Annotated in this window: 90 protein-coding genes, 1 tRNA gene, 3 pseudogenes and 1 other annotated feature; of the genes and pseudogenes, 44 read left to right on the forward strand and 50 right to left on the reverse strand. The window is 61.3% G+C overall.

Annotated features, from left to right (window positions below):
- Positions 1–140 precede the first annotated feature (140 nt).
- From P775_RS02770 to P775_RS02780, 4 genes and pseudogenes are all read right to left on the reverse strand, one after another.
- Positions 141–661 (reverse strand): annotated as a pseudogene (locus P775_RS02770) (IS5 family transposase); the annotation flags it as partial.
- Between the two features lie 84 nt (positions 662–745).
- Positions 746–3211 carry a tetratricopeptide repeat protein gene (locus P775_RS02775; protein ID WP_143520785.1) on the reverse strand — a complete coding sequence of 822 codons (2466 nt, stop codon included), beginning with the start codon at positions 3209–3211 and terminating at the stop codon, positions 746–748.
- Positions 3212–3332: 121 nt separating this feature from the next.
- Positions 3333–3901 (reverse strand): annotated as a pseudogene (locus P775_RS28745) (transposase); the annotation flags it as partial.
- Positions 3478–3596, reverse strand: a sequence feature (AL1L pseudoknot). It overlaps the preceding pseudogene by 119 nt.
- A 348-nt stretch (positions 3902–4249) precedes the next feature.
- A tRNA-Leu gene (locus P775_RS02780) sits at positions 4250–4335 on the reverse strand.
- A gap of 159 nt (positions 4336–4494) precedes the next feature.
- On the opposite strand from P775_RS02780, the gene P775_RS02785 reads away from it, so the two are divergent.
- Positions 4495–5481 (forward strand): complex I NDUFA9 subunit family protein, encoded by a 987-nt coding sequence (locus tag P775_RS02785; protein WP_099909533.1) that lies wholly within the window; start codon positions 4495–4497, stop codon positions 5479–5481.
- Positions 5482–5521: 40 nt separating this feature from the next.
- Here P775_RS02785 and P775_RS02790 read toward each other — a convergent pair whose 3' ends face one another.
- Complete coding sequence (locus tag P775_RS02790) at positions 5522–6247, reverse strand: M48 family metallopeptidase (RefSeq protein WP_099909534.1); 726 nt, start codon at positions 6245–6247, stop codon at positions 5522–5524.
- A gap of 116 nt (positions 6248–6363) precedes the next feature.
- On the opposite strand from P775_RS02790, the gene P775_RS02795 reads away from it, so the two are divergent.
- Positions 6364–6735, forward strand: coding sequence for a thiol-disulfide oxidoreductase DCC family protein (locus P775_RS02795; RefSeq protein ID WP_281256056.1), 372 nt, complete (start codon positions 6364–6366; stop codon positions 6733–6735).
- A 9-nt stretch (positions 6736–6744) separates the two neighbouring features.
- Positions 6745–6975, forward strand: coding sequence for a hypothetical protein (locus tag P775_RS02800; RefSeq protein ID WP_099909536.1), 231 nt, complete (start codon positions 6745–6747; stop codon positions 6973–6975).
- Between the two features lie 11 nt (positions 6976–6986).
- On the opposite strand, the gene P775_RS02805 is transcribed toward P775_RS02800, so the two are convergent.
- Positions 6987–7241: a DUF167 domain-containing protein gene (locus P775_RS02805; protein ID WP_099909537.1), complete on the reverse strand. Its 255-nt coding sequence runs from the start codon at positions 7239–7241 to the stop codon at positions 6987–6989.
- Positions 7242–7349: 108 nt separating this feature from the next.
- Between P775_RS02805 and P775_RS02810 the strand changes: the two genes are divergently transcribed.
- Together P775_RS02810 and P775_RS02815 are read left to right on the forward strand one after the other, a co-directional pair.
- A complete protein-coding gene (locus tag P775_RS02810; protein WP_099909538.1) occupies positions 7350–7928 on the forward strand; it encodes a nitroreductase family protein in 579 nt (192 codons plus the stop codon).
- The gene (locus P775_RS02815; RefSeq protein ID WP_099909539.1) at positions 7925–8626 is read left to right on the forward strand and encodes an EI24 domain-containing protein; all 702 of its coding nucleotides are present in this window, start codon (positions 7925–7927) and stop codon (positions 8624–8626) included. The genes P775_RS02810 and P775_RS02815 overlap by 4 nt, the downstream gene beginning before the upstream one ends.
- Here P775_RS02815 and P775_RS02820 read toward each other — a convergent pair.
- Together P775_RS02820 and mce are read right to left on the reverse strand one after the other, a co-directional pair.
- Positions 8580–8876 carry a DUF1467 family protein gene (locus tag P775_RS02820; protein ID WP_099909540.1) on the reverse strand — a complete coding sequence of 99 codons (297 nt, stop codon included), beginning with the start codon at positions 8874–8876 and terminating at the stop codon, positions 8580–8582. The two genes, P775_RS02815 and P775_RS02820, sit on opposite strands and share 47 nt — an antisense overlap.
- A gap of 43 nt (positions 8877–8919) precedes the next feature.
- Complete coding sequence (gene mce, locus P775_RS02825; RefSeq protein ID WP_099909541.1) at positions 8920–9324, reverse strand: methylmalonyl-CoA epimerase; 405 nt, start codon at positions 9322–9324, stop codon at positions 8920–8922.
- A 136-nt stretch (positions 9325–9460) separates the two neighbouring features.
- Here mce and P775_RS02830 point away from each other — a divergent pair, with 136 nt between their 5' ends.
- Positions 9461–10177: a response regulator gene (locus P775_RS02830; RefSeq protein ID WP_099909542.1), complete on the forward strand. Its 717-nt coding sequence runs from the start codon at positions 9461–9463 to the stop codon at positions 10175–10177.
- A gap of 66 nt (positions 10178–10243) precedes the next feature.
- On the opposite strand, the gene aspS is transcribed toward P775_RS02830, so the two are convergent.
- Positions 10244–12019, reverse strand: coding sequence for an aspartate--tRNA ligase (gene aspS / locus P775_RS02835; protein WP_099909543.1), 1776 nt, complete (start codon positions 12017–12019; stop codon positions 10244–10246).
- Between the two features lie 311 nt (positions 12020–12330).
- Between aspS and carB the strand changes: the two genes are divergently transcribed.
- Positions 12331–15663, forward strand: a complete 3333-nt coding sequence (carB, locus tag P775_RS02840) for a carbamoyl-phosphate synthase large subunit (protein ID WP_099909544.1) — start codon at positions 12331–12333, stop codon at positions 15661–15663.
- Positions 15664–15731: 68 nt separating this feature from the next.
- Here carB and P775_RS02845 read toward each other — a convergent pair whose 3' ends face one another.
- Entirely contained in the window at positions 15732–16760 is a 1029-nt protein-coding gene (locus tag P775_RS02845; RefSeq protein ID WP_099909545.1) for a sodium:calcium antiporter, read from the reverse strand.
- Between the two features lie 87 nt (positions 16761–16847).
- Positions 16848–17675, reverse strand: a complete 828-nt coding sequence (gene dapD / locus P775_RS02850) for a 2,3,4,5-tetrahydropyridine-2,6-dicarboxylate N-succinyltransferase (RefSeq protein ID WP_099909611.1) — start codon at positions 17673–17675, stop codon at positions 16848–16850.
- A gap of 181 nt (positions 17676–17856) precedes the next feature.
- Here dapD and P775_RS02855 point away from each other — a divergent pair, with 181 nt between their 5' ends.
- Complete coding sequence (locus P775_RS02855) at positions 17857–18699, forward strand: LOG family protein (RefSeq protein ID WP_099909546.1); 843 nt, start codon at positions 17857–17859, stop codon at positions 18697–18699.
- Positions 18700–18824: 125 nt separating this feature from the next.
- Here the strand turns inward: P775_RS02855 and P775_RS02860 are convergent, their stop codons facing one another.
- Positions 18825–20699: a polysaccharide biosynthesis protein gene (locus tag P775_RS02860; RefSeq protein WP_099909547.1), complete on the reverse strand. Its 1875-nt coding sequence runs from the start codon at positions 20697–20699 to the stop codon at positions 18825–18827.
- Positions 20700–21174: 475 nt separating this feature from the next.
- Between P775_RS02860 and P775_RS02865 the strand changes: the two genes are divergently transcribed.
- Both P775_RS02865 and P775_RS02870 read left to right on the forward strand, forming a co-directional pair.
- Entirely contained in the window at positions 21175–22197 is a 1023-nt protein-coding gene (locus tag P775_RS02865) for an aspartate-semialdehyde dehydrogenase (protein WP_099909548.1), read from the forward strand.
- Positions 22198–22418: 221 nt separating this feature from the next.
- Positions 22419–22748, forward strand: coding sequence for a hypothetical protein (locus P775_RS02870; protein WP_099909549.1), 330 nt, complete (start codon positions 22419–22421; stop codon positions 22746–22748).
- 1 nt (position 22749) lies between these two features.
- Here P775_RS02870 and P775_RS02875 read toward each other — a convergent pair whose 3' ends face one another.
- Positions 22750–23418: a carbonic anhydrase gene (locus P775_RS02875; protein ID WP_099909550.1), complete on the reverse strand. Its 669-nt coding sequence runs from the start codon at positions 23416–23418 to the stop codon at positions 22750–22752.
- Positions 23419–23580: 162 nt separating this feature from the next.
- Here P775_RS02875 and P775_RS02880 point away from each other — a divergent pair, with 162 nt between their 5' ends.
- The 4 genes from P775_RS02880 to speB all read left to right on the forward strand — a co-directional run bounded on the left by P775_RS02880 (position 23581) and on the right by speB (position 27225).
- Positions 23581–23949, forward strand: coding sequence for a hypothetical protein (locus tag P775_RS02880; protein ID WP_245875543.1), 369 nt, complete (start codon positions 23581–23583; stop codon positions 23947–23949).
- A gap of 62 nt (positions 23950–24011) precedes the next feature.
- Positions 24012–25397 (forward strand): leucyl aminopeptidase family protein, encoded by a 1386-nt coding sequence (locus tag P775_RS02885; RefSeq protein WP_099909552.1) that lies wholly within the window; start codon positions 24012–24014, stop codon positions 25395–25397.
- Positions 25394–26260 carry a C40 family peptidase gene (locus P775_RS02890; protein ID WP_099909553.1) on the forward strand — a complete coding sequence of 289 codons (867 nt, stop codon included), beginning with the start codon at positions 25394–25396 and terminating at the stop codon, positions 26258–26260. Before P775_RS02885 ends, P775_RS02890 begins: the two co-directional genes overlap by 4 nt.
- Positions 26257–27225: an agmatinase gene (gene speB, locus P775_RS02895; protein ID WP_099909554.1), complete on the forward strand. Its 969-nt coding sequence runs from the start codon at positions 26257–26259 to the stop codon at positions 27223–27225. The genes P775_RS02890 and speB overlap by 4 nt, the downstream gene beginning before the upstream one ends.
- Positions 27226–27256: 31 nt before the next feature.
- On the opposite strand, the gene P775_RS02900 is transcribed toward speB, so the two are convergent.
- A complete protein-coding gene (locus tag P775_RS02900) occupies positions 27257–27598 on the reverse strand; it encodes a DUF2794 domain-containing protein (RefSeq protein ID WP_099909555.1) in 342 nt (113 codons plus the stop codon).
- A 273-nt stretch (positions 27599–27871) separates the two neighbouring features.
- On the opposite strand from P775_RS02900, the gene P775_RS02905 reads away from it, so the two are divergent.
- The 4 genes from P775_RS02905 (at position 27872) to P775_RS02920 (ending at position 30669) form a co-directional block, all read left to right on the forward strand.
- Positions 27872–28309 (forward strand): c-type cytochrome, encoded by a 438-nt coding sequence (locus tag P775_RS02905; protein ID WP_180287297.1) that lies wholly within the window; start codon positions 27872–27874, stop codon positions 28307–28309.
- A 102-nt stretch (positions 28310–28411) separates the two neighbouring features.
- Positions 28412–28963 (forward strand): carboxymuconolactone decarboxylase family protein, encoded by a 552-nt coding sequence (locus tag P775_RS02910; RefSeq protein WP_099909557.1) that lies wholly within the window; start codon positions 28412–28414, stop codon positions 28961–28963.
- Positions 28964–29214: 251 nt separating this feature from the next.
- Positions 29215–29739 carry a GNAT family N-acetyltransferase gene (locus tag P775_RS02915; protein ID WP_099909558.1) on the forward strand — a complete coding sequence of 175 codons (525 nt, stop codon included), beginning with the start codon at positions 29215–29217 and terminating at the stop codon, positions 29737–29739.
- 210 nt (positions 29740–29949) lie between these two features.
- Entirely contained in the window at positions 29950–30669 is a 720-nt protein-coding gene (locus P775_RS02920) for an NYN domain-containing protein (RefSeq protein WP_099909559.1), read from the forward strand.
- 26 nt (positions 30670–30695) lie between these two features.
- On the opposite strand, the gene P775_RS02925 is transcribed toward P775_RS02920, so the two are convergent.
- Entirely contained in the window at positions 30696–31322 is a 627-nt protein-coding gene (locus P775_RS02925) for a TetR/AcrR family transcriptional regulator (protein WP_099909560.1), read from the reverse strand.
- A 184-nt stretch (positions 31323–31506) separates the two neighbouring features.
- On the opposite strand from P775_RS02925, the gene mbfA reads away from it, so the two are divergent.
- From mbfA to P775_RS02950, 5 genes are all read left to right on the forward strand, one after another.
- On the forward strand, positions 31507–32481 hold the full coding sequence (gene mbfA / locus P775_RS02930) for an iron exporter MbfA (protein WP_099909561.1): 975 nt from the start codon (positions 31507–31509) through the stop codon (positions 32479–32481).
- Between the two features lie 198 nt (positions 32482–32679).
- On the forward strand, positions 32680–33609 hold the full coding sequence (locus P775_RS02935) for an AEC family transporter (protein WP_099909562.1): 930 nt from the start codon (positions 32680–32682) through the stop codon (positions 33607–33609).
- Positions 33610–33683: 74 nt separating this feature from the next.
- Positions 33684–34514, forward strand: coding sequence for an S-formylglutathione hydrolase (gene fghA / locus P775_RS02940; RefSeq protein ID WP_099909612.1), 831 nt, complete (start codon positions 33684–33686; stop codon positions 34512–34514).
- Positions 34511–34966, forward strand: a complete 456-nt coding sequence (locus P775_RS02945) for a YaiI/YqxD family protein (protein ID WP_099909563.1) — start codon at positions 34511–34513, stop codon at positions 34964–34966. The genes fghA and P775_RS02945 overlap by 4 nt, the downstream gene beginning before the upstream one ends.
- A 51-nt stretch (positions 34967–35017) precedes the next feature.
- On the forward strand, positions 35018–35635 hold the full coding sequence (locus P775_RS02950) for an HAD family hydrolase (protein ID WP_099909564.1): 618 nt from the start codon (positions 35018–35020) through the stop codon (positions 35633–35635).
- Positions 35636–35651: 16 nt separating this feature from the next.
- Here the strand turns inward: P775_RS02950 and P775_RS02955 are convergent.
- A pseudogene (locus P775_RS02955) lies at positions 35652–36888 on the reverse strand (MFS transporter).
- A gap of 147 nt (positions 36889–37035) precedes the next feature.
- Here P775_RS02955 and zapE point away from each other — a divergent pair.
- Positions 37036–38091 carry a cell division protein ZapE gene (gene zapE, locus P775_RS02960; RefSeq protein ID WP_099909613.1) on the forward strand — a complete coding sequence of 352 codons (1056 nt, stop codon included), beginning with the start codon at positions 37036–37038 and terminating at the stop codon, positions 38089–38091.
- A gap of 374 nt (positions 38092–38465) precedes the next feature.
- Here the strand turns inward: zapE and P775_RS02965 are convergent, their stop codons facing one another.
- The gene (locus P775_RS02965) at positions 38466–39737 is read right to left on the reverse strand and encodes a bifunctional folylpolyglutamate synthase/dihydrofolate synthase (protein WP_099909565.1); all 1272 of its coding nucleotides are present in this window, start codon (positions 39735–39737) and stop codon (positions 38466–38468) included.
- Positions 39734–40687: an acetyl-CoA carboxylase, carboxyltransferase subunit beta gene (accD, locus tag P775_RS02970; RefSeq protein WP_099909566.1), complete on the reverse strand. Its 954-nt coding sequence runs from the start codon at positions 40685–40687 to the stop codon at positions 39734–39736. Before accD ends, P775_RS02965 begins: the two co-directional genes overlap by 4 nt.
- Positions 40688–41039: 352 nt before the next feature.
- Between accD and ilvD the strand changes: the two genes are divergently transcribed.
- The 3 genes from ilvD (at position 41040) to P775_RS02985 (ending at position 44553) form a co-directional block, all read left to right on the forward strand.
- Positions 41040–42803: a dihydroxy-acid dehydratase gene (gene ilvD / locus P775_RS02975; RefSeq protein WP_099909567.1), complete on the forward strand. Its 1764-nt coding sequence runs from the start codon at positions 41040–41042 to the stop codon at positions 42801–42803.
- A gap of 2 nt (positions 42804–42805) precedes the next feature.
- A complete protein-coding gene (locus P775_RS02980; protein WP_099909568.1) occupies positions 42806–43462 on the forward strand; it encodes a dihydroxy-acid dehydratase in 657 nt (218 codons plus the stop codon).
- Positions 43463–43638: 176 nt separating this feature from the next.
- Positions 43639–44553 carry a DMT family transporter gene (locus tag P775_RS02985; RefSeq protein ID WP_099909569.1) on the forward strand — a complete coding sequence of 305 codons (915 nt, stop codon included), beginning with the start codon at positions 43639–43641 and terminating at the stop codon, positions 44551–44553.
- A gap of 117 nt (positions 44554–44670) precedes the next feature.
- Here P775_RS02985 and P775_RS02990 read toward each other — a convergent pair whose 3' ends face one another.
- The 5 genes from P775_RS02990 to P775_RS03010 all read right to left on the reverse strand — a co-directional run bounded on the left by P775_RS02990 (position 44671) and on the right by P775_RS03010 (position 50088).
- On the reverse strand, positions 44671–45993 hold the full coding sequence (locus P775_RS02990; protein WP_099909570.1) for an NAD(P)/FAD-dependent oxidoreductase: 1323 nt from the start codon (positions 45991–45993) through the stop codon (positions 44671–44673).
- A complete protein-coding gene (locus P775_RS02995) occupies positions 45990–46808 on the reverse strand; it encodes an ABC transporter permease (protein WP_099909571.1) in 819 nt (272 codons plus the stop codon). Before P775_RS02995 ends, P775_RS02990 begins: the two co-directional genes overlap by 4 nt.
- An 85-nt stretch (positions 46809–46893) precedes the next feature.
- Entirely contained in the window at positions 46894–47784 is an 891-nt protein-coding gene (locus P775_RS03000; RefSeq protein WP_099909614.1) for an ABC transporter permease subunit, read from the reverse strand.
- Positions 47785–47819: 35 nt separating this feature from the next.
- Positions 47820–48941 carry an ABC transporter ATP-binding protein gene (locus P775_RS03005; RefSeq protein WP_099909572.1) on the reverse strand — a complete coding sequence of 374 codons (1122 nt, stop codon included), beginning with the start codon at positions 48939–48941 and terminating at the stop codon, positions 47820–47822.
- A 61-nt stretch (positions 48942–49002) separates the two neighbouring features.
- Positions 49003–50088 carry a polyamine ABC transporter substrate-binding protein gene (locus tag P775_RS03010; RefSeq protein ID WP_099909615.1) on the reverse strand — a complete coding sequence of 362 codons (1086 nt, stop codon included), beginning with the start codon at positions 50086–50088 and terminating at the stop codon, positions 49003–49005.
- A gap of 154 nt (positions 50089–50242) precedes the next feature.
- On the opposite strand from P775_RS03010, the gene P775_RS03015 reads away from it, so the two are divergent.
- Both P775_RS03015 and P775_RS03020 read left to right on the forward strand, forming a co-directional pair.
- Entirely contained in the window at positions 50243–50935 is a 693-nt protein-coding gene (locus P775_RS03015) for a GntR family transcriptional regulator (RefSeq protein WP_099909573.1), read from the forward strand.
- Between the two features lie 51 nt (positions 50936–50986).
- The gene (locus P775_RS03020; protein ID WP_099909574.1) at positions 50987–52390 is read left to right on the forward strand and encodes an aspartate aminotransferase family protein; all 1404 of its coding nucleotides are present in this window, start codon (positions 50987–50989) and stop codon (positions 52388–52390) included.
- Positions 52391–52786: 396 nt separating this feature from the next.
- On the opposite strand, the gene P775_RS03025 is transcribed toward P775_RS03020, so the two are convergent.
- The 18 genes from P775_RS03025 to folK all read right to left on the reverse strand — a co-directional run bounded on the left by P775_RS03025 (position 52787) and on the right by folK (position 67387).
- On the reverse strand, positions 52787–53557 hold the full coding sequence (locus tag P775_RS03025; RefSeq protein WP_099909616.1) for an FCD domain-containing protein: 771 nt from the start codon (positions 53555–53557) through the stop codon (positions 52787–52789).
- 88 nt (positions 53558–53645) lie between these two features.
- Positions 53646–54086: a molybdenum cofactor biosynthesis protein MoaE gene (locus tag P775_RS03030; RefSeq protein ID WP_099909575.1), complete on the reverse strand. Its 441-nt coding sequence runs from the start codon at positions 54084–54086 to the stop codon at positions 53646–53648.
- A gap of 1 nt (position 54087) precedes the next feature.
- Positions 54088–54333, reverse strand: a complete 246-nt coding sequence (gene moaD / locus P775_RS03035) for a molybdopterin converting factor subunit 1 (RefSeq protein WP_099909576.1) — start codon at positions 54331–54333, stop codon at positions 54088–54090.
- Positions 54333–54998, reverse strand: a complete 666-nt coding sequence (gene pgsA / locus P775_RS03040; RefSeq protein ID WP_099909577.1) for a CDP-diacylglycerol--glycerol-3-phosphate 3-phosphatidyltransferase — start codon at positions 54996–54998, stop codon at positions 54333–54335. Before pgsA ends, moaD begins: the two co-directional genes overlap by 1 nt.
- Positions 54999–55071: 73 nt before the next feature.
- Complete coding sequence (gene recO, locus P775_RS03045) at positions 55072–55803, reverse strand: DNA repair protein RecO (protein ID WP_099909578.1); 732 nt, start codon at positions 55801–55803, stop codon at positions 55072–55074.
- Between the two features lie 129 nt (positions 55804–55932).
- A complete protein-coding gene (locus P775_RS03050) occupies positions 55933–56271 on the reverse strand; it encodes a DUF1491 family protein (protein ID WP_099909579.1) in 339 nt (112 codons plus the stop codon).
- Complete coding sequence (gene era, locus P775_RS03055) at positions 56264–57172, reverse strand: GTPase Era (protein WP_099909580.1); 909 nt, start codon at positions 57170–57172, stop codon at positions 56264–56266. Before era ends, P775_RS03050 begins: the two co-directional genes overlap by 8 nt.
- Before the next feature lie 138 nt (positions 57173–57310).
- The gene (locus P775_RS03060) at positions 57311–58000 is read right to left on the reverse strand and encodes a dimethylsulfonioproprionate lyase family protein (protein ID WP_099909581.1); all 690 of its coding nucleotides are present in this window, start codon (positions 57998–58000) and stop codon (positions 57311–57313) included.
- Positions 58001–58193: 193 nt separating this feature from the next.
- Positions 58194–59135: a DMT family transporter gene (locus P775_RS03065; RefSeq protein ID WP_425439875.1), complete on the reverse strand. Its 942-nt coding sequence runs from the start codon at positions 59133–59135 to the stop codon at positions 58194–58196.
- Positions 59075–59755 carry a ribonuclease III gene (gene rnc / locus P775_RS03070; protein WP_099909583.1) on the reverse strand — a complete coding sequence of 227 codons (681 nt, stop codon included), beginning with the start codon at positions 59753–59755 and terminating at the stop codon, positions 59075–59077. Before rnc ends, P775_RS03065 begins: the two co-directional genes overlap by 61 nt.
- Complete coding sequence (lepB, locus tag P775_RS03075) at positions 59752–60588, reverse strand: signal peptidase I (RefSeq protein WP_099909584.1); 837 nt, start codon at positions 60586–60588, stop codon at positions 59752–59754. The genes rnc and lepB overlap by 4 nt, the downstream gene beginning before the upstream one ends.
- 156 nt (positions 60589–60744) lie before the next feature.
- Positions 60745–61167 carry a holo-ACP synthase gene (gene acpS / locus P775_RS03080; RefSeq protein ID WP_099909585.1) on the reverse strand — a complete coding sequence of 141 codons (423 nt, stop codon included), beginning with the start codon at positions 61165–61167 and terminating at the stop codon, positions 60745–60747.
- A 10-nt stretch (positions 61168–61177) separates the two neighbouring features.
- Positions 61178–62647: an alpha/beta fold hydrolase gene (locus tag P775_RS03085; RefSeq protein ID WP_218967612.1), complete on the reverse strand. Its 1470-nt coding sequence runs from the start codon at positions 62645–62647 to the stop codon at positions 61178–61180.
- Positions 62648–62718: 71 nt separating this feature from the next.
- Complete coding sequence (locus tag P775_RS03090) at positions 62719–63498, reverse strand: pyridoxine 5'-phosphate synthase (protein WP_099909618.1); 780 nt, start codon at positions 63496–63498, stop codon at positions 62719–62721.
- A gap of 34 nt (positions 63499–63532) precedes the next feature.
- On the reverse strand, positions 63533–64186 hold the full coding sequence (locus P775_RS03095; protein WP_099909586.1) for a DUF2062 domain-containing protein: 654 nt from the start codon (positions 64184–64186) through the stop codon (positions 63533–63535).
- 45 nt (positions 64187–64231) lie between these two features.
- The gene (locus P775_RS03100) at positions 64232–66370 is read right to left on the reverse strand and encodes a RelA/SpoT family protein (protein ID WP_099909587.1); all 2139 of its coding nucleotides are present in this window, start codon (positions 66368–66370) and stop codon (positions 64232–64234) included.
- Between the two features lie 38 nt (positions 66371–66408).
- Positions 66409–66762: a DNA-directed RNA polymerase subunit omega gene (gene rpoZ / locus P775_RS03105; protein ID WP_089269188.1), complete on the reverse strand. Its 354-nt coding sequence runs from the start codon at positions 66760–66762 to the stop codon at positions 66409–66411.
- Between the two features lie 79 nt (positions 66763–66841).
- Positions 66842–67387: a 2-amino-4-hydroxy-6-hydroxymethyldihydropteridine diphosphokinase gene (folK, locus tag P775_RS03110; RefSeq protein WP_342749629.1), complete on the reverse strand. Its 546-nt coding sequence runs from the start codon at positions 67385–67387 to the stop codon at positions 66842–66844.
- A gap of 174 nt (positions 67388–67561) precedes the next feature.
- Here folK and P775_RS03115 point away from each other — a divergent pair, with 174 nt between their 5' ends.
- On the forward strand, positions 67562–68140 hold the full coding sequence (locus P775_RS03115; protein WP_099909589.1) for a LabA-like NYN domain-containing protein: 579 nt from the start codon (positions 67562–67564) through the stop codon (positions 68138–68140).
- Between the two features lie 36 nt (positions 68141–68176).
- Positions 68177–68635 (forward strand): YqaA family protein, encoded by a 459-nt coding sequence (locus tag P775_RS03120; RefSeq protein WP_245875544.1) that lies wholly within the window; start codon positions 68177–68179, stop codon positions 68633–68635.
- Positions 68636–68874: 239 nt separating this feature from the next.
- On the opposite strand, the gene P775_RS03125 is transcribed toward P775_RS03120, so the two are convergent.
- Positions 68875–69717 (reverse strand): cobalamin B12-binding domain-containing protein, encoded by an 843-nt coding sequence (locus P775_RS03125; protein WP_099909590.1) that lies wholly within the window; start codon positions 69715–69717, stop codon positions 68875–68877.
- Between the two features lie 191 nt (positions 69718–69908).
- Here P775_RS03125 and ispH point away from each other — a divergent pair, with 191 nt between their 5' ends.
- From ispH to P775_RS03145, 4 genes are all read left to right on the forward strand, one after another.
- Positions 69909–70859: a 4-hydroxy-3-methylbut-2-enyl diphosphate reductase gene (ispH, locus tag P775_RS03130; RefSeq protein WP_099909591.1), complete on the forward strand. Its 951-nt coding sequence runs from the start codon at positions 69909–69911 to the stop codon at positions 70857–70859.
- Positions 70856–71308 carry a DUF3429 domain-containing protein gene (locus tag P775_RS03135; protein WP_099909592.1) on the forward strand — a complete coding sequence of 151 codons (453 nt, stop codon included), beginning with the start codon at positions 70856–70858 and terminating at the stop codon, positions 71306–71308. Before ispH ends, P775_RS03135 begins: the two co-directional genes overlap by 4 nt.
- Before the next feature lie 163 nt (positions 71309–71471).
- Entirely contained in the window at positions 71472–71930 is a 459-nt protein-coding gene (gene rnhA / locus P775_RS03140; protein WP_099909593.1) for a ribonuclease HI, read from the forward strand.
- Between the two features lie 45 nt (positions 71931–71975).
- Positions 71976–72596 (forward strand): trimeric intracellular cation channel family protein, encoded by a 621-nt coding sequence (locus P775_RS03145; RefSeq protein ID WP_099909594.1) that lies wholly within the window; start codon positions 71976–71978, stop codon positions 72594–72596.
- Positions 72597–72706: 110 nt separating this feature from the next.
- On the opposite strand, the gene P775_RS03150 is transcribed toward P775_RS03145, so the two are convergent.
- Complete coding sequence (locus P775_RS03150; RefSeq protein WP_099909595.1) at positions 72707–73885, reverse strand: MalY/PatB family protein; 1179 nt, start codon at positions 73883–73885, stop codon at positions 72707–72709.
- A 124-nt stretch (positions 73886–74009) separates the two neighbouring features.
- Here P775_RS03150 and def (P775_RS03155) point away from each other — a divergent pair, with 124 nt between their 5' ends.
- The 5 genes from def (P775_RS03155) (at position 74010) to P775_RS03175 (ending at position 77624) form a co-directional block, all read left to right on the forward strand.
- Entirely contained in the window at positions 74010–74528 is a 519-nt protein-coding gene (gene def / locus P775_RS03155; RefSeq protein WP_099909596.1) for a peptide deformylase, read from the forward strand.
- Positions 74525–75019 carry a peptide deformylase gene (gene def, locus P775_RS03160; RefSeq protein WP_099909597.1) on the forward strand — a complete coding sequence of 165 codons (495 nt, stop codon included), beginning with the start codon at positions 74525–74527 and terminating at the stop codon, positions 75017–75019. The genes def (P775_RS03155) and def (P775_RS03160) overlap by 4 nt, the downstream gene beginning before the upstream one ends.
- Positions 75016–75510, forward strand: coding sequence for a peptide deformylase (gene def, locus P775_RS03165; RefSeq protein ID WP_099909598.1), 495 nt, complete (start codon positions 75016–75018; stop codon positions 75508–75510). Before def (P775_RS03160) ends, def (P775_RS03165) begins: the two co-directional genes overlap by 4 nt.
- Before the next feature lie 115 nt (positions 75511–75625).
- Entirely contained in the window at positions 75626–76534 is a 909-nt protein-coding gene (gene fmt, locus P775_RS03170) for a methionyl-tRNA formyltransferase (protein WP_099909599.1), read from the forward strand.
- A gap of 103 nt (positions 76535–76637) precedes the next feature.
- Positions 76638–77624: a glutathione S-transferase family protein gene (locus P775_RS03175; protein WP_099909600.1), complete on the forward strand. Its 987-nt coding sequence runs from the start codon at positions 76638–76640 to the stop codon at positions 77622–77624.
- Positions 77625–77670: 46 nt separating this feature from the next.
- On the opposite strand, the gene P775_RS03180 is transcribed toward P775_RS03175, so the two are convergent.
- Entirely contained in the window at positions 77671–78033 is a 363-nt protein-coding gene (locus P775_RS03180) for a response regulator (RefSeq protein ID WP_099909601.1), read from the reverse strand.
- A gap of 218 nt (positions 78034–78251) precedes the next feature.
- On the opposite strand from P775_RS03180, the gene P775_RS03185 reads away from it, so the two are divergent.
- A complete protein-coding gene (locus tag P775_RS03185; protein ID WP_099909602.1) occupies positions 78252–79424 on the forward strand; it encodes a lytic murein transglycosylase in 1173 nt (390 codons plus the stop codon).
- Between the two features lie 70 nt (positions 79425–79494).
- On the opposite strand, the gene P775_RS03190 is transcribed toward P775_RS03185, so the two are convergent.
- Both P775_RS03190 and smc read right to left on the reverse strand, forming a co-directional pair.
- The gene (locus P775_RS03190) at positions 79495–81132 is read right to left on the reverse strand and encodes a DUF1217 domain-containing protein (protein ID WP_099909603.1); all 1638 of its coding nucleotides are present in this window, start codon (positions 81130–81132) and stop codon (positions 79495–79497) included.
- Between the two features lie 226 nt (positions 81133–81358).
- On the reverse strand, positions 81359–84814 hold the full coding sequence (gene smc / locus P775_RS03195) for a chromosome segregation protein SMC (protein ID WP_099909604.1): 3456 nt from the start codon (positions 84812–84814) through the stop codon (positions 81359–81361).
- Positions 84815–85002: 188 nt separating this feature from the next.
- On the opposite strand from smc, the gene P775_RS03200 reads away from it, so the two are divergent.
- Positions 85003–85467, forward strand: a complete 465-nt coding sequence (locus tag P775_RS03200; RefSeq protein ID WP_099909605.1) for a GNAT family N-acetyltransferase — start codon at positions 85003–85005, stop codon at positions 85465–85467.
- Here P775_RS03200 and P775_RS03205 read toward each other — a convergent pair.
- Both P775_RS03205 and P775_RS03210 read right to left on the reverse strand, forming a co-directional pair.
- Complete coding sequence (locus P775_RS03205) at positions 85455–85859, reverse strand: hypothetical protein (protein ID WP_099909606.1); 405 nt, start codon at positions 85857–85859, stop codon at positions 85455–85457. The two genes, P775_RS03200 and P775_RS03205, sit on opposite strands and share 13 nt — an antisense overlap.
- 35 nt (positions 85860–85894) lie before the next feature.
- Positions 85895–86674, reverse strand: a complete 780-nt coding sequence (locus tag P775_RS03210) for an aldolase/citrate lyase family protein (RefSeq protein WP_099909607.1) — start codon at positions 86672–86674, stop codon at positions 85895–85897.
- Positions 86675–86881: 207 nt separating this feature from the next.
- Between P775_RS03210 and P775_RS03215 the strand changes: the two genes are divergently transcribed.
- A complete protein-coding gene (locus P775_RS03215; RefSeq protein WP_099909608.1) occupies positions 86882–87337 on the forward strand; it encodes a MarR family winged helix-turn-helix transcriptional regulator in 456 nt (151 codons plus the stop codon).
- Here the strand turns inward: P775_RS03215 and P775_RS03220 are convergent.
- The gene (locus P775_RS03220; RefSeq protein WP_099909609.1) at positions 87327–88136 is read right to left on the reverse strand and encodes a division plane positioning ATPase MipZ; all 810 of its coding nucleotides are present in this window, start codon (positions 88134–88136) and stop codon (positions 87327–87329) included. The two genes, P775_RS03215 and P775_RS03220, sit on opposite strands and share 11 nt — an antisense overlap.
- Before the next feature lie 463 nt (positions 88137–88599).
- Entirely contained in the window at positions 88600–89997 is a 1398-nt protein-coding gene (locus P775_RS03225) for a methyl-accepting chemotaxis protein (RefSeq protein ID WP_245875545.1), read from the reverse strand.
- Between the two features lie 284 nt (positions 89998–90281).
- Between P775_RS03225 and P775_RS28750 the strand changes: the two genes are divergently transcribed.
- Positions 90282–90575, forward strand: a complete 294-nt coding sequence (locus P775_RS28750) for a Dabb family protein (RefSeq protein WP_245875546.1) — start codon at positions 90282–90284, stop codon at positions 90573–90575.
- The last annotated feature ends 143 nt before the right edge of the window (positions 90576–90718 follow it).

Genomic DNA, 90718 nt, shown 5'->3' on the forward strand with positions numbered 1-90718 from the left:
CCATGGCCGAAGAACTCGCGGCCATCAAATCAACCGTCGCACTTCAAACTTGAATCCAAGGGCTGTCCAGACGCGCAGCCGCGCCGGTATAATCATTGACCCGCTGCCCTCTCGGTGACGCCTGCATCACCGAGAGGGGGTCCTGCCGACATGAAGAAGCGGATAGGTCTGCCCTTCGCATCGGTGAGGGCGTGCAGCTTTGTGTTCCGTTCTCGGGCGAAACTGTCCACTGGACAGTTTCTTTCTCCCTCGAACCCTTTCGTTCGACCGATCTGGCGACCGCGCCCCCCCTTTTTTGCACGCAGGCTGCAAGCCGTGCGATGCGCCTTCAGATAAGTCGCGTCCATTGCCCGGCAGTTGATTGCGCAGCACTCAATGAGAGGGGGATCATGATTGTCTTGGGATCAGTGCTCTCGGCGGCCAGCCCGACCATGATCCGGGCGAAAACCCCGTTATCGCTCCAGCGCTTCCAGCGGTTGTAGAGGGTCTTCGCTGGCCCATATTCCCTCGGTGCGTCGCACCACCGCAAACCATTGCGATTGATGAAGATAATGCCGCTCAGAACACGCAGAGCATCCACGCGTGGGCGGCCATGGCTCTTGGGAAAGAAGGGGCGAAGGCGCGCCATCTGCGCTTCGGTCAGCCAGAACAAGTTGCTCATCGATCAGGTCTCCTTTGCGGATCCTTAATCACGCCGAGAGGGTCAAATCAATGGGTCTGGAGCCTAGGTTCAGTAACCCTGCTCCTACTGCGGTGGCGAACTTCGAACCCAAATATCTTCCGCCCGTTTGCCGCTAAAATGCAGATGATATGCTTGAAGTAAACCATTCTCGAAATTTCGCGTGTACCTTTTGGTGTCAAAGAGAGGCTCTACGGATAAGTTTTTTTTGAGTTTATTTTTGATCTCGCTGAGCTTTTCCCGATCCAATGCAAGATCAAGTATGAGCGCTTCATATTCAGATTCTGTCTCCGTGATAAGCTCAGATAAACCGACTGCGTTCAATAGACTTGCAGTACTTCGAGCGCAAAATTGACGGCCAGATTTTGTGACAATCGGTAATCCCGCCCATAGCGCATCGCTCCCTGTTGTGATTGCATTGAAGTTGAACGTGTCCAAGAATAGGTCCGCATGTCGGTAACGAGCAAGATACTCGGCATGTGGGATTTTTTCCGCAAAAATGAGGCGTTCAGGATCAACGTTGCGCACAACGGCTTCACGCCGTAAATTTTTTTCGACCCATTTGTTGGAAGAAAATAACCACAACACACTATCGGGAACATTCGTGAGTATGCGCATCCAGATATTGAACTCGCGTGGACTGATCTTGTAGCTGTTATTGAAACAGCAAAAGACAAAAGCATCTTCGGGAAGCCCGAAATCAGAAGGGGTGGTTTTGCATCTGGAGATCTCGCGACAGTCATCATATGGAACCCAGCTGTCAGGCATATAAATGATATTCTCTGAGTAAAATTTTCGCTCAGACTGCGGAAGGGATATTGGATCGGCGACCATATAGTCCATAAAGGTGGCGCCGGTCGTACTAGGATAGCCAAGGTAGTTTATTTGGATGGGTGCCAGACGAAACTGGAACAAATCTGATCGCGTATTTTGTGTATAACCATTCAGGTCAATCGCGATATCTAATTCATATCCGCGCGCCATTTCAACAATGTCACTATTCTCTTTCTGCGTGATCTCAACGAAGTGATCTACGTTCCTCTCTACCAACTTTCGCATCTCACTTTCGTTGGGGCCGCCATAGCTGAACGCAATGACTTCAAACTGGTCTCGACTATAGTTGCGAAGCAACCCGGAGATCAGGAAAAGGACCGGATGATCATGGAAATCAGCGCTAAAATATCCGATGCGCAAACGCCTTGGAAGCGAATCCAGTCTTGCAGCTATTGGAATTGATGACTGCGTGTAGTTCTCTGCCACCCATGCTTTAGCACGCGCGAGTTGTCGGCCCGGATCATCTTCTTTAGATAACATTGTGAAGCCTGTAACCGCATTTGTTGTGATTCCCAAACGCTCACAGACCGATCCAAGCTGATCATATGCTTGCCAGTCACCGATTTGATGTTTCTGATGCAGCAAATTGGCTTCGGCAACCGCATGGTCAGGTCTGATCTGGAGAGTTCTCTTAAAAGCATTGATCGCCTCAGTAAACTGGCCTTGCTCCTGTAAAACGCTGCCAAGGTTGCAATGCGCTTCTGCATAATCAGGACTCGTTCTTGTTGCAAATTCAAGCGCCAATTGCGCTGCGTGAAGTTCGCGCTTTGCCTGTAACGCCGCACCCATATTGTTATAGACTTCTGCATATTTAGGTTTTAGCAGAATTGCGCTTTCATATGCAGAAATTGCAGAATCCAATTTGTGCTGCGTTTGAAACGCGTTTCCCAAATTAAAATACGCTTCTGCGTAATCTGGTCTGATTTCGATCGCGCGCTTAAAGGCTGTGATCGCCGCGTCTGTCTTGTTCTGAAGTCTCAATGTGGTGCCTAAGTTGTTATGTGCTGCCACATAATCAGGCTGAATTGCAATGGCCTGCTTATATGCAGCAACTGCAGCGTCGAGCTCTCCGTTACATCTTAGCGCAGCCCCCATATTAAAAAAAGCCTCGAAAAAATTTGGCTCAATGGCAAGCGCGTTCTTATACGCTGTTGTAGCTTCTTCAAATCTTTTCAATTCCTGAAAAGCGTTGCCCATATTGTAATGCGCTTCGATGAAATTTGGCTTGATCTTAAGCGCACAAATATACTCAGATAATGAACAATTTGGTTTACCAAGTTCTTGAAGTGTGAGGCCAAGGCTGTTATGAACTTCCGCAGAATTCGGATTTAACACTTCTGCATTTCTAAACGAGCGCTCCGCGCTCGGAAAATTTCCAAGCTGCCTGTTCACAGCACCAAATATATTCCATAAAAAAAATGACCTTGGGAATTCACTCAGCAGAACTCGCGCGCATTCACAGACTGTTTCTAGTTGCCCTTCATTGTGTAGCGACAGAAGGGCCTTTAGCTGCTTCAAAGGCGGATCTTCTCGAACCCTTGCGTCAGATGCATGTTTGTTCATTGCGGCTAGCGACTGCTGTGCACGCTTGTTTTTAGGAAATTCTCTTAACAAATCCTTATACAATGTCCGAGCCTGACCTATTTCTCCTTTCCGTTCATGAAATTTTGCACGCAGAAGAACCTTTTCTACTTTCAACTTTGGTGCCCTCTCTTCTATTTTTCGACAGTCCGCATCACAAAATTTGTGGCATGAGCTTTAACCTTGGTGTGTTAACAAGCTGTGGCTGTTTACGGACTCCATAGACCTGATATTTTTAGTTCCAGATCCGTTTGATTTACGGTCAGGCAGCTCCGTATCCCGGTGATGCCTTACCGAGGATTTACAAGGGTCCGCACGGCATGCAAGTTGGTGATAGAATGCCCGGCCTCATCGATAATGCGTATCGACTGCCGTGCAACCGACGGCGCGATCGGTGGCATTCTGCAGATCGACTCGACGCCGTAAACACTACGCTCATCTTTACTGGAGCCGATCATCGCTTCAGTGGGCGGTCGAGCTTAGTCCCGGTGCCCGGAAAGCGATGTTTACATCGCCGAGATCGCGGGCAAAACAAGCTGACGCCTTGCACAGGAGTTCATTTGCGTTGCGCAACGCGAGAACCTCACGTTCCAGCGCCTTGATCCCGTTCCGCTCCCCAGAGATTACACCGTTGCGCCTGCCACTGTGCTTCTTGGCCTGGTTGACCCATTCACCCAGTGTTTGGGGAATGCAGCCAATCTTGGGTGCACTCGCCGCGACCGCGCGCCTGCCGTCCGTGCGAGACTTGATGCTCGAACACCATATCCGGACCGCACGCGCAAATACCTATGGTGAGTAACCATTTGCCTTTTGTCATAACCATCATCCTTACTTAACTTGATGGTCTCCGACAGACACGGGGCGATTCACTTCCGAAAGCTCCGCTTCGATCCTGCGATGTACAGTTTGGTAGCGCTGGGCGGCTAACTGAGCTACATCTGTCTTGAGTGTTACAGATAACTCGCGCTTTCCTATGATGCCGATCAAGTCTCACGGCACTCTTCGACGGTGCTTGTATTTACCGGACTATGTTGATGTCGTAAGGTAATCCATGTCGAGCATCAGTCGCATATCAACTCTTCTTTGCCAAGCTGCAGAGATTGTGCGGAGCAAACATACTTGCATCACTCAAGCCATCGGCATGTTTGAATGAAGTGGTGCCCAGGAGAGGACTCGAACCTCCACGGCCTTGCGGCCACTGGCACCTGAAGCCAGCGCGTCTACCATTCCGCCACCTGGGCAGGTGTCGTGGGTGGGATTTACTTGTGGCGCATGGGAGTGTCAACGGGGATCAGACGGAAAAAATAAGGACCGATACTAAAAATTCGCGGCAACGCAGCATCTTGCCTGACGGGCATGGGGCAGTTAAGCAGAGGGATAAGCATGCATGGAGAAGACCGATGTCCAAACGTGTCACCATTTACGGCGGATCCGGTTTCGTCGGACGCTACATAGCCCGCCGTATGGCCAAAGAAGGCTGGCGCGTACGGGTGGCAGTCAGGCGCCCGAACGAGGCGATTTTTGTTCGCCCTTACGGTGTTGTTGGTCAAGTGGAGCCGGTGTTGTGTAACATCCGCGACGATGCCTCTGTCGCGCAGGTGATGAACGGCTCCGATGCTGTGGTCAATTGCGTTGGAATACTCGCGGAGAATGGCAAAAACAGCTTTGATGCGGTTCAGGCCCAAGGAGCTGCTCGTGTTGCCAGACTCGCCGCAGAGGCGGGCGTTGGCCAGCTGGTGCAAATTTCTGCGATTGGGGCTGACCCTGCTTCAAACAGCGATTACGCAAGGACCAAGGGGCTTGGGGAAGCTGCCGTTCTGGAGCATTTTCCCAATGCGGTCATCCTGCGGCCGTCCATTGTTTTTGGATCTGAGGATGCGTTTTTCAACCGATTCGCGTCCATGTCCCAACTGGGTCCGATATTGCCCGTCGTTGGGGCCGATACACGGTTTCAGCCGGTTTATGTTGATGATGTTGCCAAGGCCGCCGTAATGGCGGTCAAGGGCGAGGCCGCGCCCGGTGTCTATGAACTGGGTGGCCCGGAGGTCGAGACGTTTCGCGACCTGATGGCGCATATGCTGGACGTGATCCAACGCCGCAAATTGGTGTTGAACATACCGTTCCCCTTGGCGGCGTTGATGGGGGCGGGGTTTGACCTGCTTGAGACTGCTACTTTGGGTCTTGTATCCAACACAATGATTACCCGCGATCAGGTGCGTAATCTGCGCCGGGACAATGTGGTGTCGGACGGGGCAAAGGGATTTGCGGATCTTGGCATTTCTCCCACCGCGCTTGAATCCGTGCTACCGGAATACCTTTGGCCTTATCGCCCTTCAGGCCAGTATGCCGCGATCAAGAATTCGGCCAAGAATATGCGCACCCACTAAGCCAATATATTTGCCGCGCCTTTTAAGGGCGCGGTCATTATTAAATACCTGACGATAGAGCAGCTGCCGTTCTGCGGACAATTTCTATACGCTGGCCATTTGGAGGATGTGTCCCGAGGAACTTGTTACCAGGATCGGGGATCCGCGTGAAAAAAGCGGCGCCATGCACCGCGTCGTACCCAGCGCGCATTGTTATTATCGTGCCCAGCCGATCTGCCTCCAGCTCGAAATCCTTGGAGTAAGAGCGCGCGCCGACGGTGGCGCCAAACTCTTCGGCTGAACGGACGTTTTCAGCATTGGCGCCGCTCATCGCCGCAAGTCCTGAAAAGATCACAGCGCCCACAGCGGCATTCTGTTGAGATCGGGCCAGATGGCCAAGGATGTGATGCGCCGATTCATGCCCCATGACAAAGGCAAGCTCGTCCGCATTTTCGACCGAGGCGATCAAGGCAAGGTTGACGCCAAGGATGGGCCGACCGCTCTGCGATAAGGTCTGAAAGGCGTTCGGCGGTTGATCCGGGCGATCATCTACAACGATCAGGAAGTCGCAATTTGCCCTTGGCGCAAAACGGCGGCATTCGCTTTCGGCCACCGGTTCGATCGTCTGGACCACTTGCACAAAGGTGCGCGCGGCGCCATCTGCACGTCCGCGCAGATCTGCCTGTGCGGGACTTTCGCTACGCGGCGTCTGGGGCAAGGGCTGCTCTGTTGGAAAGACATCGCAGGCGGTGAGGGAGAAAAGAGAAAAAAGGATCAACCAGCGCATTACGGCTCCAAGTGTTGCCAGACCAGCGTAGCGGTGCCGGGTTCGCGGGGCCAGTCACTTTTTGCTCACTTGGCTCAGGCTCGTGCAGGGCTATATGAATTGATATGAACAGTGAAATGATCGTCATCTACAATGATTCCTGTCCTATATGCGCCCGCGAGGTGGCGGGATACAAACGCATGACATGCAATCAGCCTGACATCACCTATGCCGGACTTTCCGAAGCCGACACAGAGCGCTTTGGACTAAGCCGGGCGCAGGCCGCGCGGCGGTTCCACGTGTTGCAGGATGGCCAGATGTACGATGGCGTTGCGGCCTTTGCTCGAGTCTGGGACTGCATTCCCCATTTGCGTTGGCTGGCTCGTTTGGTGCGGTTGCCTGGAATCGCCCAAGCCTCGTCCCTAGTGTATGATCAAATCCTCGCCCCCTTGCTTTTTGCGATGCACCGACGTCGGGAAAGGCTGGGCAAGGCCGTGTCTCGGGGTTAATCTGTACCTATGTTTAGCATCGAGCACGATTTTGACGCCACAGTTGTTACCCTTGTGGATGAGGGGGACGCGCCCTTGCAAGAGGACGTGATAGTCAATTCCTTTGAAGAATGCATCACGGTAGAGCAATATGACGCTCGTACCGACAGCGTGCAAAAAGTCACCCTGTCCATTTCCCAGATGCATGATCTTGCAGCGGCGCTTTCGCTGCCCGAAGGGGTGTATACCCGCAAGACCTGAGATGCGCTCGCTCAGTCGATCCGGAACACCTTTTCCCGAGATGTTGCTCCCTTCACCAACGTAAGCCGCGTTTTGGCAAGCCCCAGCGCCTTAGCCAGAATCTTCTGAACGGCAGCGTTTGCCTCACCACCCGCTGGAACAGCCGTTACATAGACGCGCAGGCTGTCATCCTCTTCAATCACGCGATTTGAAGAGGCTTTGGGCGTAACCCGCACGGTCAGTGTGGTGCCGGGGGTCGCGAGGTGGGTCAGTTCGCCTTTGATCATGTCGCTGGCTAGCACGCGGTGCCGGGCAGTCGCATCCTGGAATCGCTATTTTCAGTTGAACCTAATGCTGTTCGCCATGACATACAGAGCAAAGCCAAGGAGACCGCCATGCTTACCCCGAATCCCGCTGCTCTTGAATTTCTTCTTACCCGGCGGTCGCGCCCGGCCAAGACGTTGACACTGCCTGCCCCAGACCGCGCTGCGCTTATGCCGATCCTGACCGCTGCCGCCCGCACTCCGGATCATGGCAAGCTGGAACCTTGGCGGCTGATCGTTCTGGAGCGTGCGGCGCTGGACCGCCTTGCTGCTCTTGCGGTAAGCCAAGGCGCTGCCCTTGGCTTGGACCCCGAACAAATCGAAAAGGGCCAGAAGCAGTTCGCTGATTCGCCTCTCTGCATTGCGGTGATCGAGGTGCAGCGCGATGCACCCAAGATCCCCAAGATCGAACAAACCTACTCGGCCGGCGCGGTCTGTCTGGCGCTGCTGAATGCGGCGCTGGCAGCAGGCTGGGGGGCGAACTGGCTGTCGGGCTGGGTCGGGCACGAACGCGCGTTTGTCACGGCGGCCTTGGGCCTTGCGGAAAACGAACGCGTCGCGGGCTACATGCACATCGGCACCGAAACCTCGGTACCGCCAGATCGCCCGCGCCCGGATCTGGGGACCATCGTTCAATGGGTCGATGCATGATGCTGTCCGCCTTTGCCAAGGCACTCAGCCAGATCGGCGACCGCAGGTTCGGTCGTGTGCTGATGCTGGGTGTCGCGTTGACTTTGGCGCTGCTGGTAGGTGCCTATGCGGCTGTGCTGGGACTGATCCACTGGATGGTAGGCGAGGACGTGACCTTACCCTTGCTCGGACATGTGACTTGGCTCAATGATCTGCTGAGCTGGGGATCGCTGTTCTTTATGCTGTTCCTGTCGGTCTTTCTGATGGTGCCTGTCGCATCCGCCATCACGTCGATGTTTCTGGATGATGTGGCCGGAGCGGTGGAAGAACGTCACTATCCAAACTTGCCACCGGCCGCACGAATACCTTTTGCCGAGGCGGCGATGGACACCGTCAACTTTCTTGGCGTGCTGATCGGGGCAAACCTTCTGGCGCTGGTGCTGTATGTCCTTTTCGCCCCGGCCGCGCTGTTCATTTTCTGGGGCCTGAACGGATTCCTGCTGGGACGGGAGTATTTCACGCTGGCAGCCATGCGTCGTGTTGGTCGCGAAGGCGCGAAACAGATGCGCCGCAAGCACATGCTGACCATCTGGGGCGCCGGTGTGCTGATAGCGATTCCACTATCAGTGCCGCTGATGAATCTGTTCATCCCGATCTTGGGCGCGGCAACCTTTACCCATTTGTTCCATCAATTGTGGAAGCGGGCCCCATCCGGTTGAACATGTCGATGTCGCGGATGGTGACCGTGCCCGAAAGGATGATTCCGGCAATGATTACCCACAGAACTGTCGTGATCCCGGTGGTGATCCATGCCTTTTTCTTTAGGTTATGGATTTCGGGCGATCCGGCATGTGTGCCCGGTACGACAGCGCCTAGATCGCCCTGCGTTTTCAGCCGAATCGGAATGACCATAAGGTAGATGAGGAACCAAAGGACTGCGAACAGAACGATGGCAGAGGTGATCGACATGAGAGAGAAACCTTTCAGCGTTTAGATAGAATTTAGCGCGGTCTCAGACCTGTTCCAGTTCCACAAGGCAGCCATTGAAATCTTTTGGATGCAGGAACAGCACCGGCTTGCCATGAGCGCCTATCCTGGGCTCTCCGCTGCCCAGAACCCGGGCACCAGTGGCCAGCAGATGGTCACGCGCAGAGATGATATCGTCGACCTCATAGCAGATATGATGAATGCCACCCGATGGATTTTTTTCAAGGAAGCCATTGATCGGGCTGTCTTCCCCAAGCGGGTAAAGCAGTTCGATCTTGGTGTTTGGCAGTTCGATGAAGACCACGGTGACGCCATGGTCGGGTTCGTCCTGAGGTGCGCCGACCGATGCGCCGAGGGCGTTGCGATATTGCTCTGCCGCAGCGGTCAGATCCGGGACTGCGATGGCGACGTGGTTCAGGCGACCGATCATGAACGAAACTCCCTTGGGGCGACGGTTCCTCCGCTTATGGACTGCGGGGCCGTCAGGCCGCAAGATCCCGGGTCTTCTTAACAGACTGTTAGTTATGCTGGGCGATGTTTGGGGGAGCATTTTTTAGGAGGCTGCCATGGATGAGTTGGAGCATTTTGACCGGGTTTGCGCGCCGACGGCGGCACGACCGCTGCTGGGGCTGACCCTTCTGGTGGTCGAGGACAGCCGCTATGCCTGCGATGCTATTCGGCTGATGTGCTTGCGAAGTGGGGCGCGCATTCGCCGGGCCGATTGCTTGCAGTCCGCGCGCCGACATCTGCAGGTCTATCGGCCCTCGGTGATCATCGTAGACATGGGGTTGCCGGACGGGTCAGGGGCTGAGCTGATCGCTGAACTGGTTATTGCGACGCCCAGAGTCGCGGTGATCCTTGCCACCAGCGGCGACAGCTTTTCGGAATCGGTGGCCATCGCGGCGGGGGCGGATGATTTTCTGGAAAAGCCTGTCTCTAGCATTGCCTTTTTCCAGAATGTAATCCTGTCCCATCTGCCGCAAGAACGGCGGCCGCGTGGCGCGCGTGAGGTGCAGACCGAAATGGTCCATCCCGACCCCATCGCCTATCGCGATGATATGGCCCATGCGGCGGACATTCTGGGGGGTGATGTGGATGGCGCGTCGCTGGACTATGTGGCGCGGTTCCTGTCCGGCGTGGCCCAGATCGCCGGCGATGCACCGCTGAGCGTGGCGGCGCAGGATCTGGTGCGTTCGCAGGGGCAGGGGCGCAACGTCGGCGCAACTCTCGCGCGGGTGTCGGGGCTGGTGCAGGATCGGCTGGCGGACCGCATGGCGATCTGACGGATATGAAAAAGGCGGGACCGTGTGAACGGCCCCGCCTTTTGCGGTTCGATTTATATGTGACGATCAGTCCTGCGGGATCGACCGCAGGCGCAGCTCCATCAGCTGATCCGAAGTCGGCTCGCTGGGCGCACCCATCATGACATCCTCGGCGCGCTGGTTCATCGGGAACATGATGACCTCGCGGATATTCGCCTCGTCTGCCAGCAGCATCACGATCCGGTCGATGCCGGCCGCGCAGCCACCGTGGGGCGGGGCGCCAAAGCGGAATGCGTTGACCATGCCGCCAAAGCGCTTGCGCACCTCTTCTTCGCCATAGCCGGCAATCTCGAAGGCCTTGAACATGATCTCGGGGCGGTGGTTCCGGATCGCGCCGCTGACCAGCTCATAGCCGTTGCAGGCCAGGTCATACTGGAACCCGAGCACATCCAGCGGATCGCCTTGCAGCGCCTCCATCCCGCCCTGCGGCATGGAAAACGGGTTGTGTTCAAAGTCGATCTTGCCGGTTTCAGCGTCCTTTTCGTAGATCGGGAAATCCACGATCCAGGCAAAGGCAAACCGGTCCTTGTCTGTCAGGTTCAGTTCTTCGCCAATCACGGTCCGGGCGCGTCCCGCGACGGATTCGAACTGCTTGGGCTTGCCCCCCAGGAAGAACGCCGCATCTCCGACCTCCAGACCCAGTTGCTGACGGATCGCTTCGGTCCGCTCGGGGCCGATGTTCTTGGCCAGCGGGCCTGCGGCTTCAAGACCCTGACCCTGATCGCGCCAGAAGATATAGCCCATCCCGGGCAGACCTTCCTTTTGCGCAAAGGCGTTCATGCGGTCGCAGAATTTGCGCGACCCGCCGCCGGGTGCCGGGATGGCGCGGATCTGCGTTCCGTCCTGCTCCAGCAGCTTGGCGAAGATCGCAAAGCCCGAGCCTGCGAAATGGTCGGACACGACCTGCATTTTGATCGGGTTGCGCAGGTCGGGCTTGTCGGTGCCGTACCACAGCGCGGAATCCTTGTAGGAAATCTGCTCCCAGGTCTGGTCAACCTTGCGACCACCGCCGAATTCCTCGAACACACCGCCCAGAACCGGCTGGATCGTGTCGAACACGTCCTGCTGTGTGACGAAGGACATCTCAAGGTCGAGCTGGTAGAAATCGGTGGGCGACCGGTCGGCGCGCGGGTCTTCGTCGCGGAAACAGGGCGCGATCTGGAAATACTTGTCAAAGCCCGACACCATGATCAGCTGCTTGAACTGCTGCGGGGCCTGAGGCAGTGCGTAAAATTTTCCCGGGTGCAGACGCGACGGCACGAGGAAGTCGCGCGCGCCCTCGGGGCTGCTCGCCGTGATGATCGGCGTCTGATATTCGCGGAAGCCCTGATCCCACATCCGACGGCGCATCGAGGCGACAACATCGGACCGCAGCATCATGTTCTTTTGCATCACGTCGCGACGCAGGTCGAGGTAGCGATAGCGCAGGCGCGTTTCCTCGGGATATTCCTGATCGCCGAACACGATCAGCGGCAGCTCATCGGCAGCACCCAGAACCTCGATATCATCGACAAAGACTTCGATTTCGCCGGTGGGCAGCTTGGGATTGACCAGAGTGTCGGCACGCGCCTTCACCACGCCGTCGATGCGGATGCACCATTCGCTGCGGACCTTTTCCACCTGTGCAAAGACCGGGCTGTCGGGGTCACACAACACCTGCGTGATGCCGTAATGGTCGCGCAGGTCGATGAAGAGGATACCGCCGTGGTCGCGGATGCGGTGGACCCAGCCCGACAGGCGGACTTTGGTGCCCACGTCGGCTTTGGTCAGATCGGCGCAGGAATGGCTGCGATAGGCGTGCATGTTGGGCCCCTTGGACTGCGGCTGAGTTAGGGGCCGATACACCCCTGAAAGGCCCGGAAGTCAAGGGAAGCGGGCGTTGTTTAGCGTTTCGGGCAGAAAATGGGGCTGTTTTCGCGGGGTGCCCGGGGGATTGTTTCTCAGGTGCCGCAAGTGGTTGTGCGATCCGCCTGCTGCACGCGTGATCCGTCGCCCCGATATCGCTGGCCTAATGGGGTTGCACCCGCACCCGCGATCTCTATAACCCACGACAATTTGCACCCTGCGCCTTGTTTTGCGGGGTGTTCCCCCCTGCCGTTCAGACGAGGTCCGCCATGCCCAAACGTACCGATATCAAATCCATCATGATCATCGGAGCTGGCCCAATCGTCATCGGGCAGGCTTGCGAATTCGATTATTCCGGCGCTCAGGCCTGCAAGGCTCTGCGCGAGGAAGGTTACCGCGTTATCTTGGTCAACTCGAACCCCGCGACGATCATGACTGACCCGGGTCTTGCCGATGCCACCTATATCGAGCCGATCACCCCCGAAGTTGTCGCCAAGATCATCGAAAAGGAACGCCCCGACGCGCTGCTGCCGACCATGGGCGGTCAGACGGGTCTGAACACCTCGCTCAAGCTCGAAGAGATGGGCGTTCTGGCCAAATACGGCGTTGAGATGATCGGCGCCAAGCGTGAGGCCATCGAAATGGCCGAAGACCGCAAGCTGTTCCGCGAAGCGATGGACCGGATCGGCCTTGAGAACCCCAAGGCGACGATTGTCACTGCGCCGACGCTGCCGAATGGCAAGGCGGACCTCAAAGAAGGCGTGCGGCTTGCGCTGGAAACGCTGGATTATGTCGGCCTGCCCGCGATCATCCGGCCAGCTTATACGCTGGGCGGCACCGGTGGCGGCGTGGCGTATAACCGCGAAGATTATGAATATTACTGCCGTACGGGCATGGACGCCTCGCCTGTAAACCAGATCCTTGTCGATGAATCGCTGCTCGGCTGGAAAGAGTTCGAGATGGAGGTCGTCCGCGACAAGGCCGACAATGCGATCATCGTCTGTGCCATCGAAAACGTCGATCCGATGGGCGTGCACACCGGCGATTCCATCACTGTCGCCCCGGCGCTGACCCTGACGGACAAGGAATACCAGATCATGCGCAACGGCTCGATTGCCGTGCTGCGCGAAATCGGCGTCGAAACTGGCGGATCAAACGTCCAGTGGGCTGTGAACCCTGCGGACGGCCGCATGGTCGTGATCGAAATGAACCCGCGGGTGTCGCGCTCTTCCGCTCTGGCCTCCAAGGCGACCGGCTTCCCGATTGCCAAGATCGCGGCCAAGCTGGCGGTCGGCTACACGCTGGACGAGCTGGACAATGACATCACCAAGGTGACGCCGGCCTCGTTCGAGCCGACCATCGACTATGTCGTGACCAAGATCCCGCGCTTTGCCTTTGAAAAATTTCCCGGCTCCGAACCGCACCTCACCACCGCGATGAAATCGGTGGGCGAGGCGATGGCCATTGGCCGGACCTTCCACGAGTCGTTCCAGAAGGCGCTCGCGTCGATGGAAACCGGCCTCACCGGCTTTGACGACATCGAAATCCCCGGAGCACCTGAGAAATCGGCCATCGTCAAGGCGCTGTCGAAACAGACGCCGGACCGGATTCGCGTGATCGCGCAGGCCATGCGCCTTGGTCTCTCGGATGATGACATCCACGGCGTCACCATGTTTGACCCCTGGTTCCTGGCCCGTATCCGCGAGATCATCGAAGTCGAGGCCGAGGTTATCGCCAACGGCTTGCCGCAGGATGCCGAAGGCCTGCGCATGCTCAAGATCATGGGTTTCACCGATGCCCGCCTCGCCACGCTCACCGGGTTCAGCGAAAAGGACATCCGCAGCAAACGCATCAACTTGGGCGTGACAGCTGTGTTCAAACGCATCGACACCTGCGCGGCGGAATTCGAGGCGCAGACGCCTTACATGTATTCCACCTACGAGATGCCTATGATGGGCGAGGTCGAATGCGAGGCGCGCCCCTCGGACCGCAAGAAGGTCGTCATCCTTGGCGGCGGTCCGAACCGGATCGGGCAGGGGATCGAATTCGACTATTGCTGCTGCCACGCCTGTTACGCCCTGACCGATGTTGGTTATGAAACCATCATGATCAACTGCAACCCAGAGACGGTGTCGACCGACTATGACACCTCGGACCGGCTGTACTTTGAGCCGCTGACCTTCGAACATGTGATGGAGATCCTGCGGGTTGAGCAGGACAATGGCACCTTGCATGGCGTGATCGTCCAGTTCGGCGGCCAGACACCGCTGAAACTCGCCGATATGCTCGAAGCAGAAGGCATCCCGATCCTCGGAACCTCGCCCGACATGATCGACCTGGCCGAAGACCGTGAACGGTTCCAGGCGCTGGTAAACCAGCTGGGCCTGAAGCAGCCGCGCAACGGCATCGCCTCCACCGATGCACAGGCCATGGCGATTGCCGACAGCATCGGCTACCCGCTGGTGATCCGCCCGTCCTATGTGCTTGGCGGCCGTGCGATGGAAATCGTGCGCGACACCGCGCATCTCGAACGCTACATCAAAGAGGCGGTTGTGGTTTCGGGCGACAGCCCCGTTCTGCTCGACAGCTATCTTTCGGGCGCCGTAGAGCTGGATGTTGACGCACTGTGTGATGGCAAGGATGTCCATGTGGCCGGCATCATGCAGCATATCGAAGAGGCTGGCGTGCACTCGGGCGACTCAGCCTGCTCGCTGCCGCCTTATTCGCTCGCCCCCGGGATCGTCGAGGAAATCGTCGTCCAGACCAAGGCGCTTGCCCTTGGCCTCAACGTGGTCGGGCTGATGAACGTGCAATTTGCGGTAAAAGACGGTGATATTTACCTGATTGAGGTCAACCCCCGCGCCTCGCGTACCGTGCCCTTTGTTGCCAAGGCGACGGATTCGGCCATCGCCTCAATCGCCGCGCGCATCATGGCGGGCGAACCGCTGTCGAACTTCCCGCTCCGCCCGGCCTATCCGGCGGATACGGATTACGACTCGGTCCTGCCGCTAGCCGATCCGATGACCTTGGCCGATCCGAATATGCCCTGGTTTTCGGTCAAAGAGGCAGTGCTGCCCTTCGCCCGCTTCCCCGGTGTCGATACGATCCTCGGCCCGGAAATGCGCTCGACCGGCGAAGTCATGGGATGGGACCGGTCGTTCCCGCGTGCCTTCCTCAAGGCGCAGATCGGGGCCGGCACGATCCTGCCCGAGGGCGGCACGGTCTTCCTGTCGATCCGCGACGACGACAAGACGCCGATGATGGCAGAATGTGCGCAGGTCCTCTCAGACCTCGGCTTCCGCATCGTGGCCACAGGTGGCACTGCAAAATTCCTCAAGGCGCAGGGTATTGCCTGTGACGTGGTGAAAAAGGTCTATGAGGGGCGCCCCAACGTCGTCGACCTGATGAAGGACAGCGGCATTGATCTGGTGCTTAATACCACCGAAGGTGCTGCGGCGGTCGAGGATTCCCGCGAAATGCGATCGGTCGCGCTCTATGACAAGATCCCCTACTTCACGACCGCGGCTGGCGCGCATGCAGCCGCCTTGGCCATGAAGTCCCGGACCGAAGGCGAGCTGGTTGTAAAATCTCTGCAGGGCTAAGCTAAGCCGTATAAAAAAACCGTCGGGCATGCTTTGCCCGGCGTGTGTTTCCGGGTTGCGAGCGACAGTCAGATCGCAAGCTCGACCCCCAAGGCGGTTGTATAGATCGCCATCATCAGCACGCTTTCCAGTCCGATCCGCCCCGGTCCCGCCTTCTGGCGCACGATAAGACCGGCCAGCAGGACCGCTGTCATCATCAGGCCCGTGCTGAGCCAATAAAGATCATGCAGCGATACCGCGTGATAAAGCGACCCATCCCGATAGGCCACATCCGACATTACCAAGAACAGAGTGTCAAAGGTGTTGCCACCGATGATGCCGCCAACCGCCAGTTGCAGCGCGCCGCGACGTACCGCTACCAGTGTTGTGACGAATTCGGGCAAGGAGGTCACAACAGCCGTGATCAGCGCGCCGACAAGACTGGAGGACAGGGAAAAGCGCGTGATGAAGGTGCTGCCAACCTGACTGATCGCCCATCCACCTAAAGCCATCACCGCGACCAAAGCGGCAAAGCGCAGGGCTGGACCCAATGCAGATTTCTGACTTTCACTGTCGTCTGCGGGTGTATCTTCGCGCGTTTCGTCCGTGCGGACCGGGCGCCACATGGGCGCCTCGCTAACCGTCTGGGACATACGCACCCCCGCAAGATAGGCCAGAAATAGCACGACCGATGCCGGGTGCACACCGAGATAGGCCAAGTCCGGCCCCGCCATGGCGGCGATGGGAATAGAGAGCAGCACGATCAGCAGAACCGCCTGAAACAGGTTCGCAGGCTCGGCCGCCGCATGTTCTAGGTTGGCGCGTTTGTGCAGCAGGTCCGCCAAGGCAAGAAACAAGGTCTGGGCCGCAATACCGCCTACGGCATTGGAAAAGGCAAAGCTCGCATCGCCTGAAACCGCTGCGTTGACCGAGACAACTACACCCGCGAGCGATGTGGCACCGCCGAGGATCAGGCCGCCAACCAGAGCCTCGCCCATGCGTGTTCGGTCGGCTATGACATCCGCCAGTTCGGTTGCCTTGATCGAGGCGATGACGACGACAAGCCCGGCGAGGCCAAAGACAGTCAGAAGAAGGGGTAGGGAGAGGTCTGAAATCATATGGGGCGGTATCCTTTCCCAGCCCCAACGACATGGGGCCGCGCAAAGTTTCCCGCGCAACCCCGTTTTTGATTCCCTGTGGTGGGATCAGTCGCGCAGCAACTCGTTGATGCCGGTCTTGGAACGGGTCTGAGCATCCACGCGCTTGACGATCACCGCGCAGTAGAGGTTCACGTTGTTCTTGGACGGCATGGAGCCGGAAACCACAACTGAATAGGGCGGCACTTCGCCATACATGACCTCACCGGTTTCGCGGTCGATGATCTTGGTCGACTTGCCGATGTAGACACCCATGCCCAGGACCGACCCTTCGCGGATGATGCAACCCTCGACAACCTCAGACCGCGCCCCGATAAAACAGTTGTCCTCGATGATGGTCGGACCGGCCTGCATCGGTTCCAGTACGCCGCCGATGCCAACGCCACCGGACAAGTGGACGTTCTTGCCGATCTGCGCGCAGGATCCGACTGTGGCCCAGGTGTCGACCATTGTGCCGCTGTCCACATAGGCGCCGAGGTTGACAAAGGACGGCATCAGCACGACGCCGGGCGCGATATAGGCCGATTTGCGCACGATGCAGTTCGGCACGGCGCGAAAGCCGGCAGCGCGCCACTGGTTTTCACCCCAGCCTGCGAATTTGCTGTCGACCTTGTCCCACCATCCGCCGCCCTGCGGGCCGCCGGATTGCTGTTCCATATCCTTGATGCGAAAACCCAGAAGAACGGCCTTTTTTGCCCACTGGTTCACGTGCCAGTCGCCGCTGTCCTGCTTTTCCGCCACGCGCAGCGTGCCGCCATCCAGCGCGGCAAGAGTTTCCTCGATCGCTTCGCGGGTGGCACCTATGGTTGCAGGCGTGATCGTATCGCGGACCTCCCAAGCGGCTTCGATGGCGGTTTCTAGATCGGCGTTGGACATCTTTCTCTCCTTCGAATGGGCATGTTTGTCTTGCGTATACCTGTCGGCGCCTTTCGCGGCAATCCAGCCAAAGGGTTGGGGCAACGGTGATTCCTGTGATCCAGCCCCGTGGTATGCCCCTCTTGTCTGGCGGTTAACGGACAGACGCTATACGCATGGAAAAAAGACGAAAGGCCAAGACATGACAGATGATCGCCGCAGCCCCATGCGGGGCGCAGACACCGACCGCGCTGCAGCCCGGCATGTGCCGGATACGCCCCAGACACGTGCACCGACCTATCGTTTGGCCTTTGCCGACGAAGAGTTTCTTGGCAAGGACGAATTGCGCCCGGTGCGGCTGCAACTAGAACTGCTTAAACCCGAGATGGCACTGGACGCACATGGCATCGATTCAACCGTCGTGCTGTTTGGCGGTGCACGGATTCCTGCACCGGCTGATCGCGGGACGGCGCGCACGCAGGTTTTGGCCGACCTGTCGCATTTCTACGATGTTGCACAAGAGTTCGCGCGCCGGATGACTCGCAAGTCTCTGGCGGGTGGCGGGCGCGATTTTGTCGTTGTCACCGGTGGCGGGCCGGGTGTGATGGAGGCCGGTAACCGAGGTGCGCAGGACGAGGGCGGCGTGTCTATCGGCCTGAACATTGTTCTGCCGCATGAGCAAGCGCCCAACGCCTATGTCACCCCGGATCTGTGTTTCAATTTCCACTATTTCGCGATCCGCAAGATGCACTTCCTGATGCGCGCTTCGGCTATCTGCGTCTTTCCGGGTGGGTTCGGCACGCTGGATGAGATGTTCGAGGCGCTGACTCTGATCCAGACCGGGCGGATGCGGCGGGTGCCTTTCTTGCTGTTCGGGCGTGCATTCTGGGAAAAGATCATCAATTGGGATGCGCTGGCCGAGGCAGGAACGATTTCGGACGAGGATCTGCAATTGTTCCGGTTCGTGGAGACCGCCGAAGAGGCGGAAAAGGCGATTGATGGCTGGCAGGAAATGGGCAGACGACAGGATATTCCCGGACGCTGAGAGGTTTGAGCTTTTTGCAAGGATGTGCTCCGAGCCTAGCGGTTTTGGTGCCTATTTTGCGTTTAGCCCAAGTTACGACAGCACGGCTGAACCTATCCGGGGCCATTACTTTGTCGGCAGCGTGATCAGACGAAGGCTTCCTGAGCCTGTTGCGTCTCTGGGCTGCGTTCGACCCAACGGGCGATGACGGCCTGGGCCCCCAATTCGTCATGGCTGGCTATGGCTTTGCTCAGACTGCTCAGCGCATTGGCCATTTCGAGCTCTGACAGGAAACCTTCTTGCGCACGCAATATCTTGGCATGAGGTGTGGTCAGCATATCGGAGGAAATCAGCAGTTCTTCGTGCAGCTTTTCGCCCGGGCGCAGGCCAGTGATCCGGATTTCTATATCACCGTCCGGCGTTTCAGCGTCCTTTACGGAATAGCCGGCACCTTCGATCATCTGGCGGGCCAGCTTGGCAATTTGCACAGGTTCCCCCATATCGAGCACAAACACATCGCCGCCCCTGGCAAAGGAGCCGGCAAGCAGGACGAGGCGCGCTGCCTCGGAAATGGTCATGAAATAGCGGGTCACGGCGCTGTGTGTCAGAGTTACCGGACCTCCTCGGGCGATCTGTTCTTCGAAGAGCGGAACGACCGATCCCGAGGACTGAAGCACATTGCCAAAGCGCACCATGGAAAACCGCGTTCCGAAAGAGCGGGTCGCCAGATCCTGAATCACGAGTTCAGCCAAGCGCTTGGAGGCACCCATCACGTTGGTGGGACGCACGGCCTTGTCAGAGGAGATCAGGATAAACCGTTCCACCCCGGTATCGCGCGCGGCATCGGCCAGGATCTTTGTGCCGATGACATTGTTGCGCAGGCCAGAGATGGCGTTGCATTCGACAAGAGGCACGTGCTTGTAAGCAGCGGCATGTAGGACGACATCTATGTCATGGGCTGACAGGACCCGACGCATCTCAGGAGCGTCGGTGACAGAGCCAAGAACTGACACGATCTGAACGCTGTTTTTCAGCTCGCTCATCTCTTTTACGATATTGTAAAGGGCGAGTTCCGAGTGATCGAGCAACACGATGCACTTTGGTTGAGAGTTGATCAGCTGACGGCAGAGTTCTGACCCGATGGATCCGCCCGCGCCGGTGATCAGAACGCGGCGACCAGAGTAAGCATGGCTGACGGCGGGCAGTTCGAAGTCGAGCCGTTCGCGGCCCAGAAGATCTTTGAGCGGTACCTGCAGAACCTTTTTGCGCAGGTCTCCCTCGCTGACCAGCTCGGCAAAAGAGGGAAGCGCCTGAACCTCGCAGCCAATTTCGCGCAGGCGGTGGGCGATGCGTCCCTGGCTCGCTTGGCTGATCGACGGCATCGCCAGAACCACGCGGTCAATCTTGCGCTCTATTATAAGCTCCCTGATCTTTGCCGGGGAGTGGACCTGCAGACCGGCGATCCGCAGACTTTGTAGCGTGGGGTTGTCGTCAATGAATCCGACGGTTTGGATTGCGTTATCGGTGCGCAATGCTGCGACCAGCTGCTGACCGGTTTGGCCCGCGCCGTAGATCAAAACCCGCATCCGGGTTTGACCGTGGCGGTAGATCGTCATCACGCTATAGCGCAGGGCGACCCGCCAGGTGGCGACCAGAAAAAGGAACAGCAGTGCGAAAATGAAGAATACCTCAAGTGGAATCTTCGGCGCGATCAAGCCGTTCAGCGCCACGCCGATCAGGGCGACGCTCCCGGAAAGCGTCGCGCTCATTAGGATGCAGCGCATTTCATAGGCGTTCAGCTTGATCTGCGGCAAGCCCATATAATAGGAGAGGCCCAGCATAGCGATAAGCATCGCGCCGAACTCCGGCGCGCAGGCGATCAGAAGGGCCATGTCTACGTTGACCTGGGCGTTCAACATCATTGCCGCGCACAATGCGACAACCAAGGTTAAGGCGTCGATGGCTAAAAAAAGAAACTGTTTCTGGGCCGGAGTAAGTGCGGTAGCAATCTTGTAGAGCATTAAAGATTTACCCCCCCGCTGCCAACGCACCAACCATACACGCCCCTTGAAAAAGAGCTTGTGCCACAGGCTAAAGGCTTTTCTTCAGAAACCTGACCCCTTCTCACATTCGCAGAGTTCCGTTAAAAAAGTTCTAATTTTTAGGTTTTGGCTGATTCAGGGGGCACCTAAGGCGCGCTCTTTGCTTGAAATTCATCGTCTAAAACTCTCCTGCTAAAACGAAGTGCAAATTCCCGGGATCTCTTGGGCTGGTGTTCGATCCGGATGACTCCAACAAGATGCGTCCAGATCGGGGTCCTGCTGGCGGACACGTCGGCCGGATATCTTGTAGGAATCTACAGCGTCTGTTCTTAACACGCTGACCGGAAGGGAGCGCACGACCCTCTTTCGCCTTGCTCACGGCTGCGGTATGCAGCGCGCAAGCTGCGTCCACATTCCTTGCGGGCGACGGGATAGATATGGGAAGGAGCCACTTATGGGCTACAAAGTCGTTGTTGTCGGCGCCACGGGGAACGTGGGCCGTGAAATGCTAAACATCTTGGCGGAGCGTGAGTTTCCAGTCGACGAAATCGTTGCGCTTGCCAGCCGTCGCTCACTTGGTACCGAGGTGAGCTTTGGCGATCGCACGCTCAAGACGCAGGATCTGGATACCTTCGATTTTACCGGTTGGGATATGGCACTGTTCGCCATCGGGTCGGATGCGACAAAGAAATATGCGCCCATAGCTGCAAAGGCCGGCTGCGTCGTGATCGATAACTCCTCGCTTTACCGCTACGATCCGGACGTTCCCCTGATTGTTCCTGAAGTGAACCCCGATGCGATCTTTGGCTATTCTAAGAAGAACATCATCGCGAACCCCAACTGCTCGACCGCGCAGCTGGTTGTTGCGCTCAAGCCGCTGCATGACCGCGCCAAGATCAAACGCGTTGTGGTGTCGACCTACCAGTCAGTGTCAGGTGCCGGCAAAGAGGGCATGGACGAGCTTTGGAACCAGACCAAGGCAATCTACAACCCGACCGACGATGTCCCGCCCAAGAAATTCACCAAGCAGATTGCGTTCAACGTCATTCCGCATATCGATGTCTTCCTCGACGATGGATCGACCAAGGAAGAGTGGAAGATGGTTGCCGAGACCAAGAAGATCATAGACCCGTCGATCAAGCTGACCGCGACCTGCGTGCGTGTGCCTGTTTTCGTCGGCCATGGTGAAGCGGTGAACATTGAAACCGAAGAATTTCTGGACGAACATGAAGCCCGTGACATCCTGCGCGAAGCGCCGGGGATCATGGTGGTCGATAAGCGCGAAGACGGCGGTTACGTAACGCCGGTAGAGTGCGCCGGTGATTTTGCGACGTTTATCAGCCGGATCCGTCAGGATTCTACCATCGACAACGGCCTGAGCTTCTGGTGCGTGTCGGATAACCTGCGCAAGGGCGCGGCCCTGAATGCGGTGCAGATTGCTGAGACACTGGGCAATCGCGTCCTGAAAAAGGGCTGATCCATCAGCTTTGGCCGAAGTTGACTTAGCTAAATCGACTGATAACGGGTCGTCTTCGGGTGGCCCGTTTTCGTTTGAAGCACTCTGAAGCAGGAGTTTCGAATTTAAAAAATCTTTGGAGCTATAGGCGAAATATGAACGCCAAGCCAAAATCCTGTCAGATTTCAGCCCAATTTCTATCTTAGAAAGAGAGCGTACACAGTTCAGATAGGCATCTTTCCATGCAGACCTTTGCTCAGCAGCAATCTACCATTACCTTCGTTTCCACGCCACACTTCGCTCTTGATTGCGAAACCGCAGCGCTTTTGCGCAGGTTTCTGCTGCCGATTTTTGAAAAGGCAAAAGTCTGGGAAGAGCTGCGTCAGGATCTTCTGACCAAGGGCTACGAAATCGCCTTTCGCGATGATCTTCTGGTGTTATGCAATCTGGATACGCCTCAGATCTTGCGCGTCGGCAGCCTGCTCAGCGCGTCCTTGCACAGCCGTATCGAACGGCTTGGTCGCGCGCAGGCCTCTGCGCACCGTAAAGGTGGCGTAGACATGCGTTTCTAACTCAGCCCGCCGCACCCTGGCCGACCGGAGCGAACAGCCCGGTCTTCGGGTCGAACCATTCCAGCCCGCCTTCGCCAATCTCGTGCCAGAGGCCGTGCAGGGTCAGTCCCTCGGCCTCGACCGCCTCGCGCACGAAAGGGAAGGTCATGAGGTTTTCGAGCGAGACCAGCACCGCTTCTTTTTCGAGCAGGCGCATGCGTGTCTCGGCGTCCGGTTCATCTTTGACCCGTTCATAGCCCGGGCGCAGCAGGTCCATCCAGCGGCCGACAAAGCTTGAGGTTTCTTCCAGATGCGGGGCTTCGCCCGAGCACATCTGCATGCAGCCCTGCACGCCGCCGCAGTTGGAATGGCCCAACACGACCAGATGCGACACCTTCAGTGCCACCACAGCATATTCAACTGCGGCCGAGGTCCCGTGCTGGGCGCCGTCGGGCTCGTAAGGGGGCACGAGGTTGGCGATGTTGCGGTGGATAAAGAATTCGCCCTGATCTGCCCCGAAAATAGAGGTTACATGCACCCGTGAATCGCAGCATGAAATGATCATGGCACGGGGGCGCTGGCCTTCGGTTGCCAAGCGTTTGTACCAAGCGCGGTTCTCGGTATACGTCGTTGCCTTCCAACCGTTGTAGCGCTGCAGCAGATAGGCGGGCAGGGGTTTTGCACTGAGCATGGCGTCTTCGTCCTCTGTGTCTTCCTGCACTCAACTATGCGGGATTCGAAGGGAATTCGAGAGACATTCTGACAGGATCTAAACCTTTTGAGAACTGCTGGCGGGCTAGCGTGATGACCGCCGTGGGGGCGTGGGACAAGGGATTAGATGGTGGAAGAAATAATGGTGCTTGCACCAAAGGAGAACGCAGGTCTGGATCCAGACCGGCTTGAAGCACTGTATTCGCAGCTTGGCCCAAGTGCCGCCGAAGATGTTGTTTGCCGCGCAATGGAAGAACTTGCCTTGCGCCTTGCTCATATCGACCGGCTGTTTCACGAGCACGCCTGGGGCGATATGCGCAAGAACACCCGGGCTCTTGTCGCCATTGCGGATCAGATCGGGATGACAGGGCTTGCCTGTGTCGGTGGCCATGTGATCAGTTGTATCGACGATGTTGACCACATTGCCCTTGCCGCCACATTGGCGCGGTTGAACCGACTGGGCGAAGGGTCGTTGACTGCTATCTGGGATCTTCAGGATCTTTCGATCTGACCCCCTTGCGGGCACCGGCTGTCTGGCTAGGTTAGGGCCGATTGCCACGAAAGGGTGCCTCCATGTCGTTTGTCTTTGCCTCCCCCGATGCCCGGGCCCTGCCGCTGCATATTCTGGAGCCGGATGACCTCGCGCTCTGGACCGCGCAGCAATCCGATTTTGTCCGTGCCTGGGTCGAAGCGAGCAGCTTCAAGGGTGCTCTTTGCTCTGCCCTGATGGTGCCTGGAGCGGATGGCGCCCCGGAGTGCGCGCTTGCGGGATACGGCACAGCGAAACAGCGCGCGCGCACCCGTTTTGCACTGGCGGGTGCCATGGCACATCTGGCCCCCGGAACCTACCGTATTGCCGAAGGATTGCCGCCCGAGGATGCCGCGACAGAGGCACTGGGATGGCTGTTGAGCAGCTATGGCTTTTCCCGCTATCACGGCGCGGCACCAGACCTTCCTATGCTGGTGGCTCCCGAAGGCGTGGATGCGGCGCGGATCGAGATCCTCGCACAGTCTGAGGCACTGACCCGCGATCTGATCAACACCCCGGCGTCGGATATGGGGCCGATCGCGCTGGAGCAGGCCGCGCGCAATCTCGCGGATGAATTCGGTGCGCGGATCGAGGTGACGGCAGGCGATGCTTTGCTGGACGCCAACTTTCCGATGATCCACGCGGTGGGTCGCGCTGCGGCAGAGGCACCGCGGCTGATCGACATGCGCTGGGGGGCCAGCGGCCCGACGCTGACGCTGGTGGGCAAGGGCGTCTGTTTCGACACGGGCGGGTTGAACATCAAGCCGGGTAGTTCCATGGGCCTGATGAAAAAGGACATGGGCGGCGCGGCCAATGTGCTGGGCCTTGCACGGATGATCATGGCGCTGGGACTGAATCTGCAGCTGCGGGTGCTTATCCCTGCCGTGGAAAACAGCATTTCAGCCAGCAGTATGCGCCCGCAGGACATCCTGACCTCGCGCAAGGGGTTGACGGTTGAGATCAACAACACCGATGCCGAAGGCCGACTGGTGCTGGCGGATGCGCTGGCGCTGGCGGATGAGGAAAAGCCGGATCTGGTGATTTCGATGGCGACACTGACCGGATCGGCGCGCGTGGCTGTCGGGCCGGACCTTGCACCGTTCTACGTGGATGAGGATGCGATTGCCGATGCGTTGTCGCAGGCGGGTCGGCGCATGGCTGACCCGCTCTGGCGGATGCCATTCTGGGAGCCCTACGAGGCGATGATCGAACCGGGGATCGCCGATCTGGACAATGCCCCTGCAGGATCTTTCGCAGGGTCGATCACAGCGGCACTCTTCCTGCGCCGTTTTGTGACCGAAACGCCGTCCTATGTGCATTTCGACATATACGGCTGGCAACCGGCCCCCGCGCCAGGACGGGCCAAGGGTGGCTTCCTGCAGGGGCCACGTGCCATCCTTGACGCGCTTCCGACGCTGTTGAAACTGTGAGCGACCGTCGTCTTACCCCTGCCAACAGCCGTGTCGCGGCAGATTACCTGCGCGGCACGGTGGAGGCGCCCCATTATGTGGCAGGCGTGCCGCGCATGGTTGACGACGGCGTTGTTGACTTGCTGCGAGCACCGGGTGGCGCGCGGGACCGACAGGTACTGATGGGGGCTGCGGTCACGGTCTATGAGAATCACGACGGCTGGTCCTTTGTGCAAGCAGAGGCGGATGAGTACGTAGGTTATGTGCCAGAGGATGCGCTGGGCCAGCCGCTGGAGGCCACACATCGCGTCGCGGCACGCGCGACACATGTCTACAGCACCCCTGACTTCAAGGCGCCCGAGCTTCTGACGCTGAGCTATGGCGCACGGATTTCGGTGCTGCGCAACACCTTGGGGTTCGAGCCGGACCGGCCCGAGCGCTTTGTGCAGACCTCGCAGGGATTTGTGCCGCTGGCGCATCTTGTGCCGGTGGACCAAAGTGCGACCGATCCCGTGGCCGAGGCGGAAAAACTGTTGGGGACGCCGTATCTGTGGGGCGGCAACAGCGCCTTTGGCATCGACTGTTCCGGTCTGGTGCAGGGGGCGCTGGGCGCTTGCGGGGTGCGTTGTCCGGGCGACAGTGACCTGCAGGAACAGGTGTTGGGCCGCACCCTGCCGCAGGGGACCCTGCCGCAGCGCGGGGATCTGCTGTTCTGGAAAGGGCATGTGGCCTGGGTCGCCGGGCCAGACATGCTGCTGCACGCCAATGCTTATTCCATGTCCGTGACGTTTGAGCCTCTGCGTGAGGCGGTGGCACGGATCGAAACCCAGGGCGACGGGCCCGTGACCCGCCATGCCCGCCTGATAGAGGAAGCTTTCATATGACCAGCGATCCATTCTTTCACCCCGTTTCCGGCTTTGACCTGCCGCGTTTTGCAGGCATTCCGACCTTTATGCGCCTGCCGCATGTTGCGCCGGACCATCCGCGGTTTTCCGAAATAGATGTGGCTCTGGTTGGTGTGCCATGGGACAGCGGCACCACCAACCGCCCCGGTCCGCGTCACGGGCCGCGCCAGCTGCGCGATGCCTCGACCATGATCCGGGCCGAACACCCGGTCAGTGGCATGCGCCCGTTCGAGGCGATGGCCTGCGCCGATGTGGGCGACGTTGCCCCGAATCCGGCGGATATCCAGGAATCAATGAAGCGGATCACCGCGTTTTACGACCAGCTTTTGTCGTCTGATATCATGCCCTTGACGGCTGGGGGCGACCACCTGTCATCGCTGCCGATCCTGCGGTCCTTGGGACGCAAGGCGCCGCTGGGCATGATCCATTTCGACAGCCATACCGACCTGTTCAACAGCTATTTCGGCGGCACCATGTTCACCCATGGCACCCCGTTCCGCCGCGCCGTGGAAGAGGGGCTGCTGGACCCCAAGCGCGTGGTGCAGATCGGTATTCGTGGCACCGCCTATGACACCGAAGACAAGGATTTCGCCAAATCCGTCGGGATCCGCATCATCACGATCGAGGAGTTTCACGATCGCGGTGTTGTGGATGTCATGCAGGAAGCGCGTGAAATCGCCGGGGATGCGCCGACCTATGTGAGCTATGACATTGATTTCGTTGATCCAACTTTTGCCCCTGGCACAGGTACGCCAGAAGTGGGGGGGCCGAATTCTTATCAGGCGCTGCAGGTGGTGCGGGCACTTGAGGGGCTGAACATTGTCGGCGCCGATATGGTCGAGGTGTCACCGCCGTTCGATGCCTCTGGCGGGACCGCGTTTCTAGGTGTGTCGATCATGTTCGAGCTGCTGTGCATCATGGCCGGGCGCATGTCCGCAGCCTGATACGCCGGCCTAACCCCTTGATTCCGCGCGGTCAGTCGATCGTGCGGATCAGTTTTCGTTCCAGAACGCGCAGGACCATTTTCAGGTCATTTCCGCGTTTCAGCACCTGGCCATCCATCCCCACGACGGAATATTGCCCCTGTTTGCTGCGCAGTTTGGGGCGTTTTTCCACGCGATAGAGCGGATTTTCCGCCGCGCGACGGAAAATGGAAAAGACGGCGACCTCTTTCAGGCAGGAAATACCGTAGTCGCGCCATTCCCCGGCGGCGACCATCTGCCCGTAAAGCCCAAGAATCACAGACAATTCTGTGCGGTGGAAGGCCACCTGTTCGTGCATCTGGGGCGCTATGGGAAAGGGCGTGAGACTGTTCATTCCAGCAGAGTCGCGCCGAACGCGTGGCAAATCAAGCCTTTTCCAGATTGGCCCTAAAGGGAGCGTAAAGATGCCCGGCCAATGCCACCAGGAGCGGCAAAAACGGCATATGGAAGACGTATGGATTTCATATGGAAAGCGTATGGCTCGGATGCGGGCGGCAGGCTCTTGCGGTTGGAAGGGCCTGCGTTCAAAAGCGCGGCTTAACCGGGGCGCGATTTAAACGACGCCATGCCGGACCCGTTGAGCAGATACCAAATACAGGATACCCCGATGCCCCTGCGCCTGAGTGCCGCCCTTTTACCGCTGATCTTTGCCGGTGCCGCCTTTGCCCTGCCCGGAATGCAAAGCGCGGATGTGACAAAACGTGTGAAGCTGATGACACAGATCCGGGATACCACAGTTCAGCTGTCAAAGATGGCGCGGGGCGACACGGCCTTTGATGGCGATCAGGCCGCGCGCCTGGCGCAGTTGCTGCGGGCGGACACGGCGGCGATTCCGATCCATTTCGAATTTCAGGTGATTGATCCGCAATCCCGCGCCCGCCCCGAGATCTGGACCGACTGGGTGGCGTTCGAACAGGCTGCTGCGCGCAGCCAGGCGGTGGCAGATGCCTTGCAGACCGAAACACCGCAGCAGATGCGCCGCGGGCTTGCCACGCTGGAGCGGACCTGCCGGCAGTGTCATCGCCAGTACCGCGTGGGCGATTGAGAGGGTGATGTCTGAAGCGGACGCGGTGGTGTGTGTCCGTGCTCTGGTTCTTTGCCGCTGTTCTGTGCAGTCTGCCCGTAAAACACCCCGAAAGGTTTTCCTATGCCGCATACCGATTATCCGCCGCTGAGTGACGCCGACTGGCCCGCCGAGGCCGAGGCGCTGAAAGGCAGCTTTGCCACAAGGCTTGATGTGTACCGCGTGATGGCGCACCGGCCTGCGCTGCTGGCCGCCTGGGCGCCGCTGCGCGACCATGTGGTGGTGCAGACCGCGCTGGGCGCAGAGCTGAGCGAGGTGGCGATCCTGCGCACCGGGCACCGGTTGGGCGCGCCTTATGAATGGGCGCATCACGTTGTGCGGTCGCGCAAGCTGGGCATGACGGATGCGCGGATTGGCAGCATCCGGGGGCCATTGGCCGCCATGGCACCAGAGGATTCGGTGATTGCGGGGGCGGTGGATGCGCTGTTTGACGATCACCGGATCGGGCCGGAGCTGGTGACACAGATCGAGGCGCTGGTGGGGTCGGACGGGTTGTTCGATCTGATCGCGACGGTGGGGTTCTATTCGGTTCTGGGCGGGATGCTGAACACGTTGCAGACCCCGGTGGACGGGGATGTGGCGGCGGCGCTTGCGGCGGAGCCGTTTGAGGACTGAGTGGGTGGCGTTTGCCGACCTAGACTTGACCTTGGGCGCGGGGGAGGAAATTGCCCGATCCGCTGATCCCGCCAAGGGGATGTGCGTTTGGCGTGCGCTGTCGCGGTGCCGGGGCAGGCTGTGGTGAAGAGGTGCCGCGGCTGGAGGGGCTGGGCCATCAGGCGGCCTGTTCTTATCCGCTGAGGTAAGGCGACTTGCGTGACGAGCCCATGGATCTTAAGGCAGGGGCGTCTTACGGGAGCACGGGCAGAATGCAGCAGGATATGACGATCAGGGATCTGAAGGGCCGGGAACTTAAGGGCGGAGAGGATGCCGCGCTTTGGGCGCTGCTGGAACCGGTGTTCCGGGCTGGCGATACCTATGCGATTGACCCGGATATTTCGCGCGAGGCGGCGCTGGCCTATTGGTGTGGGCCGGGGCGCAAGGTGTCCATGGTCGAGATCGACGGTGCGGTTGTCGGCAGCTATTATCTGGTGCGCAATCAGGGTGGCGGCGGGGCGCATGTGTGCAACTGCGGTTTTGTCACCGGCCAGGCGGCACGCGGCAAGGGAGTGGCGCGAGCGATGTTGGACCATGCGCTGGGCGCTGCCGCAGGGGCGGGGTTCAGGGCGATGCAGTTCAACTTTGTCGTCTCGACCAACAGCCGCGCCGTCGATATCTGGCAGCGCGCCGGGTTCGAGATTGTGGGCCGATTGCCGGGGGCATTCCTGCATCCGGCGCAGGGCTATGTGGATGCGCTGGTGATGTACCGCAGGCTGGACGGTATCACCGGGTGATCTGATGCCCGGCTGATCTGAGCCGCCGGAACGAGGGGGCTGTCTGCCCCCTCGCGCTCCCCCGAGGATATTTGGGGGCAGATGAAGGCGCGGTCCTGTCGTCGTTTCTTTTTCAGAAACGCCCTTGCGGGATGCCGTGGCGGAAGGGGCATTGTATTTGTAAGCAGGCTGCGAATCCGTCAGGGTATGCGCAAACCGAAAGGAGCCGAAATGGCCAATCCGAACCGCTCGCCGCTGCTTGCCGTGCTGATCGATGCTGACAACACTTCGCCCAAATATGCCAAGGCGCTGTTCGAGGAAATCGCGAGCTTGGGCGAAGCCTCTGTCCGGCGGTGTTATGGTGATTTTTCCAGTCAGCAGATGTCGGGCTGGTCCAAGGTGCAGGCGGAATTCGGTCTTGTGCCCCATCACCAGCCGGCCAATACCGTGGGCAAGAATGCAAGCGACATCGCGCTGGTGATTGATGCGATGGATCTGATGCATTCGGGTCGGTTTGACGGTTTTGTGCTGGTCAGCTCGGACAGCGATTTCACACGCCTTGCCAGCCGCGTGCGCGAGCAGGGGCTGGATGTGTTCGGCATGGGCATGCAGAAGACGCCGGATGCCTTTCGCAAGGCCTGCAAGCGGTTCATTTTCCTTGAAAACCTGGAAAATGCGCCCGAGCTTGGGGCCAAGGGGCCGACACAGCGCGAACCGGGGCGCAACCTTGATGAGGTGCGCAACCTGATCTTCAAGGCGATGGATGCGATCGAGCAGGATGACGAATGGTACACGCTGGGCCAGTTGGGCCAGTTCCTGACCAGTGCCAATCCGGATTTCGACACCCGCACCTATGGCAAGCGCAAGCTGAGCGATATCGTGGCGGAGCTGAAGGTGTTCGAGACGCGCCGCAGTGCCGGCAATCAGCTGCTGGTGCGGCGGGTCGACTGATCCGGGGTTAAGGTTGGGATTGTGGGTCAGGCGCCGTAGCGGGCCATGAAGGTGTCGACGGCGCCGTCGATGACGCGGGTGCGTTCGGCCTCGGTGAACTCCTGGCGCAGGCCAAAGACCAGGCGGACCCAGAGATCCGCCTTGCACAGTTCCGCAAACTGGTCGGCGGCAAGATTGCAATCTGTCATCTTCAGCTCGCCCCGCGCGGCAGAGGCGCCGAGGTAATCCACGATGGCGCTGTGCACCTTGAGCGGGCCACTGTTGTAGAAGGTCCGCCCGATATCGGGGAAACGATCCGCCTCGGCGAGGCAGATGCGGAAGATGCGATGGCCCATGTCCGACAGGATGAATGCCAGAAAGTTGTGGCCCACTTTGCTGAGCACGATGCGGGGTGGTTGCGACTGATCGATAATCTGCAGCGCCTCATCCGCCTGGCGGGCGCATTGGGTGGTGGCGACCTCCATGAACAGCAGGCGCTTGTCGGGGAAATAGCTGTAGAGTGTCGCCTTGGACACGCCCGCGGCGCGGGCGATGTCATCGACCGATGCGCCTTCGAATCCGTCGCGCATGAAGATGTCACGCGCGCCATCGAGGACCTGATCGTATTTGCGCCCCTTGCGCCCCTTGCGAAGCTTTGCAGCGGTGGCTGTCATGTCTGCCCGTTCCCTTTGCCTTGTCCTACATAAACCGTTTGGTTCAGTCTGGGCAAGCAAAGGCCGCTGTTGCCCGCGGTCAGTGTTAAAGGCGCGGCGCCATAGGGCCCAAACGGGGCATTTTGCGATTGCAGCACGGCAAAGCTCTGCTAGATTAGAATCATTCTAAAATACGGAGGTGGTCATGCGCTTTTTCTTTCAACGTCGCCAGTTCAGGGATTTGTCCGAACAAGAGGTTCTGGCGCTTGCCATCTCTTCCGAAGAAGACGACGCCCGGATCTACCGCAGCTATGCTGAAATGCTGCGTGCCGATTATCCCGACACGGCGCAGGTGTTTGACGGCATGGCGCGCGAAGAGGATGGTCACCGCAAGATGCTGATCGACCTGCATTGCGCACGGTTCGGAGAGGTCATTCCCCTGATCCGCCGCGAGCATGTGGCCGGCTATTATGCACGCCGCCCGGTCTGGCTGGTGCAGAACCTGGGGATCGAACGGATCCGCGACGAGGCCGAAGGCATGGAAAGCGATGCCGAGCGGTTCTACATTGAGGCCGCAAAGCGCAGCACCGATGCCGCGACCCGCAAGCTGTTGGGCGATCTGGCCGCCGCCGAGGCCGGGCATCAGGACCGCGCCGGCGCGCTGACCGCGCAACATCTGGATCCGGATGCGCGCGATTCGGAGGATCGCAATGCCCACCGCCAGTTCGTGCTGACCTGGGTGCAGCCGGGGCTGGCCGGGCTGATGGATGGCTCTGTTTCCACCCTCGCGCCGATCTTTGCCACGGCCTTTGCGACGCAGGACACCGGGACGACCTTCCTTGTCGGGCTGGCGGCCAGTCTCGGTGCGGGCATCTCGATGGGCTTCACCGAGGCGGCGTCAGATGACGGCGCGCTTTCGGGGCGCGGCTCACCGCTCAAGCGTGGGATCGCCGCCGGGGTGATGACGGCGCTCGGGGGGCTGGGCCATGCGCTGCCCTATCTCATCCCGCATTTCTGGACGGCGACGATCATAGCCTTTGTCGTGGTGTTCATTGAACTCTGGGTCATCGCCTGGATCCAGAACCGGTTCATGGACACGCCGTTTTTCCGCGCCGCCTTTCAGGTGGTGCTGGGGGGCGCGCTGGTCTTTGCCGTCGGGGTGCTGATCGGCAGCGGCTAAGGCCGCCTCCGGCCCCTTCTTCTCTTCTGCATTTCACCTGTCCCCAAATATCCTCGGGGGGGCCTGGCCCCCGGGCCAGGCGGGGGCAGACAGCCCCCGCGACCCTCGCGGTTGCAGACCGGCCTCTGAAGTTGGGGAAACGACCGCCCCGCAGGCTTGGCGATTGACGGCGTCCCTGAGGCTGTTAACAAGATTGCGATGCTGGACATTTTCCTCAAGACGCTGCCGTTTTTCGCACTGATCGCCCTCGGCTACGGGGCCGGGCGGTGGCGCTTTTTTAGCGAACAGGCGACGGCGGCGCTGACGCGGTTCGTGTTCTACTTTGCCCTCTCGGCGATGCTGTTCCGCTTTTCCGCCAACCTGTCGATTTCCGAAATCTTCGATGGGCGTCTGGCCATGGCCTATCTCTGCGGGACCCTCGCGGTTTATGGCGTTGCCACGGCGGTGGCGCTTGTGCGCGGGCTGAACGTGGAAACCGCCGCGATCGAAGCGCAATGCGGGGCCATCGGCAACACCGGCTTTCTGGGGGTGCCGATGCTGGCGCTTCTGCTGGGGCCAGAGGCGGTGGGGCCGATCATTCTGGTGCTGGCCATCGACATGATCGTGTTTTCCTCGCTTCTGGTGATCCTTGTCACCGGATCGCGGGACGGGCGCATGTCGGTCGGGATGCTGGGCAGTGTCGGCCTTGGGCTGGTCAAGAACCCGATGATCGTGTCGATTGTTCTGGGTCTGGCCGTGTCGGCCAGCGGGCTGCCCATTCCTGTGCCTGCGAATGAGTTTCTGGCGACCCTGGGCAATGCCGCAACCCCCGGCGCGCTGTTTGCCATTGGCGCCTCGCTTGCCAGCAAATCGGCAGAGCGGATGCAGATCGCGGGCTGGCTGAGCTTTTGCAAGCTGATCCTGCATCCGCTGTTTGTGGCGGTGGGCGCCTATCTGCTGTTCCCGGTCACCTCCTATCAGGCGGCGGTTGTCGTCTCGGCCGCGTCGCTGCCGGTGGCGGGGAATGTGTTCATACTGGCGCAGCATTACGGGGTGGCGCCGCAGCGGGTGTCGGCGGCGATCCTGATCTCGACCGCTTTCAGCATTGTCACCGTGTCGCTGTGGATCGCCTGGGTGACAGGCGGATGACTGCGCCGCAAGTCGGGGTTGCCGGGGGCAGGGGGCTTTAGTAGCCCGGTGGTAAACATATGGGAGATGAGACGATGAAGACTGTTTCCGAGAATCGCTGTTTTGGCGGCACGCAGGGCGTCTACAGCCACGCGTCCAAGGCCACCGGGGGCGAGATGACCTTTGGCCTGTTCCTGCCGGAAGAGGCGAAACTGGGCGAGGTGCCGGTGCTGTGGTATCTGTCCGGTCTGACCTGCACTCATGAAAACGCCATGACCAAGGCCGGTGCTCAGGGCTGGGCGGCCGAGCAGGGCATCGCGCTGGTGTTTCCGGACACATCGCCGCGCGGCGAGGATGTGGCCGATGACGAGGCCTATGATCTGGGCAAGGGCGCGGGGTTCTATGTGAACGCAACGCAGGATCCCTGGACGCCGCATTTCAAGATGTGGGATTATATCTGCGATGAACTGCCCGCCCTGCTGGGTGCGGAATTTGCCGTGGATCTGGAACGCCAGTCTATCACCGGCCATTCCATGGGCGGGCACGGCGCGCTGACCATCGCCATGGCCAATCCGGGGCGGTTCAAATCGGTCTCGGCCTTTGCGCCCATCGCGCATCCGAGCCAGAGCGACTGGGGCCGCAAGCAGTTGGGCGCCTATCTGGGCGCGGATGAAAGCACCTGGGTCAAACATGATGCATCGCTGCAAATGCGCGAGGTCGGCTTTGACGGGCCCGTGCTGATCGATCAGGGCAGCGCGGATCAGTTCCTGCACCTGCTCAAGCCCGAGGCGCTGGCCGAGGCGATGGCGGCGCGGCGTCAGGAGGGTCTGTTCCGGATGCAGAAAGGCTATGATCACAGCTATTTCTTTATGTCGACCTTCATGGAAGACCACGTGACCTTTGCGGCAGAGGCACTTTACGCGTGACAAAGCTCTACATCGATGCCGATGCCTGCCCGGTCAAGGACGAGGCCGAGCGGGTGGCCACGCGCCACAAGGTGACGATGTATCTGGTCTGCAATGGCGGGTTGCGCCCCTCGCGCAATCCGCTGGTCGAACTGGTGATGGTGCCGGACGGGCCGGACGTGGCCGATATGTGGATCGCCGAGCGGGCCGGTGTGGGCGATGTGGTGGTGACCGGGGATATTCCGCTGGCGGCGAAATGTGTGGCCGCAGGCGCGCGGGTGCTGCGCCACAACGGTGAGGCGCTGAGCGAGGCGAATATTGGCCAGCAGCTTGCGATGCGCGATCTGATGACCGATCTGCGCGCGGCAGATCCCTTTCGCCAGGGGGGCGGCAAGGGGTTTACAAAGGCCGACCGATCCCGCTTTCTGGACGCGCTCGAACGGGAATTGCGCGGTGCTCTCCGGGCGGGCTGAGGCAAAAATTTTGCAAAAATTTTTGGTGTCGCGCGGGATGGAGAGACAGGCATGCAGCCCCAGGCGGTGATCTTTGATATTGGCAATGTGCTGATCGAATGGCAGCCCGAACGGTATTATGACCGCGCGATTGGCGCCGAGCGGCGGCGCGCGATGTTTGCCGAGGTCGATCTGCACGGCATGAACGATGCGGTGGATCGCGGCGAAAATTTTCGTCAGAAAATTTACGCCACTGCTGAGGAATATCCGGCCTGGCGCGATGAAATCCGCATGTGGCACGACCACTGGCTTGAGATGGCCGCGCCCGAGATTCCGCAGTCCGTTGCGCTTTTGCGGGCCCTGCGCGCCAAGGGCATCCCGGTCTTTGCGCTGTCCAACTTTGGCATCGGCACCTTTGAGATTGCCGAAGCGGCCTATCCCTTTCTGAGCGAATTCGACCGGCGCTATATCTCGGGGCATATGGGGGTGATCAAACCCGACGCCGAGATCTACGCCCGGCTTGAGGCGGATTGTGGTTTGTCTGCTCAGCAGCTGCTGTTCACCGATGACCGGCCTGACAATATCGCCGCTGCGGCGGCGCGGGGCTGGCAGGTGCATCTGTTCGAAGGCCCCGGCGGCTGGGCGGACTGTCTGGCCGGGCATGGCCTGCTGGAGCGGGCGGCGGTCTGAGCGCCGCCCAAGCGTTTCAGGCGGTCTGCAGCACCGGGCTGCGCCGCTCGCGGATCGGCAGGGGGGGGGGGGGGGAGCGCGCCGACGCCCAGGCCGATCCACCACACGGCGGTGTAATTGCCGGTCAGGTCATACATCCGCCCGCCCAGCCAGACCCCCATGAAGCTGCCAAGCTGGTGCGAGAAAAACACGATGCCGTAGAGCGTGCCCAGATAGCGCATGCCAAAAATCTGACCCACGAGGCCGGCGGTCAGTGGCACGGTGGCGAGCCAGAGCGCGCCCATTACGGCGGAAAAGATCAGCACCGAGGCCGGGGTGATCGGCAGCAGGATGAACAGTGCCCCCGCGAGGGTGCGGGCGGTGTAGATTCCGGCGAGCAGGTATTTCTTGGTATAGCTCTTGCCCAGCCAGCCGGCCAGCAGCGTGCCGCCGATATTGGCCATGCCAATGACCGAGATCGAGATGGCGCCAAGGGCCGATGTTGTCCCGATCCCAAGGGCGGCGAGCATCCCGCCCGGCGCGATGGGGCCGCAGAGTTCGGTCACGAAGGCGGGGAAGTGGGCGGTGATAAAGCCAAGCTGATAGCCGCAGCTGAAAAATCCGATGAAGATCAGCGCGAAGGATGGATCGCGCAGGGCACGACCGAGGATCGTGGTCAGGCTTTCGTCAAGTTCGGTCTTTGTGGCGGTGGGCGCACGCATCAGCGGCAGCGCCAGCATCACCAGCAGGATCGCGGCGGCAAAGACCAGAAAGACCGACTGCCAGCTCATGAAGCCCAGCAGCCATTCCGCCAGCGGTGCGCCAAAGACCTGTCCGCCGCTGCCTGCGGCCGTCGCGATGGCCATGGACATGGAGCGGTTTTCATCCGTGCTCGCCCGGCCCACAACGGCGATGATCACGCCAAAGCCGGTGCCTGCGATGCCAAAGCCGACAAGGATTTCGTAAAGCTGATGCGCCTCGGGCGTGACGGCGGCGCTGGAGAGGACGAGGCCGATCGCATAGACCACGGCGCCCAGCAGGATGGTCTTGCGATCCCCGATCTTTTCCGCGAGCGCGCCAAAGAACGGCTGACCGAAGCCCCAGGCCAGGTTCTGGATCGCGATGGCGAGACTGAATTCGCTCCGCAGCCAGCCGAATTCGCTGGCGATGGGGATCTGGAAGACGCCAAAGCTCGCCCGGATCGCAAAGGAGACGAGGATGATCAGGCAGCCGACAAGCAGCACCGGGGTGAAGATGGAGGGGCGCTGTGTCATGGGGGACTCCGGGGCGTTTGCCGCACATTAGGGAAAGGCGGGGGCGCGTCAATTGGGAAGTTCCGGGGAGGTGCATCCGGGAATTTGATGTGAGGTTGCGTGTTGCGGGGCTACACAATGCGCCCGGGGCACGGTATGGCGATGCCCATGGTCACAGTCACAGATCTTTATGAACAGCGCGTCGCCGAAGGGCGGCTGACACGGGACGCAGCCCAAGAGGCGGCGCTGCCCGAGTTTGAGCGTATCCGCGCAGCACTGGCCCAGCCGGTCAAGAAGGGCCTGTTTCGCAAGGCGCCCGAGCCGCCCAAGGGGCTGTACCTGTGGGGCGGGGTCGGGCGCGGCAAGTCGATGCTGATGGATCTGTTTGTCGAGTCCGTCGATGTGCCCGCGCGCCGGGTGCATTTCCACGCCTTCATGCAGGAGATGCACGCCCAGATGCATATCGAGCGCAAGAAAGGCACCGAGGATGTGATCAAGCCGGTGGCCAAGCGCGTGGCAGACGAGCTGCGCCTGCTGGCGTTTGACGAGATGCAGATCACCGATATCACCGATGCGATGATCGTGGGGCGGCTGTTCGAGCAGCTGTTTCTGGCGGGTTGCGTGGTGGTGACCACGTCGAACCGGGTGCCGGATGATCTGTACAAGGATGGTCTGAACCGGCAGCTGTTCCTGCCCTTCATCGAGCTTTTGAAAGACAAGATGGCGGTGCAGGAGCTGGCGTCACCCAAGGACCACCGGCAGGACCGGTTGGCCGGGGCGCAGGTGTATTTCTCGCCCAACAACGCCGAGGCCCGGGCCGAGATTGACCGGATCTGGCAGGAGCTGTCGGGTGGTCAGGAAGAACCGCTGGTGCTGCATGTGCAGGGGCGTGAGGTTGAATTGCCGCGCTTTTCGAATGCGGTGGCGCGAAGCGGGTTCTATCAGCTGTGCGGAAAGGCGCTGGGGGCTGCGGATTACCTGAAACTTGCCGAAACCGTGCGGGTGCTGATCATCGAGGATATTCCGACGCTGGGGCGGTCGAACTTCAACGAGGCCAAGCGGTTCGTAACGCTGGTGGATGCGCTCTATGAGGCAAAGGTCAAGCTGATCGTGAGCGCGGCGGATCAGCCAGAGATGCTCTATGTCGAAGGGGTGGGGGCGTTTGAATTCGACCGCACCGCCAGCCGCCTGCGCGAGATGCAGGCCGAGGGCTGGGGCCAGTGATCTGGGCGCTGTGATCCGGACATTGTGAGTGGGCGCTGTGATTGGTGCGGAAAAAGGGGCCCCGAAGGGCCCCTGAGACTGCTCTTGTTTTTGCCTGCTTTTTAACGCTGCTGCGGGGGGTGGCATCTGCCATGACCCGCTAAAACTGTCTTGTTGCCGCGTTGCCCTTGGCGAAAATCGGGCTCTTCGCGAAAACTGGGTGGTTCGTGATATGCGACGATACCGAATCATAGGCCTGTGCAGGCCGATCCGTCAACATTTAGTGTAAATTTCTACAATTATGGATGAGCAGGCGAAAGCCGCACAGATGTAGTATCTTGGCTGTTGCGTGTTCAGGGCTTTGATCCAGCAGCGAAATCCCTGTCGGGGGAGAGTCAGCCGTTGCTGCGCAAAATATGACCGGCAAGGTAGAGCGATCCGCAGATCAGGATGCGCGGGGCCGGATCCTGTGCGACGATGGCCTGCAGCGCCTCGGCCACCGAGGCGGCCGCTTGTGCGGGCAGGCCGACCTGTGCCGCGATCTCTGCGGTGGTTTCGGCGGGCAGGGTGTTGACCTCGTCCGGGATCGACACGGCGGTGAGGCTGTCGGCCACCTGCGCCAGCGGGGTCATGTAGCCGCGCACATCCTTGGTGTTGAGCATGCCGCAGATCAGGTGCGTGGGGCGTTTGGGCAGGCTGGCGAGGTGCTGGGCGAGGGCGTCGCCCGCTGCCGGATTGTGACCGCCGTCGAGCCAGAGCTCGGCATGCGGGGCGATGTCGAACAGCGGACCGTGGCGCAGGCGCTGCATGCGGGCGGGCCAGACCGCTTTGGTGACTGCCGCCTCGCAGGCATCGGCATCCACGCCAAGAAAGCGCAGGGCGGCGAGGGCGGCACCGGCGTTCATGTACTGGTGCTGGCCGGGCAGGTTGGGCAGCGGCAGGTCGAGCAGGCCGGTTTCATCCTGATAGACCAGCCGGTCACCTTCGCGGCCAACGTGCCATTGTTGGCCATAGGCCAGCAGCGGTGCGCCAAGGCGGGCGGCGGTGGCCTCGATCACCTCAAGCGCGGCGTCGTCCTGTTGCGCGGTGACGCAGGGCACGCGGCGTTTCAGGATGCCGGCCTTTTCGGCGGCGATTTTGGGCAGGGTGTCGCCCAGATAGCTTTCGTGATCCATCGAGATGGGTGTCAGGATCGTCAGCGCGGGGGTTTCGATCACGTTTGTGGCGTCCAGCCGTCCGCCAAGGCCGGTTTCCAGCAGGATGTAATCCGCCGGGGTGCGGGCAAAGGCCAGCAGGGCGGCGCAGGTGGTGATTTCGAAATAGGTGATCGGATCCGTGCCGTTGGCCGCGTAACATTCATCAAGGATCTCGGTCAGATCCTCCTCGGTGATCAGATCACCGGCAAGGCGGATGCGTTCGTGAAACCGCGCAAGGTGGGGTGAGGTATAGGCATGCACGCGCTTGCCCGAAGCCTCAAGCCCGGCGAGGATCATCGCCTGAGTCGACCCCTTGCCATTGGTGCCGGCCAGATGGATCACCGGGGGCAGTTTGCGTTCGGGATGATCGAGTGCGGCCAGCAGGCGCCAGACGCGGTCCAGGGTCAGATCGATGATCTTGGGGTGCAGCGCCATCATCCGCGACAGGATGTGGTCGGAAGACGCGCTCATTTCTTGGCGGGCTTCTCATCCGCCGGAGCGGGGGGCACGAGATCATCGACCAGCGGGGGCGCCATGTCATCGGGCGGCGCAAGGTGGCCTTTGACCGGGGGCGGCAGTTGCATGAGCATGCGGGTGATCGAAATCAGTTCGTCCCGCATCTTGTTCCGGTCGGTCACGCGGTCAAGCATGCCGTGTTCCAGCAGGTATTCGGCGCGCTGGAAGCCTTCGGGCAGCTTTTCGCGGATGGTCTGTTCGATGACGCGGGGACCGGCAAAGCAGATCAGCGCATTGGGTTCGGCGATCTGCACATCGCCCAGCATGGCATAGGACGCGGTGACGCCCCCGGTGGTTGGATGGGTGAGCACGACGATATAAGGCAGGTTCGCCTCACGCAGCATCTGGATCGCGACGGTCGAGCGGGGCATCTGCATCAGCGACAGGATGCCTTCCTGCATGCGCGCGCCACCGGCGGCGGAAAACAGGATCAGCGGGCGCTTGAGGCGCACGGCCTCTTGCGCGGCCTTCACGATGGCATTGCCGACATACATGCCCATGGAGCCGCCCATGAAGGAGAAATCCTGTGCGGCGGCCACGATCGGCGTCTGGCCGATTTCACCAAGCGCGACGAGCATCGCCTCTTTCTCGCCGGTGGATTTCTGCGCGGCGCGCATGCGGTCGGGGTATTTCTTCTGGTCGCGGAACTGCAGGGGATCGGCAATCGCCTCGGGCACCGCAACTTCGGCGAAATTGCCGGCGTCGAACAGCGCGGTGAAGCGGTCGCGCGGGGTGATGGCCATGTGGTGGCCGCAGTTGGTGCAGACGTTGAGATTATCCGACAGCTCGCGGTGGAACAGCATCGTGCCGCATTCATCGCATTTGGTCCAAAGATTCTCGGGGACCTCGCGGCGCGAGAAGATCGAGTTGATCCGGGGGCGGACGTAGTTGGCGATCCAGTTCATGTGCGGCACTATCCCAGGGCATCGTTTCTGCGGCAGATTTAAGGCCGTGGCGGGGGAATTGCAATGCAACTGGCTGGGCAACTGGCGGGACTGTGCGCGGCCCAAAACTTTTCTGAAAAGTTTTGCCAAGAGTTTTCTGAAAACTCTTGGGTGGTGGCGGCGGCGTGCGCAGACAAGCAATCCGCCTTGTGAAGCAAGGGGGGCTTCGGTATTCGGGAGGCTAAAGCGTCCCGCCTTAACCTTTACTCGCTTGTTCGCGGCCTGTTGGCTGCGCCCCCAACGCGAAAAGCGATGAGTGTGTTTCAGGTCAAAGGCGGGGTGCTATAACTGCGTTCTTCAGGGAGGCCCAGCCATGATCAAGCGTTCGTTTGACAAATCCAGACTGCCCAGCCGTCATGTGACTGAAGGCGCCGCGCGCGCGCCGCACCGGTCCTATTACTATGCCATGGGCATGACCGAAGAAGAGATTCACCAGCCGCTGGTGGGTGTCGCGACCTGCTGGAACGAGGCGGCCCCCTGCAATATCTCGCTGAACCGTCAGGCGCAGGCCGTGAAGCTGGGCGTCCGGGAGGCCTTTGGCAGCCCGCGCGAATTCACCACGATCACCGTCACGGACGGGATCGCCATGGGGCATGAGGGCATGCGCTCTTCTCTTGCCAGCCGCGAGGCGATTGCCGACTCGGTCGAGCTGACCATGCGCGGCCATTGTTATGATGCGCTGGTCGGTCTTGCAGGGTGCGACAAGTCGCTGCCGGGCATGATGATGGCGATGGTGCGGCTGAACGTGCCGTCGGTCTTTGTCTATGGCGGCTCCATCCTGCCGGGCAAGGTGCCGGCCGGGGCGGATGTGCCTGCGGATTTCGCATCGCGCGATCTGACGGTGCAGGATATGTTCGAGGCGGTTGGCCGCCATCAGAACGGCACGCTGAGCGACGCCGCGCTGGAAATTCTGGAACGTGTGGCTTGCCCTTCTGCGGGCGCCTGCGGCGGTCAGTTCACCGCCAACACGATGGCCTGCGTGTCCGAGGCCATTGGTCTTGCGCTGATGAATTCGTCCGGCGCACCGGCCCCTTATGAAAGTCGCGATCAGTATGGCACGGCCTCTGGCGTCGCGGTGATGGATCTGTTGGAAAAGAACATCCGCGCGCGGGATGTGGTGACGCGTCAATCGCTTGAGAATGCGGCGCGGGTTGTGGCCTGCACCGGCGGGTCGACCAATGCCGGTCTGCATCTGCCCGCGATTGCCCATGAGGCGGGCATCGATTTCTTCCTTGATGATGTCTGCGAGATTTTCCGCGACACGCCGTATTTTGTCGACCTCAAGCCCGGTGGCCAGTTTGTGGCCAAGGATCTGTACGAGGCGGGCGGCGTGCCGGTCGTACTGAAGGAGTTGCGCAAGGCCGGTCTGCTGCACGAGGATTGCATGACCGCAAGCGGCTACAGCCTTGGCGAAGAGCTGGACAAGATCCAGGGCGAGGCCGATGGCCGCGTGATCCACACGGTTGCAAACCCGATCACAAAGAGCGGCGGTGTTGTGGGCCTCAAGGGCAACCTCGCGCCCAGCGGGGCGATCGTGAAGGTTGCGGGCATGAGCCCGGAAGAGCAGGTTTTCAGCGGTCCGGCGCGCGTGTTCGAATGCGAAGAGGATGCGTTCGAGGCGGTGAAGGCGCGCAGCTACAAGGAAGGCGAGGTTCTGGTCATCCGCAACGAAGGTCCCGCAGGTGGCCCGGGTATGCGCGAGATGCTGGCAACCACGGCGGCGCTGTCGGGGCAGGGCATGGGCAAGAAGGTCGCGCTGATCACTGACGGGCGTTTTTCCGGCGCGACGCGCGGTTTCTGCGTCGGACATGTGGGACCAGAGGCGGCGCTGGGGGGCCCGATTGCCCTGCTGAAAGATGGTGACATCATCACGCTGGACGCTGTGCGTGGTGTGCTGTCGGTGGATCTGAGCGAGGATGTACTGGCCGAACGGCGCAAAAGCTGGGCGGGCCCGCGCGAGACGATCTATGCCAGCGGCGCCTTGTGGAAATATGCGCAGCTTGTGGGCGAGACTTACAAGGGCGCGGTGACCCATCCGGGGGCCGCGGCCGAAAAACACATCTATATGGATCTGTGAAGATGATGCGCGGGGTCCTTGGCGTTGCGGTGTTGGCCTGCCTCTGGGTGGCGGGCTGTGCGGCAGGCGTGCCCAATGGCGGGGGCACCGTGCGCGGTTTTCTGGAAAACGGCGCAGCTCCCGCACCGCTGAAGCGGGCGGCGCTGGCGGGGGGCGATATCCGCCTGTCAGGGCCTGCGGGATATTGCATTGATCCCGAAACGCTGCGCGTCGGGTCGGACCAGAGTTTTGCACTGCTGGCCAGTTGCCGCATCCTGTCGGGTGGCGCGTCGGGCGGGATGGTCCCGCCGGTGCTGATCTCGGTCACGGTGGGGGCACTGGGGTCCGGCGGGGATGTGCCGGAACCGCAGGACCTGGCGACGGCGGCCTCTGAACCCATGATCGAGGGGCGCAAGGGCGGCGGGCTGTCGCTGGCGTTGCTGGGCCGGGGCGGGGACAGCATGTTTGACGGCGGGGATGCGCGGTATTGGCGCGGTGCCTTTGTGCAGGGCGGACGGCTGGTCAGCGTCGCGCTCTATGTGCCGCAGGGCAGCGTGATCCTTGAGGGGCGCGGGCCCGAGATGTTGCAGGCGCTGCAGGCACAGGTGCGCGCGGACAGCCCGAAACAGGCGCCGGTCGGCGCCGAGGCCGGGCTGGCCAGGAGCAAGGTAACACAATAAAGTCCTGCGCGGAGTCTGGGACTGTTGCACGCTTTCCCCGGGTTCGCTGCGGGCGGGGTTGCCGTGGTTGACCTTCGGGGGCGGGTATGTGCAGGACTGCGGCATGTCGCGTTCAGGGGGTCCCCTGAAGAGAGTTGTGCGCAACATGCCCCAAGCCCTTCCAGACAGGATGCCCCATGTCCCCGTTTCGCGGCGTTGTGCTAAAACTGCTTTCCGTTCTCTTGTTCATCATCATGGCGGCGCTGATCAAGGCCACGGCGGCCCGCATTCCGGCGGGCGAGGCGGTGTTTTTCCGGTCGTTCTTTGCGATGCCCGTTATTGTCGGCTGGCTGATGATGCGCCACGATCTGTCGACAGGGTTCCGTGCGAAAAGCCCGATGGGGCATGTCTTGCGCGGAATTGCGGGTGTGGCGTCGATGGGGACGGGTTTTGCCGCCCTCGGTCTGCTGCCGCTGCCCGAGGTGACGGCCATCGGCTATGTCTCTCCTCTGCTGACCGTGCTGCTGGCGGCGGCCTTGCTGGGTGAGCGGCTGCGGGCGTTTCGGATGACGGCGGTGTTTATCGGGCTGGTTGGCGTGATGGTGATCCTCTGGCCCCGGTTGACGCTGGCGGATGTGGACCGCGCAGCGGCCATCGGCGTCACGCTGATCCTTGTGTCGAGCGTGTTGCGCGCGCTGGCCCAGATCCAGATCCGACGGCTGGTGGCGAGCGAGCAGACCTCGGCCATCGTGTTCTATTTTTCGCTGACGGCGACGGTGCTGTCCCTGCTGACCCTGCCCTTTGGCTGGGTGATGCCGACTGCGCCCGAGGCGGTGATGCTGGTGGCGGCAGGGCTGATCGGCGGGCTGGCGCAGATCCTGCTGACTGCGGCCTATCGCTATTCTGAGGCGGCGCTGCTGGCGCCGTTCGAATATGCCTCGATGATCTTTGCGCTGCTGATCGGCTACGTGGTCTTTGAAGAGGTGCCGACGGGCACCATGCTGATCGGGGCTGTGATCGTGATTGCGGCCGGTGTGCTGATCATCTGGCGCGAGCGTCAGCTGGGCCTGCGGCGCGGGCGCGCCAAGGCGGCGCTGACCCCGCAGGGCTGAGCGTTCGGCGGGTGTTGTGTGGGGGCGCTGCCCCCGTCGCCTCTGGCGACTCCCCCGGGATATTTTTGGACAGGTGAGGCGGGGCGCCGAGAGGCGATTCACGTCCAATGCGGGGGGTTAGCTGTCGAGAAGGCTGGCGGTGGCATAGGCCGGAGCCAGAAGGGCGCGGCGGAAGCGGCCGAGGGGGAAGCGGCCCGGGGGCTGGCGCATCGCCTGCGGATAGGGCGTGTCTGGCGTTTTGCCCTGGACGATGGCGGCGAGGATGCGGCCCGTGTGGCTGCCCATGGCGACGCCATTTCCGTGATAGCCCATGCCTGCGAATACGCCGGGCAGTTCCGGCACCGGCCCGGCAAAGGGCGTAAGGTTGGACATGATGCAGACCAGTCCGGACCAGTCATGGGTGATCTCGACCTCTCGCCACGCGGGGAACATGGCGTTGAAATCGCGGCGGATCTTGCGGCGGATCGCGGCCTCGGCGCCCTGAGTGGCGCGCAGCCCGCCGCGCATGCCGAAGAGGAAGCGGTTGTCGGGCAGCTTGCGGAAATAGTGCAGCAGGGTGCGGGTGTCATAGGCCATCTGATCGCTGGTCCAGCCCTGCGCCTCACGCTCTGACAGGGTGAGCGGGCGGGTGACGATGACACTGGACTGCACGGGCAGATAGCGGGCGCGCAGCCAGTCGGGGACATCCTCGGAGGAATAGCCGTTGGTGGCGAGGATGACCCTGTCGGCGGTGATGGTGCCGTTTGGGGTGGTCAGGCGGGTCTTGCCGCCCTGCTGGGTCAGTCTGGTGACGGGGGTTTGGGCGTAGAGCTGCGCGCCGGCGCTCTGCGCGGCCTGTGCCAGACCGGCATGATATTTCCGCGGGTTGAGCGCAAAGCCGAGCGGGATGGTGAGGGCGCCGTGAAAGGGCCCGGCGAGACCGTTTTCGCGCAGGGCTGTCTTTTCGATGACCTGGGGTGTGACGGCGTAATCTGTCCGGATCTCCTCAACGCTCGCGCGCAGTGAGGCCATGGCGCGCGGGGTGTGGGCGATCAGGGTTTCGCCCTGGCTGTGGGTGTCTGCGTCGATGCAATGTGTTCTGAGCAGGGTGGTGACCGTATCGATGGCCGCCTTTTCGGTGGCGCGCCAGTCGGCGAGGCCCTGAGTGCCATAGCGCTTTTGAAGCAGTTTGCGCGGAGCCTTGGCGCCGCCAAGACAGCAGAAGCCGCCGTTGCGCCCCGATGCGCCAAAGCCGGGTGTCTCGGCCTCAAGCACGGTGACGCGGACAGTGTCCTGCGCCAGATGCAACGCGGCAGAGAGGCCGGTGAAGCCGCCGCCGATGATGGCGACATCGGTCTGGATATCGCCGTTGAGGGTGGGCCAGGGCGTGGGCAACACGGTGTCGGCCCAGAAGCAGCCCTGTTGCGGGCCATAGGCTGCCGTTTCATAAAGACGTTTCATGTGGCGCGGGCGGCGGCCTGTTCATCGCGCTGCTGCGCCACGGAGGCGCGTTTGGTGATGAGAGACGTGGTGATCACGCCCACGGTCACGATTGCGATCATGAGGGTGGAGAGTGCGTTGATTTCGGGAGAGACGCCGAGGCGGACGGCCGAGAAGATCTTGATCGGCAGAGTGGTGGCTGAGGGGCCGGTGGTGAAGCTCGCGATGACCAGATCGTCGAGCGACAGGGTGAAGGCCAGCAGCCAGCCCGAGATCACGGCAGGCGCGATGATCGGCAGGGTCACGAGGCGAAAGGCCGCGAAGGGGGAGCAGCCGAGATCGAGCGCGGCCTCTTCCAGCGAGCGGTCAAAGGAGCTGAGGCGTGAGGAGACCACAACCGAGACATAGCACATGGAGAAGGTGGTGTGGGCCAGCACGATGGTAAAGACGCCGCGGTCCAGGCCGATGCCGATGAAGAGCAGCAGCAGCGAGAGGCCGGTGATGACCTCTGGCATGACCAGCGGGGCGTAGATCATGCCCGAAAACAGCGTGCGCCCCATGAACCGGCCCGAGCGCACGAGGACGGTGGCGGCCATGGTGCCGAGGATGGTGGCGATGGTCGAGCTGAACACGGCGACGCGCAGGGTGACCCAGGCTGCGTCGAGGAATTCCTGGTTCCGCAGCAATTCGCCGTACCATTTGGTGGAAAAGCCTGCCCAGACGGTCACCAGCTTGGATTCATTGAAGCTGTAGATCACGAGGATGACCATGGGCAGGTAGAGAAAGGCGAACCCGAGTGTGAGGGTTGTCGCGTTGAACCACGAGAAACGTTTCATGTGAAGGACTCCGCCAGCAGGGGGCGCGACCAAGAGTTTTTTGAAAACTCTTGGCAAAATTTTCGGGAAAATTTTGGGGTGGCGCTCATCCCTCGGCCTCGCGCTGTTTCTGTTCGTTGCGCTGGAACAGGATGATGGGGATGATCAGAATCAGCAGCAGGATGATCGCCACGGCGCTTGCCACCGGCCAGTCGCGGTTTGAGAAGAACTCCTCCCACAGGACCTTGCCGATCATCAGCGTGCCCGACCCGCCCAGCAGCGACGGGATGACAAATTCGCCGATCGCCGGGATGAAGACCAGAAAGCAGCCCGCGATGATGCCGCTTTTCGACAGTGGTATCGTGACCAGCCAGAAGGCCGTGACGCGGGAACAGCCCAGATCCTCGGCCGCCTCTAGCAGGCTGTCGTCCATCTTTTCCAGCGCCGCATAGATCGGCAGGATCATGAAGGGCAGATAGGCGTAGACGATGCCGATATAGACCGCGAGGTTGGTGTTGAGGATCGTCAGAGGTTCCGAGATCAGCCCGGTCCAGAGCAGGAACTGGTTCAGCAGCCCCTCGTTCGACAGGATCCCCATCCATGCGTAGATCCGGATCAGGAAGGAGGTCCAGAACGGCAGGATCACCAGCATCAGCAGGGTCGGGCGCCATTCGCTGGCCGCGCGCGCCATGCCATAGGCCATGGGATAGCCCACCAGCAGCGTGACGAAGGTCGAGATCAGCGCGATCTGCAGAGAGCTGAGATAGGCCTTCCAATAAAGATCATCGGTGGTGAGGAAGGTGAAATTCTCGAAATCCAGATCGGCGAAGAAGCTGCGCACGCCCTCCCATCCCGCCGAGAGGTCGAGTTGCGGGGTATAGGGCGGGATCGACAGGGCGATGTCCGAAAGCGCGATCTTGAGCACGATCACGAAGGGCACGAGGAACAGCGCCCCCAGCCACAGATAGGGCACTGCGATCAGGAAAAAGCGCCGCAGATTCATGATGTCACCTCTGGGATCCGGGTCATGGCTCAGCGCTCCAGCAGGACACCGGCGGTGTCGGTGAAGGAGAGCCAGACGTCATCCTCCCAGGTGATGCCGCGATTGGCGAGGCGGCGGGTGTTGGCGGTCTGAGCCTTCATCATCGTGCCGTTGGGCAGTTTGACGTGATAGGTCGACAGGTTCCCGAGATAGGCAATGTCGATCACGCGGCCCTGCAGCATGTTGGCGCTGTCGGGGCGTTCGGTGGTGATGGTCACCTTTTCTGGCCGGATCGCGAAATGGCAGGTCTGGCCGGGGGCAAAGGTCTTGGCCGTGGTGCCGCGAATGGGCATCTCGCCCTCGGCCCAGGTGATTTCAACCTTGTCGCCGGATTGGCTGGCGGTGCCTTCGATGATGTTCACATCGCCGATGAAGTCGGCCACGTAGACGGTTTCGGGGGCTTCGTAGATGACAGAAGGTGTTGCGACCTGAATGAGGCGGCCCTCGTCCATCACCGCGACGCGGGAGGCGACGGTCATCGCTTCTTCCTGATCATGGGTCACGATCACGAAGGTGGTGCCGGTCTTTTCCTGAATGTCCATCAGTTCGAACTGGGTGTCCTGACGCAGCTTGGCATCCAGAGCGCCGAGCGGTTCATCGAGCAGCAGCAGCTTCGGCGCCTTTGCCAGAGACCGCGCCAGAGCGACGCGCTGACGTTGCCCACCCGAGATCTGATGCGGCTTGCGCTTGGCGAATTTGCTGAGACGGGTGAGGCGCAGCATTTCTTCGACGCGGTCTGCAATCTCGTCCTTGGAGGCATTGCCGCGGCGCAGGCCAAAGGCGATGTTGTCCCAGACCGACAGATGCGGGAACAGCGCGTAGCTTTGGAACATCATGTTCACCGCGCGTTTGTTCGGCGGCACCGGCACGATGTCCTGCCCGGCTAGAAGGATGCTGCCGGAGGTGGGGTTTTCGAAACCGGCCAGCATGCGCATCAGCGTGGTCTTGCCACAGCCAGAGGGGCCGAGGAGCGCGAAAAATTCGCGCTCAAAAATGTCGATGTTGAGATTGTCGATGGCGGTGAAGTCGCCAAATCGCTTGGTCACGCCCTTGAACTGGATCAGGGGTTTTTCGTTCGGATCGTCCCAGGGGGCAAAGATCGTCTGGCTCATGTCGTGCTCAAATCCACCAAGAGAAAGGCCCGCGCTTGGGGCGCGGGCCGCTGGGCTGGGTTCAGACGCCGGATTTGATCCCGGTCCACATGCGCGTCACGATGCGCTGCAGTTTCGGGTCGTAGGGCGAGAAGGTGTAAAGATTGTCCAGCGCGGCTGCATCCGGATAGATCGCGGTGTCACCGATGACATCTTCGTTCAGGAATTCCTGCGAGGCCTTGTTGCCGTTGGCGTAATAGACATAGTTCGACGCCGCCGCCATGTTCTGCGCGTCCATGATGAAGTTCAGGAACTTGTGCGCGCCCGTGGGGTTTGGGGCATCGACCGGGATCGCCATCTGGTCGAACCACATCAGCGCGCCTTCCTTGGGCGCGTTAAAGGCGATTTCGACGCCATTGTTTGCCTCTGCCGCGCGGTCACGGGCTTGCAGGATGTCACCCGACCAGCCGAAAGCCACGCAGATGTCGCCATTGGCCAGTGCGTTGATGTATTCCGAGCTGTTGAACTTGCTGATGTAGGGGCGAATGGCCTTCAGAACGGGCTCTGTCTTTGCGATGACATCTGCATCCTTGCTGTCCGGGTCTTCGCCGATGAACTTGAGTGCGGCCGGGATCACCTCTGTCGGAGCATCGAGGAAATAGACGCCGCAGGCGGCCAGCTTTTTCATGTTCTCGGGCTTGAAGACCAGATCGAGGCTGTCGATCGGTGCATCCTCACCCAGAGCTTCCTGTACCTTGGCAAGGTTCACACCCATGCCGGTGGTGCCCCACATGTAGTTGATGGAATAGGCGTTGTCGGGATCGAACTCTGCGGTGCGCTTCTGGATCACGTCCCACATGTTCTTGAGGTTGGGCAGCTGTTCCGGGTCGAGTTTCTGAAACGCGCCTGCCGTGATCTGACGCTGCAGGAAGGATCCTGTGGGCACCACGACGTCATAGCCCGAACCACCGGCCAGCATCTTGGTTTCCAGCACTTCGTTGCTGTCGAAGACGTCATAGATCAGGTCGATCCCGGTCTCCGCCTCGAATTTTTCCAGAAGCGATTCGTCGATATAATCAGACCAGTTGTAAACGCGGACTTCTTCGGCATGAGCCGCTGCCGCCGTAAGGGCGAGTACCGCGGTGAAACTCAGCAATGAGGTTTTCATGATTTTCTCCCGTTGGATCGGGGGGTAATCGCCCCCTTGTTCCCGAATTTGATCAAACTTCATGCCATAAGGCAACAGGAGGATGTTTTCATGCAAGGCCCAGACGTGCAAGATGCGGGATCAATGTGGGATCGGCAGGGGACGATCAAAGAGAATGATGAATTTGCAGGCAGAGCAGGAAAAGGCGATGACCGGTGCGGGCGTTCCGGCCCATGAACAGGTCTATCGGACCCTGCGGGCGCAGATCCTGTTCGGTGAACTGGAGCCGGGACAGGCGGTCACGATACAGGGGCTGACCGAACAGCTGGGTGCCGGGATGACCCCTGTGCGCGAGGCGCTGCGTCGCCTGATCGCCGAGGGCGCGCTGGAATTTCTGGGAAACCGGCGGATCTGCGTGCCAGTGCTTGATTCTGCGGCAGTTGCGCAGCTGACCGTGGCGCGCAAGGCGTTGGAGCCTGAATTGGCGCGGATGGCGGTGGCGCGGGTGAGCCCTACGCAAATCGCGATTCTGCGTGAAACCGATCGGCGGCTGGACCGTGCCATCGCGCGTGGCGACGTGCGCGGCTATCTGGAAGAGAACCACCGCTTTCACGCCCAGCTGAACGCAATGGCCCATGCGCCGATTCTGACCGCGCTTGTCGAAGGGTTGTGGCTGCGATTCGGCCCGTCGCTCCGGGTGGTTTGCGGTCTGTTCGGGACGCGCAATCTGCCAGATATGCACAAGGATCTGCTGCATGCCTTGGAAACAGGCGATTCGGAGGCAGCTGCCCGCGCGATGGAAGGGGACGTGGTGCAGGGGATGAGCCAGATCGCTGCCGGGTTGGGCGATTCCATTGACATGAAATAATTTGATCATATTATTGCGCCAACTCCTCTCTCACAGTGAAAGGCGCATTCCATGACGCTTATCTCAACGAACATGCCCACCGCAGAACTGCAGGCGCTGGACGCAGCACACCACATGCACCCGTTCACCCATAACGCAGATCTGGGCGAAAAGGGCGCGCGCATCATCACCCGGGCCGAGGGTGTGTGGCTGAACGACAGCGACGGCAACCGCATTCTGGACGCCATGGCGGGCCTGTGGTGCGTCAATATCGGCTATGGCCGCAAAGAGCTGTGCGATGCTGCCGCGCGCCAGATGCTGGAACTGCCGTTCTACAACACCTTCTTTCAGACCAGCCATGTGCCCGCGATTGCGCTGGCCACCCGTCTGGCCGAACTGGCCCCGGGTGATCTGAACCACGTCTTCTTTGCCGGCTCCGGGTCAGAGGCGAATGACACCAACCTGCGGATGGTGCGCACCTACTGGCAGGAAAAGGGTCAGCCGAACAAGAATGTGATCATTTCCCGCTGGAATGCCTATCACGGTTCGTCCGTCGGGTCCGGTTCGCTTGGCGGGATGAAGGGGATGCATGCCCAGGGCGGTATGCCGATCCCGGACATTCACCACATCGACCAGCCGAACTGGTGGGCTGAAGGCGGCGACATGACGCCCGAGGATTTCGGTCTGGCGCGCGCGCAGGATCTGGAAAAGGCGATTCTGGAGCTGGGCGCCGACCGCGTTGCAGCCTTTATCGCTGAACCCGTGCAGGGTGCAGGCGGCGTGATCATCCCCCCCAGCACCTACTGGCCGGAAATCCAGCGGATCTGCGATGCATACAACATCCTGCTGATCGCGGATGAGGTGATCTGTGGCTTTGGGCGCACCGGCAACTGGTTCGGATCAGAGACGATGGGGATCAAGCCGCATATCATGACCATCGCCAAGGGCCTGTCCTCGGGCTATCTGCCGATCGGCGGGTCGATTGTCTGCGACGAGGTGGCAGAGGTGATCGGCAATGCCGAATTCAACCACGGCTACACCTATTCCGGCCACCCGGTCGCCTGCGCCGTGGCGCTGGAAAACCTGCGCCTGCTGGAGGATGAGGGCATCATCACACGCGTGCGCGAGGATACCGGCCCCTATCTGAAGGAAAAGTTTGAAAGCCTGACCAATCACCCACTGGTGGGAGAGGCCAAGATCATCGGCATGATGGGGTCCCTCGCGCTGACCCCGGACAAGGCCAGCCGTGCCGCGTTTGAAGCGGATGAAGGCACCGTCGGCTTTATCTGCCGCGAGCGCTGCTTTGCCAACAATCTGATCATGCGCCATGTGGGGGATCGGATGATCATTTCGCCGCCGCTGGTGATCAGCAAGCCCGAGATCGACATGCTGATCGAACGCGCCTGGAAGAGCCTGGATGAATGCCACGCGATCCTGAAAGAAAAGGGTCTGATGAAGGCGCGTCGCGCGGCCTGATCCGTGTCAAATCCGGCGCTGCCCCTGTGGCGGCGCCGGACGCCTTTGGCGGGGGCGTATTTGAAAAGAGAAGACGCGGGGGCGCCTGTCCTGCCCTTTTTCTTTTGCAAAATAGGCGGGGTGACCGGGCGCAGCGTCCCTCTTCCCGTTGAGCCGAGGGTGTGCGGCTTTGAAGCTTTCGGCTTTTACAGCATTGCGAGTTAAGTTTGGATCGTCCTTCGCTGTCTCAAATCAGAGATTTGAACGCGAGGGGATATGACCTGTGTTCAAACTTAAAGCGTCGCGCCTTAAACACGCATCACTTGTTCGCTGCCTGTCGGCTGCGCCTCCAACGTGAAGAGAGACGGGTCTGTTTCAGGTTAAAGGCGGGACGCTATAAAGTCGAAACGCTTCAGCTCAGCTTCGCCCCTTGATCCTTTCGAACCGTTGCCGGGCGATTTCTTCGTGCTGTTCGGCCTTGCGGTCGTCCGACAGGCAGGCCTGCACATAATCCAGATGCGCCTCGACAGCGGCGCGGGCGGCATCGGGGTTGCGGGTCTGGATGCCGTCGTTGATGGCGCGGTGCTGGCCCAGCAGCATGTCGCGGGTGGTGCGCTGCTTGAACATGATCTGGCGGTTGTAGAACACGCCCTGCTGCAGAAGCTGGTACATCGAGCGCATCATGTGCAGCATCACCACGTTATGGCTCGCCTCGAAAATCGACAGGTGGAAATCTGCATCCAGCCGCGCCTCGTCCGCCGGGTTGTGTTTCTGATGGGCAGCTTGCATCTTTTCAAACAGGGTCTGGATGACCTGCAGATCGGTGTCAGACCCGTGCTGCGCCGCGCGGGATGCGGCCAGCCCCTCCATATCACGGCGGAAGGATAGGTAATCAAAGACCGCTTCGTCATGGGCGGCAAAGAGTTTCACAAGCGCGTCGGAAAAGGCCGAGCCGAGCACATCGGCGACGTAAATCCCCGCCCCGGCACGGCTGTTGAGCAGCCCGCGTTCCGACAGATCGGCAATCGCCTCGCGTACCGAAGGACGCGACACGCCGAGTTTTTCAGCAAGGTCGCGTTCGGCGGGCAGGCGTTCCCCGGGGCGCAGGATGCCGCGCAGGATCAGCTTTTCGATCTGCCGGGTGACGGCGGTCGACAGCTTTTCCGGCTGAATCTGGCGAAAGGGCATGTTGGGGGGCACCGGCAAATGGGTCAATGGATTGGTAAAACGATATGACCACCGCGCGATCAAGGCAAGCTGCTCTTCTTTTGCGGGCCTACCAGCGGGATAGGGCGTCTTCGTCTTCGTCCTTGGCGGCGACCCAGCTGGTGCCGTCCTTGCCATGTTCCTTTTTCCAGAACGGCGCGCGGGATTTGAGGTAGTCCATCAGGAAATCTGCCGCCTCAAACGCATCGCGGCGGTGCGGTGCGGCGGTGGCCACCATCATGATCCTGTCGCCGGGCGCAAGGCGGCCAAAGCGGTGGATCACAAGCACATCGCCCAGGGACCAGCGCTGCATCGCCTCGGTTGCGATCTTGGTCAGGGCCTTTTCGGTCATGCCGGGGTAGTGTTCGATTTCCATGACATCGAGCTGATCGTTCACGTCGCGCACAACGCCGGTAAAGGTCACCACGGCGCCCATGTCGTGGCGCCCGGCGGCAAAGGCGTCGGACTCGGCACCCAGATCAAACGGGGCCTCTTGCACCACGATGCGCATCTCAGCCGCCTGTCATCGGGGGAAAGAAGGCAACTTCGCGCACGCCGGACAGGGGCGCGTCGAAATCAGTAAGCTCCTGATCGACCGCCACGCGCAGCGCCGAGAGATCGGAAAAGGCGACGGCATAGCGGTCTTCGCGGGCGATGAGTTCAGCGACGAGATCGGCCACAGTGGCGGCATCCGTCGTGATCCGTTCCTTTGGCAGGCCGATGCGTTCGCGCACCCAGGCGAAATAGAGAATATCCATCAGGTTTCCTCTTTCAGAAAGGGGATCGCCTTGCGGAAATAGTCCATGCCGGTGAGCAGGGTCAGCCCCGCGGCGACCCAGAGCAGGACCAGCCCCACATGGCCGGACCAGATCATGCCGGCCTCTTTCCACCACAGACCGTGCAGGTCCTTGATCCGGCCATCCAGAACATCGCTGACCCGTTCCGGATCCATCCCCATGATGGACAGGCCAAGGTAATGTTCGAACACGCCCTGCGCAAAGAGCACGGCGATGGCGACCATCTGCAGCGTCGTCTTCCATTTGGCGAGCTTGGTGACCTTGAGCGTGCCGGCGGTGTCGCCCAGAAATTCGCGCAGGCCCGAGACAAAGACTTCGCGGAACAGGATGACAGTGGCGGGCAGGACCAGCCAGGGCGACATCGAGGAATAGCCGACGATGACCATCAGGGCGATGACCACCATCGCCTTGTCCGCGATGGGGTCGAGCATGGCGCCCATCTTGGTCTGCTGCCCCCAGGCGCGGGCGAGGTAGCCGTCAAACCAGTCGGTGATCGAGGCGCTGACAAACAGGGTCAGGGCGTACCAGTCCGCAAAGGGACGGGTGAAATACAGAAACATCAGGGCAACACCAGGGGCCGCCAGAAGGCGCAGCGACGTCAGAATGTTGGGTATGGTCCATCTCATGTGATGTTCCTATCGCGATTTGTGGGGACAGGGAAGATGCCGCGAGACAAGGCAAAAAGCGGCGCGTTGCGGGTCAAGGCCCTGTTCCGCGACCGAGGCGGTCGAGAAACACCGCGCGTGCGTTGGGCAGGGGGCGGTCGCCCAGTGAGGTGGCGAGCCTGTTGTGCATGAAATGCCCGGTCGTGGTGAGGGCAAGGGCGATCTCGGCATTGGTGGCATCGCCCGTCCCCAGCATGACGCCGGGCAGGGGCAGCAGCCGGTCGGCCCAATCCCCCGCGCCCGAGGCGGACACAGCGCGGGCGGTCCGGGGAGAGACATAGATCAGCTGGTCATTTGCGCCCGTGGCGGCGCAGGCCGTGAGGTCGAGGCCAAAACCCATATCTTCGAGCAGGGCCATTTCCCAGCGCAGGTAGGCGAGCGGCCAGATATCGGGCTGGCCCAGCAGGTCGAGCAGTGATTCGGTGCGCTGATAGAGTGCCAGATGCGCCTCGCGGTCGGGCAGGCAGAAGGCGAGCAGGGAGACCACGGCGTTGAGCCCGGCGAGCGAGAGGCGGTCAGTCATGGCAAGTGCTGCGCGCGAGCGCTGGGGTTCGACGGTGAAGCTGCCGAGCTGGTCTTCGAGCCGGGCGCGCCAGCTGAGATCAAGCTGCGCACCGGGTTGCAGGCTGGGCGCGATCTTGCGCGAGGTTGCACCGCGCAGAACGCCTGCGTGGCGGCCCCGGGTGGGGGTGAACACCTCGAGGATGGCGGAGGATTCGCCATGCTTTCGGGTGGTTAGAAGAATGCCGGTGTCGCGCCAATCCATGGGCAGAGAGTGGGGCCGTGGTGCGGCGGGCGCAAGGGGGCGCTGAGTCTCGGGTCTGGGAGGGGGCGCTGCCCCCGTCGCCGGACCGGCGACTCCCCCGGGATATTTAGGGGCAGATGAAACCGGGGGTCAGCTGTCGAGGCCGGGCTGGTCGAGGAGGTGGCGGCCCTGGCGGTCTTCAACCTCGATCACCCAGAGGTCGGGGTCAAAGCTGCGCTGTTTGGTGACGTGGGCGTCCATGTCGCGATCTGCCCCGCTGGCGAGTTCGCTCCAGTGGCGGGTGTCGGACAAGAGGTCGAAGCTGCGGGTGAAGATGCGGGCGTTGCCGTCCAGCGTGTTGAGTTTCACCAGCACCGCGCCGGCCGTGTCATCGCCATGGTTCACGACAAAAGCCGGGATTTCATGGAGCGACAGGCGGCGCATGTAGGCCGCCACCCAGAAGGAGGCGGCAAGCCGGGGTTCAGACATTGCCGTCTTTGAAGTTCAGGCCCATTTCCGAGTAACGCTCTGATTCCTCAAGCCATTTTTCGCGGACCTTGACCTGCAGGAACAGGTGGACCTTGCGGCCCAGGAACTCTTCGAGTTCCTCGCGGGAGGCTTTGGATACCGCCTTGATCGTGTCGCCGCGGTGGCCGAGGAGAATCCCCTTGTGACCGTCGCGGGCCACATAGATCACCTGATCGATGCGCGCGCTGCCGTCGTCGCGTTCGGTCCAGTGGTCGGTTTCCACGGTGAGCTGATAGGGCAGTTCCTGATGCAGGCGCAGGGTCAGCTTTTCGCGGGTCATCTCGGCGGCGATCATGCGCATGGGCAGATCGGCGATCTGATCTTCGGGGTAGAGCCAGGGCTCTTCGGGCATTTCACCGGCGAGCCATACCTTCAGATCCTCGACGCCATAGCCGCGTTCGGCGGAGATCATGAAGGTTTTGACGAAGGGGCAGGCCTCGTTCATCTGCTTGCTGAGATCGAGCAGGACCTCGGCCTTGACCTTGTCTATCTTGTTGATTGCAAGGGCAACTGTGCGTCCCTTGGCGATGTCGCTGAGGCGCTGGAGGATGGTTTTGACGCCTTCGGTCATGCCGCGATGCGCCTCGATCAGCAGGACAACCACGTCGGAATCTGCGGCACCGGACCAGGCGGCGGCGACCATGGCGCGGTCGAGCCGGCGCTTGGGGGCGAACATGCCGGGGGTGTCGACAAAGACGATCTGCGTGTCCCCCTCGATCGCGACGCCGCGGATGCGGGCACGCGTGGTCTGCACCTTATGGGTGACGATGGATACCTTTGCCCCGACCATGCGGTTGGTCAGGGTGGATTTGCCCGCATTGGGCTCTCCGATCAGGGCGACGAATCCGGCGCGTTGGGTCATTGCGGGCTTTTCCTAAGATGCAAGTCTGGGGCTATAGGCGAAAACGGCGCGCAGGACCAGAGGGGGAATCGGGCCGTACGGAATGGATATGGAAACCGTATGGTTTTCGTATGGCTGCGATCGGGGTGTCAGAGCGGGTCAGGTCCGCGTCATGCGGGCCTTGCGTTTGTACGACAGCCGCATCCCCGGGGCGGCAAGGCGGTCTTCGGCGCCGATCCAGGCATAGGCCAGCAGGCAGGGATCGACATCGCCGGTGGTGATGCGATGTTCATGTTCGGGCCGGTTGAGGATGAGCGAGCCGGGGGCATAGACGGCATTGTCGTTTTCGGACCAGGCGCCCGCGACCGAGATATAACTTTCCTCGATCTCTTTGTGGCTGTGCTGGGGATAGGTGGTGTTCGGCGCAAACAGCACAAAGCCGAGGATCAGCCGTTCCGAGCGGACGGGACCCTGCGGGCCGAGCACCTCGAAATAGGCATATTTGCGTTCGAGCACCTTTGGCATCGTCTCGTACCCCCATTCCCAGGTGAGCTGATCCGAGACGCGGGACAGCGCGCGGCTGAGTCCGCTGAGCACATTGCGTTCGCCCAGATCCAGCGCACGGGTCAGGTGGGCGGTGACCGGTTTGATCGCGGGGGTGCGAAAGGTCATTTCCGGGTTGCGGTCGATCACCGAGGACAGGGTGTCGCGCACGCGCTTGCGGTGGCTGCGGATCTCCTTGCTGCCGCCGGCCGAGCCGTAGCGGTAGAGCGAGTCGAATTCCTGCAACAGGTAGATCCAATTGGGGCAGTCCTGCAGGCGCAGGGCGGGTGTGTCGGGTTCTGTCATTGTGGCGGCCCCTGCGGAAGTACTGCATTCTGGCTACAGCGTTTCGGGTTAAACTTGGATCGGACATTCGCTGTCTCTCCCTTTGGTCGAACGCGAAATCCGATGCCCGTATCTGAGGTTAAACCCAAAAAGCTTTAAAATGCAGATCGGGCGCTGTCGACATCTTTTGTTTCAGGGGTGGTGATTTTGCAAATCAGCGGCGCAGGCGACGCCAGCGGGCAGGCAGAAGGATGTAGATGCCGCTGAGCACGATGATGGCTGATCCGACCAGCGTCAGCATATCGGGGCGTTCGCCAAAGATCGTCATGGCGAGGATCAGGCCCACCAGAAGGCGGCTGTAGCGGAAGGGGGCGACGGCAGACACCTCGCCCGTGCGCATGGCGGTGGTGAGCGCGGTGTAGCCCCAGACGCCGCAAAGGGCCGTGCCGAGGATCTTGAGCGCGGCGGTGCCGGTGGGAACCTGCGGCAGGCCGGGTTCAAAGGCGAGGATGACAAGCCCGGCAAAGGTGACAACCGCAAAGCCGAGCAGGCCAAGCTGCATGCCGTGCACCTCGGGCGGGCTGGTGCGGGTGGCAAGGTCGCGCCCGGCAAAGCCGATCATGCCGAGCAGGGCAAAGATGGCATTCGCCTCGATCCCGTCGGGCGAGGGGCGCAGGATCAGCAGCACGCCGGCAAAGCCGATGGCCATGGCGGTCCAGCGGCGCGGCCCGATGGTTTCGCGCAGGATCAGCGCGGCACCGCCCATGACCACCAGCGGCGTGGCCTGCAGGATCGCGGTGGTGGTTGAAAGCGGCGTGTAGGCAAGGCTGAGCGCAAAGAACAGCCGCCCGCAGATTTCAAAGGCGGTGCGGATCAGCAAGCCGCGTTTCACAAAGGCCGGATGCCAGAGCGGCAGGCCCTTGGCCCGCGTCAGCACGGCACAGATCAGCAGGGCGGTCAGGCCGAACTGGACCGTGCCAAGACCGGGCGTGATGCCGCCCGATCCGGTGGCCGATTTGAAAAAGGCATCTTCGAGGCCGAAGCCGACCATCGCCAGCACCATGAAGGCACTGCCGCGCAGGTTGGCACCGGCGTTTATGATTCGACTCGGGTCAGCAGCGCCTTGGCGGCCATCTGTTCGGCCTGACGTTTCGATCCGGCGGTGGCCTCGACCCCGGTGCCGTCGTCGAGTTCGGCGCGGATGGTAAAGACCGGGGCGTGATCCGGGCCGGTGCGGGCGGTTTCCAGATAGCGCGGTGGTTGCTGGCCGCGGGCCTGCGCCCACTCCTGCAGGGATGTCTTGGCGTCGCGGGCGTCTTCTTCGACGCTGCGGACACGGTCGCCCCAAAGGCGCAGCACCATCGCCTTGGCCGCGTCAAACCCACCGTCCAGATAGACGGCGGCAATCACCGCCTCCATCCCGTCGCCGAGCAGCGCCATCTTGCGCCGCCCACCGGACAGCATTTCGGAGCGGCCCAGTTTCAGCGCGGCGCCCAGGTCAATCTCGCGCGCGACATCAGCGCAGGTTTCCTTGCGCACCAGCGCGTTGAAGCGCGGGGCAAGCTGGCCTTCAGAGGCGGCACGGTCGCCCGCCAGCAGCGCCTCGGCCATGACAAGGCCAAGCACCCGGTCACCCAGAAACTCAAGCCGCTGGTTGTCGTCACGGTTGGGGCCGGACATCGAGGCATGGGTGACCGCACGCACGATCAGGTCAGGCCGGGCGAAGTCGTGGCCAAGGCGCGTCTGCAGCGCCTTCAGATCTGCCGATAGTTTCAATGGATCCCCTTGAAGAACCGGTCGGCGCGCCAGGTCCAGAAGTACAGCATCGAGCGGCCCGCCGAGGAAAAGACGATGCGATCGGCGCGGCCGACGATGTTTTCGAGCGGCACAAAGCCGACGCCGCCGGTGATCGCGGGCACGCGGCTGTCCGAGGAATTGTCGCGGTTGTCACCCATGAAGAAGTAATTGCCCGCAGGCACGGTAAAGACCGGGGTGTTGTCGAGGCCCTGGGTGCCGATGTTGAGGATGTCATGGCTCACGCCATTGGGCAGGGTCTCGGTGAACTTTTCCTTGATGCAGATCCCGCCATCCCCCACGGGGCCGTTGGCGCAGCGCGGGCGCAGACCTTGCGGGCCCTGCGCTTCGGCGGTTTCCTCGAAGGTCCCGTTGGGTTCAACCTGAACCGGCGTGCCGTTGATAGAGAGCAGGCCATCGGTGACCTGAACCCTATCGCCGGGCAGGCCGATCAGCCGTTTGATGAAATCCTGTCCCGACACCGGGTGGCGAAAGACAACCACATCGCCGCGCTGCGGTTCGCCGCCAAAGAGGCGCGTGTTGTCGCCCCCCAGAAAGCCGCAGATGTCTTCGGCATCAATGTCGATGCCGATGGCGGGCAGAGAAACCGAGGGGCAGGAGGCATAGGAATAGCCATAGGCCATCTTGTTCACAAAGAGGAAATCACCGATCAGCAGCGTGTCTTTCATCGACCCCGAGGGAATCCAGAACGGCTGGAAGAACAGCGTCCGGAAGATGCCCGCAATCAACAGCGCATAGACCACTGTCTTGATGGTTTCCACGAAACCGTTGCCCTTGCTGCTGTCGGATGCCATGTTGCATGCCCTCTGCCTGACGCTCCCGCGCTACATGCTGCCGCAGGCAAGGCGTGTCAAGCCGCGAGGCCCGCGCCGGGCGCCCCTGTGACCTTCACCTGTCCCCAAATATCCCGGGGAGCCCGAGGGGCTGGCCCCTCGGTTCTGCCGTTGAGGTCAGGCACGATCCTCTGGCGGCTGGGTCACCGGTCGCGCCTCGATCACCACAAAGGCCTGCGCCCAAGGGTGGTCATCGGTCAGGGTCACATGGATCACCGCCTCATGCCCCGGCGGGGTCATCTCAGCCAGCCGTTCGCGCGCCCAGCCGGTCACGGCCATAACGGGCTGGCCGGTGGGCAGGTTGGTGACGGCCATGTCTTTCCAGGAAATGCCCATGCGCAACCCGGTGCCAAGCGCCTTGGAACAGGCCTCTTTCGCGGCCCAGCGTTTGGCATAGGTGCCTGCCACATCCTTGCGCCGCTCGGCCTTGTGCTGTTCGGTTTCGGTGAACACACGGTTGCGGAAGCGGTCGCCGAACCGCTCAAGGGTGGCTGCGATGCGGTCGATATTGGCAAGATCGGTGCCGATGCCAAGGATCATGGGAAGGCCTTCATGCAGAGAACATCGGAAAGCTGACACCCAGCGCCCAGGCAAGCACGATGCCAAGGGCAAGGCCGGCGGCGGCGGGGCCGGACCGCCCGGCGACACAGCGGCCCATCAGGCCGAAGATGATGTAGAACAGAGCGATAATGGGCGCGATCATCAGCAGAAAGAACAGCCCCTGAAAATCCAACGCCACGGCCAGACCCAGCGAGGCCAGAAAGCCGATGCGCGCCAGAAGCCGCTGCCAGAACGGCGCGCCATAGCTCACCAGCGCATCGGCGAGCATGAAGGGCACGGCGCCAAGACAGAGTGCTGCGATGATCCAGAGCCGCTGCAGGTCGGGCCAGAAGTTGATGCCATAGCGACCAAGCGCCAGACCGAACACCGCAAGCCCCCAGACCAAGAGCGCGAGCAACCCCCGCGCCGACACCGGCCCGAACGGCACGCCGAACCGCCAGAGCAGCGCCAGTTGCACCACGCCAAAGACCAGCAGGTGCAGGGCAAGGTAGTCCGCCACCAGCACCGGCAGCCAGCCGGGGTTGAGTGGCACCGCAATCAGCGGTGCCGCAATGGCGGGCAGCAGGGTGAGCAGCGCGATCTGGGCAGGGCCAAGGCGACGACGGGGGGGCAGGGCGGTCTGCGGCAGCAGGCGCGACAGCGGCGCGGCCAGCAGGACGATGCTGCCCAGCAGCACCAGCAGCGCCCAGCCGGTGGGCCAGATCGTGACGCTGCTGCTGCGGCCATAATAGCTGTCCAGCCAGTCGAGTGCGGCACGTTGGGCGCTGCGGGCATGCAGGATCGAGACGTGATCGGCATAGGGCACGATCCGGGCGCGGCGGCGCAGATCATCCCGCGTGGCGGTGTCACCATCCCGCGCGGCCGGGTCGACCATCTGCAGCGCCTTGAGCGCGAAGTCACGCAGGCCCGGTTCCCATGCCCCGGTGAGGAGGAGCAGGTCGTTGGGGCTGTCTGGCGTGATTTCCTGCGAAAAGGCCGAGAGCAGGACAACAGGCCCGGTTTCGGGGCCAATGCTGCGCACCAGAAGGTCGGTGGCCATGGAATGGCCGAGCAAGGCGGTTTTCTGATCGGGGGATTGTGTCGCCTCGATCACCTGCCGGGTCTGGTTGACCAGCAGGCGGGTGGTGCCGTCGATCGAGCTCACATCCCCCGACATCGGCACCGGGTTCTGGCCGTGGCCTTCGAAATCAAAGGCATAGGCCACATATCCGGCGCGGGCGAGGGTGTAGGCATAGGCCTGCATGATCTGGCGCGACCCGGCGAAGCCATGGGCGATGACCACCGGCGGGCCATCGGCATCCGGGCGGGCATAGCGCGTGACGGGGGTGGTGGTGATGGCGAAATTTGTCGCCGTCACGCCAAGGCGCGCGGTTTGCAGCACGGCAATCGCGGCGATGGCCATGATCAGGCCAAGGCAGAGGGCTGCGACATGCAGACGGGAGAGGCGCGGAGCGGCCATGGATCAGAGCGCCGATGCAAAAGTTTTCAGAAAACTTTTGCCAAGACTTTTGGAAAAAGTCTTGGGCGCACTCATGAGCGGGCGGCGTCCATCAGGCGGCGCATCTCGTGGATCGCAGGTTGCAAGCCGCGAAAGATCGCCTCTCCAATCAGGAAATGGCCGATGTTCAGTTCCATCACCTCGGGGAAGGCGGCGACGGGTTGCACGGTGTCATAGGTCAGCCCGTGGCCTGCGTGGACCTCAAGCCCCAGCGCGTGGGCATGGGTTGCCATGGCGCGCAGCTTTTCCAGCTCTGCATCGCGGATGGCGAGGTGGCCCTCGGCGTCGCGCCCACCGGCGCGCCAATGTGAATCGGCGTCGCAATAGGCGCCGGTGTGGAGTTCGACCACTTCGGCGCCGATGCGGTGGGCGGCGTCGATCTGGCGGGGATCAGCGGCGATGAAGATCGACACGCGGCAGCCTGCCTCGCGCAGGGGGGCGATGTAATGGGCCAGCTTGTTCGCTTCGCGCGCCACTTCGAGCCCGCCTTCGGTGGTGCGTTCCTCGCGCTTTTCGGGCACCAGACAGACAGCATGGGGTTTGTGGCGCAGGGCGATCTTCTGCATCTCGTCCGTTGCGGCCATCTCGAAGTTGAGCGGCACTGTCAGCACCTCCATCAGCCCGTCGATGTCGGCATCCGAGATGTGGCGGCGGTCTTCGCGCAGGTGGGCGGTGATGCCGTCGGCGCCGGCCTCCTGGGCCAGCTGGGCGGCGCGCAGGGGATCGGGGGTGTTGCCGCCACGGGCGTTGCGGACGGTGGCGACGTGGTCGATGTTGACGCCTAGGCGCAGGCGTCCGGTTGGGATGGTCATGGCGGTCTTCCGGCTGTTGGTCTCTGAGGGCAACCTAGTCCGGTGGCGCGCCGCCGTCAGCCTGTTTCTTCTTTTTCTTCAACGCGGCCAGCTTGGCCTTGAGCACGCCCTTGCGGCGGTTCTGATAGACGCGGATCACCGGGACCGAGAGGTAATAGCAGATGCCGGCGGCGATGATGCCGGGAAGGATGCCGCCGATCATGTAGGGAAAGAACACCTCGTGATAAAAGATCGACAGGCCGCGCCAGTCGGTGGGCGCTCCGGTGAAGATCGATTCGACATTGCGCCAGAGGTCAGCCCCGGCTTCGGCGAATTTGCGGCCCAGAGAGCCGTGCAGTGAGGGGTCCTTGTTCAGGCCCAGCATCCAGTAGCCCGTTTTCATCGAGATGATGCCGATGGGCAGATAGGTCAGCGGGTTGCCGAAAAAGGTCGCCAGAATTGCGGCGAGCAGGTTGCCGCGCATGATGAAGGCGAGGCTGGCGGCAACCACAAAATGCAGCCCGTAAAACGGGGTGAAGGTGGTGAAGACCCCGGCAAAGATGCCGCGGGCGATCCGCGCAGGCGGGTCCGGCAGGCGGTGCAGACGGTGCTGGACGTATCGCGCTGCCCGGCCCCATCCACCACGGGGCCAGACAGCCTCAGTCGCGATCTTCCAGATCGGTCGCCTGTCCCGGCGTTTGAAGACCACTCTGCCCGTCCTTCCGTTTCTATTTCGTGGCGGCCTGCGCCACTGTCACTCCGCGGCGGCCTGCGCCACGCTGAGCGCCGGATTGCGCCGCCGTTCGACGGAAGCGACGTCACTTTCCGCTTCCAGCGCTGAAATGACCGAGTGCAGGTGTTCCGCATCGCGCAGTTCGACGTCTACGAGCACTCTGTAAAAGTCAGGTTTCCTGTCTTCGAACTTCAGATCCGAGATATTGGCCTGCTGCTCTCCGATCAAGGTGCAGATCCGCCCCAGCACACCGGCATCGTTACCGATCGTCATGTCGAGGGAAACCCCATAAATCGGCGCATGGTTCCCTGTGGCCCATTGAAGGTCGAGCCAGCGGGCGGGCTGATCCTCGAATGCGGCGAGGCTGGCGCAGTCGATCTTGTGCACGATGACCCCCCGGCCACGCTGGGTGATGCCGATGATGCGTTCCCCCGGCAACGGCTGGCAGCAGGGGGCGCGTTCGAATCCCTGACCTTCGGTGATGCCGACAACGGCGCGCTGCAGTTCGATATCGCCGGTTCTGGCCGGGGCAAGGTCGGGATAGACGGCCTGCACCACCTCGCGGGCAGTGATTTCCGCGCTGCCGAGCCGGGCGAGCAGGGTTTCGCGGTCGTGCAGGCGCAGGGTGCGGGCGGCCTTTTCCAGCACCTTTTCAGAGGCCTTCTTGCCGACATTTTCAAAGGCAGAGCGCGCCAGTTCCTGACCCAGCTTGACGAACCGTTCGCGGTTCACCTCGCGCAGGGCGCGGCGGATCGCGGTCTTGGCCTTGCCGGTCTTGGCGATGTCGAGCCAGGTGGTCTGCGGCGTCTGGCCTTCGGCGGTGATGATTTCGACCGACTGGCCGTTCTTCATCCGGGTCCAGAGCGGCACGCGCAGCCCGTCGATCTTTGCCCCCACGCAGGCCGAGCCGATGCGGGTGTGGATCGCATAGGCGAAATCCAGCGGTGTGGCGCCGCGCGGCAGTTTCACCACATCGCCCTTGGGGGTGAAGCAGAACACCTGATCGGTGTACATTTCCAGCTTGACCGCTTCGAGGAATTCGTCGTGGTCATCCTCTCCGTCGAACTGTTCGGTGAGCGAGGAAATCCAGCGTACCGGATCGACCGCAAAGGGGTTTTCGGAGCGCACGCCGTCGCGGTAGGACCAGTGCGCGGCAACGCCGGTTTCGGCCACATCATGCATCTGGCGGGTTCTGATCTGCACCTCGACCCGTTTGCCGTCGCGTCCCGAGACGGTGGTGTGGATGGAGCGGTAGCCGTTGGATTTCGGCTGGCTCACGTAATCCTTGAACCGTTCTGGCACGGCGCGCCAGCGATGGTGGATCGCGCCAAGCGCCAGATAGCAGTCCCGTTCGGAGCGCGTGATGACGCGAAAGCCGTAGATGTCGGAGAGACGGGAAAATCCCATTTCCTTTTCCTCCATCTTGCGCCAGATCGAATAGGGTTTCTTGGCCCGGCCAAACACCTCGGCATCGATCCCTTCTTTTTCCAGCTCCGCGCGCATGTCGGAGGTGATCCGGTGGATCACGTCGCCGGTTTCCTTTTGCAGGGTGATGAAGCGGCGGATGATGCTGGCGCGCCCCTCGGGGTTGAGGACGCGGAAGGCGAGATCCTCAAGCTCTTCTCGCATCCATTGCATGCCCATGCGCCCGGCGAGGGGCGCAAAGATATCCATGGTTTCGCGGGCCTTCTGCTGCTGTTTTTCAAGGCGCATCGCCTTGATCGTGCGCATGTTGTGCAGGCGGTCGGCCAGCTTGACCAGAATCACCCGCAGATCCTTGGACATGGCCATGAACAGCTTGCGGAAATTTTCGGCCTGCTTTGTCTCGGAGCTCGACAGCTGGAGGTTGGTGAGCTTGGTGACGCCATCGACCAACATCGCCACATCGGGGCCGAACCGGCGCGCAACTTCGGAATAGGTGGATTTGGTGTCTTCGATCGTGTCATGCAGCAGGGCGGTGACGATCGTTGCATCGTCAAGCTGCTGTTCGGTCAGGATCGCGGCGACAGCCACGGGATGGGAAAAGTAAGGTTCACCGGAATGGCGCAGCTGGCCTTCGTGCATCCGCGCGCCATAGTCATAGGCCGCGCGGATGAGATCTGCGTTTGTCTTCGGATTGTAGTTGCGGACCAGTGCAACAAGATCTTCGGCCGCTATCATGCGACGCTCTCCTTAACTGGCCCGCAACGCGGCAGGCTTCAGCCCTGGCTTTGCGCTTCCATAAGGGCGCGCAGCAGTTTCTCTTCTGACATGTCGTCGTCAGCAGGCTTGTCCGGTTCGGACCCCATGAGCAGTGCCATGGCGTCTTCTTCGGGTTCATCCACTTCGATCTGGGTCTGATTGGATTCAATCAGACGCTCACGCAGTTCGTCCGCGGACTGGGTTTCATCCGCGATCTCGCGCAGGGCGACGACCGGGTTCTTGTCATTATCGCGGTCCACGGTGATCGCACCACCAGCGGTGATTTCGCGGGCGCGATGTGCCGCGAGCATCACAAGCTCGAAGCGGTTGGGGACTTTGTCGACGCAATCTTCTACGGTGACGCGGGCCATGGAACACTCCAGTTCTGTCGGTTCGCCTTGGAAACCGCAGCTTTAGCGTGGGTGGACGGGATTGACAAGGCGGGATTGTTCACAAAGGCACGACATCAGCGCGCGCCGACGGATCCAGCGCGTCACAGAGCTGGGCAATGGTGCGGCCCAGGGTCGGATGCATCCAGTCTGCCGCAACTTCGGCCAAGGGCACAAGTACGAATGCACGGTCCTGCAGGCGGGGATGGGGCAGAATCAGCTGATCGGGTGCGATGCGGACCTGCTGCTCTAGGGGGAGTGCGCGCCAGTGCGCCTGAGTCGCGGGGTCCGGCAGCACGTTGTCGCCGACTCCGAGCAGGTCCAGATCCAGTATGCGGCTTCCCCAGCGTTCCTTTCGGACACGTCCGAAGTTGTTTTCGACCTGATGCAGGCTTTTCAGAATTTCCCCCGGGGAGAGCGGTGATCGCACAACCAGAGCGGCATTGACGTAATCCGGCCCGGCCCCGATCGGGAAGCAAGGTGTTGAATAGAAACGGCTAATTTTTCGAATTGCAAATCCGGATACGGCGATTTCCGAAAGCGCCAACATTAACGTTTCATTAAGGTTACCGGGTGTATGACTGAAATTTGATCCGACTGCGATCAAGATATCTTGTCCAGAAGAGCGCATAACTTTAACCTTATTGAGATAGCCTTTGGGTTGAAGACTTTTGAGAACCCTCTATTTCCGCACTCATATGGCGGTGTGTTGATTTCGGCCACTCACATGACACTCTGGCCTCATAAGCTACCGATTTTAGATTAAACGGGAGAGAATTTGATGTTTTACAAGGACGAACGGCTCGCGCTGTTCATAGATGGCTCTAACCTTTATGCGGCCGCCAAGGCGCTTGGGTTCGACATCGACTACAAACTTTTGCGTCAGGAATTCGTGCGTCGCGGCAAGATGCTGCGGGCCTTTTATTATACTGCGCTGCTTGAGAATGATGAATATTCTCCGATCCGCCCGCTGGTTGACTGGCTGCATTACAACGGCTTCACCATGGTGACGAAACCGGCAAAGGAATATACCGACAGTCAAGGCCGCCGCAAGGTCAAGGGCAACATGGATATCGAACTGACCGTCGATGCCATGGAGCTGGCGCCGCGTGTCGACCATGTTGTGCTGTTTTCGGGCGATGGCGACTTCCGCCCGCTGGTGGAAAGCCTGCAGCGTCAGGGTGTGCGTGTGTCTGTGGTTTCGACGATCCGCAGCCAGCCGCCGATGATTGCCGATGAACTGCGCCGCCAGGCCGACAATTTCATCGAGCTGGACGAGCTGCGGGATGTGATCGGCCGTTCGCCGCGCGAAGCCGCACCGGCAGAGCGCAGCTTTGAAGTTGCCAGCAGCGGAAAATAAGATGCGCGGGCCGGAGGAGATGGCTGGCCCGCTGACGTGACGGCGTGGTTCACCACAGAGGTTGCCGCCCTGCTGACGCTGTTCGGTGCGGCATTCGGTGCGGCGACCCTGTTGCCGTTTCAGTCCGAACTGGTGTTTGGCGCGATGCAGCTGCGCGATGTGGCGCCTGTCTGGCTGCTGGTGCTGGTCGCAAGCGTCGGCAATACCGCCGGGTCGGTGGTCAATTACATCATGGGGCGCGGCGTCGAGAGGTTTCGCGGCAAACGCTGGTTTCCGGTATCGGAACGCCAGCTGGACCGCGCCGGGCAATGGTACCGGCGCTGGGGGCTGTGGTCCCTGCTGCTGAGCTGGGCACCGTTCGGCGATGCGATCACGGTTGTTGCCGGGGTTCTGCGCACGCCGCTGTGGTCGTTTCTGGTGCTTGTCGCGCTGGCGAAGACCGGACGATATATCGCGCTGGCCTGGGCGATTGCCGCGGCGTCCGGCACAGCATAGGGCCGGGTGTCTCTCTCGCAGGGCGGTTGGTTCCTGAATCCTCTGCGGGATGTGCGACGCCGATTGCGCGGATTTTCCGAAACTTGAAACGGATCTTTTCTGACGCGCTTTTCTATCGGGCGCAAAAACTGATGCGCGTCATCTGGGGTTCGTCGCCAGACGCCTACAGGGTCCCGCTTTTCATCCGAAACACACTCATCGCTTTGCGCGGTGGCGGCACAGCCGAAAGGCGGGACGCTTCAGGGTCTGTTGGCCCAGGGCGACGTGGGGTCGGGCCGTGAGATATTGTCGTTCGAGGCCGGACCGGTCAGGCGTTCGATTTCCGAGACCGCTTCGTCAATGGTGGTCACAACGCTGTCGGGTGCGATGGCGGCCAGCAGATCGGTGTGAGTGACCGCGAACTGCCCGCTGACCAGAATGGGCAGGGTCGGGCGCACCATGCGCACCGCAAGGATCACCCGGGCCAAAGCGCTGGCGGTGGCGGCGCCACTACAGGACAGGCCCAGCAGACGGGCATCTGCCTTGCTGATCTTTTCGACAAGGGCGTCGTGATCCAGCCCGAGGAGCAGATTGACATCCCAGCCCCGGTCGCGCAGCAGATCGCGCGCCATGGTGACGCCAAGGGCATGGGTTTCGCCCGGAACGGCGGCCAGAAGGATAGGGGCGGCATGGGTGATGCGCGGCAGATCGGCCCGGTCGCGCAACGTGCGCATCAGCACGATGATGCGCGACACGCCGCGGGTCACGTCGACAAAGCTGAGCCGGTCTTCGTCCCACATCTCGCCCAGCTGCGCCGCGGCGCGGCCAAGATAATCGTGGTAGATGGACTCCAGCGTGACCCCCTGCCGGAGCAGGGCGATCACGACATCTTCTGCGGCTTCGAAATTCGGGCCGACAAGGGTGTCGCAGAGACCGGTAAGGGTCGCGGGGTCCGGTTCGGGTATCTCTGGTCTGGACTGAACCAGAGTGCTGCGCGCGGCTACGCGACGCAGGGCCTCCTGTGCCAGGGTGCGCATGTCTTCAACATGGATGTACTGGGTCCATGAATCGATCAGGTGTCTCTCGTCTTCCGCGTATGGCATCGCTGCGCTCCTCCCCGGTCGCTGATCCGATGACGATTCGTGCGGCGCTTAAGCGCTCTTGAATGCTACTGTAGGCAGAAAAAACTGTCAGGCAACTGTGACAGGGTCGTGGTTTACAGTTTTTATGACACTCTGGGGACTGGACCGGCGGGGAAGTAAGACTTAGGTCTGAGGCAAGCAGGAGAGTTGAGATGACGCAGCACCCTTTGACCCTATATCTGGCCGCGCCGCGCGGCTTCTGCGCGGGCGTGGACCGTGCGATCAAGATCGTCGAGATGGCGTTGGAGAAATGGGGCGCGCCGGTTTATGTCCGCCACGAAATCGTGCACAACAAGTTTGTGGTCGACGGGCTGCGCGACAAGGGCGCGGTGTTTGTCGAGGAGTTGGACGAGTGTCCGCCCGACCGCCCGGTGATCTTTTCCGCCCATGGTGTTCCCCGGGCCGTTCCGGCCGAGGCCGCGCGGCGCGAGATGGTCTATGTGGATGCCACCTGTCCGCTGGTCAGCAAGGTGCATATCGAGGCGGCGCGCCATGCCGAGAACGGTTTGCAGATGATCATGATCGGCCATGCGGGCCATCCCGAAACCATCGGCACCATGGGCCAGCTGCCCGTGGGTGATGTGCTGCTGGTCGAAACGGTCGCGGATGTGGCGACGGTCGAGGTGCGTGATCCTGACCGGCTGGCGTTTGTGACGCAAACCACCCTGTCGGTGGATGACACGGCGGGCATCGTGGCTGCGCTGAACGCGCGGTTCCCGGCCATTGTCGGCCCGCACAAGGAAGACATCTGTTATGCCACCACCAACCGGCAGGAGGCGGTCAAGGCGATGGCGCCCGACTGCGACGCCATGCTGGTGGTGGGGGCGCCGAATTCGTCGAATTCCCAGCGGCTGGTCGAGGTTGGGCGGCGTGCGGGCTGTGCCTATTCCCAGCTGGTGATGCGGGCGGCGGATATCGACTGGCGCGCGCTGGAGGGCATCCGGTCCATCGGGATAACGGCGGGCGCATCGGCCCCCGAAGTGCTGATCAACGAGGTGATCGACGCCTTTCGCGCCCGCTATGACGTGAGCGTGCAACTGGTCGAGACGGCGCAGGAAAACGTGGAATTCAAAGTGCCGCGCGTGCTGCGCGAACCGGCATGAACGCGGTGCCGCGTTCGGCGCTGATCCTTGGCCTTGCCGGGGTGATCCCGTTCCTCTGGGGCGCGCTGACGCTGATTTCGCCCGGGCTGGCCGATTTCGGGCAGGATGCCTTTGGCCCGCGGTTCATCGGCCCCTATGTGCAGCTGTCTTATGGCATCGTCATCCTTGCCTTCATGTCGGGCGTGCTCTGGGGATTTGCGACCAAGGCGACGGGGCCACGTGCGGCGACGGGCTATGGGCTGTCGGTGATTCCGGCGCTTTGGGCGTTTTTCATGGTGGGCGGCGGGCCGGTGTCGGCGGGAATGAACCTGATTTTCGGTTTCATCGGGCTGTTGCTGCTGGACTGGCAGTTCTGGCGCTGGGGGCTGGCGCCACAGTGGTGGATGCAGCTGCGGGTTTTGCTGACCTCGCTGGTGGTGATCAGTCTGGGCGTTGGCGTTTTTCTATAGGCCTCTGCGCGGGCTGAGAGGTCTTTTTGCGTATTTTTGAAGAGAAGAAGCGGGAAGATGCGGGAAGCGGCGGGCCGGCCCCCTGCTTCTTCTCTTTCTCAAATACGCAAAACACGACGGTGCAGCCCTTGACGAGGTGGGCGGAGAGGGCGAAACGGCTGCCATGACAAAAATATATGCTTATACCGATGGTGCCTGCAGCGGAAACCCCGGCCCCGGCGGCTGGGGGGTGCTGATGCGCGCGATGGATGGCGCCACGATCGTCAAGGAACGCGAGCTGTCGGGCGGTGAGGCGGACACGACCAACAACCGCATGGAACTGCTGGCGGCGATCAGCGCACTTGAGGCGCTCGCGCGCACGAGCGAGATCACCATCATCACCGACAGCGCCTATGTAAAGAACGGCGTCACCAGCTGGATTCACGGCTGGAAGCGCAACGGCTGGCAGACCTCGGCCAGAAAGCCGGTCAAGAATGTTGAGCTGTGGCAGCGTCTGGACGCCGCGCAGGCAGGTCATTCGGTGATCTGGAAATGGGTCAAGGGCCATGCCGGCCACCCCGAGAACGAACGCGCCGATGAGCTGGCCCGCGCCGGCATGGCGCCGTTCAAGGCGGGGGGGTGATATCCTGCCTGCGCCATTGCGCAGCCTGAATCCGGAGCCGGTGGCATGAGCCTTCTCAGTCTTCTGGATTATGCGTCGGTGCTGGTCTTTGCCCTGACCGGCGCGCTTGTGGCGAGCCGGGCGCAGCTGGACATCGTGGGGTTCTGTTTCTTTGCCTGCCTCACAGCGGTTGGCGGGGGCACGGTGCGCGACGTGCTGCTGGACCGCAATCCGGTGTTCTGGATGGCGGACCCGGCCTATCTGGGCGTGGCCAGCGGTGCGGCGTTGCTGGTGTTCTTCACCGCGCATCTGTTCGAGAGCCGCTACCGCGTGCTGGTCTGGCTGGATGCCTGCGCTTTGGCGGTGGCCGTGGCGGCGGGGTCCGGTGTGGCGCAGGCACTGGGGCAGTCGGCGCCTGTGGTGGTGGTCATGGGGATGATCACTGGCTGTCTGGGTGGTCTGATGCGGGATGTGGTGTCCAACGAGGTGCCGCTGGTGCTGAAGCAGGGCGAATTATACGTCACCTGCGCCTTTGCCGGGTCCTGCGCGACGGTTCTGGCGGCTTTGCTGGGGTTCGGGCCGGGGGAGTCGGCGCTGGCCTGTGGCGGGGTGGCCTTTGTGCTGCGGGCGGGGTCGATCCTGTTTGGTTGGTGTCTGCCGGTCTATCGCAGCCGCCCGCCGCGCTGAGGTCGCTCTGGAGGGGGCGGTTTGGGGGCGCTGCCCCCGTCCTGCGGACTCCCCCGTAATATTTAGGGACAGGTGAAACAGGGGGGTGGGTCGCTGTTTCACCGTCAGGTTTACTGCAGGTCGGCAAAGGCCTTTTGCAGGCGTTCGCCGGCTTCGACGATCTGGGCGCGGGACATGGCGAGGTTGAAGCGTTCAAAGCTTTCGCCGCCTGCGCCAAAGCTTGGGCCGGCGCTGGGGGCGATGCGGGCGGATTTGCGGATGCGGGTGTCGAATTCCTCAAAGCTCATGCCCGTGCCTGAGAAATCGACCCAGGCGAGGTAGGTGCCCTGCAACGGCAAGGAGCGCACGCCGGGGATGGCGTTGATGGCGGCGTCAAAGACGGCGCGGTTGCCGATCAGGTGGTCGATCTGTGCATCGACCCATGCGGCGCCATCGGGGCTGTAGGCGGCGGTGATCATCATCAGCGACAGGGCGGCGGGTTTGTAGTCAAGCACTGTCAGGCGTTTGTTCATCGCCGCGCGCAGTTTGGCATCGGGGATGATCATGTTGCCGGTTCGCTGACCTGCGATGTTGAAGGTCTTGGACGCGGCGGTGAGGATCACCATGCGATCCTGTGCCTCTGGCGCCGCGACATGCATCGGCACGAAGGTCTGGCCGGGATAGATCAGGTCGTGGTGAATTTCGTCCGAGATCAGCAGCAGGTCGTTGCGGGTGGCGAAATCGGCGACGGCGCGCAATTCATCCGCTGTCCAGACGCGGCCCGTGGGGTTCTGGGGCGAGCACCAGATCAGGATCTTTTCATCGCCTTTCAGGCGCGACTGGGCATCGTCGAGGTCAACCACATAGGTGTCGCCCTCGAGTTTCAGCGGGCATTCGGTGAGGCGGCGGCCTGCGCGTTCGGTTTTATGGCGGAATTCGTGATAGACGGGCGAGAAGACCACGACGCCATCGCCGGGGTTGCTCCAGACATCAAGCGACAGGGCGATGGCATTGCCGAGGCCCTGGGTGGTCAGGATCCAGTCGGTGTCGATCTGCCAGCTGTGGCGGGTCTGCATCCACCACTGAACGGCGTTGAGATAGTCGGGGAAAGTGTTGGTGTAGCCAAATATGCCATGATCTGCGGCGGCGCGCAGGGCGTCGAGCACACAGGGCGCGGTGGGATAATCGCTGTCGGCGGTCCACATGGCGAGGCCGTCGTCAGGGGAGACGCCGTAGAGTTTCTCCATGCTGTCCCATTTGCTGCAATGGGAGCCGCGGCGGTCGATGTTCTGGTCAAAGTTGAAGGTCATGGGCGATCGTGTCCTTGGCTGTGTTTGCCGGGACGCTAACGCATGGAGCGGTGGCTGCAAGGGTGGGGCAGTCGCCGGGTCATGGATATTGCGTGCGGGGCGGTGTTGTCCTACATGCAGGCGCATGAAACGTCATATCATCCTGCACCCCGACCCAAGGCTCAAGAAAGTGGCCACCCCCGTGGCGGATCTGAGCGATTCCCTGCGCGCGCTGGCTGCGGACATGCTTGAGACCATGTATGACGCGCCGGGCATCGGCCTTGCCGCGCCGCAGATCGGTGTGATGCAGCGGCTGATTGTGCTGGACTGCGTCAAGGGTGAGCATGCAAAGCCGCGCCCGCTGGTGATGTTCAACCCCGAGGTGCTGGCCGTGTCGGAGGATCGCAGCATCTATGAAGAGGGCTGTCTGTCCATCCCCGAGCAGTTTGCGGATGTGGAGCGCCCCGCCGAGGTGCGCGTGGGCTGGCTGGATCAGAATGGCGTGCCGCAGGAAGAAGAGTTTTCCGGGTTGTGGGCCACCTGCGTGCAGCACGAGATCGACCATCTGGAGGGCAAGCTGTTCATCGACTACCTCAAGCCGCTGCGCCGTCAGATGATCACGCGCAAGATGATGAAAATGAAACGGGATATGGCACGCGAATGAGTGTTCTGGAAATTTTGCGCTGGCCCGACCCGAAACTGTCGGTGGTCTGTGATCCGGTTGCGGATGTGACTTCGGTGCGCGGTCTGGTCGGCGATATGTTCGACACGATGTATGACGCGCCCGGGCGCGGGTTGGCCGCGCCGCAGGTCGGTGTTTTGCTGCGGGTGTTCGTGATGGATGTGAACTGGAAAACCGGAGAGAAGACGCCGGTTGTCTGCATCAATCCGCGGATTGTTGCGGCGTCGGATGTGCTGAAGACCGGCGATGAGGGCTGTCTGTCGATCACCGGTGTGTCGGCGAGCGTGACGCGGCCCGAGGCGGTGACGCTGGAATACATTGACCTTGAGGGGGTGTTGCAGGTGGATGCGCTGGACGGTGCGGCGGCGAAATGTGCGCAGCACGAGCTGGACCATCTGGATGGGCTCGTGACCTTTGACCGGCTGGAACCTGCGGTGCGGGCTGAGTTGATTGCTCAGTTTGAGGCGGCATGACGGCGCGGCGGTGCATTCCCTGGCCCGACAGGCGGCTGCGGGCGGTCGCCCAGCCGGTCGAGGAGATCACCGACGAGATCCGGGCGATCTGGTCGGATATGATCGACACGATGGAGGCGATGCCTGGCGTGGGTCTGGCGGCACCGCAGATCGGTGTGCTGCTGCGTCTGGCTGTTGTGGATGCCTCTGAAGGGCGCGGTCAGGCGGTGCGGATGGCCAATCCCGAAGTGCTGCACGCCAGTGTGGAACTGCGCGCCCATGAAGAGGGCAGCCCCAACCTGCCCGGCGTCTGGGCCGAGGTGAAGCGGCCACGTGCGGTGACGGTGCGGTTTGTGAATGATCAGGCTGTGGTCGAGGAGCGGGATTTCATCGGGCTCTGGGCGACATCGGTGCAGCATCAGATCGACCATCTGCAGGGGCGGATGTATTTTGACCACCTGAGCAAGGTGAAGCGGGATATGCTGATCAAGCGGGCGCGCAAGGCGGGATAGCTGTGCGGCAAGCCCCCGTTGGGGGCTGCGAGAGACGCTGTCTCGCGCTCTCTGGGATATTTGTGGACAGATGAAGACGGGGGTTTTTGCCTTTGTCTGGAAGGGGAGAAGCGGCATGCGGATCGTGTTCATGGGGACGCCGGAGTTTTCCGTGCCGGTGCTGGAGGCGCTGGTCGGGGCAGGGCATGAGATTGCTGCCGTTTACTGCCAGCCGCCACGGCCGGCGGGGCGGGGCAAGAAGGACCGCCCGTCGCCGGTGCAGGCCCGGGCCGAGGCGCTGGGGTTGGAGGTGCGCCATCCCGTGTCGCTGAAAGGTTCCGGGGCGCAGGCAGAGTTTGCCGCGCTGAGGGCGGATGTGGCCGTGGTTGTGGCCTATGGGCTGATCCTGCCGGTGGCCGTGCTGGACGCGCCGCGATTCGGGTGTCTGAACATTCATGCGTCATTGCTGCCGCGCTGGCGGGGGGCGGCGCCGATCCACCGGGCGATTCTGGCCGGGGATGCGCAGACCGGCATCTGCATCATGCAGATGGAGGCGGGGCTGGACACCGGGCCGGTTCTGCTGCGTGCTGCCGTTGATATTGGCGCTGAGGAGACGACGGGCGCGCTGCATGACCGTCTGTCTGCGCTGGGTGCCGGGATGAGTGTTCAGGCGCTGGAGCGGCTGGCAGAGCTGCGGGCCGAGGTGCAGCCCGAGACCGGCGTGAGCTATGCCGCGAAGATCGACAAGAGCGAGGCGGCGGTGGATTGGAGCGGTTCGGCGGTCGAAATCGACCGGCAGATCCGCGGACTGTCGCCCTTTCCCGGCGCCTGGACCCTGGTCGCGGGTGAGCGGGTGAAGCTGCTGGGCGCGCGGCTGGCCGAGGGGCAGGGCGCGCCGGGGGTGGTTCTGGACGAGGCGCTGACCGTCGCCTGCGGGCAGGGCGCAGTGCAGGTGACACGGGCGCAGCGGGCCGGGCGCGGGGCGCAGGAGACCGGGGTGTTTCTGCGCGGCATGGCATTGCCTGCGGGCACGCGGCTGGGCTGAGCCCGCTGTCTGTGCATTCCTGTGGGGGGGCCTGCGCGCGCGGCCCCGATTGTTCTTTTTCCGCACGACCTTATGTCTGTTCAAAGCAATGAGGAGAATGGACATGGGCCTTTTGGTCGACGGAAAATGGCAGGATCAGTGGTACGACACCAAGGAAACCGGCGGAAAATTCGTGCGCTCGACCGCGGGTTTTCGCAACTGGATCACGGCGGATGGCAGTGCCGGTCCGTCGGGTGAGGGCGGATTTGCGGCCGAATCCGGGCGCTACCACCTTTATGTCAGTTATGCCTGCCCATGGGCGCACCGGGCGCTGATCTTTCGCAGCCTCAAGGGGTTGCAGGATCACATCGGGGTTTCGGTGGTGCATCCGGACATGCTGGGCGATGGCTGGACCTTTGCTGCGGATTTTGACGGGGCGACGGGGGACACGCTGTATGGTCTGCAGTTTGCGCGCGACATCTACCTGCGCGCAGATCCCAAGGTTTCAGGCCGGGTGACGGTGCCGATCCTCTGGGACAAACAGCGTGAGACCATCGTGTCAAACGAAAGTTCCGAAATCATCCGGATGCTGAATTCTGCGTTTGACGGGATCACCGGAAATCACGATGATTATTGGCCCGAGGCGCTTCATGCGGCAATCGAGCCGGTGAATGCGCGGATTTACGACACGCTGAACAACGGTGTCTACAAGGCGGGTTTTGCCACATCGCAAGAGGCCTATGACGAGGCGGTGCATCCGCTGTTTGATACGCTGGACTGGATCGAAGAGCGGCTTGCGGGCAAGCGATACCTGATGGGCGAGACGATCACCGAGGCGGACTGGCGGCTGTTCACCACGATCATCCGGTTCGACAAGGTCTATCACGGCCATTTCAAATGCAACCGGCGGCGGATCGTGGACTATCCCAACCTCTGGGGCTGGACGCGGGAGTTGTATCAATGGCCGGGTGTCGCGGAGACGGTGAATTTTGACCATATCGTGCGGCATTACCACTACAGCCACGACACGATAAATCCCAATCGGATCATTCCAATCGGTCCGGACCTTGACCTGCTGGCGCCGCATGGGCGCGATGCAGCACACGGGTGAGTGGCGCGCCTTGAAGCCTGTTGCGTTCGATGGAACGCAGCGGGCTTTAGCTTCTGAGAGCGTAATGCTGGGCTATGGCCGTGAGATCTTCGGGCTCTGTTGCGCTGGGCACAAAGGCGCAGGCATTGGAACAAAGCTGAAAGATCGACCCGTCCGAGAAGAACGTGGTGTTGGTGACAAAGATCACCCGGCAGTCCGGCTGGCGGAAGCCAGCGAAATCCGCGACCGCCAGGGCATTGCCCTTTTCCAGAACCAGATCGAGGATGATGACGTCGATCGGTTGGGTCTGAAGCAGATCTACCGCTGCATCGCCATCGGACATGAGGATCGTCGGCAATCCCGCGCGCTCAAGGTGGCGTTGCCAAAGCACGCCGAGATCCTTGCTGCTTTCGACGATCAGAACAGTCAAAACTAGAACTCCGCTGCGGGTGCACTGCCGTTTGGTCAAAGCACTGTTTACCATCATGCCGGCCAAATTGAGACATTTTTATGTGTCAGTGCGTCCACGTATCAGCGTCGTTTTGCCGATCAGGCTGATGCGATTCGTGGCAGGGTCGATCGGTTGTACCGCGTATTTCACATGTTAAGGTGCATGCGACCATCCAGAAACATTCAAGAGGGGACTGAATGAAAGCGCTGGCAGTATCGATTGTGACGTGTGTCACCCTGTCTGCGTCGCAGGCATTTGCCCAATGTGGTGGCGATTTTCGCAGTTTTGTGGACGGGCTGCGGGCCGAGGCGATCGCGCGGGGGCATGATTCGTCCAGCGTGCAGAGTTTTCTTGCGCCGGTGCAGCAGGATCCGGCGGTTCTGCGGGCCGACCGGTCGCAGGGGATATTTCAATCCGGGTTCATCGAGTTTTCCCGCAAGCTGATCAGCCAGAACAGAATCGAGCGCGGCCGCGCCATGGCGCAGAAATACGATGCGGTGTTCGACCGGATCGCGCGGGACTATGGCATCTCGCGCGGTGTGTTGCTGGCCTTCTGGGCGTTCGAGACGGATTATGGCGCCTTTCAGGGGGATTTCAATACGCTGAACGCCCTTGTCACGCTGGCGCATGACTGCCGCAGGCCAGAGCTGTTTCGCCCGCAGATCTTTGCCGCACTTGAGTTGTTCGAGCGCGGCGATTTCGACCCGGCGCGCACGACGGGCGCCTGGGCGGGAGAGATCGGGATGGTGCAGATGTTGCCCGAAGATATCCTGAACAATGGGGTCGATGGTGACGGCGATGGGCATGTGACGCTCAAATCCTCGGCTCCGGATGCGCTGATGTCGGGAGCGCGGATGCTGTCGGGGTTGGGTTGGCGCGCGAATGAGCCCTGGTTGCAGCAGGTCGTGCTGCCCGAGGGACTGGATCTCTACCTGACCGGGCTTGAGACCGAGAAGACCGTCGAGGAGTGGGAATCGCTGGGCGTACGGGCGCGCAGCGGGTCCCTGACGCAGGGCTTGCGGGCCTCACTCCTCCTGCCGCAGGGCAAGGGTGGTCCGGCCTTTATCGCCTATCCGAATTTCCGGGTGTATTTCGAGTGGAATCAAAGCTTTACCTATGTTCTGACGGCAGCCTATTTCGCCAACCGGCTGGAGGGTGGTCAGATCTATGATGCTGGTTCCCCCGAGCCGGGGCTGAACGGAGAGCAGATGCAGCAGCTGCAGCGCAAGCTGTCGGCGCGCGGATATGATGTGGGTGAGATTGACGGCATTCTGGGGGCCGGGACACGATCGGCGGTGCGCGATGTGCAGCGCCAGTTGGGAATGCCTGCAGATGCCTGGCCGACGGTCACGCTGCTTCAGAGGTTGTGATCGCAAGGCCCCGGGCGGGCCTGCGTTTTGTGTGACCCGCGTTCGGGGCCATGGCCCTCAGATGTGATGGTTACTGGGCATAGCCATTGAGCAGGGACAGCACAATGCTGGCACTGGAGGAAAGGCTGTTGTTTGCCTGCTGATCCCCTGTCAGCAGGAACCGGCGCCTGAGCTGATCCAGCTTTTCGGGATTGGTAAAGTCCGAGACTTTTTCAACGCCGAAATACTGCGATGAGCGTTTCTTGAATTCGCTCAGCTGCCGGTCGATGTCCAGAGTGCCAAAGCTGGATGGCAGGTTGAAGGCGGTTTCAAACACCGTGCGCAGTGGTTTGGAGGCCATGACACCAAACCATTGGGCATCTGTTGATTTGGTGCGTGTGGTCAGATCGGACAGATCGCGTTCCAGCGACAGAGCGATGCGCATGTTGGCATCACTTTCGCCGATCTGCTTTTCGAACTGCCGGTCCAGATAGTTTCTGGTGATAGTGTCGGCAAAGCCGCTGGGATACGTCCGCTCGGACGAGGTTGCCTGGACGTTGATGGCGTCGGCAAAGGCCTTGTAGCGTTTGTCCGGATAGACATTCAGCAGCGAGTTGGGATCGGAGCGGTCGGAGTCCAGTATCCGGGTCGCCAGGTCGATCTTTCCGACGCCTTGCGGAAGGTCGAAGAAGTTCATGACCGTCAGCGTCAGGCTTACATTGTTGAAAAGATCACTGGATTTTTCAAATCCGGTGCTGCGCGTTTCCATAGCCTCGACCAGTTTGACCGCCGCGCTTTTTTCCAGAGTGACCTCACCCGTCAGGGCATCGGTTGTTTCCCTGTCTGGGTCACCAAAGGCGAAGGCCTTGGACAGGGCGAGAAAGCGCGGATCCTCCTGCGTGGCGGCAAAGGAGTTTTCATCATAGGGATTGGATTCCAGAACGTTTTTCAGGAAATCCGTCTTGTATAAAATGTTGTTGTCATTTTCCAAGCCAAAGATCGCGAGGGTGGCATTCTGGAATTTGGTGTCGCTCAGAAGCTTGTCCGGCGAGGTGAAATAGAGCACCTCATCGCTAAAATCCTTGGCATAGTCGATCAGGTTGTCCTTGGCCTGGACCTTGCCCTGAAAATCAAAGGTTTTTGCCAGATCCACATAGCGTTTGTCCGAGAGCCGGTTGGCAAAGGAACTCTTGTCTGTCAGATCCGAGGTCAGAACCTTCTGCAGGAAGAATGTATTGCCACTGTCCGCTTCGAGGCCAAAGCTTTTGAGGGTGGCGCGCAGCAGGCCGGGGTCTGACAGCAGATCCGCAGGTTCCTGAACTTTGGCAAGCTTTGCGGCGACGGCGTCCTTGTCTGTGGTCGAGTCGATCTTGGGCCCGCTTGTTCCCTTGAAATTGAAGGCCTGCGCCAGCGCGAGGTAGCTTTTGTCGGCCAGCCGGTTCGCCAAGGATTTCGCATCGGACAGATCAGAATCAAGCACCTGCCGGATGAATTCGCGGTTGTTGAGATCATCGTCAAGGCCGAAGGCACCAAGCGCGACCTTCAGCAGGTTGCGGTTGTCCAGAAGCTGTTCGGAGGTCTGCACCGACTGGATCTGTTCCTTGAACGCGGTGGTTTCGCGCGCGACCAAGGGCGATTTTTCGAACGTGATCTGCTGTTTTTCGCGGGTGCGATTCAGAAATTCCCAGCCGCTGAGGCCGCTGCCGCTTACGAAGGGAGAATAGCTCATGATACGTCGGCCTCCATAAAGACATACCGCACGCGGCCTGGCACCTTTTGCCTAGCCGCGAGAAATATCCCGGTCACGCGGAACAGATACGGTGTCTATGAGGAGTGATAGCGGCAGTTTATGAACAAAAGCTTGCCAGATCCCGAACGGGCCGGGGCATGTAGGGCGGATTTTAGAGCATTCTGTCAGAAATTGAGGTCAGCAGGGTGCCCGCAGGCAGCATGCTTCAGGCGACCAGCTTTTCGGCGCGCTTGAGGTCGACCGAAACCAGCTGGCTGACGCCCTGTTCCTGCATGGTGACGCCGAAGAGGCGGTCCATCCTGCTCATTGTCACGGCGTGGTGAGTGATGATCAGGAACCGCGTGTTGGTGCGGCGGCACATTTCGTCCAGCAGATCGCAGAAGCGGGTGACGTTGGCGTCATCCAGCGGGGCATCCACCTCGTCCAGCACGCAGATTGGGGCGGGGTTGGCGAGGAAGACCGCAAAGATCAGCGCCATGGCGGTCAAGGTCTGTTCGCCGCCCGACAGCAGGCTGAGGGTCGAGAGCTTCTTGCCGGGCGGCTGGCAGAGGATTTCAAGACCGGCTTCCAGCGGGTCGTCGGATTCAACCATGACCAGATTGGCCTCGCCCCCATTGAAGAGGTGTGTGAACAGCATGCCAAAGTTGGAATTCACCTGTTCAAAGGCGGTCAGCAGACGTTCGCGCCCCTCGCGGTTGAGGCTGGCAATGCCGGTCCGCAGGGTCTTGATCGCCTCTTCGAGGTCGGTTTTTTCACTGACCAGCGTGTCATGTTCTTCCTGCACTTCGCGGGCGTCTTCCTCGGCGCGCAGATTGACGGCGCCAAGCGCGTCACGCTGGCGTTTCAGGGCGTTGACCTGCGCCTCGATCGTGTCGGAAGGGGCGATGTCCTCGGGGTTGGTGTCCAGCATCGCCAGCAGCTTTTGCGGCGTGGTTTCCAGATCGTCGGCGATGCGCAGGGTGGCCTGGGCCACGGTGTCTATGGCGGCTTCGGTGCGGGCCTGTGCAGCGGCGCGGCCTTCGCGGGCATCAGAGGCAGCGCGTTCTGTGTCGCGTTCGGCGGTGATCGCATCGCGCAGGGCGGTTTCGGCGGCGGAGAGCGCGCTGGTGGCGCTGGCACGGCGGGCCTCGGCGTCGCTGATCGCGTCGTTCAGCTCTTCGCGCTTTTCGGCCAGCTCTTCGGGGACGGCGGAGGCCTCTTCCAGTTCCTCTTCGGCGGCGGCACGGCGGTCCAGCAATTCGCCGCTGCGGGTCTTTGCTGTTTCGAGACGGTTGCGCCAGCCGGACAGGTCCTTGCTGACCTGCTGGATGCGGGCCTTGCGGGCATCGCCGTCGCGCCGCAGTTCGTCATGGGCAGAGCGGCGCGCCATCATGGTTATGCGCGCGGCTTCGACGGTCATCTTGATATCTTCTACTTCGGCCCGGGCAGAGCCGAGATCGGGCAGTTCGGCAATGGCGCGCTCTGCCTCTGAGACCTGCTGGCGGGCCTGTGTCGCCTCATCCTCGTGACGCGAGACGGCAAGGCCGAGGCTTTCGAGTTTGCTCATCGCGACGCTGCGGTCAGCTTCGGCACGCGAGACGGTGCGGGTGGCCTGCGTGAGGTCAGCATCGGCCTGGCGGCGCGCCTCGCGGGCGGCCTTGTCGGCGCGGGTGAGATCGGCAAGCCGGGCGGTCAACGCCTCATGTGCGCCGCGCGCTGCTTCCATCCGGGCGGTGGCGCGGGTGGTTTCCTGCTTCAGCGCGTCCAGCCGGTTGATCTGTTCCAGACGCAGGGCGGCGGCCGAGGGCGCATCTTCTGCCCCGGCGCGGTAGCCGTCCCAGCGCCAGAGATCGCCCTGGAGGCTGACAAGACGCTGGCCGGGTTTCAGCAGCGGTTGCAGGCGGGGGCCGTCGGCGGCGTCGATCAGGCCGATCTGGCTCATCCGGCGGTTCAGCACCTCGGGGACCGAGACGTGGCTGGCAAGCACACTGGCCCCATCGGGCAGAGGTTGAGAGGCGTCATAGGCCGGCAGGATTGCCCAGCCAGAGGGGCCGTCGGCGCCGATCTGCGGCGCGCGCAGGTCATCGGCCAGAGCGGCGCCAAGTGCCTTTTCATAGCCCTGCGCCACCTGAAGCTGATCAAGGATCTGGCCGCCTTCGGCGGTGTCGCGGTCCAGCAGGCGGGACAGGGCGGACACCTCGGCGCGCAGGGCGTTGGCTTCGCCTTCGGCTTCGGAGCGTTCGGCGCGGGCGTCGGCCTCTTCCGCCTGGGTGTCGGCGCGGGCGGTTTCCGCCTCGGCCAGCAGGGTTTCGGAGTCTGTCGCGCGGTCGCGGGCGGTCTGGGCGCAGGTTTCGGCCTCGGCCATGGTCGTGTCGGCATTGACCAGAACATCCTGCGCCTGCGTGGCGGCGGCACTGGCGCGGGCGGCTTCATCCTCGCTGCGCTGGAGGGTCTTGCGGCTGTCGCCCAGCAGGCGGTGGGCCGAGTGATGGCGGGCCGAAAGACGGGCCACATCCTCGGTCAGGCGGGTCAGGTCGTCTTCGCGTTCCTGCAACACGCCTGCGGCTTCGGAGGCGGCTTCGGCGCTCTCGGAGAGTTTTTCGTCGTGGCCTTCGGCGTCCCGGGTCAGGTCGTGGGTTTCCTGTTCCAGCCGCTCGATGGTGTCGATCGCGTCCTGATTGAGGCCGCTCTCACGCTCCATGTCATTGCTCATCTGGTCGATGCGACGACGCAGGGTGGCGATGGTGTCGATGGCGCGCTTTTCCTGATCGGACAGCGTGTCGCGCTGCACCGTCAGACGCTGCAGGATGGCCGAGGCGATGGCCTCTTCCTCGCGCAGGGGCGGCAGGGCCTCTTCATATCGAGCGCGCAGCTTGCCTGCATCGCGCGCGGCGGTTTCGATGCGCGCGGCCTCGGTCGTGATACTGCGCAGCACCTGTTCGGCGCGCAGGCGGGCCTCATCCGCCTCGCGCCAGCGGCGGTAGAGCAGCTGGCCTTCGGCGCGGCGCAGATCAGCGCCGATGGCGCGGTAGCGGGCGGCCTGCTTTGCCTGCCGGGCCAGTGTGGTCAGCTGTGCGGCAAGCTGTTCGACCACGTCATCTACGCGCAGCAGGTTCGCTTCGGTGTTGTTGAGCTTCAGCTCGGCCTCGTGACGGCGCTGATAAAGGCCGGAAATGCCGGCGGCCTCTTCGAGGATGCGGCGGCGGGCCTTGGGTTTGGCGCTGATCAGTTCGGAAATCTGGCCCTGACGCACCAGTGCGGGGGAATGCGAGCCGGTGGACGCATCCGCGAACAGCATCTGCACGTCGCGGGCGCGGGTTTCCTTGCCATTGGCCTTGTAGGCCGAACCGACATCGCGGGTGATGCGGCGCACGACTTCGAGTTGATCGAGATCGTTGAACCCTGCAGGGGCCAGACGTTCGGAATTGTCGATGGTCAGGCAGACCTCGGCAAAGTTCTTGGCGTTGCGGGAAGCGGCACCGGCAAAGATCACATCCTCCATCCCGCCGCCACGCATGGCGGTGGGGCGATTTTCGCCCATGACCCAGCGCAAGGCCTCCAGCAGGTTCGACTTGCCACAGCCGTTCGGCCCGACAACGCCTGTCAGCCCTTCGGCAATGATCAGGTCGGTCGGGTCCACGAAGCTTTTGAAGCCGTTCAATCGAAGCTTGGAGAACTGCAAAGGGGTTCGGTGCCTTGTGATTCAGAGTCTGACGCACATTGTGCGGTTTCAGGGCGAGCAGTGTCAACGAGATTGCGCCGTATCTGGTTGGCTTGAGGGGGCTTATCTACAAAATATTGCGCGGTTTCCAGCTTGCCGTGGCCCGCGGAATTTGCAGGATGCCGCCATGCGCTGAACAGGAGAGCCCGATGCCCGTCACAATAGATGCCGTTTCCGCCCGAGATCCGCGGGCTGTTGCCCTGCTGGAGCAGAGTCACGCACTGATGCGTGCGCTGTTTGCGCCCGAAGACAACCACTTTCTGGAGATTGATGCGCTGTGCATGCCGGGCATCAGCTTTTATCTGGCCACAGATGGCGGGCGCGGGCTGGGTTGTGTGGCGCTGCGGCGCATGGATGGGGATGGCGAGGTGAAATCGTTTTTTGTCGATCCCGATGCGCGGGGGCTGGGTGTGGGGCGGGCGCTGCTTGCGCATCTTGAAGGGGTGGCGCGGGCCGAAGGTCTGGGTTGGCTGCGGCTGGAAACGGGTCCAAGTCTGGACGCGGCGGCGCGGCTTTACCAGTCTCAGGGGTTTGTGCCCCGTGGGCCGTTCGCAGATTATAAAGAGTCCCCGGCGAGCCTGTTTTTTGAAAAGCCGGTGAGTCAGTTCGCATAACAGTCAAGCTGCAGATCGCGGATGGTGCGGGCTGGTGCGGCATAGGTGTCGAAAACATCGCAGCTGAACCGTGCGCTGCGTCTGGGCTTCGGCGGTGGAGGTGAGCCGTTGCAGGACAGGCCGATGACCATCATGGCGGCGTCGCCCCGGATCCAGTGCGGGATGCAGCCGGTCAGATCATGTGCGGCGAGGCCGGCCTTCTGCGCGACGGTTTCGAACCTTGGGAAAGCCTCTGGGCTGGTGCGGATCACCTCGACCAATGTGCCGTTGACGCGCAGCAGGAACCGGCTGCCGTCCACCTCTTGCCGCACCGGGGCAATGCCGCGAAAACCTGGACCGGCGGTGTTGCACGCCACGATTGTCAGAAGGGGCAGGATCAGGAGACACCTCATCCTGCCAGTTTGACCGGATCTTGGTTAATAAAGATTTAGGCGTCCGCGATGTGATCCTGCCATTTTGTTGCCAGCGCCCGAAGGCCGCGCGCCAGAAACACCACATCCGCGCCGACCGCCACAAATTGCGCTCCGTTTTCAAAGTGCTGCGCAAGCGCTTTGTCATCAAAGTCGATGATCCCGGCGGCCTTGTCCGATGCAGCGATGCGGCGCAGAGTTTCGGCCACCACGGCCTGCATTTCGGGGGCATTGGGGTTGGTTGTGTGGCCCATGTCGGCGGCCAGATCGGCAGGGCCGACAAAGACCGCATCGACGCCATCGACCTCGAGTATCTCGTCCAGCGCGTCCAGACCGGCGCGGGTTTCGACCTGCACGATCAGGCACATCTGGTCGTTTGCAGTGGCGGCATAATCGGCAACCGTGCCGAAATGTGACGCGCGGCCAAGCACATAGCCCATGCCGCGGATGCCTTCTGGCGGATAGCGCATGGCACGGACCAGCGCGCGCGCCTCTTCGGCCGAATTGACCATTGGGATCAGCAGGGATTGGGCACCGGCATCCAGCACCTGCTTGATCAGCCAGGGTTCGCCCATGGGCAGGCGGACGATGGGCGAGGTATGTGCATCGAGCACCTGAAGCTGGCGGGCAATAGAGGCCAGATCGTTTGGCGCGTGCTCTGCGTCGATCAGCACCCAGTCGAACCCGGCGCGGGCGGTCGCCTCGGCTGCATAGGGGTCGCAGAGCCCCATCCAGCAGCCGATGCTGCGTTCGCCTTTGGCAAGGGAAGCTTTGAAACGGTTCAATGGGGCGGCCATGCGGGCTCCTGTGGTGATGCAGCTTTTGATATTGCTGCGGGACCCTAGACCGCATTTTCGCGCAAACCAAGCCAGTCCTGAAGGGGTTGGCGGAGGGGAATTTCTGCGGCCTGGTGAAGAGATAAAGCCGATCTGCGCAGGCGGGCCCTTGACCTGTCGGGCCGTCAAATTAGGTGCAACTCAACTTTAAATGACAGTTCCGCGCAGATGACCCAATCTTTTGACTTTAATTTCTCGCTTTTCCTGCCGTACCTGTTGGATCAGGCGGCGGAGGCATCTGTGCTGCGGTTTCAAAGCCTGCACCGGGACCGGTACGGGTTGATGCAGACGGACTGGCAGGTGCTGTTCCAGTTGGGGCTGCAGACCCGCCTGACCGCGCAGGAGATCAGCGCCCGCGCGGGTATTCACAAGACCAAGGTCAGCCGCGCGGTGCAGCGGCTGGAAAGCCGCGATTTTCTGCGGCGGGGGCTTGATCGGGCGGACCGGCGGCGGGCGCCGCTGGAACTGACCGCTGAGGGGCTTAATGCCTATGCGGAACTGCACAGCGCGGCGAGCGACTATGAGACCGCGCTGGCGCGGCAGCTGGGGGATGAGGAGCTGGAGACCCTGCGGCGCAGCCTGCTGCGGCTTGCCGGACAAGAGCGCAGCGCGGTCAGAAGCTGATGGAAACTTCTGGCAAATTCAACGCCTTGATCAGCTCGCGCAGTTCTTGCCGCGCGGCGACGTTTGAGATGTTGAGCTGCTTCACGCCGACATCCTTGAGATCGAGGAGGGTGAGGCCGCGGGGGAAGAGTTCGCGGAACACCACGCGTTCGCTGAATCCGGGGGCGATGCGGAAACCGATGCGTTTGGCCAGACGCTCCAGCGCCTTTTCCATCTTCATCTTGTTGACCATATTCTGCGCCCCAAGCCGGTTGCGCAGCACGATCCAGTCGATGGGTTTCAGCCGGGCCTGAGAGCGCAACTGTCTGGCATTCCACACCATTTCTGAATAGACCGACGGCCCTTCGACCTTTTCCCCGCTGGCATCCACATGGGCGAGGAGGTCAAAATCCACGAAGCTGTCGTTGAGGGGGGTGACCAGGGTATCGGCCAGGGAATGGGCGATCTGCGACAGGCGGGTGTGTGACCCTGGGCAGTCTATCAGTATGAAATCGTTCAGTTTTTCGAGGTGAGCAACAGCGGCGCGCAGGCGGTGGTCGGCGAGGTTTTCGTCCGGCGGCACGGTATCGGGATCGACCTCGGGCAGGGGCAGGAAGGTCGGGCTGGGCAGGTCGAGGCCGGAAGATGTGAGGAATTTCAAGCGGTTGTCGGCGTATCGGCCCAGCGTTTGCTGGCGCATATCGAGGTCAAGAGTGCCTATTCGGTGGCCCATTCTGGCGAGGGCGGTGGAGATGTGCATCGAAACGGTGGACTTTCCCGCACCGCCCTTTTCGTTCCCGACAACGATGATATGTGCCACTGAAATACCCTTGATCCTGCCCACATGTTCGGCTGCGGGACGTTGACCCTACCGTATCTTGGGCATCCCCCTGTGAAAAGCCGCAGCGGGCCAAGGCCCTGCCATTGTGTCCTGCCTGCCGCAGACGCCGGGCTGGAGGGCATATGGAAGCCGTATGGTTTTCGTATGGCTGGCGATTTCGTGGACGGATAGAGGCCGTGCCCACGGGTCGCCTCGGAGGAGTGGGAATTCGGGGGGCTAGATGTTGTGCGGGGAGCAACCTTGGCCCAGAGGGCTTGGTTTATCGGAGGGGAACGATCCGAGAATGCCCTTCAGCGGACAGCCAAGAGCAACATTGCAGCCTTGCTGAACCCGCAACGCTCATCAGGGGGATTTTCCGTCCTCTGGAACAGGGGAGGTGCAGCAAAGGCGTGGCCTGCATCGCGAAGGCTGTGAAGGCCACATTTGAAGGGCATGACAGGTCTCAGGAAGCACGTTTTGCGCCAATAACCTGCGCTTGGACCTGATTGTCATTTGTAGCAAAAGAGTTTCTGTTTTCGTAGGTATTCTCGGTCTTGAAGGAGAAGACATATTTGGACAGCTTCTCGGCATCGTTTGCAAGCAACTGGCTGGCCGCTGTGGATTCTTCGACCATAGCAGCATTCTGTTGCGTCATGGAATCGAGCTGCGACACGCCCGCGTTGATCTCTCCCAGGGCGGTTGATTGTTCCGTTGCAGCGCTTGCGATGCCCGAGATATGGGAATGGATCGCCGAAATGCCGGTGATGATCAGATCAAGCTCTTCGCCGGCACGGGTGACAAGTCCGACCCCGTGCGAAACATGCACAGAGCTGTCATTGATCAGGCCCCTGATCTCTGATGCGGACTCGGCTGACCGCACGGCCAGTGTGCGCACTTCGGAGGCAACCACCGCAAAGCCGCGCCCGGCATCCCCCGCGCGCGCGGCCTCAACCCCCGCGTTGAGGGCAAGCAGATTTGTCTGAAAGGCGATGTCGTCGATAATCTTGATCACATGAGAGATTCGGTCCGAGGATTTTTTGATTTCGGCCATCGCGCCGATGGCATCCCCGACCACTTTGCCACCGTTGCGTGCTGTTGCAATGGCCTCGTTGGCGGACTTTTCAACTTCATTCGCGCTTTTCGCCGAGGCCTTTACAGTGCCTGTCAGTTCCTCGACGGCGGCTGCCGTCTCCTCAAGCGTCGCCGCCTGAGTTTCTGTTCTGTGGGCAAGATCAGTGGATGCCTGACCCACTTCGTTTGCAGTGAGCTTTACTGTCTCCGCCACGGACTTCACTTCGGAAACGACAGAGGCGAGATGCTCAAGTGCCTGATTAAATGCCTCCCCAACCAGTTTGAGGTCGGGCACTTCGCTTAATTGGATACGGTAGGCCAGATTGCCGTCCCGCAGCTGATCCAGTGCCTTTGCTATATCCTGTATTCCCTCTCTGCGTTGAGTGACGTTTGTCGCGATCTTGATGACCGATTCGACATTCTCGTTTTTATCGAGACAGGGGGCATAGGTTGCCTGAATCCAGACGACCGACCCGTCTTTGGTAACCCTTGGGAACTGGCTGGAAAAGGATTTTCCCGCAGAGAGGTCACGCCACATGTCCTCATATTCTTTTGACTGGGAAAACCTCTTGTAGACGAACATGGAATGATGCTTTCCCACGATCTCATCAAGGGAATATCCAAGAGCCTCCAGAAAATTCTTGTTCGCGGTTCGGATTGTGCCGTCCAGCTCGAACTGGATCGTGGCCTGATATCTGTCGATGACACCCATGTAGTCTTCGGCCAGCGAAGAGAAGGCTTGACCGCTTTTGGTCTTTTTAAAATTGAACAGATTCTTGATATTGAACACAGACTCAGCCCCTTTAGGCACATCCAACACTTCATGTGATAGCCAACGAAAGTGGTTGAAATATTAAGAGTCGCCCGCTGATCAGGTGCGTGATGCGCGAGGATCCATTGACGCAGGCGGGCCGATGGGCTGCGCTGAGCCGCGTGTTGAAGGGGCCGAGCTGGGTGCGGCACATTCCGCTGACCGCGCCCATCCGTCCTGTTGCCCATCAGGCGAAGCTGTGGTTCTGTCGCGCGCATCCTCGGCCAAGGGCCGAACCATCTTTTCAGAGCACAGGCAGTACCGTGACACAGAGACCAACGCTTCGCCACATCGTCTTCTTTTCGGCCAAGGACAAGGCTGACATCCACAAGATCGTCGAGGGGCTGTCGCTGCTTGCGCAGATCCCGCATTCGTCGTTCTTTGAGGTGCAGCGCAATACGCAGTCCGATCAGCTGTCGAGCGAGGTGGATGTTGTGGTCTATGCCGAATTCGAGTCGGAAGAGGCGATGGAGGCCTATAAGGCCGATCCGATCTATCAGCAGTCCATCGATCTGGTCCGCCCGCTGCGCGATCTGCGCATCGCGGCGGATATCTGACGGCTTCTGGCGGAGGCATGTCCGCGCCCTGTGTGATCTTCGACTCCGGGCCGCTGGCGGGGGGCAGTGCGTTTCGCGCGCCCCTGCGGGTGATCCGGGCCGAGACGCCCGAGGCCGTGCCCGGCGCGCTGGCCGAGATGGCG

Source organism: Puniceibacterium antarcticum (assembly GCF_002760615.1).
Lineage (GTDB): Bacteria > Pseudomonadota > Alphaproteobacteria > Rhodobacterales > Rhodobacteraceae > Puniceibacterium > Puniceibacterium antarcticum.

Bases quoted from the DNA above. Each gene is read 5' to 3' on its own strand.
- P775_RS02785 (WP_099909533.1), top strand. From the start codon at position 4,495: ATGTCCAAACGTGTCACCATTTACGGCGGATCCGGTTTCGTCGGACGC.
- P775_RS02790 (WP_099909534.1), bottom strand. From the start codon at position 6,247: ATGCGCTGGTTGATCCTTTTTTCTCTTTTCTCCCTCACCGCCTGCGAT.
- P775_RS02795 (WP_281256056.1), top strand. From the start codon at position 6,364: ATGATCGTCATCTACAATGATTCCTGTCCTATATGCGCCCGCGAGGTG.
- P775_RS02800 (WP_099909536.1), top strand. From the start codon at position 6,745: ATGTTTAGCATCGAGCACGATTTTGACGCCACAGTTGTTACCCTTGTG.
- P775_RS02805 (WP_099909537.1), bottom strand. From the start codon at position 7,241: ATGATCAAAGGCGAACTGACCCACCTCGCGACCCCCGGCACCACACTG.
- P775_RS02810 (WP_099909538.1), top strand. From the start codon at position 7,350: ATGCTTACCCCGAATCCCGCTGCTCTTGAATTTCTTCTTACCCGGCGG.
- P775_RS02815 (WP_099909539.1), top strand. From the start codon at position 7,925: ATGATGCTGTCCGCCTTTGCCAAGGCACTCAGCCAGATCGGCGACCGC.
- P775_RS02820 (WP_099909540.1), bottom strand. From the start codon at position 8,876: ATGTCGATCACCTCTGCCATCGTTCTGTTCGCAGTCCTTTGGTTCCTC.
- mce (WP_099909541.1), bottom strand. From the start codon at position 9,324: ATGATCGGTCGCCTGAACCACGTCGCCATCGCAGTCCCGGATCTGACC.
- P775_RS02830 (WP_099909542.1), top strand. From the start codon at position 9,461: ATGGATGAGTTGGAGCATTTTGACCGGGTTTGCGCGCCGACGGCGGCA.
- aspS (WP_099909543.1), bottom strand. From the start codon at position 12,019: ATGCACGCCTATCGCAGCCATTCCTGCGCCGATCTGACCAAAGCCGAC.
- carB (WP_099909544.1), top strand. From the start codon at position 12,331: ATGCCCAAACGTACCGATATCAAATCCATCATGATCATCGGAGCTGGC.
- P775_RS02845 (WP_099909545.1), bottom strand. From the start codon at position 16,760: ATGATTTCAGACCTCTCCCTACCCCTTCTTCTGACTGTCTTTGGCCTC.
- dapD (WP_099909611.1), bottom strand. From the start codon at position 17,675: ATGTCCAACGCCGATCTAGAAACCGCCATCGAAGCCGCTTGGGAGGTC.
- P775_RS02855 (WP_099909546.1), top strand. From the start codon at position 17,857: ATGACAGATGATCGCCGCAGCCCCATGCGGGGCGCAGACACCGACCGC.
- P775_RS02860 (WP_099909547.1), bottom strand. From the start codon at position 20,699: ATGCTCTACAAGATTGCTACCGCACTTACTCCGGCCCAGAAACAGTTT.
- P775_RS02865 (WP_099909548.1), top strand. From the start codon at position 21,175: ATGGGCTACAAAGTCGTTGTTGTCGGCGCCACGGGGAACGTGGGCCGT.
- P775_RS02870 (WP_099909549.1), top strand. From the start codon at position 22,419: ATGCAGACCTTTGCTCAGCAGCAATCTACCATTACCTTCGTTTCCACG.
- P775_RS02875 (WP_099909550.1), bottom strand. From the start codon at position 23,418: ATGCTCAGTGCAAAACCCCTGCCCGCCTATCTGCTGCAGCGCTACAAC.
- P775_RS02880 (WP_245875543.1), top strand. From the start codon at position 23,581: ATGGTGCTTGCACCAAAGGAGAACGCAGGTCTGGATCCAGACCGGCTT.
- P775_RS02885 (WP_099909552.1), top strand. From the start codon at position 24,012: ATGTCGTTTGTCTTTGCCTCCCCCGATGCCCGGGCCCTGCCGCTGCAT.
- speB (WP_099909554.1), top strand. From the start codon at position 26,257: ATGACCAGCGATCCATTCTTTCACCCCGTTTCCGGCTTTGACCTGCCG.
- P775_RS02900 (WP_099909555.1), bottom strand. From the start codon at position 27,598: ATGAACAGTCTCACGCCCTTTCCCATAGCGCCCCAGATGCACGAACAG.
- P775_RS02905 (WP_180287297.1), top strand. From the start codon at position 27,872: ATGCCCCTGCGCCTGAGTGCCGCCCTTTTACCGCTGATCTTTGCCGGT.
- P775_RS02910 (WP_099909557.1), top strand. From the start codon at position 28,412: ATGCCGCATACCGATTATCCGCCGCTGAGTGACGCCGACTGGCCCGCC.
- P775_RS02915 (WP_099909558.1), top strand. From the start codon at position 29,215: ATGCAGCAGGATATGACGATCAGGGATCTGAAGGGCCGGGAACTTAAG.
- P775_RS02920 (WP_099909559.1), top strand. From the start codon at position 29,950: ATGGCCAATCCGAACCGCTCGCCGCTGCTTGCCGTGCTGATCGATGCT.
- P775_RS02925 (WP_099909560.1), bottom strand. From the start codon at position 31,322: ATGACAGCCACCGCTGCAAAGCTTCGCAAGGGGCGCAAGGGGCGCAAA.
- mbfA (WP_099909561.1), top strand. From the start codon at position 31,507: ATGCGCTTTTTCTTTCAACGTCGCCAGTTCAGGGATTTGTCCGAACAA.
- P775_RS02935 (WP_099909562.1), top strand. From the start codon at position 32,680: ATGCTGGACATTTTCCTCAAGACGCTGCCGTTTTTCGCACTGATCGCC.
- fghA (WP_099909612.1), top strand. From the start codon at position 33,684: ATGAAGACTGTTTCCGAGAATCGCTGTTTTGGCGGCACGCAGGGCGTC.
- P775_RS02950 (WP_099909564.1), top strand. From the start codon at position 35,018: ATGCAGCCCCAGGCGGTGATCTTTGATATTGGCAATGTGCTGATCGAA.
- zapE (WP_099909613.1), top strand. From the start codon at position 37,036: ATGGTCACAGTCACAGATCTTTATGAACAGCGCGTCGCCGAAGGGCGG.
- P775_RS02965 (WP_099909565.1), bottom strand. From the start codon at position 39,737: ATGAGCGCGTCTTCCGACCACATCCTGTCGCGGATGATGGCGCTGCAC.
- accD (WP_099909566.1), bottom strand. From the start codon at position 40,687: ATGAACTGGATCGCCAACTACGTCCGCCCCCGGATCAACTCGATCTTC.
- ilvD (WP_099909567.1), top strand. From the start codon at position 41,040: ATGATCAAGCGTTCGTTTGACAAATCCAGACTGCCCAGCCGTCATGTG.
- P775_RS02980 (WP_099909568.1), top strand. From the start codon at position 42,806: ATGATGCGCGGGGTCCTTGGCGTTGCGGTGTTGGCCTGCCTCTGGGTG.
- P775_RS02985 (WP_099909569.1), top strand. From the start codon at position 43,639: ATGTCCCCGTTTCGCGGCGTTGTGCTAAAACTGCTTTCCGTTCTCTTG.
- P775_RS02990 (WP_099909570.1), bottom strand. From the start codon at position 45,993: ATGAAACGTCTTTATGAAACGGCAGCCTATGGCCCGCAACAGGGCTGC.
- P775_RS02995 (WP_099909571.1), bottom strand. From the start codon at position 46,808: ATGAAACGTTTCTCGTGGTTCAACGCGACAACCCTCACACTCGGGTTC.
- P775_RS03005 (WP_099909572.1), bottom strand. From the start codon at position 48,941: ATGAGCCAGACGATCTTTGCCCCCTGGGACGATCCGAACGAAAAACCC.
- P775_RS03010 (WP_099909615.1), bottom strand. From the start codon at position 50,088: ATGAAAACCTCATTGCTGAGTTTCACCGCGGTACTCGCCCTTACGGCG.
- P775_RS03015 (WP_099909573.1), top strand. From the start codon at position 50,243: ATGATGAATTTGCAGGCAGAGCAGGAAAAGGCGATGACCGGTGCGGGC.
- P775_RS03020 (WP_099909574.1), top strand. From the start codon at position 50,987: ATGACGCTTATCTCAACGAACATGCCCACCGCAGAACTGCAGGCGCTG.
- P775_RS03025 (WP_099909616.1), bottom strand. From the start codon at position 53,557: ATGCCCTTTCGCCAGATTCAGCCGGAAAAGCTGTCGACCGCCGTCACC.
- P775_RS03030 (WP_099909575.1), bottom strand. From the start codon at position 54,086: ATGCGCATCGTGGTGCAAGAGGCCCCGTTTGATCTGGGTGCCGAGTCC.
- moaD (WP_099909576.1), bottom strand. From the start codon at position 54,333: ATGGATATTCTCTATTTCGCCTGGGTGCGCGAACGCATCGGCCTGCCA.
- pgsA (WP_099909577.1), bottom strand. From the start codon at position 54,998: ATGAGATGGACCATACCCAACATTCTGACGTCGCTGCGCCTTCTGGCG.
- recO (WP_099909578.1), bottom strand. From the start codon at position 55,803: ATGGATTGGCGCGACACCGGCATTCTTCTAACCACCCGAAAGCATGGC.
- P775_RS03050 (WP_099909579.1), bottom strand. From the start codon at position 56,271: ATGTCTGAACCCCGGCTTGCCGCCTCCTTCTGGGTGGCGGCCTACATG.
- era (WP_099909580.1), bottom strand. From the start codon at position 57,172: ATGACCCAACGCGCCGGATTCGTCGCCCTGATCGGAGAGCCCAATGCG.
- P775_RS03060 (WP_099909581.1), bottom strand. From the start codon at position 58,000: ATGACAGAACCCGACACACCCGCCCTGCGCCTGCAGGACTGCCCCAAT.
- lepB (WP_099909584.1), bottom strand. From the start codon at position 60,588: ATGGCATCCGACAGCAGCAAGGGCAACGGTTTCGTGGAAACCATCAAG.
- acpS (WP_099909585.1), bottom strand. From the start codon at position 61,167: ATGATCCTTGGCATCGGCACCGATCTTGCCAATATCGACCGCATCGCA.
- P775_RS03085 (WP_218967612.1), bottom strand. From the start codon at position 62,647: ATGGCCGCTCCGCGCCTCTCCCGTCTGCATGTCGCAGCCCTCTGCCTT.
- P775_RS03090 (WP_099909618.1), bottom strand. From the start codon at position 63,498: ATGACCATCCCAACCGGACGCCTGCGCCTAGGCGTCAACATCGACCAC.
- P775_RS03100 (WP_099909587.1), bottom strand. From the start codon at position 66,370: ATGATAGCGGCCGAAGATCTTGTTGCACTGGTCCGCAACTACAATCCG.
- rpoZ (WP_089269188.1), bottom strand. From the start codon at position 66,762: ATGGCCCGCGTCACCGTAGAAGATTGCGTCGACAAAGTCCCCAACCGC.
- P775_RS03115 (WP_099909589.1), top strand. From the start codon at position 67,562: ATGTTTTACAAGGACGAACGGCTCGCGCTGTTCATAGATGGCTCTAAC.
- P775_RS03125 (WP_099909590.1), bottom strand. From the start codon at position 69,717: ATGCCATACGCGGAAGACGAGAGACACCTGATCGATTCATGGACCCAG.
- ispH (WP_099909591.1), top strand. From the start codon at position 69,909: ATGACGCAGCACCCTTTGACCCTATATCTGGCCGCGCCGCGCGGCTTC.
- P775_RS03135 (WP_099909592.1), top strand. From the start codon at position 70,856: ATGAACGCGGTGCCGCGTTCGGCGCTGATCCTTGGCCTTGCCGGGGTG.
- rnhA (WP_099909593.1), top strand. From the start codon at position 71,472: ATGACAAAAATATATGCTTATACCGATGGTGCCTGCAGCGGAAACCCC.
- P775_RS03145 (WP_099909594.1), top strand. From the start codon at position 71,976: ATGAGCCTTCTCAGTCTTCTGGATTATGCGTCGGTGCTGGTCTTTGCC.
- P775_RS03150 (WP_099909595.1), bottom strand. From the start codon at position 73,885: ATGACCTTCAACTTTGACCAGAACATCGACCGCCGCGGCTCCCATTGC.
- def (WP_099909596.1), top strand. From the start codon at position 74,010: ATGAAACGTCATATCATCCTGCACCCCGACCCAAGGCTCAAGAAAGTG.
- def (WP_099909597.1), top strand. From the start codon at position 74,525: ATGAGTGTTCTGGAAATTTTGCGCTGGCCCGACCCGAAACTGTCGGTG.
- def (WP_099909598.1), top strand. From the start codon at position 75,016: ATGACGGCGCGGCGGTGCATTCCCTGGCCCGACAGGCGGCTGCGGGCG.
- fmt (WP_099909599.1), top strand. From the start codon at position 75,626: ATGCGGATCGTGTTCATGGGGACGCCGGAGTTTTCCGTGCCGGTGCTG.
- P775_RS03175 (WP_099909600.1), top strand. From the start codon at position 76,638: ATGGGCCTTTTGGTCGACGGAAAATGGCAGGATCAGTGGTACGACACC.
- P775_RS03185 (WP_099909602.1), top strand. From the start codon at position 78,252: ATGAAAGCGCTGGCAGTATCGATTGTGACGTGTGTCACCCTGTCTGCG.
- P775_RS03190 (WP_099909603.1), bottom strand. From the start codon at position 81,132: ATGAGCTATTCTCCCTTCGTAAGCGGCAGCGGCCTCAGCGGCTGGGAA.
- P775_RS03200 (WP_099909605.1), top strand. From the start codon at position 85,003: ATGCCCGTCACAATAGATGCCGTTTCCGCCCGAGATCCGCGGGCTGTT.
- P775_RS03205 (WP_099909606.1), bottom strand. From the start codon at position 85,859: ATGAGGTGTCTCCTGATCCTGCCCCTTCTGACAATCGTGGCGTGCAAC.
- P775_RS03210 (WP_099909607.1), bottom strand. From the start codon at position 86,674: ATGGCCGCCCCATTGAACCGTTTCAAAGCTTCCCTTGCCAAAGGCGAA.
- P775_RS03215 (WP_099909608.1), top strand. From the start codon at position 86,882: ATGACCCAATCTTTTGACTTTAATTTCTCGCTTTTCCTGCCGTACCTG.